General features: G+C 32.4%; 91 protein-coding genes, 5 tRNA genes and 1 pseudogene (1 of these 97 running past the window's edge). 29 read left to right on the top strand and 68 right to left on the bottom strand.

Annotated features, from left to right (window positions below):
* Positions 1-7010, top strand: a 7010-nt coding sequence (locus tag F6464_RS03840; protein WP_151106494.1) for a choice-of-anchor D domain-containing protein, incomplete at its 5' end; no start/stop codon positions are given.
* Between the two features lie 80 nt (positions 7011-7090).
* Here F6464_RS03840 and hisS read toward each other — a convergent pair.
* Positions 7091-8467, bottom strand: a complete 1377-nt coding sequence (gene hisS / locus F6464_RS03845; protein WP_151106495.1) for a histidine--tRNA ligase — start codon at positions 8465-8467, stop codon at positions 7091-7093.
* 171 nt (positions 8468-8638) lie between these two features.
* Between hisS and F6464_RS03850 the strand changes: the two genes are divergently transcribed.
* Positions 8639-9883, top strand: a complete 1245-nt coding sequence (locus tag F6464_RS03850; protein ID WP_225318028.1) for an ABC transporter permease — start codon at positions 8639-8641, stop codon at positions 9881-9883.
* 15 nt (positions 9884-9898) lie between these two features.
* On the opposite strand, the gene prmC is transcribed toward F6464_RS03850, so the two are convergent.
* Positions 9899-10804 (bottom strand): peptide chain release factor N(5)-glutamine methyltransferase, encoded by a 906-nt coding sequence (gene prmC, locus F6464_RS03855; protein WP_151106496.1) that lies wholly within the window; start codon positions 10802-10804, stop codon positions 9899-9901.
* A 153-nt stretch (positions 10805-10957) separates the two neighbouring features.
* On the opposite strand from prmC, the gene ribD reads away from it, so the two are divergent.
* From ribD to F6464_RS03870, 3 genes are read left to right on the top strand one after another with little or no spacing between them, the layout of a single operon-like run.
* On the top strand, positions 10958-11965 hold the full coding sequence (ribD, locus tag F6464_RS03860) for a bifunctional diaminohydroxyphosphoribosylaminopyrimidine deaminase/5-amino-6-(5-phosphoribosylamino)uracil reductase RibD (RefSeq protein WP_151106497.1): 1008 nt from the start codon (positions 10958-10960) through the stop codon (positions 11963-11965).
* Positions 11958-12560, top strand: a complete 603-nt coding sequence (locus F6464_RS03865; RefSeq protein ID WP_151106498.1) for an HAD family hydrolase — start codon at positions 11958-11960, stop codon at positions 12558-12560. Before ribD ends, F6464_RS03865 begins: the two co-directional genes overlap by 8 nt.
* A gap of 6 nt (positions 12561-12566) precedes the next feature.
* Positions 12567-13178, top strand: coding sequence for an IMPACT family protein (locus F6464_RS03870; protein ID WP_151106499.1), 612 nt, complete (start codon positions 12567-12569; stop codon positions 13176-13178).
* A 6-nt stretch (positions 13179-13184) separates the two neighbouring features.
* On the opposite strand, the gene F6464_RS03875 is transcribed toward F6464_RS03870, so the two are convergent.
* Positions 13185-13592, bottom strand: coding sequence for an acyl-CoA thioesterase (locus F6464_RS03875; RefSeq protein ID WP_151106500.1), 408 nt, complete (start codon positions 13590-13592; stop codon positions 13185-13187).
* Positions 13593-13791: 199 nt separating this feature from the next.
* Between F6464_RS03875 and dnaA the strand changes: the two genes are divergently transcribed.
* The 3 genes and pseudogenes from dnaA to F6464_RS14625 all read left to right on the top strand — a co-directional run bounded on the left by dnaA (position 13792) and on the right by F6464_RS14625 (position 16419).
* Positions 13792-15219, top strand: coding sequence for a chromosomal replication initiator protein DnaA (gene dnaA / locus F6464_RS03880; protein WP_151106501.1), 1428 nt, complete (start codon positions 13792-13794; stop codon positions 15217-15219).
* Positions 15220-15237: 18 nt separating this feature from the next.
* Positions 15238-15639 (top strand): annotated as a pseudogene (locus F6464_RS14620) (low molecular weight protein-tyrosine-phosphatase); the annotation flags it as partial.
* Positions 15640-15762: 123 nt separating this feature from the next.
* On the top strand, positions 15763-16419 hold the full coding sequence (locus tag F6464_RS14625) for an SAM-dependent methyltransferase (RefSeq protein WP_225318038.1): 657 nt from the start codon (positions 15763-15765) through the stop codon (positions 16417-16419).
* 45 nt (positions 16420-16464) lie between these two features.
* On the opposite strand, the gene F6464_RS03890 is transcribed toward F6464_RS14625, so the two are convergent.
* From F6464_RS03890 to dapF, 5 genes are all read right to left on the bottom strand, one after another.
* A complete protein-coding gene (locus tag F6464_RS03890; protein WP_151106503.1) occupies positions 16465-17100 on the bottom strand; it encodes a peptidoglycan-binding protein LysM in 636 nt (211 codons plus the stop codon).
* A 97-nt stretch (positions 17101-17197) separates the two neighbouring features.
* Entirely contained in the window at positions 17198-18106 is a 909-nt protein-coding gene (locus F6464_RS03895) for a DUF2279 domain-containing protein (protein ID WP_151106504.1), read from the bottom strand.
* Positions 18107-19150 carry an endolytic transglycosylase MltG gene (gene mltG, locus F6464_RS03900; protein WP_151106505.1) on the bottom strand — a complete coding sequence of 348 codons (1044 nt, stop codon included), beginning with the start codon at positions 19148-19150 and terminating at the stop codon, positions 18107-18109.
* A gap of 11 nt (positions 19151-19161) precedes the next feature.
* On the bottom strand, positions 19162-19692 hold the full coding sequence (locus F6464_RS03905) for a GNAT family N-acetyltransferase (RefSeq protein WP_151106506.1): 531 nt from the start codon (positions 19690-19692) through the stop codon (positions 19162-19164).
* A complete protein-coding gene (gene dapF / locus F6464_RS03910) occupies positions 19686-20489 on the bottom strand; it encodes a diaminopimelate epimerase (RefSeq protein WP_151106507.1) in 804 nt (267 codons plus the stop codon). The genes F6464_RS03905 and dapF overlap by 7 nt, the downstream gene beginning before the upstream one ends.
* A gap of 132 nt (positions 20490-20621) precedes the next feature.
* Here dapF and F6464_RS03915 point away from each other — a divergent pair, with 132 nt between their 5' ends.
* Complete coding sequence (locus tag F6464_RS03915; protein ID WP_151106508.1) at positions 20622-22016, top strand: trypsin-like peptidase domain-containing protein; 1395 nt, start codon at positions 20622-20624, stop codon at positions 22014-22016.
* A 60-nt stretch (positions 22017-22076) separates the two neighbouring features.
* On the opposite strand, the gene F6464_RS03920 is transcribed toward F6464_RS03915, so the two are convergent.
* Positions 22077-22535, bottom strand: coding sequence for an Lrp/AsnC family transcriptional regulator (locus F6464_RS03920; protein ID WP_151106509.1), 459 nt, complete (start codon positions 22533-22535; stop codon positions 22077-22079).
* A 199-nt stretch (positions 22536-22734) separates the two neighbouring features.
* On the opposite strand from F6464_RS03920, the gene ald reads away from it, so the two are divergent.
* Positions 22735-23847, top strand: a complete 1113-nt coding sequence (gene ald / locus F6464_RS03925) for an alanine dehydrogenase (RefSeq protein WP_151106510.1) — start codon at positions 22735-22737, stop codon at positions 23845-23847.
* An 81-nt stretch (positions 23848-23928) separates the two neighbouring features.
* Here the strand turns inward: ald and F6464_RS03930 are convergent, their stop codons facing one another.
* From F6464_RS03930 to F6464_RS03950, 5 genes are all read right to left on the bottom strand, one after another.
* Positions 23929-25338 carry an APC family permease gene (locus F6464_RS03930; protein WP_151106511.1) on the bottom strand — a complete coding sequence of 470 codons (1410 nt, stop codon included), beginning with the start codon at positions 25336-25338 and terminating at the stop codon, positions 23929-23931.
* Between the two features lie 170 nt (positions 25339-25508).
* Entirely contained in the window at positions 25509-27098 is a 1590-nt protein-coding gene (locus F6464_RS03935; RefSeq protein ID WP_151106512.1) for a DUF4832 domain-containing protein, read from the bottom strand.
* 402 nt (positions 27099-27500) lie between these two features.
* Positions 27501-29768, bottom strand: a complete 2268-nt coding sequence (locus F6464_RS03940; RefSeq protein ID WP_151106513.1) for an aconitate hydratase — start codon at positions 29766-29768, stop codon at positions 27501-27503.
* A gap of 217 nt (positions 29769-29985) precedes the next feature.
* Positions 29986-31110 (bottom strand): acyltransferase family protein, encoded by a 1125-nt coding sequence (locus F6464_RS03945; RefSeq protein ID WP_151106514.1) that lies wholly within the window; start codon positions 31108-31110, stop codon positions 29986-29988.
* Between the two features lie 5 nt (positions 31111-31115).
* Positions 31116-32240: an acyltransferase family protein gene (locus F6464_RS03950; RefSeq protein ID WP_151106515.1), complete on the bottom strand. Its 1125-nt coding sequence runs from the start codon at positions 32238-32240 to the stop codon at positions 31116-31118.
* Positions 32241-32277: 37 nt separating this feature from the next.
* Here F6464_RS03950 and F6464_RS03955 point away from each other — a divergent pair, with 37 nt between their 5' ends.
* Positions 32278-33411, top strand: a complete 1134-nt coding sequence (locus F6464_RS03955; RefSeq protein WP_151106516.1) for a hypothetical protein — start codon at positions 32278-32280, stop codon at positions 33409-33411.
* A 68-nt stretch (positions 33412-33479) separates the two neighbouring features.
* Here the strand turns inward: F6464_RS03955 and F6464_RS03960 are convergent, their stop codons facing one another.
* From F6464_RS03960 to F6464_RS03975, 4 genes are read right to left on the bottom strand one after another with little or no spacing between them, the layout of a single operon-like run.
* Entirely contained in the window at positions 33480-34433 is a 954-nt protein-coding gene (locus F6464_RS03960) for an AAA family ATPase (protein ID WP_151106517.1), read from the bottom strand.
* 45 nt (positions 34434-34478) lie between these two features.
* Entirely contained in the window at positions 34479-35909 is a 1431-nt protein-coding gene (locus F6464_RS03965) for a peptidylprolyl isomerase (protein WP_151107122.1), read from the bottom strand.
* Positions 35872-36723 carry a hypothetical protein gene (locus F6464_RS03970; protein WP_151106518.1) on the bottom strand — a complete coding sequence of 284 codons (852 nt, stop codon included), beginning with the start codon at positions 36721-36723 and terminating at the stop codon, positions 35872-35874. Before F6464_RS03970 ends, F6464_RS03965 begins: the two co-directional genes overlap by 38 nt.
* Positions 36723-38693, bottom strand: a complete 1971-nt coding sequence (locus F6464_RS03975) for a peptidylprolyl isomerase (RefSeq protein WP_151106519.1) — start codon at positions 38691-38693, stop codon at positions 36723-36725. Before F6464_RS03975 ends, F6464_RS03970 begins: the two co-directional genes overlap by 1 nt.
* 254 nt (positions 38694-38947) lie before the next feature.
* On the opposite strand from F6464_RS03975, the gene F6464_RS03980 reads away from it, so the two are divergent.
* Positions 38948-40537, top strand: coding sequence for a peptide chain release factor 3 (locus F6464_RS03980; RefSeq protein WP_151106520.1), 1590 nt, complete (start codon positions 38948-38950; stop codon positions 40535-40537).
* 117 nt (positions 40538-40654) lie between these two features.
* Positions 40655-40864: a hypothetical protein gene (locus F6464_RS03985; RefSeq protein ID WP_151106521.1), complete on the top strand. Its 210-nt coding sequence runs from the start codon at positions 40655-40657 to the stop codon at positions 40862-40864.
* A 151-nt stretch (positions 40865-41015) separates the two neighbouring features.
* Here F6464_RS03985 and F6464_RS03990 read toward each other — a convergent pair whose 3' ends face one another.
* Positions 41016-47480, bottom strand: coding sequence for an Ig-like domain-containing protein (locus F6464_RS03990; protein ID WP_151106522.1), 6465 nt, complete (start codon positions 47478-47480; stop codon positions 41016-41018).
* Between the two features lie 207 nt (positions 47481-47687).
* A complete protein-coding gene (locus tag F6464_RS03995; protein WP_151106523.1) occupies positions 47688-51107 on the bottom strand; it encodes a gliding motility-associated C-terminal domain-containing protein in 3420 nt (1139 codons plus the stop codon).
* A gap of 191 nt (positions 51108-51298) precedes the next feature.
* Here F6464_RS03995 and F6464_RS04000 point away from each other — a divergent pair, with 191 nt between their 5' ends.
* Complete coding sequence (locus F6464_RS04000; RefSeq protein WP_151106524.1) at positions 51299-51700, top strand: DUF2721 domain-containing protein; 402 nt, start codon at positions 51299-51301, stop codon at positions 51698-51700.
* Positions 51701-52050: 350 nt separating this feature from the next.
* On the opposite strand, the gene F6464_RS04005 is transcribed toward F6464_RS04000, so the two are convergent.
* From F6464_RS04005 to F6464_RS04020, 4 genes are all read right to left on the bottom strand, one after another.
* A complete protein-coding gene (locus F6464_RS04005; RefSeq protein ID WP_151106525.1) occupies positions 52051-53481 on the bottom strand; it encodes a TolC family protein in 1431 nt (476 codons plus the stop codon).
* Positions 53474-56641 carry an efflux RND transporter permease subunit gene (locus F6464_RS04010; RefSeq protein ID WP_151106526.1) on the bottom strand — a complete coding sequence of 1056 codons (3168 nt, stop codon included), beginning with the start codon at positions 56639-56641 and terminating at the stop codon, positions 53474-53476. The genes F6464_RS04005 and F6464_RS04010 overlap by 8 nt, the downstream gene beginning before the upstream one ends.
* 24 nt (positions 56642-56665) lie before the next feature.
* On the bottom strand, positions 56666-57745 hold the full coding sequence (locus F6464_RS04015) for an efflux RND transporter periplasmic adaptor subunit (RefSeq protein ID WP_151106527.1): 1080 nt from the start codon (positions 57743-57745) through the stop codon (positions 56666-56668).
* 170 nt (positions 57746-57915) lie between these two features.
* Complete coding sequence (locus F6464_RS04020; RefSeq protein ID WP_151106528.1) at positions 57916-58302, bottom strand: hypothetical protein; 387 nt, start codon at positions 58300-58302, stop codon at positions 57916-57918.
* 111 nt (positions 58303-58413) lie between these two features.
* Here F6464_RS04020 and F6464_RS04025 point away from each other — a divergent pair, with 111 nt between their 5' ends.
* From F6464_RS04025 to F6464_RS04040, 4 genes are all read left to right on the top strand, one after another.
* The gene (locus F6464_RS04025; protein ID WP_151106529.1) at positions 58414-59016 is read left to right on the top strand and encodes an alpha-ketoglutarate-dependent dioxygenase AlkB family protein; all 603 of its coding nucleotides are present in this window, start codon (positions 58414-58416) and stop codon (positions 59014-59016) included.
* 254 nt (positions 59017-59270) lie between these two features.
* The gene (locus F6464_RS04030) at positions 59271-59549 is read left to right on the top strand and encodes a DUF2805 domain-containing protein (protein ID WP_151106530.1); all 279 of its coding nucleotides are present in this window, start codon (positions 59271-59273) and stop codon (positions 59547-59549) included.
* A 158-nt stretch (positions 59550-59707) separates the two neighbouring features.
* Positions 59708-61573, top strand: coding sequence for a M61 family metallopeptidase (locus F6464_RS04035; RefSeq protein ID WP_151106531.1), 1866 nt, complete (start codon positions 59708-59710; stop codon positions 61571-61573).
* An 83-nt stretch (positions 61574-61656) separates the two neighbouring features.
* A complete protein-coding gene (locus F6464_RS04040) occupies positions 61657-62367 on the top strand; it encodes a DUF4369 domain-containing protein (RefSeq protein WP_151106532.1) in 711 nt (236 codons plus the stop codon).
* Between the two features lie 99 nt (positions 62368-62466).
* On the opposite strand, the gene F6464_RS04045 is transcribed toward F6464_RS04040, so the two are convergent.
* The 6 genes from F6464_RS04045 to idi all read right to left on the bottom strand — a co-directional run bounded on the left by F6464_RS04045 (position 62467) and on the right by idi (position 65394).
* Positions 62467-62540, bottom strand: a tRNA-Thr gene (locus F6464_RS04045).
* A 75-nt stretch (positions 62541-62615) separates the two neighbouring features.
* Positions 62616-62885: a hypothetical protein gene (locus tag F6464_RS04050; RefSeq protein ID WP_151106533.1), complete on the bottom strand. Its 270-nt coding sequence runs from the start codon at positions 62883-62885 to the stop codon at positions 62616-62618.
* Between the two features lie 65 nt (positions 62886-62950).
* Positions 62951-63919 carry a type I phosphomannose isomerase catalytic subunit gene (locus F6464_RS04055; RefSeq protein WP_151107123.1) on the bottom strand — a complete coding sequence of 323 codons (969 nt, stop codon included), beginning with the start codon at positions 63917-63919 and terminating at the stop codon, positions 62951-62953.
* Positions 63920-63971: 52 nt separating this feature from the next.
* Complete coding sequence (locus tag F6464_RS04060) at positions 63972-64430, bottom strand: peroxiredoxin (RefSeq protein ID WP_151106534.1); 459 nt, start codon at positions 64428-64430, stop codon at positions 63972-63974.
* Positions 64430-64840, bottom strand: coding sequence for a 6-pyruvoyl trahydropterin synthase family protein (locus tag F6464_RS04065; RefSeq protein WP_151106535.1), 411 nt, complete (start codon positions 64838-64840; stop codon positions 64430-64432). Before F6464_RS04065 ends, F6464_RS04060 begins: the two co-directional genes overlap by 1 nt.
* 26 nt (positions 64841-64866) lie before the next feature.
* On the bottom strand, positions 64867-65394 hold the full coding sequence (gene idi, locus F6464_RS04070; RefSeq protein WP_151106536.1) for an isopentenyl-diphosphate Delta-isomerase: 528 nt from the start codon (positions 65392-65394) through the stop codon (positions 64867-64869).
* A 244-nt stretch (positions 65395-65638) separates the two neighbouring features.
* Between idi and msrB the strand changes: the two genes are divergently transcribed.
* Complete coding sequence (msrB, locus tag F6464_RS04075) at positions 65639-66199, top strand: peptide-methionine (R)-S-oxide reductase MsrB (RefSeq protein WP_151106537.1); 561 nt, start codon at positions 65639-65641, stop codon at positions 66197-66199.
* A gap of 1 nt (position 66200) precedes the next feature.
* Positions 66201-66821 (top strand): peptide-methionine (S)-S-oxide reductase MsrA, encoded by a 621-nt coding sequence (gene msrA, locus F6464_RS04080; protein ID WP_151106538.1) that lies wholly within the window; start codon positions 66201-66203, stop codon positions 66819-66821.
* 65 nt (positions 66822-66886) lie between these two features.
* Here the strand turns inward: msrA and F6464_RS04085 are convergent, their stop codons facing one another.
* Together F6464_RS04085 and F6464_RS04090 are read right to left on the bottom strand one after the other, a co-directional pair.
* Positions 66887-68467, bottom strand: coding sequence for an NADP-dependent glyceraldehyde-3-phosphate dehydrogenase (locus F6464_RS04085; protein WP_151106539.1), 1581 nt, complete (start codon positions 68465-68467; stop codon positions 66887-66889).
* A 179-nt stretch (positions 68468-68646) separates the two neighbouring features.
* Positions 68647-70212: an NAD(P)/FAD-dependent oxidoreductase gene (locus F6464_RS04090; RefSeq protein ID WP_151106540.1), complete on the bottom strand. Its 1566-nt coding sequence runs from the start codon at positions 70210-70212 to the stop codon at positions 68647-68649.
* Positions 70213-70372: 160 nt separating this feature from the next.
* Here F6464_RS04090 and F6464_RS04095 point away from each other — a divergent pair, with 160 nt between their 5' ends.
* Positions 70373-70612 carry a hypothetical protein gene (locus F6464_RS04095; RefSeq protein WP_151106541.1) on the top strand — a complete coding sequence of 80 codons (240 nt, stop codon included), beginning with the start codon at positions 70373-70375 and terminating at the stop codon, positions 70610-70612.
* Positions 70613-70623: 11 nt separating this feature from the next.
* Here F6464_RS04095 and recQ read toward each other — a convergent pair whose 3' ends face one another.
* Entirely contained in the window at positions 70624-72819 is a 2196-nt protein-coding gene (gene recQ, locus F6464_RS04100; RefSeq protein WP_151106542.1) for a DNA helicase RecQ, read from the bottom strand.
* 87 nt (positions 72820-72906) lie between these two features.
* On the opposite strand from recQ, the gene F6464_RS04105 reads away from it, so the two are divergent.
* The 4 genes from F6464_RS04105 to lptB are packed head-to-tail and all read left to right on the top strand — an operon-like array spanning position 72907 to position 75818.
* Positions 72907-73872 carry a KpsF/GutQ family sugar-phosphate isomerase gene (locus tag F6464_RS04105; protein WP_191963320.1) on the top strand — a complete coding sequence of 322 codons (966 nt, stop codon included), beginning with the start codon at positions 72907-72909 and terminating at the stop codon, positions 73870-73872.
* Positions 73872-74684, top strand: a complete 813-nt coding sequence (gene tatC, locus F6464_RS04110; RefSeq protein WP_151106543.1) for a twin-arginine translocase subunit TatC — start codon at positions 73872-73874, stop codon at positions 74682-74684. Before F6464_RS04105 ends, tatC begins: the two co-directional genes overlap by 1 nt.
* Entirely contained in the window at positions 74677-75024 is a 348-nt protein-coding gene (locus F6464_RS04115) for a carboxymuconolactone decarboxylase family protein (protein ID WP_151106544.1), read from the top strand. The genes tatC and F6464_RS04115 overlap by 8 nt, the downstream gene beginning before the upstream one ends.
* A gap of 53 nt (positions 75025-75077) precedes the next feature.
* Positions 75078-75818, top strand: coding sequence for an LPS export ABC transporter ATP-binding protein (lptB, locus tag F6464_RS04120; RefSeq protein ID WP_151106545.1), 741 nt, complete (start codon positions 75078-75080; stop codon positions 75816-75818).
* Between the two features lie 67 nt (positions 75819-75885).
* Here lptB and F6464_RS04125 read toward each other — a convergent pair whose 3' ends face one another.
* Positions 75886-76752 carry a leucine-rich repeat domain-containing protein gene (locus tag F6464_RS04125; RefSeq protein ID WP_151106546.1) on the bottom strand — a complete coding sequence of 289 codons (867 nt, stop codon included), beginning with the start codon at positions 76750-76752 and terminating at the stop codon, positions 75886-75888.
* Positions 76753-76940: 188 nt separating this feature from the next.
* Positions 76941-77657, bottom strand: a complete 717-nt coding sequence (locus tag F6464_RS04130) for a CDP-alcohol phosphatidyltransferase family protein (RefSeq protein ID WP_151106547.1) — start codon at positions 77655-77657, stop codon at positions 76941-76943.
* Positions 77658-77848: 191 nt separating this feature from the next.
* Between F6464_RS04130 and F6464_RS04135 the strand changes: the two genes are divergently transcribed.
* Positions 77849-78916, top strand: coding sequence for a putative type IX sorting system protein PorV2 (locus tag F6464_RS04135; RefSeq protein ID WP_449404275.1), 1068 nt, complete (start codon positions 77849-77851; stop codon positions 78914-78916).
* Positions 78917-78931: 15 nt separating this feature from the next.
* Complete coding sequence (locus tag F6464_RS04140) at positions 78932-80059, top strand: lipoprotein N-acyltransferase Lnb domain-containing protein (RefSeq protein ID WP_151106548.1); 1128 nt, start codon at positions 78932-78934, stop codon at positions 80057-80059.
* Here the strand turns inward: F6464_RS04140 and F6464_RS04145 are convergent.
* From F6464_RS04145 to F6464_RS04185, 9 genes are all read right to left on the bottom strand, one after another.
* The gene (locus F6464_RS04145; RefSeq protein ID WP_151106549.1) at positions 80039-81436 is read right to left on the bottom strand and encodes an exopolysaccharide biosynthesis polyprenyl glycosylphosphotransferase; all 1398 of its coding nucleotides are present in this window, start codon (positions 81434-81436) and stop codon (positions 80039-80041) included. The genes F6464_RS04140 and F6464_RS04145 overlap by 21 nt on opposite strands.
* A gap of 55 nt (positions 81437-81491) precedes the next feature.
* Positions 81492-82505 (bottom strand): glycosyltransferase family 4 protein, encoded by a 1014-nt coding sequence (locus tag F6464_RS04150; RefSeq protein WP_151106550.1) that lies wholly within the window; start codon positions 82503-82505, stop codon positions 81492-81494.
* Positions 82474-83820: an O-antigen ligase family protein gene (locus F6464_RS04155; protein ID WP_151106551.1), complete on the bottom strand. Its 1347-nt coding sequence runs from the start codon at positions 83818-83820 to the stop codon at positions 82474-82476. Before F6464_RS04155 ends, F6464_RS04150 begins: the two co-directional genes overlap by 32 nt.
* A 1-nt stretch (position 83821) precedes the next feature.
* Positions 83822-84895, bottom strand: a complete 1074-nt coding sequence (locus F6464_RS04160; RefSeq protein WP_151106552.1) for a glycosyltransferase — start codon at positions 84893-84895, stop codon at positions 83822-83824.
* Positions 84892-86010, bottom strand: coding sequence for a glycosyltransferase (locus F6464_RS04165; RefSeq protein ID WP_151106553.1), 1119 nt, complete (start codon positions 86008-86010; stop codon positions 84892-84894). The genes F6464_RS04160 and F6464_RS04165 overlap by 4 nt, the downstream gene beginning before the upstream one ends.
* A complete protein-coding gene (locus F6464_RS04170; RefSeq protein ID WP_151106554.1) occupies positions 86007-87104 on the bottom strand; it encodes a glycosyltransferase family 4 protein in 1098 nt (365 codons plus the stop codon). Before F6464_RS04170 ends, F6464_RS04165 begins: the two co-directional genes overlap by 4 nt.
* Positions 87105-87243: 139 nt before the next feature.
* Positions 87244-88080 (bottom strand): class I SAM-dependent methyltransferase, encoded by an 837-nt coding sequence (locus F6464_RS04175; protein WP_151106555.1) that lies wholly within the window; start codon positions 88078-88080, stop codon positions 87244-87246.
* A gap of 12 nt (positions 88081-88092) precedes the next feature.
* Complete coding sequence (locus F6464_RS04180; RefSeq protein WP_151106556.1) at positions 88093-89106, bottom strand: glycosyltransferase family 2 protein; 1014 nt, start codon at positions 89104-89106, stop codon at positions 88093-88095.
* On the bottom strand, positions 89106-90647 hold the full coding sequence (locus F6464_RS04185) for a glycosyltransferase family 2 protein (protein WP_151106557.1): 1542 nt from the start codon (positions 90645-90647) through the stop codon (positions 89106-89108). The genes F6464_RS04180 and F6464_RS04185 overlap by 1 nt, the downstream gene beginning before the upstream one ends.
* Before the next feature lie 178 nt (positions 90648-90825).
* Between F6464_RS04185 and F6464_RS04190 the strand changes: the two genes are divergently transcribed.
* Positions 90826-91536 carry a glycosyltransferase family 2 protein gene (locus F6464_RS04190; protein WP_151106558.1) on the top strand — a complete coding sequence of 237 codons (711 nt, stop codon included), beginning with the start codon at positions 90826-90828 and terminating at the stop codon, positions 91534-91536.
* Positions 91533-92948 carry a hypothetical protein gene (locus tag F6464_RS04195; protein WP_151106559.1) on the top strand — a complete coding sequence of 472 codons (1416 nt, stop codon included), beginning with the start codon at positions 91533-91535 and terminating at the stop codon, positions 92946-92948. The genes F6464_RS04190 and F6464_RS04195 overlap by 4 nt, the downstream gene beginning before the upstream one ends.
* A gap of 61 nt (positions 92949-93009) precedes the next feature.
* On the opposite strand, the gene F6464_RS04200 is transcribed toward F6464_RS04195, so the two are convergent.
* The 24 genes from F6464_RS04200 to F6464_RS04315 form a co-directional block, all read right to left on the bottom strand.
* Complete coding sequence (locus F6464_RS04200) at positions 93010-93321, bottom strand: DUF3467 domain-containing protein (RefSeq protein WP_151106560.1); 312 nt, start codon at positions 93319-93321, stop codon at positions 93010-93012.
* Positions 93322-93398: 77 nt separating this feature from the next.
* Positions 93399-97715, bottom strand: coding sequence for a DNA-directed RNA polymerase subunit beta' (gene rpoC, locus F6464_RS04205; RefSeq protein ID WP_151106561.1), 4317 nt, complete (start codon positions 97713-97715; stop codon positions 93399-93401).
* A gap of 85 nt (positions 97716-97800) precedes the next feature.
* Positions 97801-101613 (bottom strand): DNA-directed RNA polymerase subunit beta, encoded by a 3813-nt coding sequence (gene rpoB / locus F6464_RS04210; protein WP_151106562.1) that lies wholly within the window; start codon positions 101611-101613, stop codon positions 97801-97803.
* A gap of 266 nt (positions 101614-101879) precedes the next feature.
* Positions 101880-102248 carry a 50S ribosomal protein L7/L12 gene (gene rplL, locus F6464_RS04215; protein ID WP_151106563.1) on the bottom strand — a complete coding sequence of 123 codons (369 nt, stop codon included), beginning with the start codon at positions 102246-102248 and terminating at the stop codon, positions 101880-101882.
* Between the two features lie 91 nt (positions 102249-102339).
* Positions 102340-102834 carry a 50S ribosomal protein L10 gene (gene rplJ, locus F6464_RS04220; protein ID WP_151106564.1) on the bottom strand — a complete coding sequence of 165 codons (495 nt, stop codon included), beginning with the start codon at positions 102832-102834 and terminating at the stop codon, positions 102340-102342.
* A gap of 22 nt (positions 102835-102856) precedes the next feature.
* Positions 102857-103546: a 50S ribosomal protein L1 gene (rplA, locus tag F6464_RS04225; RefSeq protein WP_151106565.1), complete on the bottom strand. Its 690-nt coding sequence runs from the start codon at positions 103544-103546 to the stop codon at positions 102857-102859.
* Positions 103547-103549: 3 nt separating this feature from the next.
* On the bottom strand, positions 103550-103996 hold the full coding sequence (gene rplK / locus F6464_RS04230) for a 50S ribosomal protein L11 (protein ID WP_151106566.1): 447 nt from the start codon (positions 103994-103996) through the stop codon (positions 103550-103552).
* 66 nt (positions 103997-104062) lie between these two features.
* Positions 104063-104614, bottom strand: a complete 552-nt coding sequence (gene nusG, locus F6464_RS04235; protein ID WP_151106567.1) for a transcription termination/antitermination protein NusG — start codon at positions 104612-104614, stop codon at positions 104063-104065.
* Positions 104615-104624: 10 nt separating this feature from the next.
* Positions 104625-104822: a preprotein translocase subunit SecE gene (gene secE / locus F6464_RS04240; RefSeq protein ID WP_151106568.1), complete on the bottom strand. Its 198-nt coding sequence runs from the start codon at positions 104820-104822 to the stop codon at positions 104625-104627.
* 14 nt (positions 104823-104836) lie between these two features.
* Positions 104837-104907, bottom strand: a tRNA-Trp gene (locus F6464_RS04245).
* Positions 104908-104967: 60 nt separating this feature from the next.
* The gene (gene tuf, locus F6464_RS04250; RefSeq protein WP_151106569.1) at positions 104968-106155 is read right to left on the bottom strand and encodes an elongation factor Tu; all 1188 of its coding nucleotides are present in this window, start codon (positions 106153-106155) and stop codon (positions 104968-104970) included.
* Positions 106156-106214: 59 nt separating this feature from the next.
* A tRNA-Thr gene (locus F6464_RS04255) sits at positions 106215-106286 on the bottom strand.
* Positions 106287-106388: 102 nt separating this feature from the next.
* Positions 106389-106469 (bottom strand) — tRNA-Tyr (locus F6464_RS04260).
* Between the two features lie 46 nt (positions 106470-106515).
* Positions 106516-106589 (bottom strand) — tRNA-Thr (locus F6464_RS04265).
* Positions 106590-106680: 91 nt separating this feature from the next.
* Entirely contained in the window at positions 106681-106983 is a 303-nt protein-coding gene (hpf, locus tag F6464_RS04270; protein ID WP_151106570.1) for a ribosome hibernation-promoting factor, HPF/YfiA family, read from the bottom strand.
* A gap of 32 nt (positions 106984-107015) precedes the next feature.
* Positions 107016-107912 carry a tyrosine-type recombinase/integrase gene (locus tag F6464_RS04275; RefSeq protein ID WP_151106571.1) on the bottom strand — a complete coding sequence of 299 codons (897 nt, stop codon included), beginning with the start codon at positions 107910-107912 and terminating at the stop codon, positions 107016-107018.
* A gap of 118 nt (positions 107913-108030) precedes the next feature.
* Positions 108031-108225 carry a 30S ribosomal protein S21 gene (gene rpsU, locus F6464_RS04280; RefSeq protein WP_116725400.1) on the bottom strand — a complete coding sequence of 65 codons (195 nt, stop codon included), beginning with the start codon at positions 108223-108225 and terminating at the stop codon, positions 108031-108033.
* Between the two features lie 227 nt (positions 108226-108452).
* Positions 108453-109595, bottom strand: coding sequence for an acyl-CoA dehydrogenase family protein (locus F6464_RS04285; protein ID WP_151106572.1), 1143 nt, complete (start codon positions 109593-109595; stop codon positions 108453-108455).
* A gap of 12 nt (positions 109596-109607) precedes the next feature.
* On the bottom strand, positions 109608-110492 hold the full coding sequence (locus tag F6464_RS04290; protein ID WP_151106573.1) for a ComEA family DNA-binding protein: 885 nt from the start codon (positions 110490-110492) through the stop codon (positions 109608-109610).
* A gap of 9 nt (positions 110493-110501) precedes the next feature.
* On the bottom strand, positions 110502-110729 hold the full coding sequence (locus F6464_RS04295) for a PspC domain-containing protein (protein ID WP_151106574.1): 228 nt from the start codon (positions 110727-110729) through the stop codon (positions 110502-110504).
* A 69-nt stretch (positions 110730-110798) separates the two neighbouring features.
* Positions 110799-112070: a DUF2851 family protein gene (locus F6464_RS04300; protein ID WP_151106575.1), complete on the bottom strand. Its 1272-nt coding sequence runs from the start codon at positions 112068-112070 to the stop codon at positions 110799-110801.
* A gap of 98 nt (positions 112071-112168) precedes the next feature.
* A complete protein-coding gene (locus F6464_RS04305; RefSeq protein WP_151106576.1) occupies positions 112169-112651 on the bottom strand; it encodes a 3'-5' exonuclease in 483 nt (160 codons plus the stop codon).
* A 13-nt stretch (positions 112652-112664) separates the two neighbouring features.
* Positions 112665-114026 (bottom strand): pyridoxal-phosphate dependent enzyme, encoded by a 1362-nt coding sequence (locus tag F6464_RS04310; protein WP_151106577.1) that lies wholly within the window; start codon positions 114024-114026, stop codon positions 112665-112667.
* A 146-nt stretch (positions 114027-114172) separates the two neighbouring features.
* A protein-coding gene (locus F6464_RS04315; protein WP_151106578.1) for a putative porin crosses the window boundary here: on the bottom strand, positions 114173-115343 show its 3' portion. 773 nt of this gene lie beyond the right edge of the window; 1171 of the gene's 1944 nt are visible here — the last part of the coding sequence; its start codon lies beyond the right edge, outside the window; its stop codon occupies positions 114173-114175.

Raw genomic sequence — 115343 nt, forward strand, 5'->3', positions numbered from 1 at the left:
CCATAAGCGGAACGCCTACAGCATCTGGAACATTTAACTACACCGTTACAACCACTGGTGGTTGTACTCCAGCGACAACTACTGGAACAATTACAGTTACCCCTTTAAATACAATTGCAGCAGGAATTAACAGAACAACTTGTATTAATACAGCAATATCAAGCATTACTTTAGCAACATCAGGGGCTACTGGGGCTACATTTAGCGGACTTCCTGCTGGGGTGACTGGAACTTGGGCTTCTAATGTTGTTACCATAAGCGGAACGCCTACAGCATCTGGAACATTTAACTACACCGTTACAACCACTGGTGGTTGTACTCCAGCGACAACTACTGGAACAATTACAGTTACCCCTTTAAATACAATTGTAGCAGGAATTAACAGAACAACTTGTATTAATACTGCAATATCAAGCATTACTTTAGCAACAACTGGTGCTACTGGAGCTACATTTAGCGGACTTCCTGCTGGGATGACTGGAACTTGGGCTTCTAATGTTGTTACCATAAGCGGAACGCCTACAGCATCTGGAATATTTAACTATACTGTTACAACTACTGGCGGTTGTACTCCAGCAACAACTACTGGAACAATTACAGTTACACCTTTAAATACAATTGCAGCAGGAATTAACAGAGCAACTTGTATTAATACCGCAATATCAAGCATTACTTTAGCAACAACTGATGCTACTGGAGCTACATTTAGCGGACTTCCTGCTGGTGTGACTGGAACTTGGGCTTCTAATGTTGTTACCATAAGCGGAACGCCTTCTGCATCTGGAACATTTAACTATACCGTTACAACTACTGGTGGTTGTACTCCAGCAACTACTACTGGAACAATTACAGTTACACCTTTAAATACAATTGCAGCAGGAATTAACAGAACAGCTTGCATTAATACCACAATATCAAGCATTACTTTAGCAACAACTGGTGCTACTGGAGCTACATTTAGCGGGCTTCCTGCTGGTGTGACTGGAACTTGGGCTTCTAATGTTGTTACCATAAGCGGAACGCCTACGGCATCTGGAACATTTAACTACACCGCTACAACCACTGGTGGTTGTACTCCAGCAACAACTACTGGAACAATTACAGTTACACCTTCAAATACAATTGCAGCAGGAATTAACAGAACAGCTTGTATTAATACCGCAATATCAAGTATTACTTTAGCAACAACTGGTGCTACTGGAGCTACATTTAGCGGGCTTCCTGCTGGTGTGACTGGAACTTGGGCTTCTAACGTTGTTACCATAAGCGGAACGCCTTCAGCATCTGGAACATTTAACTATACTGTTACAACTACTGGCGGTTGTTCTGTATCAACAACAGGTATTATAACAGTTACACCTGTAAATACAATTGAAGCAGGAATTAACAGAACAGCTTGTATTAATACCGCAATATCAGGTATCACTTTAGCAACAACTGGTGCTACTGGAGCTACAGTTACTGGTTTACCTGCTGGTGTGACTGGATCTTGGGCTTCTGACGTTGTTACCATAAGCGGAACGCCTACAGCATCAGGAACTTTTAACTACACCGTTACATTAACGGGTGGTTGTGGCTCTGTGATAGCATTAGGAACCATCACTGTAAATGTCGTTCCTACAATTACTGGCACAACAACTGGTTCAAGAACTGGAATAGGAACTGTATTATTGGGTGCAACTGCTTCACATACAACTATAAATTGGTATGATGCTTTAACTGGAGGTACATTATTAGGATCAGGGACAAGCTTTATTACCCCAACAATATCATCAACCACAACTTTTTATGTTGAAGCTGTTAATGGGCCTTGTACTTCTTCACTAAGAACTGCTGTTACTGCAACTGTGAATTATCCTGAAATAGAGGTTCAAGGAAATACAACTACAATAATAAGCGGTGAGGTATCACCTTCAGTAACAAATGGGACAGATTTTGGAACTTCAAACACCACTAGAACTTTTGCAATACGTAATCTTGGTAATGCTTTACTAACAGTTGGAACAATTACAATTTCTGGAGTTAATGCTAGTGAATTTTCAGTTACAACTGATCCAAGTAGTATAGTAGCAATAGGTTCTAGCACTACTTTTGTAGTAACTTTTGCCCCAACAGCTATTGGTGTAAGAACAGCAACAATTTCTATTGCAAATAATGATACTGACGAAAGTTTATATACTTATGATATACAAGGTACTGGTATCGAGCAAGAAATAGACATTCAAGGTAATGCTACTTCAATTGTAAGCGGCAGCATTACTCCTTCAACTGCAAACTGGACTGACTTTAGTTCTGTTGTTGGAACTAGAACCTACACTATCCGTAATATCGGAAATATACCATTAACTATCGGTGCTATAACAATTGGCGGAACGAACGCCTCCGATTTTACTGTTACCACGCCTCCAGCAGCAGCAATTGCGGCAAATAGTAGTACTACTTTTGTAGTAACATTTGCCCCAAGTGCAATTAATACTAGGACAGCAACTATTAGTATCGCGAATAACGATAGTACTGAAAACTCATATACTTTTGCAATTCAAGGATTTGGAATAATCCCTGAAATTGATATTCAAGGAAATGCAACTTCAATACCTGATAGTTCAGTTCCAGCACCAATTACGACTAATTGGACTGATTTCAGTTCAGTGGCAGCAACAAGAACATTCACTATTTTCAATAATGGAAACATGCCATTAACAGTTGGAGCCATAACTTTTACAGGTACAAATGCTTCTGAATTTACTATTACTACATCACCAAGTGCTACTGTTGGAGCTTTTAGTAGCACCTCATTTGTAGTCAAATTTACTCCTACGGCACTTGGAACAAGATTGGCAACAATTAGTATTTTAAATAATGACAGTAATGAAAGTCCTTACGATTTTAATCTTCAAGGAACAGGAACTGTAAGAGAAATTGATCTATTAGGAAACAGCGTATCAATTCCTAACAATACTCCTACGGCCTCAATTACTACTGGCTCTGATTTTGGCCCTGCAGATATAAATTTAGCTACTGTTACCCGAACTTTTACTATTGTAAATACTGGCTCACTTCCTTTAACAATAGCTAATCCAACTATCACAGGCACAAACGCATCTGAATTTAGCATAACTACAAATCCTAGCACACTTACAATTGGAGCGGGAGCGGGGACAACATTTTCGGTAACTTTTAATCCAAGCGGAGTATTTACAAGACTTGCTCAGATTAATATAGCAAATGACGACAGTGACGAAAACCCTTATACTTTTGTAATTCAAGGTACAGGATTACTAGATAATGATGGTGACGGCATAGAAAACAACATTGATCAAGATGATGATAACGATGGTATTATAGATACTGTAGAATGTGGCGCCTGTCTTAGTGACCCATTTGTAAACGGAAGCTTTGAAGCTCCTGTTATAGGAACTTCAACTTATAGTATTGAACCGTCAGTTAACGTTACTGGATGGGCAAACAGTGCAGAAAACTTTATTGAAATATGGAGTAAGGGATTTGGTGGAGTACCTGCTGCTGCTGGGAATCAATTTGCTGAACTAAACGCTAATGTCGCAGGAAATCTTTACCAAACGTTTTGTTTGAACGGTGCTGGTGGAACTATCAACTGGGCACTTAAACACAGAGGAAGATCAGGTACAGATGTCGCAGCGGTTAGATTTGGTCCTACTTTGGCAACTATAGCAACAGTTGCAACCATGACTGACGGGAATACTGCATGGGGTTCTTATTCAGGCACTTTCAGCATTCCTATTGGCCAAACTCAAATCGTTTTAGCATTTACTGCAATTTCTTCTACAGGAGGATTATCCTATGGTAATTTTGTAGATGACATACAAATCATCATCAACCAAAACTGTATCGACTCAGATTTAGACGGAGTCGCAGACATTGTTGATGTAGATGACGAGAATGATGGTATTCCTGATATTGAAGAAGCTGGCTTTAAAGCATATAGTAATGGTAAATCAACTATGGACAAAACTAACATTGCTACTTGGAAAGACACTAATGCTAATGGTATTAATGATTATATTGACACTATGATTAATGCTGGCACGTACATAATTCCTGATACTGATGGTGATGGCGTACCTAATCATTTAGACCTTGATAGTGATAATGACACTTTATTTGATGTCGATGAAGCAAACTTATTAAATGGTGATGGAGACATTACAGGCGATGGTAAAGGTGATGGATTAGACTCTGAAGGAGATGGCCTATTAAATCTTTACGATAACTCTACTGTTTTTGGAACAACTACAAGAGCTTATGCACAAGATAGTGATGGCAACGGTATTCCTGATTATTTGCAACTAGACTCAAATGATGACGGTATTAATGATATTCAAACAGGTTTATACGGAAGTAATGATGCTAATGGAGACGGAAGAATTGACAGTCCTGGTGATGCTGATCGCGATGGCATTACCGATACTTTCGATACTAATGATGCAACTATAGGTTCTCCAAGAGATTTAAACAGAAAACTCTTCTTAGATTTTGACGGAAGAAATGATTATGCACAAGATGCTACTGCTCTAGGTATATTACCAAATGCATCTATAATGGCTTGGATAGATTTAAACCCTGCATTTTCTTCAACTGGAGTTGTTATGGGGACACCTAATTTCCTATTGAGAGTTACAAGTGCAAGAAATTTAGAAGCAGTAGTTAACGGGACAACCGTGGCTTTTAATACCACAACACTAAACAGATCACAATGGTATCATGTTGCTGCTGTGTATGACGGGTCTACAGTAAAATTATTCCTAAATGGACTAATGGTAAATAGCACTGTAGCTACTGGCAATATACCTTCCAACATTTTAACTTTAGGAAAAAATCCAAGCGCAAGTTCTAACTTCTTCAGAGGTAAAATTGATGAAGTAAGGGTTTTTAACCTAGCACTTACAGACATACAAGTACAACGAATGGTATATCAAGAAATTCAAAATACAGCGTCACAAGTAAGAGGAGCTATAGTTCCTAAAAATGTAGGTGATGCAGTTATAGGTACTTTACCATTTACCAACTTATTACGATACTATAGAATGGACGTTTATAAAGATGACATTATTGATGACTTAACTACCACATCAATAGATTTAGTAACTGGAATGAAAATCTTTAACCATAAAGTAATTAATGTGCAACAAGCTCCAATGCCATTTACAACTGTAAGAACTGGGACATTTGCAACAGCTGTTAATGACATAACAAAAGATATCAGAGGTTTAGATGTTGTAGATTTTGATTATTCAATAATCCAGGTAAACCATAATATTACTGAGACTGCTAACAACACCGATTTGGGTATGTTTGTAAACTCTGGTGTTACTATCGTAATGAATAACAATACTAAAATACAAAACGATTGGTATTTAAAATTAGATGGTAAGATAGATTTACAAGGGAGATCACAATTGATACAAACCACAAACAGTGATTTAGATGTTACTAGTGCAGGTTCTATAGAGAGAGACCAACAAGGGCAATCTAGTAATTTCAATTACAATTATTGGTCATCTCCTGTTGGAGGAATAAGTACAACTAGCAATAACAATTCCTATACTGTAGATAGTGTCATGAAAGACGGAACTGACCCTGCAAATATTAAAAACTTTACTTGGACTACTGGTTATAATGGTGCACCAACTACACCAATAACTTTAAGTAACTACTGGATATTTAAATTTCAAAACGTAAGTCCTATTTATGCCAATTGGGCTAAAATTTTACAAACAGGAACGCTATTTGCTGGTCAAGGTTTTACTTTAAAAGGTAGTGGTGCTGCAAGTGCTACTCAAAACTATACTTTTATTGGCAAGCCTAACAGCGGAGCTATATCTAGTCCTATTGCTGCCAATAATTCTAATTTAAGTGGTAACCCTTACCCTTCAGCTTTAGATGCAAATGCGTTTATAACTGCTAATCTTAGTTCAACTACTGGAACATTGTATTTCTGGGAACATTTTAGCACAAACGTATCTCACAATCTTGCAGCCTATCAAGGGGGGTATGCAACAAGAAATCTTGTTGGAGGCACTACTCCTGTATCACCAGCTGGTATTAGTGGTTTAGGTTCTAGTACTAGAATACCTGGCAGATATATCCCTGTTGGACAAGGATTCTTTGTAAACGGAAGTGCATCAGGTGGAACTATTAATTTTAACAACAGTCAACGATTATTTATAAAAGAAGACGATGCAGTAAATTCTAATGTGCTTTTTAGACACAATGCTAATACTAGTACAAGTCCTGTCGTTCAAAAAGAGTTCGACAACAGACAAGATGCTATTCCTCAAGACAATGAATTTACTAAAATACGATTGAGTTATATCTCTCCTGATAACAATCGCAGAGAGTTGTTATTAGGTTTCATGAACGAAAATGCTACTAGTGCCGTAGACCCTGGATATGATGCTATACAATTGGATACGCAAGCTAGTGACATGTACTTCTTAAACAACAAAACTAGATTAGTTATTCAAGGTGATACTTATTTTGATTCTGCTAGTACTTTCCCTCTTGGTGTAAAAACTGCTGTTGAAGGAAAAGCAAAATTTGTTCTTAATCAAACTGAAAATTTCGATGAAAATTCTAGTATTTACATATATGACAATGTAACGATGTTATACCACGACATTAAAGAAAAAGATTTAGAAATTAATTTACCTGCCGGAACACTATCTGATAGATTCTCTTTAAGATTCAAAAACGCAACACTAGCTGTAAACAACTTTAACTTGAAAGAAGCTGTGAAAGTAGTATTTGCCAACAATGACAATACGATTAATATAAAAAATAGCCTTTTAAACGAAACTGTTCAATCGGTTACTTTATATAACATTCTTGGTCAGTCTATTAATAAATGGAATGTAAAAAATCAAGAACAAACTAAAATTAAAATTCCTGTAACCAATGTGAGCTCAGGAACGTACATTGTAAAAGTACAAACCACAAATGGTGATATCAGTAAAAAAGTTATCATCAGATAAATGCCCTTTTTTCCCCAAAGAAAGTAAAAAAGCTTCTCATTTTTGAGAAGCTTTTTTTAATTTATAGCAACTTATGAATGCTAATTGATTGATAGTATATTTTTCAATTCATCAAAACCAACTAAAATTTGTTCTCCAGAAACCAAATTCTTTAATGCAAATTTTCCCTCATTCATTTCTGTTTCACCAACAATAACTGCATAAGGAATTTGTCTTTTATCAGCATGCATAAACTGCTTACCGACTTTTACGGTGTCTGGATACAATTCGACTTTTATATTAGCAGCTCTTAATTTAGTAATGGCTTGCATGGCATAAAAAGCTTCTTTTTCGCCATAATTTATAAACAATGCTTTTGATGTTGCAAGTACCGTTTCAGGAAATAGATTCAATTCTTCTAAAACTAAATAAATTCTATCCAATCCAAAAGAAATCCCTACTCCACTCATGTCTTTCAAACCAAAAATACCTGTCAAATCATCATATCTTCCGCCTCCACCAATAGAGCCCATAGCTACTCCTTCGGGCGGAGCAACTTCAAAAATAGCACCCGTATAATAATTTAACCCACGAGCTAAAGTCACATCTAAATCTAAAATTGATTTATTTAGTCCTAATTTTGACACGTTATCACAAATAAACTGCAACTCGGAAACTCCTTTCATTCCTTGTTCTGATGAAGTCAATAAGATTGAAAGTTGGTTTATTTTATCAGAAACACTTCCAGTAAAATTAAAAAGCGGTTGCACTTTCTCGATAGCATTTTCCGAAATTCCTTTTTCTATCATTTCTTTTTTTACACCGTCCTCACCTATTTTGTCGAGTTTGTCTAAAGCTACTGTAAAATCAATTAATTTATCCGATGCGCCAATCACTTCAGCTATTCCTGAAAGAATTTTTCGGTTATTGATTTTTATGGTAACGCCTTTTAAACCCAATGCAGTAAAAACAGCATCGTATAATTGCACCAACTCTACTTCTTGCCATAATGATTTAGACCCTACCACATCGGCATCGCATTGATAAAACTCTCTAAAGCGTCCTTTCTGAGGACGATCAGCACGCCAAACTGGTTGTATTTGGTACCTTTTAAAAGGAAACTCAATTTCGTTTTGATGTTGCACTACGTATCTTGCAAATGGCACGGTTAGGTCGTAACGAAGTGCTTTTTCGGAGATTTTAGAAGTTAATGGTTTGTAATTTATAGTTTGTAGTTCTTCTAAAGATATCTTATCCAAAAAATCCCCAGAATTCAATATTTTAAAAATCAATCGATCGCCTTCTTCTCCATATTTCCCCATCAAGGTTTCGGAGTTTTCGAATGAAGGTGTTTCTATCGGTTGAAACCCGAATTTTTCGAAATTGCTTTTTATGATTGAAATAATATATTGGCGTTTTGCCACCTCAGCCGGTGAAAAATCTCTAGTACCTTTAGGAATGCTTGGTTTTGATGCCATTTTTTAAATTTAGGATTTTAGATTGAGGATTGAGGATTTAATTGCTGGGTAAATCCCAAATCGAAAATCCTGAATCTTTAATTCGCTTTGCAAATATCTTATTTTTAAAATAAATAACATGGCTTCCAAATCAAACTTGTAACAAAAATTGTAATTTCGTGTCAAATTGATATGATGCTGAACTTATTTAAAGAAAATGTCCGAATTGCACTAAGCTCTATAAAAACGCAATTGTTACGCACCATTCTTACGGTTTTAATCATCGCTATTGGCATTACCGCTTTGGTATGCATTTTAACAGTTGTCGCCGCATTAGAAAACACGGTTTCTAGCGATTTTGCTTCGATGGGATCAAACACTTTTACCATTAATCAATATGATTTTTCTGAAAGAATTGGTCGTCATAACAAAGCCAAAATAGACAATCCTATTATTAGTTATACAGAAGCCGTAGCTTTTAAACAAAAATACGATTATCCTTTAACACATACTTCGCTTTCTTTTACAGCTACTTCTAATGCCGAAGTGAAATCGGAAACTAAAAAAACCGACCCAGAAATTACCGTTTTAGGTGTCGATGAATATTTTCTTTTAAACTCGGGTTTAGAAACGACAAAAGGAAGAAATTTTACCACTTTTGACATTGCAAACAATACTTATTCCTGTGTTATAGGATCTGATTTTGTAAAACAACTTTTTAAAGATGTTAATCCTATCAATCAAATTTTATCCATACGAGGCGCTAAGTTTAAGGTTATAGGTTTATTGAAAGAAAAAGGTTCCACTTTTGGAAACAGTCAAGATTTAAGAGTTTTAATTCCGATACAAGTAGCCCGATCACTATTTACAGCACCTGACATAAACTATACTTTAAGTGTTATGGTTGATAAAAAAGAATTATTAGATAATGCAACTGATGAAGCCAATAATACGATGCGGAGAGTTCGTAAACTGAGTCCAATAAAAGACAATAATTTTGGAATATCTAGAAGTGATGATTTAATTAATCGCATCTTGAGCATCACTCAATACTTAGGTGTTTCAGCATGGGTAATCGGAATCATTACTATTTTTGGTTCTTCTATTGCACTAATGAATATCATGCTGGTTTCGGTAACCGAAAGAACACGTGAAATAGGCATTAGAAAAGCACTTGGCGCAAAACGAGGTACAATAGCTTTACAGTTTTTTATGGAAACATTGGTTATTGGACAATTTGGCGGATTACTAGGAATAATTTTAGGAATACTAGCGGGTTACGGAATTGCATCTGCTATGACATTTATATTTGTCATCCCATGGCAGGCAATTACTGCAGCTTTTTTAACCACATTTGTTGTAGCAGTTGCTTCAGGTTCTTATCCCGCATTAAAAGCTTCTCGACTTGACCCAATTGAGGCTTTGAGATATGAATAGTTTATACAGAAATTATTATATTTCACATCGAATCATTCTATCGTTTCCATAAATATCTTTCCTTAATTCTATATTTTTGAAATTCATTTTTGCTAATAAATCGACAGTTTCTTTTCCTAAATATTGATTAATTTCAAAATACAACCGCCCGTTTTTTGCGAGATTTATTTTAGCTAATTGTGCTATCTTTCTATAAAAAATAAGAGCATCGTTATCGTCAATAAACAAGGCCAAATGAGGCTCGTTATCTAATACATTTTTCTTTATTTCTGCTTTTTCAAGATTACGCACATACGGTGGATTAGAAACTATTATGTCATATTTAATGGGAATTTGGTTGTTGGTTGTTGGAAGTTCATCGAGGTCGTTACATTTAAGAATATCCGTTTTAATGAAATGTATTAAAACATTGTTTTTTTTGACATTTTTTTCAGCTAATTCTAATGCCTTTTCGGAAATATCAATAGCAAAAACTTGAAAGTTTTGAAGGTGTTTAGCCAAAGAAATTGCAATACAACCGCTTCCGGTTCCAATATCTAAAGCTTTCGAATCTTCGCCTATCACTTCCGACTTCTGACTTCTATCTTCAAACTTTTGACTTTCAATAATCCAATCGACTAATTCTTCTGTTTCAGGCCTAGGAATTAAGACATTTTCATTGACTTTGAAATCCAAACCATAAAAATTTGTTTTACCTAATATATATTGAATAGGAATTTCTTGCTTGAGTTGCTCGACAATAGTGTTCCAATTTTGAATTTCATATTCTGAAAAACCCAAATCATTTTGCAAAGCCAAATCTATTCTTTTAAGTTTATGCTTATCTTCTAAAATCAAATAGAAAAAACTCTCCACTTCACCTTCATCATAAATGGAAGAAAGTTCCTGAATAAAATAACTTCTGTATTCTTTAATTTGCATGAATAGTAAATTGATATTTTTAAGTAAAAAGCAAAGGTATTCAATCCCAACTTTTTTTTATCACTTTTATAGAAATCAGATAAGAAAAGTGTTTTCCCGTATTTATGTTCAATTAATGCAATTCCATATAAAAGTAAATCTTATTTTTGTAATGTGAAGATAGAGGAAAAATACATCAAACGGTGTTTAGAAATTGCCAAAAAGGGGTTGCCTGCTGCTTTGCCAAACCCTTCGGTTGGTGCGGTTATTGTATATGAAGACAAAATTATTGGCGAAGGTTATACATCGGCATACGGAGGTGCTCATGCAGAAGTAAATGCTATTCAAGCAGTAAAAGATAAATCTTTACTTAAAAAAGCAACTATTTATGTGAGTCTGGAACCATGCAGCCATTTTGGAAAAACGCCACCTTGTTGTAATTTAATTATAGAACATAAAATACCTAATATAGTCATAGGAACTGTTGATCCAAACGCGAAAGTAGCTGGAAACGGAATTAAAACATTAATCGAATCTGGTAAAAACGTTATTGTTGGAATTCTTGAAAAAGAGTGCAAGGAATCGAACAAAAGGTTTTTTACTTTTCATGAGAAAAAACGTCCTTATATTATTTTAAAATGGGCAGAAAGTCAAGATGGCTATATTGCTCCAAAAGAAAAATCAGAACAAAAACCAGTTTGGATTACCAATGAAATTTCACGGCAATTGGTTCACAAATGGCGCAGTGAAGAACAAGCAATTCTAGTAGGAACGCAAACAGTAGTAGATGATAATCCGAGATTGAATGTAAGAGATTGGGTTGGTAAAAATCCTATTCGAATTGTTTTAGACCAAAACAATAGAATTCCAAAAGAAAGTTATATCTTTGATAATCAAGTAGAAACAATTATTTTTTCATCAACAGAAATCGATTTTAGTGCAACTATTGCTTGTCAGATTAGTGCCATTTTATTTGAACGAAATATTCAATCAGTATTAATTGAAGGAGGAAAAAAAACGTTACAAACTTTTATTGATGAAAATCTTTGGGATGAAGCCAGAGTTTTTAAAGGAAATTTGTTTTTAGAAAACGGTACAAAAGCACCAATTTTAAAATCAAAATGGATAGAAAGACAATTCATTTTAGATGATGAACTTTTAATTTTTAAAAATTATGATTAATGCTATTATTTTCGATTTTGGAGATATATTTATCAATCTCAATAAAGATTCATGTAATAATGAATTCAAAAAATTAGGTTTATTATCCTTAGACGATGCATTATTAGTAAAAAACGATTTGTTCGAAAAAGGAAAAATTACCGAAAAAGAATTTATACAGAGTTTTCAAACCTTTATTCCAAATGCTTCATTTGATGAAATAAAAAGTGCTTGGAATACAATATTGGGTGAATTCCCTTTGTATCGACTAGAATTTTTACAAATGTTGACTGGCAAATACCGACTTTTTTTATTATCTAATACTGATTCAATTCACATTGATTTTTTTGAAAACAAATATGGACCTTCTTTTACTAAAGATTTTTATCAATGTTTTGAAAGAGTTTATTTTTCCTTCGAAATGGGAATGAGAAAACCAGATGAAGCTATTTATACTTATGTTTTAAAACAAAATGATTTAACTGCAAGAAATACTCTATTTATTGATGATAAAAAAGCAAATACTGATTCGGCAAAAGCTTTAGGTATTCAGGTTTGGAATTTACAAGTGGGTCAAGAAGATGTGGTTGATTTATTTGAAAAAGAAGTATTTTAAAACATTTTGAACACTACAGACAGTTATAAAACCATTGCAACGCCATCAGAAGTAATACTTTTTAAAGAAAAAAACAGCAAATTTTTTGGCTATGCTTTTCCGATAACTTGCGAAAATGAAATTAAAACATTAATTGAGCCTTTAAGAAAAAAACATTTTAATGCGGTTCATTTTTGTTATGCTTTTCAAACTGGATCTACACTAGTACATTATAGAGTAAATGACGATGGTGAACCTAGCAATAGTGCAGGAATTCCTATTTATGGACAAATTCATTCGTTTGGTTTAACCAATATTTTGGTAGTTATAGTAAGATATTTTGGCGGAACAAAATTAGGTGTTGGCGGATTAGTTCCAGCATACAAAACTGCTGCTCAGTTAACTTTAGAATCTGCAACAATAATCGAAAAAACAATAGATGTGCATTATATTATTTCATTTGAATATAAAAACATCAATAAAGTTATGAGGGTAATAAAAGAGAAAAATGCAGCTATTATTTATCAAAAAATGGAATTAGGTTGTGAAATTGAAATTGCAACGCGAAAAAAAAATGCCGAAATACTATTTGAAGCCTTTAATTCTATGTTTGAAATTAATATAAAAGAGAAAGAATAAAAATATTTATTCCTGCATTTCATCTAAAAGTAATTTTATAGCATCTGGAGGTGTAGTTGGACGACCTGTTTTTAAGTTTACAAATACTAAAATAAAAGCGGCTGTTGTTAATAACTCATTTTGTTCACTCCAAATTTCACAATCAAATTCTATCTTTACAGAACTGTGTTTTTTGAACTTAGTTCTTACTATTAATAGGTCATCATAACGTGCTGACTTTTTGTAATTTATAGTCATAGAAACTATTGGTAAAGCAATACCGCTTTCTTCTAGGCTTTTGTAGGAAATCCCTTTGTTTCTAAGCCATTCCACTCTACCTATTTCAAAATAAGGAATGTAATTACCGTGATAAACAACTCCCATTTGATCTGTTTCTGAATAACGAACCCGTACTTCAATTTGATGCTCTTTCATCTTGTTTTTAATAAAATTATTGTATATTTAAGCCTGTGAAAAAAATCGCCTTACAACAATATTTTTGAAAAATCAATGTGCTTTTAATTTTTTTTTAACGATTTTTGTTCACATATTTGTTACCCCGAAAAAGAGATAAAAACAACACTTATTTCTTTGTAAGATAACCTTTAATAAAAATACAAATCTAACAAAAAATATGAGCAAAACTGCGCAATCAGTATGGGAAAATTGTCTATCATTTATAAAAGACAATATCCAAGACCAAGCTTATAAAACTTGGTTCGAGCCGATTAAGTCTGTTGAGCTAACCGATAATGCTTTATATATTCAAGTTCCTAGCAAATTTTTCTACGAATGGCTTGAAGAACATTACGTAAAATTGTTAAAAGTAGCCTTAACCAAAGAACTTGGTAAAAACGCTAAACTATTGTATAAAATTAAAATGGAAAATACTTATGGTAATAAGCAACCTTTTATGGAGCAATTACCAAGCGCACACAGAAGCTCTATGAAGACTCAAGAAGTAGATGCTCCTTTTAAAAACCTAAGCCCTGAATTAAAAAACCCGTTTGTTATTCCAGGAATTAGAAATTTAAAAATTGAATCTCAACTAAATGCCAATTATAGTTTTGATAATTTTCTTGAAGGCGATTCTAACAGACTTGCACGTTCCGCAGGAATGGCTGTAGCCAATAAGCCAGGAGGAACTTCATTTAATCCGTTATTAATTTTTGGTGGAGTTGGTTTAGGAAAAACCCATTTAGCACATGCTATTGGCGTAGAAATAAAAGATAAATACCCTGAAAAAACCGTTTTATATATTTCAGCGGAAATTTTCACACAACAATACATCGATTCTGTAAAGAAAAACAATCGAAATGATTTTATACATTTCTATCAGTTAATTGATGTTTTAATTATAGATGATGTGCAGTTTTTATCAGGAAAATCAGGAACTCAAGATGTGTTTTTTCACATATTCAACTATTTACATCAAAACGGAAAACAGGTAATCTTAACTTCCGACAAAGCACCTGTTGATATGCAAGACATAGAGCAACGTTTGCTCTCTCGTTTTAAATGGGGGTTATCCGCAGAATTGCATCAGCCCGATTATGAAACTAGAATTTCGATCTTAAAAAATATTTTATATAGAGATGGTGTAGAAATGCCTGACGAAATTATAGAATATGTTGCCAGAAATATCAAAACGAATGTTAGAGAATTAGAAGGTGCCATTATCTCATTAATAGCACAATCGTCTTTCAACAAAAAAGAAGTTACTTTAGATTTAGCCAAACATGTTGTAGAGAAATTTGTTAAAAATGTAAAGAGAGAAATTTCTATAGATTATATTCAAAAAATTGTTTCTGATTATTTTCAATTGGATTTAGAAACCTTACAATCTAAAACTAGAAAACGTCACGTTGTACAAGCAAGACAACTTGCAATGTTTTTTGCAAAAAAATTTACTAAAGCTTCTTTGGCAAATATTGGTTCTCAAATTGGAGATCGCGACCATGCAACAGTACTACACGCTTGCAAAACAGTAGATAATTTAGTTTCTACTGACAAGCAATTTAAAAAATTTGTTGAAGACATCAATAAAAAATTAACACTATAAATGTCCGTTAAAATTTTAATGGTATGTTTAGGTAATATTTGCCGTTCTCCTATGGCGGAAGCAATATTAACCTCTAAACTCCCAAAAGATTTGTTTTTTGTAGATTCTGCGGGAACAGGGAATTGGCATGTTGGAAAACAACCCGATGATAGAGCTATTGCTGTTGCCAAAAAAAATAAACTCGATATTTCTCTACAGAAAGGCAGACATTTTAAAAGTTCTGACTTGGATACTTTTGATTATATTTATGTAATGGATAATTCCAATTACAATGATGTACTTGCCTTAGCTAAAAACGAAGAACAAAAAAGCAAAGTTCAACTTATTTTAAATGAACTTTTTCCGGGAGAAAATGTTGATGTTCCTGACCCTTATTATGGATTACAAAATGGATTTGATTCTGTTTTTGCCATGTTAGATAAATCATGTGAAATAATTGCCGAAAAATTACTTACTAAACATAGTAAAACGACACCAGCCAAAAATACTGCTACTCGCGGAAAACTTTATTTAATCCCTACAACTCTTGGTGAGAGTGACCCTATGGATGTTTTACCTCAAACAGTAAAAAGAGCTATTGATTTGATTGATACTTACATTGTTGAAAACGAAAAAACAGCTCGTAAATTTATAAAAAGCATACATCCTGAGAAAGTTCAAGCTTCTTTGAAGTTAAGTGCGTTAAACAAACATACCGAAGTTTCTGAACACAATAAAATGATTCAACCGTGTTTAGAGGGCAAAAATATTGGATTAATGTCAGAAGCGGGTTGCCCAGGAATTGCAGATCCAGGAGCTGTAATCGTGAAATTAGCACATGAAAAAAATATTCAAGTGATACCATTAGTAGGTCCGTCGTCCATTCTTTTGGCCTTGATGGCATCAGGAATGAACGGTCAAAATTTTGCTTTTAACGGCTATCTTCCTATTGATAAGTCAGAGAAAAAAACAGTTATAAAAAATTTAGAGAAATTATCTCAGGACAAAAATCAATCGCAAATTTTTATAGAAACACCTTTTAGAAACAACAAAATGTTGGATGATATTTTGCAAGCATTACACCCTAGTACTCATTTATGCGTAGCAGCAGATATTACGTTACCAACCGAATACATTAAAACGATGCGCATTTCCGATTGGAAAAAAGCAACTATCGATTTGCACAATAGACCTACTATTTTTATTATTCATAAATCATAAAAAAAATCCTGACAAAGCAGGATTTCTTAATGAGTAAATATTTTGCTATCTTACTTTTGCATTATTATCGGCTATTATTCCTGATGTTTCATAACCACCAAATTCTCTCATGTAAGTTTTTACAGAAGTACCATAATTGTCTTTACATTTTTTAGCACCGTTAGAATTTAGAAATCGCTTTACAGAACCAGCACCACCTAAATGAGCTGCTGCTAAAATACCAGATTCAGTAACTTTAACGCCACTTATAATTTTTCCCGAAAATTTTTCGATTTCGTCTTCCAATTCCCATTTGTTTTTGGATAGTAGAGCTACAAATGCTTTTTCTTGTAATTTTGGACTGTTTAGAAAGGATAGGCTATCTTCAATTCCAATGGTTTTAAGTGTCTCTAAACCAAATTGGTACTTCCCCATATAGCCTAAGGTATTTATTTTTTTGTATTTCCCTTGTGATTCTCTAAAAGCAACAGCTTCTTTAAAACCTATAAAAAACTTTGCAGTAAAAGGGACATTTAAATTAGGATAATCTTTTTGTTCTTTTGAAGGAAATAAGTATGATAATTCATCATTATTATTTGCCTGAAACCAATTATGATTTTGTAATTCGAAGGGTTTAAAACCAGAACTTAAATAAGCAATTATTACAATCAAACTTGTGTAAAAAAACCATTTTTTTATCATGTTTTGTTTTTCTTCTTAACCTGTCACTTCAAGAAATTTCTACAGTGCAAATGTACGACAAAAAATACAAAACTGAAAATCAATCAGTTAAAGTTTTCTAAAAGTAAAAATAGTGAAATCTCAAATTTCCTTTACCATTGATTTCAAACGTTGGAGTTGGAATTTTGACAGAATTAAATATTGAAAAAAAAGTTTTTAACAGATGAGATTTTGTGGGAATTTTAGTCAAATCGGCATCGAAACTGAAGTAAAATTGGCGGTATCTTTTTGATTCTGGGAGAAAAATAGTGTTTATAAAGGCATCATTTCCTGTAATCATTCCTTCTGCTCCATATCCAATAGCTATATTGAACCATTTAGGAACTTTGGAATCTTTCAAAAAAGAATGTAAGTTAACTGACAACCAATACGTTTGCCCATTATAGTCCTTTAAAATTTGTTCGCTTAAAGCATTTCCTAAAACATTTGGCCGAACTGGTGCATAAGGAGTGGTATGAAAGGAAAATTTTGGAACGATACGCTGCTCTTTCCACAACAACTCTTGCGAAACATAAATGGCAGTTCCTGATGCATTAGCAACAATATCTCCAACTGAAGCTCCCCAGTTAGACGAATACCCATCCATAACCTCAACTGCTGAAAGAAATACAAATCCAAAAGTTGACCCATATAGCAATTGATTTTTTCTACATACACCACTCCATTGTAATGCCTCTTTACTAAATCGGCCTAATTGATAGGCTGAAAATACATGACCCGCCTTATCCATTTGAAGCCATTCGGAATTGTCATTTATGAAATGAAAATCTGATTTTGGATAGTCTGCATACCAAAGTTGATGCAATCCTATTAAAACTCCTGTAGAAAGAGCCGCTTCTGTAATTATAACTGCATTTCTCCTTTTAGTATTTAAAGTATCGTTTGGCTTTAATATTTGAGAGAAAACAGAAGAAGAAAATATAAAAACAAATAGAATTAAATAAATATGTGTTTTATATTTCAAAATTTATCTTTTTATACCTTGCTGATTAACCCAAGCCACGTATTTCTGACGGTTTACTTCATGTTGAGCAGTAGTTACCGCAAATTCATGATACCCAAAGTTAGTGACACTGGCACAGAAATAAATATAATTATGTTTTTCAGGATTTAACACTGCTTCTAAAGCGGTGATATCTGGCATAGCTATTGGACCTGGAGGCAACCCTTCATATTTATAGGTATTATAAGGCGAATCTGTTTCTAAATCTTTATACAAAACTCTTTTGATAACTTGATTAAAGTCGCCTGATTTTAATTTAACAGCATAAATGACCGTTGGATCAGCTTCTAATTTTATACCTCTTTGCAATCTATTCAAATAAACTCCCGCCACTTTTGGTCTTTCGTCTCTTTTTACGGTTTCTTTGTGCACTATCGATGCTAATATAGAAACTTGAATAGGAGTTAGATTTAGCAGTTTTGCCTTTTCTAATCTAGCATCTGTCCAAAATTTACGATATTCCTTGGACATTTTATCTCGAAACTTGTTTGCATTAGTGTTCCAGAAAAACTCATAGGAATTAGGCACAAACATGCTTAATACATTCTCTTCTGTAAATCCGTTTTCTTCTAAAAACTTTTTATCTTTAAATGCTGTTAATAAACTCAAACTGTCGGCTTCAATTTGAGAACCAATACGTCCTGCAAAATTCTCTAATCGTTCTTGATTGTTAAAAGCCAAATTAACAGGAATATTTATACGTAACGCATTTACAATTTCATTACTGTTCATTCCTTTTTTAAGTATAAATCGACCTGCTTTTTCGGCTCTATCTGGATATGATTTTTTATTAGCTACCATTTCAAATCGACTCATATTATCTATATAAGGAGTAACTATTTTTTTTACTGCTTCATAATCTGAATCCGTTGGAATATATATATAAACTTCATTTTCACTAAACTTTGTATTGGCACCAAATATATCTCGATACAAAATATATCCATAAACAATCAAACCCGTAATTAGAAGTACTGAGAATATAGTAATAATTTTTTTTAAATTCAAAATAGGTAAATTTAGGATGGATTAATTAATTGAAACAAAGCTTCGTCTTTGTATTGACCGTTAACCAAGTTCCATTGTTTTTTGATTCCAATGTTCTGAAAACCAAAATTAGTAAAAAGTGTTAAACTAACCTCGTTTTCTATATCTATATTAGCATATAATTGATGTACATTTAATTTTGAGAAAGCATAATGAATTAACAAATCTAATGCTTCAGAGCCAATTCCAGAATTTCTATTTTTTGAATCTTTTATAAGAATACCAACTCCTGCTCTATTATTTTTAGGATCAAAATCAAATAAATCTATTAAACCTATTGCGGAGAAATCTTGATTTTTGCATATTGCTAATCGAAGTTGCTTGGCTTCATAAATGTCTTGATGCGCATTTTCTAAATACTGACGAATCAAAAATCGGCTGTAAGGGGTTTGTGTATTGCTTACTTCCCAAATGGACTCATCGTTTTCTATTGAATAAACGAACTCCAAATCATCAGGTTCGAGTGCACGCAAATAAATATTTTGACCTCTTAGAGTTACCATTTAATCGTTCCTTTAAAAACAAATTCGGCGGGCCCTTTAAGAAAAACATTGTTGAACTTTCCATCGGTTTTATCAAATGAAACTTGTAATTCACCACCTTGAACATGAAGTTGAATCACATTGGAATTGGTTTTTCCTAAACTATTCATAGCAATTGCAGCTGCTGTAGCACCAGTTCCGCAGGATAGCGTTTCATCTTCCACACCTCTTTCATAGGTTCTTAGAGCAAATGTGTTTTCAGAAATTTGTTTGACAAAATTTATGTTACTTCCTGCTTTACCATACAACTCGCTGTAACGAATTTTTGCTCCAACTTCTTTTACATTAAAGTGTTCTAAATCTTCAACTAATTGAATGTGGTGAGGCGAGCCAGTATCTAGAAAAACATATTCGGGTGTTGTTTTTACAGCATCTACTGATTTCATTTGAAGCGAAACGATTCCATTATCAGAGATGGTTGCGTGATGCAAACCATCTGTAGCGATAAAAACAGTTTGATTTTCAATAATATTTAATTTTTTGGCGAAAGCAACTAAACATCTGCCACCATTGCCACACATCGAACTTTGATTACCATCGGAATTGTAATAGACCATTTTGAAATCAGTAGCATTTGCGAGATTCGAAGCAATCGAATCGTTTTCTAAAAGAATTAATCCGTCAGCTCCTATTCCAAAACGACGATCGCATAACTGTTCAATTAATTTGATATTGTCTTTTGGGAAAAAATTAGTGCGATTGTCAATCATCACGAAATCATTTCCTGTTCCTTGGTATTTGTAAAATTCTATTTGCATTTTTAAAATTGTAATAACACAAAAGTACAACTATTAATTAAAAGTTAATCATTGTTAAACGTGCGTTAAACTCGATTTGTAAAAAAAATATTTTTTTAATTTTACTTTAAAATAACTTAAAAACGATTTACAATGAAAAGATTTGGCAATTTATTTTTAGTTTCTTTATTAAGCGGAGCAACTACTCTTGGGGCCTACAAATTATTATTTGATAGCGATTTAATACATTCAAAATCAATTGTAACCGTTGCACCTGAAAATTATTCTAGAAATGTTGGTCTGGGTGCCGAAGCCATTGATTTTACTGAAGCTGCAGATAAAACCGTTCATACGGTAGTTCACGTAAAAAATGTTTCCTACAGAACAACAACGAATCCTATGTTGGAATTTTTCTACGGTTTTGGTGGTGGCCAGCAACAACAAGAGCAAGTAGGAACTGGTTCGGGAGTAATTATTTCTGAAGATGGCTATATTGTTACTAATAATCATGTGGTTAAAGATGCTTCAGATATAGAAATTACGTTGAATAATAAAAAAACGTATAAAGCAAAATTGATAGGAACTGATATTAAAATGGATATAGCTGTTCTAAAAATTGATACTAATGAAAAATTACCGTATTCTGTTTTTGCCGATTCTGATAATGTAAAAGTGGGTGAATGGGTTTTGGCTGTTGGAAATCCCTATAATTTGACCTCAACTGTTACTGCCGGAATTGTTTCCGCAAAAGCAAGAAATTTAGACACTAACGGTATTCAATCTTTTATTCAAACGGATGCTGCTGTAAATCCAGGCAATAGTGGTGGTGCATTGGTCAATACTCATGGTGAATTAATAGGTATAAACACCATGATTTCTTCCCAAACCGGCTCTTATGTAGGGTATTCCTTTGCCGTTCCTTCTAATATTACTCGAAAAATTATTCAGGATATTATGGAGTTTGGCAATGTTCAAAGAGGAATACTTGGAGTTGAAGGATCTGAATTGAATGGCTCTGCTTCAAAAGAATTAGGCATTAAGGAAACACTAGGTTTTTACATTAAAAAAACAACTAAAAATTCTGGGGCAGAAAAAGCAGGTTTGCAAACTGGAGACATCATTATTAAATTAGACAATCAGAATATTTCTACCTTTGCGGAGTTATCTGGTTACGTTAATACAAAAAGACCTGACGACAAGGTACTAGTTACTTTTATTCGAAAAGAAAAAACGATGACGACTACTGTAACTCTATCAAAAATTAGTGTGTCTAGTACAGAATTTAAAGGCCTTGAACTAGAAAATATTACTGCTGCTGACAAGAAAAAGTTCAGAGTAGATTATGGTGTAAAAATAAAAGAACTTAATAATGAGCGCTTAAATGTTTATGCAAATGATTTAAAAGGCGGAATTATTTTAAGCATTGGCAATACTAAAATTACAGACATTGAATCGGCTTCGAAAATCTTTTCAAACATTGACGAAAAAGAAACTGTTCAAATAGAAATGATGACGGCAAATGGACAAATCATCCGATTAATTTTATAAATCATCTAACTTATTATATTTTGAAAGGCCATCAATATAAAGATGGCTTTTTTTTATACATTAAATCGGCAAAACTGTTGTTCCCTTTACTTCCGATATTATAAAAAAACTATTTATTAATGAAACTTCGGATAAAACAGAAAGTTTTTTTTGATGAAAATTATGATAGCTTTCCATATCTGGAAGAACAATTTTTAGCATGTAATCAAAATTTCCGGACACAAAATTACATTCTACGACTTCCGGTAAATTTAGAATAGCTTGATTGAATGCCTCTGAAATGTCAATGGTTTGCTTAATTAAAGTTATTTGACAATAAACCGTAAGGTGCATTCCTAACTTTTTTTTATTTAAAATAGAAACATATTTTTCAATAATCCCATCTTTTTCCAATCGCTTTACTCTATCGTGCACAGGAGTGAGCGAAAGATTAATTTGATTGGATATATCTTTTAAAGTAAAATGAGCATTTTCCTGTAAAAGGCGTAAGATTTTTTTGTCAGTTTCGTCAATATTCATAATTAAAAATCAGGTTCAAAATTAATTTTTATAGTTATTTTTTCTTTTAAGAAGAACTATATACAGATTGAAAAGAATTATTTACTTCAAAAATACTAAAATAAAATAATATTTACCTATTTATTTGTTCAATGTATAAATTTTTTCTTTATCCTTATTTTTACATACCAAAAAATAATAACCTTAAAATATAAAAAAAATGACAATAGGAATCCCTAAAGAAATCAAGAATAACGAAAACAGAGTGGGTCTAACTCCTGCTGGAGTTGCAGAGATGAAAAAATACAATCACGTAGTTTATGTACAAACAAATGCAGGAGAAAGCAGTGGTTTTAGCGATGCCGAATACGAAGAAGCAGGAGCAACAATTCTAGTATCGATAGAAGAAACATATGCAATTGCTGAAATGATTATAAAAGTAAAAGAACCAATCGAATCAGAATACAATCTTATTAAGAAAGATCAATTACTATTTACCTATTTTCACTTTGCATCGTCAGAACCATTAACACATGCTATGATGGAACGTGGAGCAGTATGTTTGGCATACGAAACCGTAGAAAAATTAGACCGTAGCTTACCATTATTAGTTCCAATGTCAGAAGTTGCAGGACGGATGGCAATCCAGCAAGGAGCTAAATATTTAGAAAAACCACAAAAAGGGAAAGGGATTCTTTTGGGAGGCGTTCCGGGTGTTCCTCCAGCGAAAGTATTGGTTTTAGGTGGAGGAATTGTAGGGACTCAAGCTGCTAAAATGGCTGCTGGTTTAGGAGCCAGAGTAGTGATTATGGATGTGAGTTTGCAACGTTTACGTCATTTATCAGATATTATGCCTCCAAATGTAATTACAATAATGTCTAACTATTATAATATTCGTGAAGCCATTGCTGAAGCTGATTTAATTGTCGGAGCGGTATTAATTCCTGGTGCAAAGGCGCCAAATCTAATTACTCGAGATATGCTAAAGTTAATGCGTCCTGGAACTGTAGTTGTAGATGTTGCAGTAGATCAAGGTGGTTGTATAGAAACTTGTAAGCCAACAACTCATGAAAATCCAACTTATATCATTGATGACATTGTTCATTATTGTGTGGCAAATATGCCTGGAGCTGTTCCTTATACTTCTACACTTGCATTGACCAACGCAACTTTACCTTATGCTTTACAACTTGCCAACAAAGGTTGGAAAAAAGCCTGTCTTGAGAATGATGAGTTAAAAAAAGGATTGAACGTAGCAAACGGAAAAATTGTTTACAAAGGAGTGGCTGAGGCTTGGGGATTGCCATTTATTGAAGTAAATACTATTTTATAATTTATGGTATTATCCTGAATTTTGAAACCACAAATCCGTCTCGAAATAAAATGAGACGGATTTTTTTATTATACAAAACTACTATTCATCTTTTGGTTTAGAAATATAATAAATTGGAATTCCAATTAACATAATTAAAACTCCCCAACCGCAAGTACTCGTTTTGGTAAACAATAATGCTATTGAAATGGCACTTGCCACAATAATATAAAACATAGGTAAAAATGGATAACCGAAAGCTTTATATGGTCTTTCGATATTTGGCATACTTTTACGAAGAATAAAAATTCCATATATCGTCAAAATATAAAAAATCAAAACAATTATTATCACAAAATCTAGTAAGTCACCATATTTCCCTGTTAAACACAATGCCGATGCCCAAATGCATTGCGCCCACAAAGCCCATGCAGGAACACTAGATGCATTAAGTATAGCTGCTTTCTTAAAAAACAATCCGTCATTTGCCATGGTATAATAGACACGAGCTCCTGCCATTATCAAACCATTATTACACGCAAATGTTGAAATCATAATCATAATGGCAATAATATAAGTTCCTATATCTCCAAAAATATATTGAGAAGCTACAACTGCAACCCTATCTGATTTTGCCGTTGCAATTTCATCAAAAGGAATTACCGCTAGGTACATTAAATTTGTCAACACATAAATAATGGTTACGATAAAAGTTCCTAGAAACAAACTTAAACCAACATTTCGTTTCGGATTTTTGATTTCACCAGCTATAAAAGTAACACCAACCCAAGCATCACTCGAGAACAAAGAACCTACCATTGCTGCAGAAATTCCTGAAATTAATGCTACACCACTTATAGGCAACCAAGAATTTGAATCTTTAACGAATGATTTGGTAGTCCACATGTCTGACCAATTGGCATTCCAAATATCCCCTTTTGCAGCTAAAAGAAAACCGAAAATAATTAACCCAAAAAGCGATAGAATTTTGATAATTGTTAAAACAGTTTGCATCATTTTACTCTTTTTGACGCCACGACTATTTAAATACGTAAGAAAAAAAATAGTTATAATGGACACAATTTGTGCTGCATTAAGTTTGAAATTACCTATTTCAAAAAGAATATTTTCGTCGCTCATTGGAGGAAATAAATAGGCAGCGAACTTCGAAAAGCCCACTCCAACGGCTGCAATTGTTCCTGTTTGGATAACCGCAAAGAAACTCCAACCGTATAAAAAAGCAATTAACTTTCCATAAGCTTCTCTTAGATACACATATTGTCCACCAGCTTTAGGAAACATGGAGCTCAACTCTCCGTAGCTAATAGCCGCTATCATTGTAATTAAACCAGAAATTATCCAAATCATGGTAAGCCAACCAGCAGAACCTACTTGACGAGCAATATCTGAGCTTACGATAAATATTCCAGAACCTATCATAGATCCAACAACAAGCATTGTACCGTCTAGTAATCCGAGTTCTCTTTTAAATTGATCTTTATTATCTGCCATAAAATTTTACTTTGAGTTTGGTTAAAGATATACTTTTTCATGAAAAGTAGAAACTGTAATATAAAATTAGTGCTTCCCTAATCTAAAAACCAGAAAAACCCGCTCTATTTAAAGAACAGGTTTTTCTTTGAGAAAACTTAAAAGCAAAAAATCAATCCTTAATTCCCTAATTAAACTTTATAAATTTTTTGAGTATATATAATTCCTCCTGAGTATACTTTCACAATATAATATCCGCTTTTTAAATAAGAAATATCAGTTGATCTTGATCTAACTCTACCGGATAAATTGTATACCTGTATGGTAAATGTTGGCGTTGGTAAATTGCTTACTGTAATTGTTGAGTTATTTATTACAGCAATTACAACTGGCGCAACAACTACTGGTGTAGGAGTTACAACCGGCTCAACTACTATTGGTTCTGTAATTACTATTGGATCTGGAGTTATAACTACAGTAGATGTTGATTTAGTATATGTTTGATTTAAATTATTATACCCTTTAGCAGCATCCCAAACACCAATATTTGCAAATTGAATAGAGAATAAAGGATTGGCTATTTTTGGATCCGGTAAATTTAAAAATAATGAGTAAGTCCCTATTGGTATATCTAGATCTAAACTTTGGGTAATTTGGGTTTGAGTTCCGCTTTGCCATAAACGCACATCTGAATTTATAGGGAATGAATATTCTACTTTAGTTGAAGTATTTCTTAATACAATGAATGCCTTTCTTTGATTAAATATGTTACCAAAACCTACATTTTGCAAATTGATAGTTAGGTTATTATTAGTAATTGTAGAATTCAACAATTCAAATCTATACCCTAATCTTCTTTGTACTTCATCGTAACAGCCACTTGTTTTCCATAAATCTAAAGTAGCACCATAATAACCTATATTTAAATAGTTATAATGAAACTTATTCATCATACTAACAGCATTGGTACAATTTTGATACGTACTATTCAATTGATTGGATTCGCCTCCGCATAGTGTATATTTAGATTGGCTTTCTAAGTAAGGGTATTCTACGGAAGTATTTTTAAAAGTACCCACGTCAGAAGAACTTGATAAAAACGCATCATTGTGCAATGCAATTCTTGATCTAGCAGAACCATTATATGCTTCAGCAGTGGTTATCGGAGTTGTTCCTCCTATTAAGTTTTGAAAACTTGGCGTTCTAAAAGACACCATTCTTTCTGGAGCTAATTCTAATATTTTTAAACCAATTTCTTTTCTATCAGCTAGGTTTTGGGTCGACATAACACCATTGTTGCCAAAATTAGTAGTGTAATACCATTCACCGTACTGACCTATAAATCCAGCTTCAATATTAGATATTACGTCTTGGTTAGGTACAGTAATCGTTTTTAATTGTTCGATATGAGAAATGATTTGTGCTTTTGTCGCATCAATAGCATCAACTTCAGTATATCTAAACCGAACTATAGCCTTCACACCCGATAATCGTAACGTACTAAAATCTTTTAGAATATTATCTAAAAAAGTTTGAGAAATTGGGGTATTCTTAAAAGCTCCTAAATCATAAATTCTCAGAATTAAAGTGATTTTTTCATTTACCCGAGAACTAGTCAAGGAAGATTGGCTTAAGAAAGAAAATGTAGTTGTGCTTTGAGCTTTAGAGTACTTGTACCATCCTCTTTCTGGATTTGTAAAGACTTCAGAACTCGAGGTGTAGTTTTGAGTCTGCGACTGCATAGCTACTGTAGTAAGTAGCATTAGTACTAGTTTTTTCATAATAATATAGGTTAAGATTTTTAATATGCTCTAGGAGCAATATTTATCAATTGGGGAATTAATAAATATTAATGCAAATTAATACGATTAAAAGCAAACTATATCGATTAAGTGATAATATTAACATTTTTAATCGATGAAATACATAAAATAATATATCTTATAAGAATAATATTACTGTTTTTTTTATTGTAATATTCACAATTAATTTTTTTAATAGTAATAACCTTAAAATTTGGTAACAACCTGATTTTTAGTAGTAAATTATTGAATAAAGTGTAGTAAACAGCTATTTATTTCATTTTTTTAAATAAACAGTTATATCAATTAGGAGTATAAAAAAATTATTTTAAATAAAAAATCCCCGAATTTCTTCGAGGATTGTATATTCATAAATGCACTTTATGCTTTTCCAGCAGCAGCAATCAAGTTTAATGCTGAACCAGCAACAAACCAACCTATTTGCCCTTCGTTATAGGTATGGTTTGCTAATATTATATCTTTGGTTCCATCTGCGTGAGCAAACTCCAAGGTTAAAGGTTTCCCAGGAGCAAAATCCACTAAGTCTACAAAGTTTATGGTATCGTCTTCTTGTATTTTATCATAATCTGCTTCATTGGCAAACGTCAACCCAAGCATTCCTTGTTTTTTCAAATTCGTTTCGTGAATACGAGCAAATGATTTTACCAAAACTGCTTTTACACCTAAGAAACGGGGCTCCATGGCAGCATGTTCACGAGAAGAACCTTCTCCATAGTTATGGTCTCCCACAACAACAGAAGCAATTCCCGCGGCTTTATAAGCTCGAGCTACAGCAGGAACAGTGTCGTATTGTCCTGTTATTTGATTTTTAACTGAATTCGCTTTTTGGTTAAAAGCATTTTCAGCACCTATCAACATATTATTTGAAATATTATCTAAATGTCCACGGAAACGCAACCAAGGTCCAGCCATAGAGATATGATCGGTAGTGCATTTTCCGAAAGCTTTGATAAGCAATTTAGCTCCAATAATGTTTTTTCCATCCCAAGCATCAAATGGAGCTAATAATTGTAAACGATCTGATGTTTCACTTACAACAATTTGTACTTGTGAACCATCTTCAGCTGGTGCTTGAAATCCTGCATCTTCGACAGCAAATCCTTTTTTAGGTAGTTCATCTCCATAAGGCGCACTCAATTTAACTTCTTCGCCTTTATCGTTTATCAAAGTATCAGTTATAGGATTAAAATCTAAGCGACCTGAAATAGCTAAAGCAGCAACCATTTCTGGTGAAGTAACAAAAGCATGAGTGTTTGGGTTACCATCGGCACGTTTAGAAAAGTTTCTGTTGAAAGAGTGCACAATAGTGTTTTTCTCCCCTTTATCAGCTCCTGCTCTATCCCATTGTCCGATACATGGTCCACAAGCATTTGTAAATACTTTAGTTCCCATTTTTTCGAAAGTTGCTATCATGCCATCCCTTTCAATTGTATATCTAATTTGTTCAGAACCTGGATTGATACCAAATTCCGCTTTTGGACTAATCCCAAATTCGACTGCTTGATTTACGATAGAAGCTGCACGAGCCATATCCTCATAAGATGAATTAGTACAAGAACCTATTAAACCCCATTCAACTTTAATTGGCCATCCGTTTGCAGCTGCTTCAGCTTTCATTTGAGAAACAGGAGTTCCTCTATCTGGAGTAAAAGGACCATTGATATGAGGCTCTAATTCAGAAAGATTAATTTCAATTACTTGGTCGAAATAAGTCTCTGGATTAGCATAAACTTCTGGGTCAGCTGTTAAATATGAGGCTACTGTATCAGCAGCATCAACGACATCTTGACGACCAGTTGCTGAAAGATATCTCCTCATAGATTCGTCATAACCAAATGTAGAAGTTGTAGCACCAATTTCAGCTCCCATATTACAAATAGTTCCTTTTCCTGTACATGACATAGATATAGCACCTTCGCCAAAATATTCAACAATAGCTCCTGTTCCTCCTTTTACGGTAAGAATATCCGCTACTTTTAGAATTACATCTTTTGGAGCTGTCCAACCAGATAATTTTCCAGTTAATTTTACGCCTATTAATTTGGGAAACTTCAATTCCCAAGACATTCCTGACATTACATCTACCGCATCAGCTCCACCAACACCAATAGCCAACATTCCTAATCCACCTGCATTTACAGTGTGCGAATCGGTACCAATCATCAAACCACCAGGAAAAGCGTAGTTTTCTAAAACGATTTGGTGAATAATTCCTGAACCCGGTTTCCAAAAACCAATTCCATATTTATTAGAAACAGAAGAAAGAAAATCAAAAACCTCTTTAGATTGAGTATTGGCTACAGCTAAATCGCTTGAAGCACCAACTTTTGCTTGAATTAAGTGATCACAATGAACTGTAGTAGGAACTGCAACTGTTTTCTTTCCAGCATGCATAAATTGCAATAATGCCATTTGAGCAGTTGCATCTTGACATGCTACTCTATCAGGTGCAAAATCAACATAATCAACCCCTCTTTTAAAAGCTTGAGTTGGATTACCTTCCCAAAGGTGGTTGTATAAAATCTTTTCAGTTAATGTTAGTGGACGCCCAACTATTTCTCGCGCAGCATCAACACGAGAAGTCATGTTTGCGTACACTTTTTTAATCATTTCAATATCAAAAGCCATACTATGAGTGAATTATATTATTACTGTTTTTTTTATATAAGTGGCACAAAATTAAACAATCTTATTGAGAATAAAAAGCTTTTAGTACTATCGTATTCTAATCAAAAACTTATAAAACATTACAATAAAATTTACTTAATTTTAAAGAATCAAAAATTCGTAATTTAAGCCTGTCATATTAATCAATTATTTAAAAATTAAGAGTAAAATAGAGAATTCAATTATTTTTGTGCTTATTTCTCAAATTCATGATTGGTTTTTCAAAATAATTATACAAGAAAAAACTCAGTAGAAAAGTGACTAATAAATAACAAAAAGTAAAAATGTGCAATTGTATCATTGAAAACGAACTGATATTAAAACAAGATTTCATTATTTGTAATACAATACTATAATGCAATAAGTAAATAGAGTATGATAATAAACTTAATAAAGTTATGGGTCTAAAAAACCATTTAGGAACGGATTGCCAATTTGAAAAAACCGGAAGAAATAAAGTGAATGTTACAGATACTAATGGTAAATATAAAACATTCCAAAAAAAAGGACATGTATTAATAAAAAATCGTAAATAGCCAACACCTACAAATAGAATAATTGAAAAAAAACATCCAAGAAAAAACAATTTTACCTTATGTTTTATCCAAAATTCATTATAACTTAAAGCAAACCAACTAGAAAGTATTCCTATTAAAATAGCATCTATTCGATACACGACAACCGACTTCAAAGAAACATTCCATTGCTCTATAGTCGTTTTTGACGTTGTAAAATAATATATGATTTTATTAAAAACAAAAATCACTATTAGAATCGCAATAACTATAATAAAGAATCTAGATTTGTGTTTTGGTTTAACTAAAGATGTTAAAAAATACAATGCAAAAGGCGTAAATAAATACCCAAATTCTAGAATAGACAAACTCCAAGACTCTGGAAAAAAAGTCAGCATAGGCTGAGAAAAATTTTGGAAAAAGAAAAAATAATATCCAACATTTTCTATTTGAAAATGAAACGTTACAGCAATAACTATGTTTAAAAGTAAAACCAAAAAATAATTAGGTAAGGTTCTAAACCAACGTCTTTTTAAAAAAGAAAAAACCGATTGAATAGTAAAATCATTCTGAATATATAACTTGAACAAAATATTTCCAATTAAGAATCCGCTTAAAACAAAGAAAATCTCAACACCCCAAAAACCAAATAAAATCAGCATTTGAGACAACTTATTATTTAAATTAGGATAAATTAAAAGCAAATTAGAAAACAAAACCATCAGGATTGCAATAGCCCGAAAAAAATCTAATCCGAAAATTCTTGGAACATTTTGTTCTTCATTCATAGCAATTACATTTTTATGTCTCTGAGTTTTGTTACAGGCTTTTCAAAAAAAGTATACAAAACGTAACTCAATGAAATAGTAAGAACCAAGTACAATACTGCAAACAAATGCAATTGTATGATACTAAAATTTGACGTGTCGATAAAATGCTTCAATAAATAAAGTACAATACTATAATGTAATAAATAGATTGCATAAGATAATTCGCTTATATGCTCTACTGCTTTTTGAATACATGATGAACCCATTTTCCATTCAGAAAAAAACGGCAAAAAACAAACCAAAGCAGCCGTATTTAATGGTAAACAAATCACATTCCAAAAAAAAGGAAAATCTGCAATTTTTAGTTTTAAATAACCAAGACAGAAAAGTAAAATAAAAATTAATAAAAAGCCTAAAGTTCCAAATTTGAATTTTTGTTTTTGCCAAAATTTAGAATATTCACAAGAAATAAAACCAAATAAAACTCCTGCTAAAACGGTATCAATTCTATAAATAACTACAGAACGTAACGAAATATCCCATTGTGCCATAGTTGTGTTTTGAGTATTGAAATAGTAACTTATTTTCAGCATAAAAAAGAAAAGAATCATCCCAGAAATGACCCACAAAAAAAGCATTTTTCTTGAAACTTTTTTAAAAATTATAGAAACTAGCAACAACAAAAAAACGGTAATTAGATAGCCATATTCTTTTATAGGCATACTCCACGATTCAGGAAAAAAGGGTAATAAAGGCGTAGCAAAATTTTGAAAAAAGAAAAAATATTTCCACGAATCTACAATTGGGTAACCAATAAAAAAACCGATTATTATATTTACAACTATTATTAAATAATAGTTCGGCAAAATTCGAATCATACGTCTATTAAGAAAAGACATCATGGATTTAAATCCATAACCCTCATGCAAAAATTGCTTGTAAATAATACTTCCTATAAGAAATCCGCTAAGAACAAAAAAAAGCTCAACGCCAAAAAAACCACACATATCAACTGCTTTTGCTAATAAACTAGAGCTTGGCGGATAAATCCAAGACGTATGTGAACACAATACTAGTGCAATTGAAATGACACGCAACAAATCCAATCCAAAAATTCGTTTGGTAGGTTTTCGTTCAGTTTCAATCATTTAAAATTGTATTTTTGATTTTCGATTCGATTAAATTATGACAAAATCAAAGATATATAAATTTTCAGGAGTTTTTGTGCTGCTTTGCACAATTGGTGCTGGAATATGGTATTGGCAACTACCCAACCGTCACAAAGCAATTATAAAGACGGTTTTCCTTCAGGAAACTGGAATTGTTGATAATAAATGGATAATCGATAATTCTCACTTAGAGTATAAAATGATTTCCCCAACTTTCTATATTGACGGGATTTACAAATCTATGGAAGGGCCAAAATCTTCCAATTATATAAAGCTTTCGCAAGACTCAACATTACTTTGGCTTACTGGTTTTCATGTTAAAGCATTAGACTCTAAAACCAAGAAACAAGTATCTAACGATTTTATTTGCCATACCAATATCGACTTTAATGATGTAAAATATTTTAGCAATTTTAATCTTAATGAAAGAATAGGAATCTATTATCCAAGATTGACTTCGCTCTCTCATGGGTTAGAAAATTTTACTTTTCCAAATGGATATGGCATTCCGATGAAAGGAAATGACTTGCTTTATATTACTACCGAATCTTTAAACCACAATATTACTAATGCAAATTTTTGTATAAAGCATGAAGTTACTGTCGATTATTCTAAAAAAAATACAAATATTAAACCCTTATTAAGCAGAACTGCTTTTATTATGTTACCTTATAACAAATCCGACCCGTATAAAAGTACAATAGATACAGGAAAAGACTATTGCGTTCCTGTAGAAACTAAAAATCATAGTTATGATTTTGGTGACGGAAATGTATTATCTGGGCATTGGATTATTCCTATTGGAAAAAAAACATATAGCAGCTCTATCGATGGACAATTGCAAATTAAAGATAGTTTACAATTGCACGCTGCTGCGGTTCATGTTCATCCTTTTGCAACTGCATTAACTTTGTGGGATAAAACTACCAAAACAGCAATTTTTAAAAGCAAAATGACAAACCATACAAACAAAATTGGACTTTCAAACATTAATTCTTTTAGTTCAGAATCTGGAGTTTGGATGTTTAAAAATCACGAATACGAATTGGTTTTAGAAGTTAATAATACTACCAAAAGCAATCAAGATATGATGGCAAGTATGTTTTTGTTTTTTTATGATGCCGAATTGGATTCGATAGTAAATAAATAATCAAATACTTTTTTAAACCATTGAGAAATCTAAGGATATTATGACTTATTTCTTAAAAAATTTAATAACTAAAAAAGAGAGGCTATAATTTTTTCTATTGTAATTCCTTCGGCATCGGCTTTGTAATTTTTCACCACACGATGTCTCAAAATTCCTGTAGCTACGGCTTTTACATCTTCAATATCTGGCGAAAATTTACCGTTAAAGGCAGCATGTGCCTTTGCAGCCAAAATCAAATTTTGCGAAGCTCTTGGCCCTGCTCCCCAATCGATATAATTTTTTATAAAATCATTAGAAAGCACATTATCCGGACGCGTTTTACTTACTAAAGTAACCGCATATTCTATTACATTATCAGTAACTGGTATTCTTCGAATTAAATGTTGAAAATCGATAATTTCTTGTGCTGTAAACAACGGATTTACTGAAACTTTTGCATCAGTAGTGGTGCTTTTTACCACCTGTACTTCTTCAGCAAACGATGGATAATCCAATTTGATAGAAAACATAAAACGGTCTAATTGCGCTTCTGGTAAAGGATACGTTCCTTCCTGCTCAATTGGATTTTGTGTAGCTAAAACGAAATAGGGTAATGACAATTTATAATTATGTCCGGCAATAGTAACAGCACGTTCTTGCATGGCTTCTAGCAATGCGGCTTGTGTTTTAGGAGGTGTTCTATTGATTTCATCTGCCAAAATAATATTCGAAAAAATAGGTCCTTTTATAAATTTAAAATGGCGGTTCTCATCAAGAATTTCGCTTCCTAAAATATCAGAAGGCATTAAATCAGGAGTAAATTGTATGCGTTTAAAATCTAATCCTAATGCTTGCGCAATAGTATTAACCATCAAAGTTTTAGCCAAACCAGGAACACCTACTAAAAGCGCATGTCCTCCTGAAAAAATACTTAATAAAACTTGGTCTACTACGTCATCTTGACCTACAATTATTTTAGAAATTTCCTTTTTTAATTCGGTTCTTTTCTGGACTAAGTTTTGTATTGCTGCTACGTCGGACATTTGATTTCAGATTTTTTATTAACTTAGATATTACTTTACTAAAATCTACTTTTTTAACCAATTATTAGTAAACGAACATTCTCTATACTCACCATTAATTTTGATGTACGTTTCTTTAATTTTTTGTTCAGACCATTTTGCAATGGCATTTATTTGTTTTTCTTTTAAAGCAATCTCTTTAATCTTTATATAATCTTTAGCATAATCAGCAGTATGCTCATTGATTCTGTTGGTCACTGTCACTAATTTGTATTTCTTTTTTCCATTCTGATCAGTATCTAGAATCGGTAATGAAACCTCACCTTCTTTTAAATTTGAAACTTGACTATATAAAGACGGATCCATCTTAGTCAATTCAAAATGGGTATCTTGAGTTTTTGGATTTACTAAAAGACCTCCGTTTGCTTTCGTTTCTTTTTCATCAGATTCGGCTCTTGCAGCTTCTGCAAAAGTTACTACTTTCTCATCAATTTTTTTCTTAATTTGAGTTATTTTTTCTTTGGCTTCTTTGAGAGATTCGGCAGAAATTGCTGGCACTAAAAGAATGTGTCTTAACTCTACTTCCTGTCCTTTAATTTTTTCAACATAAATGATATGAAAACCGAAATCAGTTTCAAAAGGCTCAGAAATTTCACCTTCTGCTAGACTAAATGCAACATCTTTAAACTCCTTTACAAAAGGTGTTTTTTTGTTCATTTTATAATAGCCTCCATTAGAGCTTGATCCAGGATCTTGTGAATATAAAACTGCTTTTGTAGAAAAACTCGAACCTTCCTGAACTTCTTTCTTAAACTCTTTGAGCTTATCAATTACTTTTTGTTTTTCTGCTTCGGTTATCTTGGGTTTTATGACTATTTGGGCAACTTCCATCTCTGCACCAAATGTAGGCAAATCACTTGCTGGTATTTTTTTGAAAAAATTACGAACTTCTTCAGGAGTAATTTCGACTTTATCAACAATTCGCTTAGTCATTTCTGAAGACAATTTATTCATTTTTATGATTTCAAAAAGATCTGCCCTGAATTCTTCTTCATTGGCTTTTTTGAAATACTGTACTGCTTTTTCCATAGAACCTAATTGTTCAACCATATAATTAAGTTGTTCTTCTAGTTTAGATTTAACTTCTTCATCAGTAACTATTATACTATCTTGTACTGCTTGATGTGCGTAAAGCTTGTCTTCTAATAATTTTCCTAACATTTGACATCTAGTAATATCTTTTACAGAGCCTCCTTGACTTGAAATTTCAAGAAAGGACTTATCAATATCCGAATCTAATATCAAATAATCTCCAACAGTTGCAATTACTCCATCAATCTTTTGTCTTTGAGTAGGGATTTTTTCAGGCACTGCCTTTTTAACAGTATCCTTAATGATTTCTTGTGCATTTATGGTTGTTGCGGAAAAAATAAAAAAGAAAATAAATAGTGTTGCTCCTTTATTTATAAATTTCATAATCCTTGTCTTTAATAGCATCATCTGTAATTTCTTTTTCAAATTTTTTAATTAATTCTAACTTTCTTTTATTTAAGATAACTTCTTTTAATGTTGGTTTCAGATATTCATAAGGTCCAATTTGATTCTTGTCTATTGTTTGTCTAATTTTTACTAAGTAAACATCAAGTGAATCTGAATGCTGAATTGTTTTTCCTGAAGCTATATATTGATCCCTATTATCAGGATTAATGAATGGTAATTTACTGTAAATACTACTCAAATTTACCCAAATAGAATCATTTAAGGCAAAACTCTTACATTGTAGTGCATAGGTATCCCAAAATTTCTTATCAGATTTTTTAAAATCTAAAAACTTACTTTTTATAGTTTCAAATCTGGGGTTGTCTTTCCTCAAATTAATATATCTTAAACGAACTAAAGTCCCGTTTGTTTTAAAATTTTCTTTATTGTTTTTATAATATGCTTTTAATTCCTCTTCTGAGATTATTGTATCTAAAGTTTTTTTTACAACCTTTTCAATATATGCTTTAGTATATAAATCTATCTTATATTGTTTTATTAATAAATCAAATGCTGCTTTTTCTTCATCATCTAAATTTACTTCCGCTGCGTTTATTAATAATTTCTGTGAAGCCCAACGGTCAATGAAACTTCTTACTATGAGTAGGCTATCTTGTTTTGAAGTTCCTTGCGGGACCAAATTATTTAAGTCCTCCTTATACAAATAACTGTCTTTTACTTTAGCTATAGCAGTAACCTTTACTTCATTATTAAAAAAATGACATGAAGAAAATGTCAGAATTATCAAAAACAGAAAACAACATTTGTTCATTATTTTTGAAGTTGTTTTTTTACGTTCTCAAAAACATCTTTGTTTACTTTAATTGTAAACTCCTTTTTTAAATCATTAACCCAGTTTTCTTCTAAAAACTGTTGGTAGTCATTAATCGCTTTTCCTTTGCATTCTTCTAATGTCTTTGGAGCGGCAGGAATTACTTTATCAGTCTTTACTACAAAATAATATTCGCCTTCTTTTAAAATGTCTGAAACGCCAACTTTGAATTTTAATTCTTTTGGTAAAGATTCTGAACCTTCTTCAAAAACACCAGTATTAGTCATTATCTGCACTTTATCTTTGGTGTTTAATTTTTCTTTAATTTGCTCAGAAGCAATATTTTGGTTAAACATTTTTTGAGCTTTTTTAATAACTTCAATATCAGTAGAGGAAGCTATTGTGGCGTCTACTCTGTTTTTCCAAGTATACTCTAATTTTTTGGTTTCATAAAATGATTGCAAACCTATAGAATCGGTTTTTGATTTTTCCCAAATTTCTTTTTCCATCAAATCGAAAAGTAATAATCCATCTCTATACTCTTCAATAACATTAGCAAAATCAGGAAATTCAGACTCTAAATTGTCATTATAATAACTATTCAATTTAGTATCAAGAAACTTTTCGTACAAATTATCAACTAGTTTATTTATGGGTTTTAACTTACTTCCTCCTTGTTGTTGCTCTTTTATATAGTTCAAAAAATCAGTCCCTGTAATGGTTTTTTCTTGTATGGCAAATAACTTTCCATCATATGGTTTTGTCACAGTTGGCAATTCCCATTTACTTTCATAAAAATCATCAGTAACTGTTTTTGCTGCTGATTTATACATCTTATTATCTCTCTTAACAGCATATTTTTTTCTTAGCTTATCATTCAATGAATTGACAATCAGTCTTGATCGATCGTCTTTTCCTACTTTGTCCTCTAATTCTGATTTTACTTCTTCAAAAGCTTTTACAGGATGTTTCTCTATTAATTTTACTATATGCCAGCCAAACTCACTTTGAAAAGGAGCTGAAATTGGTTTTTCTTTAGTTAAAGAAAAAGCAGCATTTTCAAATTCTTCTGAACTCAACTGTCCTGATCCAAAACGATTAAGAAGCCCTCCTTTTGGCGATGATGATTTATCGTCTGAAAACTGTTTTGCGAGTTCTTCAAAATTTTCACCTTGTTGAATTTTTTGATAAATATCCTGAATTTTCTTATTTGATTTATCCCTTTCTTCTGCGGTAGCATCCTTTGGATCTAAAATCATTATATGCTCTACTGTAACCTCTCCTCTATTGTCTCTAACATCCTCAACTTTAATAATGTGATATCCAAAACGAGTTCTAATAGGTCTTGAAATTTTTCCTTTTGGCGTTTTATAAGCAGCTGATTCAAAGGTATACACCATTCTAAATGCAGAAAAATAGCCTAAATCACCTTTGTTTTCCTTGGCAGATGGATCTTGCGATAATTCTTCAGCTAAATTTCCGAAATCTTCTCCTTTAACTGCTCTATCGTAAATGGCTTTGATTTTGTTAAAGGCAATAAGTGTATCTGCAGCAGAAGCATTTTCATCAACTGTAATCAGTATATGCGCTGCTTTAATCTCCTTAAGCGAACGATTGTATCCTTCTTCAACTAGTTCTTTTGTTACTTTGGAATCTGTTAAATAATTTTTTGAAAGCTGAGTTCTGTATGAATTAAGTTCGTTTTTATATGCCTCACCATTTTGCAATCCAAGCTTATTTGCTTTATTTATTTTAAGCTTATATCCAACAAATAACTCTAAATATTGGGTTAAATCTTTTTGAGATTCGTCTTTAACTAAATCTAAATTTTTATTGTAAACCCTCGAAAATTCGTCAGTATAGTAAGGTTTATCATCAATTGTAAATAAAATTTCTCTTTTAATATTTTGAGCATATGTTATGAATTGAAAAGAAAGTAATAATCCGACAAATAATTGTTTTATTTTCATTATTTTAAAATTTCTATTTAATTACTAAATTAAGTCTTAATTGATTTTTTGAATTCTTTTTGAATGAATTTCAATCAACAAAAATAACAATTCGATTGCATTATACAACTATGGGCAATACTATTAACAAAAAATTATTAACGGAATTCCTCTCAAACATTTTTAATAGAAAATCGATTGAATAATAGTTGTTTAGAACAAAGTCTATTTATTTGTTGAATAAATACTATTTTTGCATTCCATTTACAATAAATATGAGCTTTTTACAAGAAATACAACGTCGACGAACCTTCGGAATTATATCACATCCCGATGCTGGAAAAACCACACTAACTGAAAAACTATTGCTTTTCGGTGGAGCTATTCAGGAAGCAGGTGCCGTAAAAAACAACAAAATAAAAAAAGGTGCCACTTCTGATTTTATGGAGATTGAGCGCCAAAGAGGTATTTCGGTTTCTACATCTGTCTTGGCTTTTAATTACAAAGGCAAAAAAATAAACATTCTTGATACACCAGGTCATAAAGATTTTGCCGAAGATACTTTCAGAACACTAACAGCTGTAGATAGTGTTATTGTGGTTATTGATGTTGCTAAAGGTGTCGAGGAACAAACTGAGAAGCTAGTTGCAGTATGCCGAATGAGAAAAATTCCTATTATTGTATTTATTAATAAATTAGATCGTGAAGGAAAAGATGCTTTCGATTTGATGGATGAAGTAGAACAAAAATTAGGATTAACAGTTACTCCTTTGAGCTTTCCTATTGGAATGGGGTATGATTTTCAAGGCATTTATAATCTTTGGGAACAAAACATTAACTTATTTAGCGGTGATAGCCGAAAAAACATTGAAGAAACGATAGCATTTTCTGACGTAAAAAGTCCTGAATTAGATAAAATCATTGGAGAAAAACCAGCAAGTAGATTACGAGAAGAATTAGAATTAATTGACGAAGTCTATCCAAAATTTGATAGACAAGAGTATTTAGACGGAAAAATGCAACCTGTGTTTTTCGGTTCGGCATTGAATAATTTTGGAGTTAGAGAATTATTGGATTGTTTTGTGGCAATTGCGCCATCGCCAAGACCAAAAGATTCTGAGACTCGATTGGTAGATCCTAAAGAAGAAAAAATGTCTGGTTTTGTTTTTAAAATCCATGCTAATATGGATCCAAAACACAGAGATAGGCTGGCCTTTATTAAAATTGTTTCAGGAACTTTCGAACGAAATAAACCCTATTTACACGTTAGACAGAATAAAAATTTAAAATTTTCGAGTCCAAATGCTTTCTTTGCAGAGAAAAAAGAAATTGTAGACATTTCCTATCCAGGAGATATTGTTGGCTTACACGATACTGGTAATTTTAAAATAGGTGATACTTTAACTGAGGGAGAAGTGATGAGTTTTAAAGGAATCCCGAGTTTTTCTCCAGAGCATTTTAGATATATCAACAATGCCGATCCCATGAAATCGAAACAGCTCGACAAAGGAATAGACCAATTAATGGATGAAGGTGTTGCGCAATTATTCACCCTCGAAATGAATAATCGTAAAATTATAGGGACTGTAGGAGCGCTCCAATATGAAGTGATACAATACCGACTAGAACATGAATATGGTGCGAAATGCACCTATGAAAATTTTCCAGTTCATAAAGCGTGTTGGGTTAAACCAAATGACCCAAAGAGTGAAGAATTTAAAGAATTTAGACGTATTAAACAAAAGTTCCTAGCACATGACAAATACAAACAATTGGTTTTTTTAGCCGATTCTGATTTTACCATTCAAATGACTCAAAATAAATATCCTAATGTAAAGCTGTTTTTTACTTCAGAATTTGATTAATTTGAAATTAACGTTGTTGTTGTTATTTTTATAAAATAATGTCAATTTTAAAATTTTTAAAAAAGAGAAATGATTTTTAAAAATTTGATTCGTATATTTGCACAAATTTAAATAAAAATGAAAAATAATTTTTTTAAGTTATTCATACTTTCCTTTTTTTTATTGACTGATATTATGTTATTTGCTCAAGGACAAGATCAACCAGGAGGTGGATTAGAAGGCAGTGACCCACCATCTGCTCAAATAAATGCTAAATTAATTTGGCTTGGGATTGTGGCAATATTGTTTGCTTTTTATTCCTACAAGAGAAGACTTTCAAAAATATAATAATATAACGGAAAACCAGCTTTAAATAAAGCTGGTTTTTTGTTTTATCTATTTATATTTATCGTAAAATGTTAGTTTAATATCGTTTAGAAAATAATCGATTCTATAGTAAATTACTTAGTATTCTTATACTATAAGTATCTAAACTCCTTTATCTTTTTAATGAAAAATGCGCTTTGAATGATTTTAATACATCATTTTCAAAATAATTAATGGTAAACCAATAGTCACTAGCTGGAAGTTGTTTGCCGTTATAGTTACCATCCCAACCCTCTCCAAAAGTTGAAAGTTGTTTTAATAGTTTTCCATGACGATCAAAAATATATAATTTAGCATTAGATTGATCACTAAGATCTATTACATTCCATGTATCATTATAACCATCACCATTAGGTGTAAAAAATTTAGGGTAGCTAATTACTCGAGCAGGAGTACTTAAATCTGTACAACCTATTGCATCTGTAACTCTAATTATATGTGAACCTCCTTTTACCTGAGTAAATTCATTAAAATCTTGTAACGGCCCAAAATCCATCTGATAGAGATAATAGTCAGTTGGCGGGAATACATTAATTATTATAGTCGCATTATCAGTAAAAGCATCACTAACTATTGGAGGGTCTATATAATCAGCTGGACTAATTTTTGTTATCAAAGCGGTATTTGATTCTGCATAGCAAGTAGTCAATTTGTTTGTAATAGCAACATAATAATCTCCTATTTCGGTGGCTTCATAACTACTTGTAGGCGGAAGCAAAGGTGGTATAGGCGGTGGTATAATTACATTATCTTGATGCCAAACAAAATCATAATCGGCATCACTTAAATTAGTATTCAAAATAAATGAACTTTTAACTGTCCCATCTTTTCGAATACAAAGCAATCCTTCTTCTTGTATCATAGCAACTGGCAAAGGATTAACATTTATAATTACTGGATTTGGAGAGCCCTCACAGCCGTTTAATATTGGAGTTATTATATATTCAGCGGTACCAAGTACAGTTCCCGCTTGTAGTGTTTGTTCTATTGATGCACCTGTCCCTTTTATAGCGCCTGATACACCTGTTTGAATTACAGTCCAATTAAAACTTGCTCCAATTGTAGAAGACAAATCTATTTTTGTAGTTTCACCGCTACATATAGGGTTTTTAGCAACTACTGGTGTACTGTCTGGCAATGGATCAACCGTAATTGTTACATCAATTGCAGTGCCCAGACAACCATTACTATCAGGAGTTATGCTATATACAACACTTCCTTGAGTTAAACCATTAATACTCAATTCCTGCTGTATCAAATTACCATTCCCTGGCAAAGCTCCTAATACATTAGGTGTCGCATTTACCGTCCACGTATAAGTTGTTCCTACTACACCGCTTGTTAGCGAAATATTTGTATTCGTTCCTGAACAAATAGTGCTTTTTTCAGTATTGACCTTAACATCAGGAATAGGATTAACGGTTATTTTAACTTCTATCGATGCTCCTTTGCAACCACTATTGTTTGGAGTTATAGAGTAGACTGCCTCTCCTGATTTATTACTAACTGCTTCTAAATTTGGCTCAATTCGAGTGCCTGTACCAGCTGTAGCTCCTGTAGCATTTGTTTGTACAACATTCCAAGTAAATGTTGTTCCTGGAATATCACTACCCAAATTAATAAATGTTTTATCTCCTGAACATACCGATTTTGGTCCAGTAGTATTTGTAGCTACCGGCAATTGTATAATAGTAACCGTCTGGTTTGTTAGAGTTGCACATTCTCCTGAATTTGGTGTAAAGGTATAAGGAGTAGTTTGCAAAGGATTAAAAGGTGGTGACCAAACACCAGTAATATTGTTAATTGAAGTTGTTGGCAAAATAATATTGGTTCCCTTACATACAGAACCTATTGTATTAAAAGTAGGAGTTTTAATTGGATTTACGGTAATTGCCCGTTCTTCTTTTGCGCTAGGGCAAATTCCCGTTGAATTAACAGTGTAAACTATTTTTGTTGAACCTGCAGATACTGCAGTAATTAATCCTGCAGCATCTACTGTAGCAATTGCAGTATCTAAAGAACTCCATATTCCGCCTACAACTGATGATGAAAATGGGGTAGTTTCCCCAATACAAATACTTTGATTTCCCTTTAAAGTTCCTGCATTAAGTAAGGCAGTTACTTTTATAGGTAAGGTAGATTCAGCGTCAAGACATCCATTGGTTCCTTTGACTGTATATTTGATTGATGTTGTTCCTGCTGAAACTCCTGTAACACTTCCAGAAGAAGCGTTTACAGTCGCAATTGCCGAATTTAATGAACTCCAAGTTCCGCCTATAACAGTTGAAGTAAATAAAACGGATTGGCCCTGACATACATCAGGTCCTCCAATTAGTGATCCTGCATTTGGTGGAGCAGTTACTGTTACCATGTACGGCTTTTTATCTAAAGGACAAACTCCTGAACCTGTAACAGTATATTCTATTGTCGCTGTTCCTGGCGATACTCCAGTAACTATGCCAGAAGCATTGACTGTTGCAATTGTTGGATTCAATGAAGTCCAAATCCCTCCTGAAACTGTTGATGTTAGAGTTGTCGTTCCAGTACCACAAATATTTTTATTTCCGGATATTACCCCTGCATCATTCAATGCAGTAACTTTTATTAGTAAAGTTGGCTCTGCATCAAGACATCCATTGGTTCCTTTTACTGTATATTTGATTGATGTAGTTCCCGCAGAAACTCCTATAACACTTCCAGAAGAAGCGTTTACAGTTGCAATTGCCGAATTTAAAGAACTCCAAGTCCCACCTAAAACTGTTGATGTAAATAAAACGGATTGACCTTGACATAAATCGGGTCCTCCAACTAGCGATCCTGCATTTGGCGGAGCGGTTACTGTTACTTGATAAGGCTCTATATCAGGAGAACACACTCCTGAACCCGTAACTTTATATTCTATTGTAGCTGTTCCCGCCGATACTCCAGTTACTATGCCTGTAGCATTTACTGTTGCAATTGCTGGATTCAATGAAGTCCAAGTCCCTCCTGAAACTGTTGATGTTAGAGTTGTTGTTCCAGTACCACAAATATTTTTATTTCCAGATATCACTCCTGCATCGTTTAAAGCTGTAACTTTTATTGGTAATGTTGACTCAGCATCAAGACATCCATTGGTTCCTTTTACTGTATATTTGATTGATGTAGTTCCCGCAGAAACTCCTGTAACACTTCCAGAAGTTGAATTTACTGTTGCAATTGACGAATTTAAAGAACTCCATGTTCCCCCCGATACTGTTGATAAATAAGTAATAGACTGACCCTGGCATACATCAGGACCTCCACTTAACACACCCGCATTTGGTGGAGTGGTTACTGTTACTATGTACGGCTTTTTATCTGCAGGACACACGCCTGAACCCGTAACTGTATATTCTATAGTCGCTGATCCTGCTGTTACTCCTGTAACTAACCCTGCAGCATTTACAGTGGCAATTGCTGGATTCAATGAAGTCCAAGTTCCGCCTGAAACTGTTGATGTTAGTGTTGCTGTTCCAGTACCACAAATATTTTGATTCCCAGATATAATTCCTGCACTATTAAGAGGAACAACTACAACCTGTTTTGAAACCTTTGATGCACAAGGGAATAAAATGGCATCTGGAGTAAACTCATAAGTTCCAGTTGCAATATTACTAACCGTTGCAGGCAACCAAGATCCTGAAATTCCGTTATTAGAATTTAAAGGTAATACAGGTGCTGTTGAGTTTACGCAAATGGACTGAGTTGCAAGTAGAGTTGGAAAATCTGCAACTGTAGTTGATATACATTCTAATGGACATGTCTTTGATTGCGGAACATAACAGGGTACTCCGGGCACATTTAATATAGTGATCTCAACTGATTGCCCTGGAAGGACTCCAAATACTTCTAATGAAGTTAAGTCTGTTCTTCCGAAAACAAGAGGCCCCCCCGCAATAGAATAACTATACCCATAATCATTTGTTGAACGACCAGGAACATGATTCCAATCAAAATAAACTGAACTAACTGGATTTGATGTCGTAACTTGCGTTTTATCACATTCAAAATAAGTAATTTTAGCTCCTGTATCTGCTATAACATTTACCACAATAGCCGCACGTGGTCCTTCACAAGTGCCTATGGTTTGGCTTACATAATAAGTGACACTACTAACAATTGATGTATTAGGAGTTGGAGCAACTGAAGAAACTGTTCCACCTGTAGCATTAGTACCATACCAATTTAAAGTAGCTCCAGAATCTGGTGTTGCTGTTAATGCAGTTGCTGTACTATTTAAACAATATTCTACAGGCGTTTTTACTGTAGGCTTAGGTATTGCTCCATTTGAAGTAATTGTCGCTTTAATTTCAACTCTTGGACTGCTTGTGCAAGAACCAGAAGTAACCTCCACCCAATAGCTGGTAGTTACGGTGATATTTGGTGTTGTAAACGATGTTCCAGTAGCAATTGCTGTACCTCCAGTAGCGGATACATACCAACTAATTGTTCCTGAAGTAGTTGTCGCTCCTAAAGATACGGTTCCAGAACCACATCTACTATTTGGAATTGGTGTTACTGTAGGAATTGGATTCACCGTTAATGTAATCGTAAATGTACTTGTACAACCTCCTGAATTTGCAGTTATGGTATAAGTTGCCGTTGCAACTGCACTAGTAGTATTGGTTAGAATTTGTGAAATACTTGTTTGTGGAGTTGTTTGTGCACTTCCACCCGTAATAGCTGCGGATGGTGCAATAACTGGTGCTGTCCAAGTATAAGTAGTACCTGCAGGAACAACATCTGGCAAAGTATTGGAAGGGGTTACTGTAAAAGCTGTACCGCTACAAATAGGTACTTGTTTATTTGCTATCACTGGCCCACCTGAACCAATACTATTTATTATTACAGCATTTGAAGCCGTGTAACAAGTAGCTGTATTTTCTCTAACCTGACAATAGTATTGATACCCTTCTAATCCGGTTACAGAAGAAATAGTTAAAGTCGCTGTAGTAGCACCCGTATAAATTCCTCCAGTGGTTAAGGCGGTCCAAGTTATACTATTAGGTGCAAGTTCATACCATCTATATGCTAACGCATTCAATCCAGGAAATCCTTCGGTACCCGCAACGGTAAAAGTTACGCTGGTGCAAGAAGGAGAGAATACGGGTTGTAATGTAACAACTGGTGGCTTTTTTGTTGGTGGAGTATAGGGAAAAATTCCCAAGTCTGTGCAACTCTCACTAATTGTCGTTGTCCAGTCTGCACTTGAAAATATAGCCTTAGGGCCAGTAGCATTTACATCTCTTTGTATAGAATACCCTTTATATGTGGGACACTCAATAACATCTACTACTACTCCGTTTTTAGTTAATTTTATTTGATCCCCGTCATTTATACCAGCACCAGACTCTGTAAAACCAAATACTTTTGTACATGAAGTACCAGAATCCCCTAAATTTATTAAAAATATGCCTCCAGCAGGAATAATTCCACTTAGCACTACTGTTCTTGTTGGAGCTAGATCTCCTATTGTTCCATATCTTTCTAAGACATAATTTGATGCAGTTAAATCGATTGGAGAAGATGTTGGGTTGTACAACTCCATATGCCAAACGTTTTGCGAAGCAGAGTCATATACTTCAGTAACAATTAAATCACTAAAACTTCCTGAACCTCCCACACCGTCACAACTAGTTCGATCCTCTTTTAATATCGTAAATGGTGTTGAAACTGAACAGGCTGACGTATTTGTAACTATTAAATTTCCAGTTGTTGCTCCAGCAGGAACTACAACAACCATTTGTGTTGCAGTAGTAGAAACTACAGTTGCTGCTAAACCATTAAAAGTTGCCGTTGCTCCAGATAAATTTCCTGTACTTGCATTTATGATAACAGTTGTGCCTACAGGTCCTGAAGTTGGGAAAACACTTGCTATAGTAGGCGATATGCATCCTTTTACTTTAAAATCATCAACAACCCATCGCTCGCTGGCACTATTATTTTTTAAGGTAATCCTAAATCGCAAAGTGGCAGTTGCTGGCAATCCAATTATTGTTAGAGTGGAATAGCCATCCGTTGTTCGAGCACTACCTCCAGACGGAGAAAAACTATCGGGAAAAGCATCACCGTCATAGGAAGTTGATGCATTTCCTGTTCCTCCAGCATAGGACCAATATGCATTTGTGGTTCCTGTTACCTCTAATGTTTCGAACCAATTTGTTCCCCCATCAGGGCTAACCTCAACAATAAGGTTATCAGTTGCGTCAAGACCATTTCCTGATCCTATAGAAAAAGCGGCTAATCTCAAGGTCATAGTTATAGCCGAATATCCAACTGTATTTATATTTGCATTAGAAGTTAAAGTCGCAGTACCATTTGATACTCCACGCGAGTGTGTACCTTCCGAAAAAAAAGGAGAACTTGCAGGCAAATCTCCGCCAGCAGAATTTCCTGTATAAAAATTCCCCGTACCTAAAGTGAATAAGGTTGAGGAATTGTTTAAACCATCGGAAGCGATTATAACTTGACCCCAACTAAATGTTGTGAACATAAAAGCTATAAGGATAAATTTTATTTTAAAAATTGTATGGATATCAACTTTTGTATTATTCATAATTCATTATAATTTATATGGCATATATTAATAGAATCTATATACTAGATGTTTGGAAATTGATTCTAATCCCATTTTACCATTTTAAAAACTATCTAAACTTTAGGGTTAAAATTTAAATCATTTATTCATTTACATAAAATAAACTTCAAATTGTAGTAAATACAATTTAGTTATTTTATAGAAAACAAATATAAGGGTATTTTATTATCTATTAATATAAACCCACCCAGTTATAGGAGTATTTCCTTCTTCTTCTATGACATAGTAGTATGTAGCGTCTGGCAACTCTTGTCCACCATCGCTTTTTCCGTCCCATTCCTTTTTGTAGTTGGTTTTACTGTATACTTTTACACCATAACGGTTAAAAATTTCTAGTTTCTTAACAATAAGATTACTCAAATCGAAATACTCATTCGACTCATCTCCATTTGGTGAAATCCCTTTGGGGATATCACAATAAAAAGAAGTAACATTTTTAGTAGCCTCGGCTGTACAGCCTGAATTATTAATTTCGACAGTATAGGAGCCAAGTATTTTTACTGATAATTTATTCTTAGTTTCTAGTAATGGACTAGTTCCTTGAGACCATTTATAGGTTACACCACTACTTGGAAATGCTTCCAAAGTATATTCTTTACCTATACAACGTCCAGAAACAGTGACTACAGGTGTTGTGCTAATTGTCACCAATCGTTGCTCAGTTGCTACATTAGTACAACCGCCTGTTCCTGCTACAGTATAAGTCATTGTAGCAGTTCCGCTAGAAACTACTGTAATTTCTCCACTAGTGGCGTCTATAGTTGCTGCTGAATTGTCTGATGACGACCAAATACCTCCTGATACAGTTGAAGAAAAAGTAGTTTTACCGTTTGAACAAATTACTGAATCACCACTTATAATTCCAGCATTAGGAGGAGTTGAAACAATAACTATATCTGTATTAGCTACAGTCACACTACAAGAACTCAAACTTATTTGACTTAGAAGAATTGTTATGTCTGAGGCAACTTGATTGACTACTACTTGAGCGTTTCCTGATGCATTTAAAACAACAGTTTGTGCAGGCTCTGTATTTATACTATAAGAAACTGTTGCCCCAGATGTGCCATTTATCGTAAAAACAGCATTCGATCCTGAGCATATTGGAGAAGTTCCTTTCGACAAACTTGTAATTACTGGTAAAACTGCTGTGTTACCAACGGTTATTGTTTTAGTTGCATTGCATAAAGAAACCAAATCAGTAACTAATACATTGTAAGATCCTGGACAAAGTTCGGTTGCGGTTGCGGAGGTTTGTGCTAAAGTATCGTTCCATAAATAAGAATACGAACCCGAACCAGTTGGAGTTAAAGTTGCAGAACCGTTACAAGGAACTGTTACACTCTGACAAACTGAATTATCTGTTTTTGAAATTGAAGCAATCAATTCTGGGTTAATTAAAACGATAGGCGTGTTGTTTGTATAACTACCACAAGTTGCTTTTACTACAAAATTAGAATAGCTACCTGCATTTAAACCTGAAATAACTATTACTCCACTAGCATCTGAGGAAATTGTAATTGGTCCTTCAGCTACAGCATCATCATTGTATGAAACTTCATAACTTGTACTGGCTAACAAAGCTGAAATGGAAATTGTCCCTTCACTACCCGAACATGTCGAGGGATTGGTACTCGTATATTGCGGAGCTCCCTGAATAGAAAATGAAGATCTATAATTTAGTCCGTTGTTATTAATTAGCTTCGTATCATCGCATTGTGAATTAGAATCACCATCGCCATTAACAGAATAATACACTTCTAAAACGTAATTTCCTGGAGAAAGTGCCGTCATATCTAACAAACCACTAGTAACAGTTTGCCATTTCTGATCTCTGTCATTACAAGGACCTCCACCTTTAAATGAACCCGAATTACAATCACTAAAAAAATCTAATATTAAAGGTGTAAAAATACCTGCTGGATCAGTTTGAAGGTGTACATTATAAAACATGGTCGCACCACACACATTGCCCGTAGGAGCTTTAAATGTTTTAATTTCACCGCCACCAAAAGTTAATGCCCCAGAATTTTGAATGTATGAACCTAGATTAGTAATAAAAGAACCCTCTGGCGAGCTCGGATTAATTAAATCGACACCTGAACCTGTAATATTATAAAATTGACCACTAGGAAAGTTGCAATTTGCCAACCAACCTGCTGAAGCAAAGACACCAAATCCACAACTATCAACAGTTACAGGCAACTTAGTAGTAGTGCCACATTGTCCTGCATTAGGAGTAAAAGTATATTCGGTAGTACCTAAAGCACTTGTATTTATAACCGAATTCCAGGTTCCTGAAATAGGAGGAACATTGGTAGAAAAATTTGGTAAAAGTGGTGGAGTTGCATTTTGACAAATAGTAGGAATGGCATCGAAAGTAGGAATAACTACAGTATTCACAATCGCAGAAACAGGCAACCTTGAAGATGTACAATCGCCTAATTTTGCTTCTAGCCAATATATCTTAGTTTCTGATATTGAAGGAGTTGTAAAAACATTTCCCGTTGCCAATGAAGCACCACCACTAGATTGATTATACCAATTAATTGTACCTGAACTTAATGCAGATAATTCTACAACTCCCTCTCCGCAACGATTGTTTGGTGTTACAACTAATGTTGGTATTGCATTAATTTTTACAGAAATATTTTGTGGGCTACTACTCAAACCTGTAGTTGTACTAGTAACAATTAAGCTTGCAGTATAGGTACCCGGATTTGCTGAACTAGAAATAGAAATTGTTAATGGTGATGTAGTTAAATTACCATCAACAATATTTGTAAATCCTGAACTCAAGGCAGCTGTATTCCAAGTAATTGTATACTTGTCAGGATTTTCTGTTACAGTATATGGCATAGTTGTAGTTGTAGAACCAAAACATATTTCTGAAACAATTCCAGGATTAATAGTAGGAGGTAATGAAAAAGAACAACCATTATTACCATACGCAGATTCGCCTGTACCGTTCCATGAGACAAAATTTCCATCCTTATCCGAAGACCATCCATTATCAAAAATTCTGACATTAGAAGAACAATTACTTGAGCCATTTGTAATTTGTAAATATCTATTTGAAGTTGGAGTATTTCCAAAAGTTCCTCCAGCCTGCCAATTAGGAGTAGGTGAACTTGCATTAATATCTATGTAAACCACATAAATCCCTACTCCTGAACATAGAATACTAAAATCATAATCTTGCTCAAAATTAGACGGAATAAAAACTACTTTGCTACCCGACGGAATTATGGTGCTAGGCGATGTCACAAAATTTAAACTTGAGCTACAATTTTTAGACGTAATTGTTCCTGTTCCATTTTTTTCCCTTGCATTTTCTCCAGATAAAATATTGAGTGGTTTGTCAACTGCATTAGAATCATTATCATAATATAATTCATAATTTCTTGTAGCAGCATTAACAGTGGTTGTAAATACAACAAACTCATTTACTCCTTCAGTAGATCCTGTTGCGCATGAATTGATAAGTGCATAATCTATTGTTGGACATTGAGAAAAGGATTTTTGAGCACTAAAAATATTTATAACAATAAAAAATACTAGGCTTAGTTTGATTTTTAATTTCATTAATTTTGAAGATTTTAGAGATGCAATGTATTATTATTTTTAATTTTTATACTCAGTATAACTATTATATGATTGTTATTTAATTAATAATTGGAAATTGAAACAAAATTAGCCAAATTTTACAACAACCCTAGTGTAATATGTTAAAAAATGCAGTAATTTTAAACTTAAATTAATTTTAACTACAACTTATGACTTTAAATATTGAAACCCCAGCACTGCTTTTCTCTGCAACTTCCTTAATTTTATTGGCTTATACCAATCGGTTTTTAACTATTGCAACAATTGTTCGTGGTTTAAAAAAGAATTATGAAGAAAAAGAAAGTTCTAAAATTTTACTAGAAATAAAAAATCTAAATTTAAGAATTTCTCTTATTAGATATATGCAAATGTTTGGAGTTTTGAGTTTGTTTTTATCGGTTTTCGCCATGTTAATGCTTTTTATAGACCAAGAAGTATTCGGAATCTATTTTTTTGGTTTAAGTTTATTCAGCTTACTTATTTCTTTGGGTATTTCTTTTTGGGAAATTAGCATTTCTGCAGATGCACTTAGATTGCATTTAAGCGGATTAGTTGAAGACGATAAGAATTGATTTTTATTATAAATTAGTATTGGAATTTCTAATTGCTTTTTAAATAATTTAATCTTAACCCATTTATTAACTAAATTATAATACAATGAAAAAACTATTTGCAGAATTTTTTCGCCAATTCTTCTGTAAATCCCACTAAATCATTGTCGCAAGCGATATTTATTCAGTGCGAAGCAAAATAAAACGTTCGGCTGTTTTGGTTTGCACCAATTTTGGAGCAATTGTAATAGAACTAATTTATAAAAACACATCACAAGTTGATTCAGAAGTGTGACTTTTTATACTTTTACTATTTATTATTATAAAAAAAGAGCCGGTATATTTTCCAGCTCTTTCATTTAAAAATTACATCATTTCCAACCTCCGCCAAGATCTCTATAGACATATACAGAGGCATTAAGCAATTCTTTTTTAGACTCTATCAAATCTAACTTATTTTCCAGTGCATCTCGTTGTGTCATTAGTACTTCAAAATAATCTACTCGTGCCGATTTAAACAAATCATTAGAAACTTCTATCGACTTATTCATAGCATCAACCTGTTGAGATTTTAAAGCATAACTATTTTGTAAATTATTGATTTTCGAAAGCTGATTTGAAACCTCTAAATAAGCATTTAAAATGGTTCGTTGATAGTTATACAAAGCCTGTAATTGACGTGCATTAGCATTTTTAAACTCTGCTTTAATCGCATTTCGGTTAATAAGCGGTCCTACAATATCACCAGTTAAGGAATAAAGCAAAGATTCTGGCAAAGTCAGCAAATAGTTTGCTTTAAATGCTTGTAGTCCGAAACCTGCTGAAATATCTAGAGATGGATAAAATTCAGCACGAGCTACTTTTACATCTATTTTTGCGGCAACTAGCTCTAATTCAGCTTGTTTAATATCAGGACGATTAACTAATAATTGAGAAGGAATTCCTGATTGAACTATTCCAGGTAACAACCTTAAAAAATTTGTCTTTTCACGCTTTATTTCCTGCGGGTATTGACCCAACAAAAAGTTTATCCTATTCTCAGATTCTTTTATACGTTGCAAAATTTCAAACTCCATACTTTTTGAACCCATTACTTCAGCCTGAAACTTTTGAACAGCCAACTCAGTTGTTCTACCAGCCTCCTTTTGAATTTTTACGATTTCTAAGGCATTGTTTTGAAGTATAATGTTTTGTCTTACAATATCTAATTGGTTATCAAGTGCCAACAATTCATAATACGAATCAGCTACTTCGGCAATAATATTAGTTAACACAAAGTTTTTGCCTTCAATTGTAGATAAATAGCGACTTACGGCAGCTTTTTTTGAATTCCGTAATTTTTTCCAAATATCCACCTCCCAGTGGGCATAGGCTCTAATGGTCAAATCTGTTAAAGGATCTGGAAATTCTTTTCCTGGCATTATTTCGGTAGTAGCATCACCAGCTCCTTGACTCGTGTATCTACCTACTTTTTCTACTCCACTCCCTGCTCTTAAACCAACCGTTGGTAACAATGCTCCTTTTCTAAAACGTATATCATTTTTGGCAATTTCAATTTCCTGTAACGTAATTAGAAGCTCCTGATTGTTTTTTAAAGCTACATCAATTAAATCCACTAAATAATTATCCTTAAAAAAGTTTTTCCAAGGAACAGATGACATATTTGTAGTGTCTAAACTAGTATTAAAAGAGTCTGGAACTTTAGCACTTTCATTTATTGGCACTAAAACTGGCGCACAACTAACTACTACCAAACCAATACCTAGTAGCATAAGGTGCTTATATATTTTGAATTTATACATTGTGATCTATTTCTTCGGTTAATGGATTTTCTTCTTCGTTTTTTACAAATTTTGTTTTCTCAGAAATTATACCAAATATGTAATACAAACCTGGTATAAGTAGGACTCCGAAAATGGTTCCTATAAGCATTCCACCTGCCGCCGCAGAACCAATTGTACGATTACCCACTTTGCCAGGTCCTGACGCAAAAACTAGAGGAATTAATCCTGCAATGAATGCGAAAGAGGTCATTAAAATTGGACGGAATCGTATTGCAGAACCTTCAATTGCAGCTTGTAGTACGGAATCTCCGGCTCGGTGTCTCTGAACAGCAAACTCAACAATTAATACAGCATTTTTACCCAACAATCCTATTAGCATTACCATAGCAACTTGAGCATAAATGTTGTTTTCTAAACCAAATAGCTTCAAAAATAAAAAAGCTCCGAAAATACCTGCCACAAGCGAAAGAATAACTATAAAAGGCAAAATAAAGCTTTCATATTGTGCGGCCAAAATAAGATAGACAAAACCTAAACAAATTAGGAATATATATATTGCTTCATTGCCACGTCCTACCTCATCTTTAGAAATACCAGCCCAATCAATCCCATATCCTCTTGGTAATTTTTTTTCAGCAACTTCTTGAATGGCTTTAATAGCTTCTCCACTACTATACCCTGTAGCTGCCTGGCCGCTTATTTCTGAAGCGTTGTACATGTTTTGTCTTGTGATTTCTGACAATCCATAAACTTTATCCATTTTCATAAAAGCAGAAAAAGGCACCATTTCATCACGATTATTTTTTACATAAAGCTTCATAATATCTTCTGGCAATGCTCTATATTCAGGAGATGCTTGGACCATTACTTTATATTGGCGACCAAATTTAATAAAACTTATTTCATAATTACTACCGATAAGTGTAGAGAGTGTATTGGTTGCATTTTCAATAGTTACCCCTTTTTGTTGAGCAATATCATTATCAATATCGAGCATATATTGAGGAAAACTGGCACTGTAAAAAGTAAATACAGACGACAATTCAGGACGTTTGTTAAGCTCTTTTACAAAATCATTGCTTATTGTTTCCATCTTTTTGTAATCACCTGACCCTGCTTTGTCTAACAAACGCAACTCAAAACCACCTGCTGCTCCATAACCTGGAACGGCTGGAGGCTGAAAAAATTCAAGTGTCGCTCCAGGAATATCTTTCGACTTTTCTTCCAATTCATTAATGATTTCTTGAGAAGATTTTGAACGTTCATCCCAATTTTTTAGATTAATTAAACAAGTCCCTGAATTTGCTCCTGTACCTTCTGTTAGAATTTCATATCCAGCCAATGATGATACTGACTTAACTCCTTCTATCCCTTCGGCAATTTTTTGCAATCTTTCTGCAATTTGGTTGGTTCTTTCTAAAGTAGAACCAGGTGGAGTTTGAATAACTGCATAAAACATACCTTGATCTTCATTTGGAATAAAACCAGAAGGAAGGCTTCCATTCAAAAAATAAGTTCCTACACAGAAAAAAGTTAACATACCGTAGGTAACTACTCTACGATTTACTATGAGACCTAATAGATTTTTATATTTTGATGAAACTCCGGTGAACCATTTATTAAAGCCATCAACAATTCTATTTACAATTGTTGCTTTTTTAGGTTGTCCGTGTGTATTTTTCAACATCATTGCACATAGCGCAGGAGTAAGTGTTAATGCAACAACTCCTGAAAGAATAATTGATGTAGCCATTGTGATGGAAAACTGTCTGTAGAAAATCCCTACAGGACCAGACATGAAAGCCACTGGAATAAAAACCGCTGCCATTACAAAAGTAATTGCAATAATTGCACCAGCAACTTCGTGCATAGCCTCTTTTGTGGCTTTCATCGGTTTTAAATTTTTGGTTTCCATTTTAAAGTGAACGGCTTCAATTACTACAATAGCATTATCCACTACGATTCCAATAGCCAACACGAGTGCGAATAAGGTGATTAAGTTTAATGTAATTCCGAAAAATTGCATAAACATAAATGTCCCAATAAGTGATACAGGAACAGCAATAGCGGGAATTAAAGTTGAACGCCAATCTCCTAAAAATAAAAAGACTACTAATCCCACCAAAATAAATGCCTCAATTAATGTATGCAACACTTTCTCTATCGAAGCATCTAGAAATTTAGAAACGTCATAACTAATTTCATAATCCATTCCTTTTGGAAACGATTTTGATTTTATCTCTGCTAATTTTTCTTTAACATTCTTAATAACTTGACTGGCATTACTTCCGTAGGATTGTTTTAAAACAATAGCGGCTGATGGTCTTCCGTTTAGATTTGAATAGATATCATACATTGAACTTCCAAACTCAACCTTCGCTACATCTTTTAATCTTAACAATTCACCATCAGGATTGGCTCTTAAAACTATATTTCCATATTGTTCTTGGGTTGTAAATCTTCCAGGATATTTCAAGACATATTCAAATGCTTGCGAACGTTTGCCTGAGCTTTCGCCCGTTTTACCAGGAGATGCCTCCAAACTTTGTTGGGCTAATGCTTCCATTACCTCTTCGGCAGAAATTTTATAGGCTAACATTCGGTCTGGCTTCAACCAAACACGCATGGCATATTCTCTATTTCCTAAAATATCTGCAACACCAACTCCATCTACTCTTTTTAATTCTGAAAGAATGTTTATATCTGCATAATTAAAAAGGAATTTTTGGTCTGCTTTAGGGTCAGTGCTATAAAGATTGACATACAATAGCATATTAGACTCTTCGCGTGTTATTTTTACACCTTCACGCACTACAATTGGAGGCAATTTGTTTACAACTGAGGCAACTCTGTTCTGAACATTTAATGAGGCTTGATTGGGATCAGTTCCTAAATTAAATATTACTTGAATTGTACCTTCACCATCATTTCCAGCATCCGAAGCTATATATTTCATTCCTGGAACACCATTAAGTGCTCTTTCTAGTGGAATGATTACAGATTTAATTAACAATTCGTTATTTGCTCCAGGGTAAGCAACAGTTACATTTACCTTAGGTGGTGATATAGAAGGAAATAATGTTATAGGCAACTGAACTAGAGCCAAAACTCCAAGCAAGACAATCATTAGCGATATTACTATCGATAAAACGGGTCTTTGAATAAATTTATTGAACATTTGATTACGATTTAAAGATTAGACCTATTCTGCTTTTAATTTCAAGTTGGCTAGCACTTCTTTTGGTTTTAAATAATCGTATATAATTATATCGTCATCTTTAACTTTCTGAACTCCTTCTAGTAATATCTTATCATTTATAGTTATGCCACTTTTTACAACATATAAGTCTGGCATTTCACCTGTAATAGTAATTTCTCTTGATTTAACTGTGCTTTTTTCGACAACAAAAACATATATTTTATCTTGAACTTCATATGTCGCTTTTTGTGGAATAATTAATGCATTTTTAATAGGCACTGACAAGAGTACTTTTCCGGTTTCTCCATTTTTAAGTAACTTATCAGGATTAGGGAAACTGGCTCTAAAGGCAACATTACCTGTTTCACTATTAAATTCACTCTCTATGACCTCAACTTTTCCTTTATATTTCAATAGTTCATTATTTGCCAAAAGCAAACTTACATTGCTACTGGCGCGTCCGCTTACATTCGATTGGTATTCTAAATATTCAGGTTCTGAAACATTAAAATAGGCAAACATTTTTACATTGTCTGAAAGTGTAGTTAGCAATTCTCCTTCTTCAATAAGGCTACCTAATTTCTTTGGAATTCGATCAATAATCCCAGCAAAAGGAGCTCTAATGTCCGTGAAGGACAAATGTGTTTTTGCTAAAGAAACTTCTGCTCTTGCTTGATCTAATTTGGCTTTAGCCATGGCTTGCTCCGTTTTAGAAACTACGTTTTTATCGACAAGAGCCTTGGCATTTAGCAGCTCTATTTCAGCGGCATTTGCTTCAGCTTCCGCTTTTTGCAATTCGGCTTCGTATATTTTTGGCATAATTTTAAACAGCAATTGGCCTTGTTTTACATACTGACCTTCATCAACATATATGCTTTGTAAGAATCCTTTTTCCTGAGCTCGTATCTCTATATCTCGAACTGATCGTATCTGAGAAACGTATTCTTTAGTGAATGAAGTATCAATAATGGCCGCATTGGTAACGGTAAACTTACCAGACTCTTCTTTTTCATGTTTTTTAGTTGTACAACTTGTAAGACACAACAAGGCAACTAAGCCTGTAAAAAGGACATTTCTGTTCATGATAAAATGGAATTTAATCGTTTATAAATAGGAAATAAGATATTCCTTAAAAAGATAAAAGGGCATCAGCATTAAGAAGAATACATAAGAATAACATAAATATAATGAAATCACTATAATTACAAGTTCACAAAAACAGTATTATAATTTTAGTACTGATGTAAATTATATCAAATTCTTAAAACTTTTTGAGTAATATAAATAGGTGGTGAATTGCCATATGAAGGCAAAAGGATTTTAAAACTTTTATCTTTAAAATTTGAAATGAAATAAAGGGAGTGTGTAGAATATAATTTTAGAACAACAGTGTTTTTTTTAATAAAAGCTTTTTTTTCAAGGGTATCATGATTGTCTTCATCACTTGAATATTCTTCCTCTATGTCTAAATAGGTATAATCTAATAACTTAAAATTATTAGTTTCATTTATAAATTTATGATACTGAGTACTTGAAAGATTTTTTGCAAAAGAACCATTTATATTATCATAAGGTAAAGCATAGGACGGAACAATCCCTCCTATTATAATAAAAAATAAAATAAATTTAACTATCCTCATTGGCCTCAAAAGTAATGTTAAAATTAAAATTTTGAAAAAAAATATAGTTAATAAAAGTATAAACTAACGAAAACGATTTCTTAATACTATAATTAACATTATTTTTGAACCATGAACTCTCTATTTGAATCGGAACCTGTATTTCTTGAATTACCAGATTCAGAAATAATTTATTACCCTAATTTTTTTGATAAAATAGAAGCCGATTTAATTTATAAAGAATTATTAGAAAACACATTTTGGCAACACGACAAGATAACAGTTTACGGAAAAACACATCTGCAACCTAGGCTAACGGCTTTATATGGCAATGAAGGAAAGCCCTATTCCTATTCTAACATAAAAATGCAACCGCACAACTGGACAGTTTTATTACAAAAAATAAAATTTTATGTTGAAGAACCAGCTAACGTAAATTTTACCTCTGTTCTTATAAATCAGTACCGAAATGGAAATGACAGCAACGGTTGGCATGCCGATAATGAAAAGGAACTTGGACTAAATCCAGTTATTGCTTCTCTCAGTTTTGGAGCTGAACGCACATTTCAATTAAAGCACAATACTGATAAAAGCCTTAAAAAAAATATTGTATTAGAACATGGGAGTTTATTGCTAATGAAAGGAACAACTCAACACTTTTGGAAACATCAAATTCCTAAAACTGCAAAACCAGTAGGCTCAAGAATAAATTTAACGTTTCGTGAAATTAAGTAATATCCTTTTGTGTTCAATTTTTACAATTTTCTACTTTAATATAAACCCGTTTAGACAACAAAAAAAGAGTAAAATGCGAAGCTATTACTCTCAATTTACACAAAAATCAATTCAAAATTCATCCAAAAAGAAAAAAAACCCTTTAGAAATAAAAAATCAATAAAATTTTATTCATCTTTAAAAAGTAATTACTATTTTTACTAATATTGATATAGAATTTAAACAATAACCAAACCTGAATTAATTTTCAAGTAATGAAGAAAAGTAAGCGTATAGAATTAAATTGGGAACAATCCGAAAGACTAATTACATTAGCTTTAGAAGAAAGAAATCCTTTCGAAATCATCAAAAAAGAGTTAGGAATTGATGAAAAAGATGTTCTTGAAATCATGAAAAAAAAGTTAACTGCTGATAAATTTGAAATTTGGAAGAAGAAAGCCAATGCAGCTAAGCCTAAACCAAAGCAAATCAAAATCGATGATTTTGATGACGATTTAGACGGTAAATATTATATAAAAAATAAATTCGATTAAATTTCAACTCTTGTTCTTCAAGAGTTTTTTTTGTTCAAATTGTATTTATAAAAAACACAATTACAGAAATTTGTAATTTTTATTGTTAATTATTTAAAAATGATTTAAAATGATTAACAATTTTATACTTTTGAGGCCTTATCTGAAAAAATATAAAAATGTTTACAAAAAAAACAATCCTATTAATAGTATTTATAGGGTCTTTATTTAATTTTAATGCCAACAGTCAAAACAAATTTAAAGATCAAGTTGAAGCTACTATCGATTTAAATAGTATAAAAGACGACAAAGTTAGTGTTACTATTACTCCACCCAAATTCAAGACTGAAGAAGTACTTTACCATCTTCCAAAAATCGTTCCTGGAACCTATACTGAAGACAATTATGGCAAATACATTGACAACCTAAAAGCCTATACTAATAAAGGCGAAGCAGTTTCTGTCTCAAAAATTGATGACAATACTTGGCAAATAAGTAATGCTAAAAAGGTAATTAAAATTACCTATAACGTAAATGATACTTTTGATACTGAAATTGGAGACGGTTTTGGCAAAACAGATATCTTTTCTCCAGCGGGATCAAACATAGAAGAGGGTAAAAACATTATGCTAAACACACACTGTTTTATCGGTTATTTTTCAGGTATTTCTGATGAAATTGATTATAAAGTAACCATTACTCACCCTGCTTCATTATGGGGAGCAACATCGATGACTGACATAGACTCGAGTGACGCTAGCGATGTTTTTACTACCAGCAGATATGCCGAATTGGTTGAAAATCCAATTATGTACTCTAAACCAGATTATACTTCATTTACCATTAACGGTATGGATATTCTAATTGCTGTGTATTCTCCAAACGGAATTCATACTGCTGAGAGTTTAACACCAGAAATGAAAAAAATGATGTCGGCACAAAAGAATTTTTTAGGCACATTTAATACTACAAAAAAATATAGTGTTCTCATTTATTTATCGGATGTTGAAAAAAGCAATGATGCAAAAGGTTTTGGAGCTCTAGAACATCCTACAGCAACAACTGTTGTTATGCCTGAAGCAATGCCTCTAGAAGAGTTATCAGAACAATTGAAAGATGTTGTATCGCATGAATTTTTTCATATTGTAACCCCATTAACCATTCATTCTAAGGAGATTCAATTTTTTGATTACACCACCCCAAAAATGTCAGAACACTTATGGATGTATGAAGGCGTTACGGAATATTTTGCCAATTTATTTCAGATCAATCAAGGTTTGATTTCTGAAGAAGAATTTTACGAAAGAATGTCAGGAAAGATAGCCAATGCTAATGAGCTTAACGACACGATGTCTTTTACTAAAATGAGTGAAAACGTACTAAACCAGCCGTATAAAGATCAATACTTAAATGTATACGAAAAAGGCGCTTTGATAGGAATGTGTCTGGATATTATTATTAGAGAAAAAAGCAATGGTGAAAGAGGAATTTTAGATTTAATGCAAAAATTATCTAATGAATATGGTGCTAATAAACCGTTTAATGACAATGAACTTTTTGATAAAATTACTGCATTTACATTTCCAGAAGTTGGCACATTTTTAACCACTTATGTTGCTGGTGAAACTCCAATTCCATATGAAACTTTTTTTGCCAAAGTAGGTGTTACAAAAATAAATGTAAAAGTTCCTGGAAACGTATTTATAAAAGACAAAACGCCATACATCACTGTAAACCCTGAAACTAAAACGATAAGTATTGTTCCAAATATTGAATTGAATGATTTTTTTAACGAACTTGGTTTAAAAGGCGGTGACGCGATACTAGCTATAAATGACATCAATTACAATTTAGAAAACATTTATGATATGCTAACCTTAAGCGAATCATGGAAAAATGATGAACTTATTACTGTAAAAATAAAGCGTGATGGAAAAGAACAAATCGTAAAAGGAAAAACCAAACTTACTTTTGAAGATAAAGAAGGCTATGAAGCATCAGATAAAAGCAAAACCAAACTAAAAGAAGCTTGGCTAAAAGGTTAAAATTGAAAAAATATTATCCCCAAGTTGTATGAAGAATTTGGGGATTTTTTTATTTATTTGTAAAATACCAAAAGTATCTAAACGTGAAATATTCTATCATTACCGTATTTTTTTTAGTAATAATTTCCTCTTGCAACAAACCCGAATCTAAAAGCAATTTGCATATTACAGGAAACGTAAAAGGATTAAAAAAAGGCACCCTATATATTCAAAAAATAGTCGATACATCACTCGTAGCCATTGATACTATTGAAATCAATGGAGATTCACATTTTACAAGTGATTTATTTATTAAATCTCCTGAAATGTATTATTTGTTTTTGGATAGAGGCGTTACCAATTCGTTAGATAATAATTTATCATTCTTTGCCGAAGCTGGAACTATAGACATTCAAACGAGTTTAGACTATTTTAACTCTGATACTAAAATAACGGGGTCTAAAAATCAGGATAAATACGACGAATTTAAAAAAATCACTTCTCGTTTCAATGATGAAAATTTATCTTTAACAGAGCTAAAATTCAATGCTTATAAAAACAAGAACTTTAGAAAGGTTGATAGTATAGAAGCAAAACAAAATCTAAACTTAAAAAGAAGGTATTTATTTACCACTAATTTTGCGCTCAACAATAAAGACTATGAAATTGCTCCTTATGTTGCATTAACTGAGATTTCAAATATCAATTTAAAATATTTAGATACAATACAAAAATCGATGACACCAAAAATTGCACAATCACTTTACGGAAAAAAATTAATTCAATTTTATAAAGAGAGAAAGAAACAAGAGTAAAATCACTTAGCAACTTTTGAAATAATTATACGAAAATTGAAATAACTTCAAACAGGTATAAAAACAAAAAGACCGTCCCAAAACTGGAACGGTCTCTTGAGCCGGCGGAGGGACTCGAACCCACGACCTGCTGATTACAAATCAGCTGCTCTAGCCAACTGAGCTACGCTGGCGGTATTATATGATTACAAATATAGAAGTGTATTTTATATTTGCAAAATAAAACAACACTTTTTTATTGACTTTTTTTATTGCAATTCATTGATTTTAGCAACCAATTGATTTGCAGCTTGTTCTAATTCAACATTTATTTGTTTGAAATGTGCTTTTTTGTTTTCTACTTTTTTAGCGTTTACTTTAGTAATTAAAGTATCAAAAGTGGCGATTGCTTCATCAATCAAAGCGTTAGTTGCTTCAGTTGGTTTTCCCGTAGTCGACATTTCAAATAAGTAAACCGCTTCTATAATATCTCCTAAAACGTAGTTAATGTCTTTTTTTAAATTTTTAACGTTTGCCATGGTATTCTTAATTTTTAAATTTCTTAATTCGGGTGCAAAAATACATATAATCTTTCTATAACCTACTACGAAATGTAAATTTCTAAAATCGACCCTTTTCCTGACAACTTATATTCTGTTAATGAAGCAGGTATTAATACCGTATCCCCTTTTTTATAGTGATAGAAAGTTTCATTGGCTACAATTTCAAAAAAACCATCTACACACATATAAACTGTAAATGAATTTCCGTTTTTATCCACAGAAATAATTCCGTCAAGAGGAATAAAATTGGTTGTAAAATAGTCACAATTCACTATTTTATTAGACGCATTCGCAATTCTAGTATACTCTTTTTTAGTTTCTGTTTTATTGTAATTGATAGCTTCCAAAGCCAAATCGACGTGCAATTCTCTGGTATTTCCTTGCGCATCTACCCTGTCAAAATCATAAATACGATATGTAATATCAGACGTTTGCTGAATTTCGGCAACTAGCAATCCAGCTCCTATGGCGTGAACGGTTCCAGTTTCTAAAAAGAAAACATCGCCAGCTTTTACCTTTACATCATTTAGAATCGATAATACTGTTTTGTTTTCTAAATTTTCGATGTATTCTTTTGCATTCGATTTTTCTTTAAAACCAACTATAATTCTAGCATTTTCATCGGCTTGCATGATATACCACATTTCGGTTTTACCAAAAGAATTATGACGTTTTTTTGCCAATTCGTCATTAGGATGCACCTGAATAGACAAATCTTCTCTAGCATCTAAAAACTTAAAAAGCAATGGGAATTGTTTGCCAAAACGTTTGTAAACTTCAGTTCCAAGAAGTTCATTTGGAAAATCATTTATAATTTCGATTAATGTTTTTCCAGCTAAATGACCGTTTGAAACAACACTTACATCACCTTCAACTGTGGATAATTCCCAGCTTTCTCCTGTAATATCCGAAGTTATAGGCTTATTTAGTGACGACTTTAGTTTCGTCCCTCCCCAAATTCTTTCTTTAAGAATTGGATTAAACAATAAAGGGTATAGTTTTGAATTTATCATCTTTTTTTGGAAACTTTTCTATTGTAAAAATTAATAGTGATGAACAAAACTATGATAATTTTTTTAATGAGGATAATGCTTTTGGAATATGTTTGGTGGCCATCAAACTATTATCAAATATTAATGTTATGATTCCATTTTTATCGGCTACATAAGTTACTCTTCCAGGAAGTAATCCAAACAAACCCGAAGGAACTCCAAAAAGATTTCTAATTTTTTTATTAGAATCGGATAAAAGTATAAATGGCAATTGATGCTGTTTTGCAAATTTTTGATGAGAAGCAACAGTGTCACTGCTAACCCCAATAACCTCAGCACCTAAATCAGTAAAATCTTCATATTGATCTCTAAACGAACACGCTTGAGCGGTGCACCCTGGAGTATCATCTTTAGGATAAAAATAAATTACTACAGGCTTTTTTCCTATTATAAATTGGCTTTCAAAAACAGTTCCATTAGTGTTTATTGCCGTAAAATTGGGTATTCTATCTCCTACTTTAAGTGCCATTATTCTCCTCTGTAGGTTACAAAATTACGTGGTGTTTCGTAAAGCACTACTTCTAATTCGAATTCTGATTTTATTTTTTTTCTAATCTTATTCCAAATTACAACTACAATATTTTCAGCAGTTGGATTTAGATTTTCAAATTCGGGAACATCCAAATTAAGATTTTTATGATCAAACGGGATTTCAACTTCTTCTTTAATAATATCTGTTAAGAATTTTACATCCATAACATACCCTGTTTCTTTGTCTATTTCGCCAGTTACACTAACTATTAGTTCGTAGTTGTGCCCGTGAAAATTAGGATTATTGCATTTGCCAAAAATCAAATCATTTTGTTCAAAAGTCCAATCTTTTCGATACAATCGATGGGCTGCATTGAAATGGGCTTTTCTGGATATTGTTACTTTCATAATAAATTTGATTTTAAAAATTGAAGTTAAAGTGAATGATCTTCTATAAAATGGTAAAATTCATCAAATATTATTTTGAACCAAACGGTATAAATATCAGGATTCAAAATCATATCCTCTTTTACATCTTGAATTTTCATCCATTTCCAATCTTCCACTTCTTCTGGATTTATGACTGGACTCTCATTAAAGTAACCAATCATTACATGGTCGAGCTCGTGTTCGGTCAATCCGTTATCAAAAGGGGCTTTGTAAATAAAATGAAAAAGTTCTTTTAATTCTGCTTTAAAACCCATTTCTTCAAACAATCTTCTTGTTCCCGCTTCTATATTTGTCTCTCCATTACGTTGATGGCTGCAACAAGTATTTGTCCATAATAATGGCGAATGGTATTTTTGATGAGCTCTCTGTTGCAACATGATTTCGTTGTCTTTATTCAAAACAAAAACTGAAAAAGCACGATGCAAAATTGCTTTTTGGTGAGCCTCTAATTTTGGCATTAATCCAATTTGCTCATCGTTTTCGTTCACTAAAATTACTTCTTCTTCTTTCATAGGATTTTGTGAATGTCAAAAATACAAAAAAAGAAATGGTCTTTGCTTACTTTTTAAATTTGTGAAAAGTTTAACTAGTGTTTGATAGCCATCAAAACCGATAGTCTTCCTAAATTTATAGTTGATAAGTTAAACGATTTTAAACGTTAAAGTTTATTTAAATGAAAGTCTAATTGTAAACTAACTGACATTTCAAAGTGTAAATTCGCTTGTAAATTTGTAGTGAAATTAAAAACTAAAAATTATGAAAAAAAGGTTGTTTATTTTAAATGTAGTATTGATGCTGCCGATGTTAATTTTTCAAGCATGTGGCCAAAATCAAACTAATAAAGTAGAAACAAAAAAATCTAATCCTATGGAAAATAAAATGAATACATCAGATAATCCGTATTATTCTAGAACAAGTACTGAAAAACTTACTGTTTCTGACTCAGAATGGAAAAAAATACTACCCGAAGATTTGTATCAAGTGGCACGAAAGGCCAATACAGAAAGAGCTTTTACGGGCACACTTTGGAATTCTGAAACTAAGGGAACTTATTATTGTGCAGTTTGTGGCAACAAATTATTTCGTTCAAATCAAAAATTTGTAAGCAGTTGTGGTTGGCCTAGTTTTTTTGAACAAGAAAATAAATCAAGTATTGTTTTTAAAAACGACAACTCCTATGGAATGCGCAGAATTGAAGCACTTTGTGGCAGATGCAACAGCCATTTAGGACATCTTTTTGATGATGGCCCAGAACCTAACGGAAAAAGATACTGTATGAATGCCGTTTCTTTAGAATTTGAACCTGATACTAAATAAGATGAAAAATTTAATACTACTATGCCTTATAGCAACAAATATGTTTGGGCAAAAAATAGAGAAAAATAAAATGAAATCAGAACCTAATTTAGAAACCATAGTAATTGGCGGTGGTTGCTATTGGTGCGTTGAAGCCGTTTACGAAAATCTTATAGGAGTAAAATCAGTTGTCTCGGGATTTTCTGGAGGAAGTGTTAGCAATCCTACTTATGATGAAGTCTCTTCGGGAAGAACAGGCGCTGCTGAGGTTGTTCAAATTACGTATGACACAAATAGTACTAATTTAGATGAAATTTTTAAAGTCTTTTTTACCGTTCATGATCCAACCACTTTAAACAGACAAGGAGCCGATGTTGGCACACAATACCGTTCAGTAATATTTTATAAAAATGAAAAACAAAAACTGGTCGCTCAAACCATTATAAGTGCATTAAAAAAAGCTAAAGTATATAAAAGTCCTATCGTTACTACATTAGAGCCTTTTTCAAAGTTTTATAAAGCTGAAGAATACCATCAGAATTATTATGAAAATAATAAAAGTCAACGGTATTGCCAAATGGTCATTCAACCCAAGATTGAAAAATTTGAAAAAGTTTTTAAAGACCGATTAAAAAGAAAATAGTTATTAAAAGAAAAAGCCATAAACATAAAAATTGTTCATGGCTTTTTTTACTACTTTGATACATTTTATAATATATAATCTGTATTAATAAAATTAGATTCTTTACTATTCAATAACGCTTGTAAAATCTCGTTGTTATAGTCATTGTCTTTTGAAGCTACAAAAGTTCGAATAGAGAACGAACGCAAGGCATCATGAATACTCAATGTTCCTACAGCAGAATCTTTACGTCCTGTAAATGGAAAAACGTCTGGTCCTCTTTGACAAGAACTATTTAAATTTACACGTGAAACAAGATTAACCAATGTATCAATTAATGGAGCAATGGTTTTGATGTTTTTTCCAAACAAACTTACTTGTTGTCCATAATTAGACTCGGCCATATCATTTAAAGGCTCTTGAATATCTTTAAAAGTCATAATTGGCACAACTGGTCCAAACTGCTCTTCATGATATACTCTCATGTTTTTATTTACTGGAAATAAAACAGCTGGGAAAATAAAATTTGCTGAATGTTGACCGCCTTTCTCATTAATGACTTTTGCGCCATTTTTAGTGGCATCGTCAATCAATTCCTGAATGTAAGCTGGTTTTTCTTTCTCAGGTAATGGTGTCAAAGAGACTCCTTTTTCCCAAGGATTTCCAAAAGTTAAACTATCAACTTTAGCAGCAAAACGTTTATTAAACTCATCCGCTATTGTTTCATGCACATACAGGATTTTTAATGCAGTACAACGTTGCCCATTAAAAGATAACGATCCTGCAATACATTCCTGAATAGCCAAATCTAAATCGGCATCTGGAAGAATAATTGCTGGATTTTTGGCTTCTAATCCTAAAATTAAACGCAATCTGTTTTTGTTAGGATGCTGATCTTGCAAAGCAATTGCTGATTTACTGTTTCCTATCAAAGCTAAAATATCTACTTTTCCTGATTTCATCACTGGAGATGCAACTTCTCTACCTCTACCATATAAAATGTTTATAACTCCTTTTGGGAAACTACTTTTAAACGCTTCTAACAAAGGTGATATTAATAAAACTCCATGCTTCGCTGGTTTAAAAATTACAGGATTTCCCATAATTAATGCAGGAATCAATAATGAGAAGGTTTCATTTAATGGATAATTATAAGGCCCAAGACATAGCACAACTCCTAATGGTCCTCTGCGCACCATAGCATTTATTCCTTGAACTTTAGAAAAATGAGCACTTCTAGCATTTAATTCTTTATAACTATCAATGGTATCATAAATATATTCAACTGTTCTGTCAAACTCTTTTTCAGAATCTCCTAATGTTTTTCCAATTTCCCACATCAAAAGTTTAACTACTTCACTTCTAGTAGTTTTCATTTGAGTTACGAACTTTTCCATGCATTTAATGCGATCAGCCACTTTCATCGTTGGCCACAAGCCTTGTCCATTATTAAATGCGACATCAGCTGCTGTAACCGCTTCTAAAGCTTCGGTTTCTCCCATAAAAGGAATAGACCCTAATAAAGTTGGTTCGTATTTTTCAGTAGATGAAATTGTAGAGAATACTGGCGTTGTTTGCCCTGTCCATTTTTTTAGTTCGCCATTTACTAAATAGGTATCTTGAACAATTGGTGTACTAATTTGAAATTCTTCTGGTATCGAAATCATTGTTAAAAATTTTTGCTAAAAATACAACTTTTTACCTAACAATATATTGGCCTTTTGTTTTGTCCTTAACAATCAAAAAACAAATTATTCATATCTCAATATATTTCTGAAATTTAATTTTTTATTGAATTATTAATAACAATTTATGCTTTTTTAAAATAAATCATTACAGAAATAATTCAAAAATGTTTCAAACTTTTCACAACCATCAAAGCACACTTCTCCCCATCAATGGCCGCTGAAATTATGCCACCGGCATAACCAGCACCTTCACCGCATGGATACAACCCTTTTATTTGAAGATGTTCTAATGTTTCTGAATCTCTTGGTATTCTAACGGGTGATGATGTTCGACTTTCTGGTGCATGCAAGATTGCTTCATTAGTAAGATATCCTCGCATCGATTTTCCAAATTCAGTAAAACCTTCTCTTAATATTTGGGCTAAAAAACTTGGAAAAATCTGTCCCATTTCTAAAGAAGTGGTTCCAGGGACATATGATGTTTTTGGGATAGACGAAGAAACTTTATTTTGAGTAAAATCAACCATACGTTGGGCTGGTACTTTTTGAGTAGAACCTGCTAAACGCCAAGCTTTTTGCTCAATACTTTTTTGAAATTCCATTCCAGCTAATGCACCAAATTTAGCAAATGGTTTAAAATCATCTAATTTTAATTCAATAACTATTCCTGAATTGGCTGTTGCTTGATCTCGCTTTGATGGCGACCAACCATTTGTAACTACTTCTCCTGGACTTGTTGCACAAGGAGCGATTACACCACCCGGACACATACAAAACGAATACATTCCTCGTCCGTTAACTTGTTTTACAATCGAATAAGGTGCTGGAGGCAGCAACTCACCTCTATAATCACAACTGTACTGAATACTATCTATTAAGGATTGAGGGTGTTCTGCTCTTACGCCCAAAGCAAATGGTTTGGCTTCTATAAATACCTTTTTTCTATCTAATAATTCAAAGATATCGCGAGCAGAATGTCCTGTTGCTAATATTATTTTTGACGCTGCAATGCTGTCTCCGTTTTGAGTAACAATGCCTTGAAATTCATTGTTTTTGATTAAAATATCCGTTAGTCGGGTTTCGAATAGCACCTTCCCTCCCATTTCGATAATTTTTTCTCGAATGTCCTGAATAATTTGAGGTAATTTATTAGTTCCAATATGCGGATGCGCTTCAATTAAAATATCTTCCGAAGCTCCAAATGCAACTAAAAGTTCTAGAATTCTAGTAACATCTCCACGCTTTTTAGATCTTGTATATAGTTTTCCGTCCGAATAAGTTCCCGCACCGCCTTCTCCAAAACAATAATTGGAATCTTCGTTTACAATATGATTGACATTTATGGCTTTTAAATCTCGTCGACGTCCACGAACATCTTTTCCACGTTCAATTACTATTGGTTTCAATCCCAATTCTATTAATTGTAAAGCAGCAAAAAGTCCAGCCGGACCAGCGCCAACAACAATTACTTCTTGAGCATTGGAAACGTCTTTATACTCTGGAAGTTGTATTCTTTGTTCAAAAAATGGCTCATTCTGTAAAAAAATCAATAATTTTAAATTGATTTTAATTGCTTTTTGACGAGCATCTACCGAACGTTTTTGAATAGTGATATGTTGAATTTCTTTTGAAGTAACTTTTATTTCCTTAGCCAAATAGTCTTTGAGTAATGACTCGTTTGAAGCTATTTCTGGAGATACTTGAATAAGAAGTTCTTTTGGCATTTTATAGTGTTTATTCATTGATTAGTTTAATCGTTTATTCGAAAAACAGAATCAATATGCAAAAATAGTATTTTGAAGTGAATTTTGATTGTAGAATTTAGAAACCATTTTCAAATTATACTTTGTATCTTAGCCACTAAAAATATTTGTACCTCAAAAAATGTCTAGAAAAATAAAATTGATATGGGATTTTCGTGGACCTACTTCCTCAAAAACGGCTGAACATCATGAAATTCATTTAAAAGAATTCATATCTATCGAAAAGTTTTCTTTAAACATTACTGGTTTCGAAATTAAAAACGAAATGCATGCTATTGCTTTTATGGTAGTTACGGATGAAAACATGATAGTGATTCGTGATACCTTGAAACCTCATCGTGGGGAACTATATGAAGGATAAAAATTAGAACTCTAATTCGCTACTTCGCTAATAAACTTAATTCGCATTAAACGCAATTCGTCAATATCATAATCACCATCAAATTCCTTTAAAGCATGTTCTATATTATCAGATTCTGATTCCATAAAAAAATCATAAATTTCTTCCTGTTGATCATCATCTAATAGGTCATCTATCCAATATTTAATATTGAGCTTTGTTCCTGAGTTTACAATCTGCTCCATTTCTTTTATTAAAGCATCCATATTCATGCCTTTAGCGGAAGCAATATCTTCTAAAGATAATTTTCTGTCTATATTTTGAATAATGTATAACTTGTTTGCCGAATTGGCTCCAGTAGATTTTACAACTAAATCATCAGGACGAATAACATCGTTATCATCTACATAACGACTTATTAATTCTACAAATTCTTTTCCGTATTTCTTGGCTTTTCCTTCTCCAACTCCATGTATATTTCCCAGTTCATCTAAAGAAATTGGATATTTCAAAGCCATGTCTTCTAATGATGGATCTTGAAACACTACAAACGGAGGAACACCTAATTTTTTGGCTACTTTTTTTCTTAAATCACGCAACATAGACATTAAAACCTCATCGGCAGTTCCTGTAGATTTTGCTGCCGTTACAATTGCTTCATCTTCGGTTTCGTTATATTCGTGATCTTCTGACATCAGGAATGAAACGGGATTCTTAATAAAATTTAATCCTTTTTCGGTTACTTTAACAATTCCGTAGGTTTCAATATCTTTAGATAATAATCCGTCCACTAAAACTTGGCGAATTAATGCCATCCAATAACGTTCTTCGAAGTTTTTTCCTACTCCGAAAAAAGGTTGCGTATCAGTTCTATACGCTTTTATCATAGCATTTACACGACCAATTAATGTGAAAACTATTTCTTTAGATTTGTATAAATGCTTGGTGTCGCGAACTACTTCCAGCAAGGTAACCACCTGTTTTTGTGCTTCTACTTTAGTTTTAGGATTTCGAACATTATCATCCATATCAGCCCCGTCTCCTGTTTCGCTGTCGAATTCTTCACCAAAATAATGCAATAGAAATTTTCTTCTTGATATAGAAGTTTCGGCATAAGCTACAACCTCTTGCAACAATGCAAAACCAATTTCTTGTTCAGCAACAGGTTTTCCTGACATAAATTTTTCTAATTTTTCTACATCTTTATAGGAATAATAGGCTAAACAATGTCCTTCGCCTCCATCACGACCGCCACGACCTGTTTCTTGGTAATAACTTTCTAATGATTTTGGAATGTCATGATGAATCACAAAACGAACATCAGGCTTGTCGATTCCCATTCCAAATGCAATGGTAGCAACCACTACATCAACATCTTCCATAAGAAACATATCTTGATGTTTGGCTCTGGTTTTAGCATCAAGTCCTGCATGATAGGGTACCGCACTAATTCCGTTTACTTGTAAAACTTCGGCAATAGCCTCTACTTTTTTGCGACTCAAGCAATAGATAATGCCTGATTTTCCTTTGTGTTGTTTGATAAATCGAATAATATCCGATTCTATATTTTTAGTTTTTGTTCGAACTTCATAAAATAAATTAGGCCTATTGAAAGAAGCTTTAAAAGTGGTTGCATCTGACATCTCTAAATTTTTTAGAATATCCTCTTGTACTTTTGGTGTTGCAGTAGCTGTTAATCCTATAACTGGAACGTCTCCTAATAGCTTAATGATGTTTTTAAGATTTCTGTATTCCGGTCTAAAATCGTGTCCCCACTCAGAGATGCAATGCGCCTCATCAATAGCGACAAATGAAATAGGCACATTTTGAAGAAAATTGACATATTCTTCTTTAGTTAGCGATTCTGGAGCAACATATAAAAGTTTTGTTAAACCTGAAGTAATATCTTTCTTAACTTGAGTAATCTCTGTTTTGGTAAGCGATGAATTGAGTACGTGAGCGATTCCATTTTCAGAAGATAAACTTCTAATGGCATCGACCTGATTTTTCATTAAGGCAATTAACGGGGAGACCACGATTGCTGTTCCTCCTTGAACTAAAGCGGGTAATTGGTAACATAACGATTTTCCACCACCTGTTGGCATAATTACGAAAGTATTTTCTTTTGCCAATATCGCTTTTATAACCTGTTCTTGTAAACCTTTAAATTGGTTAAAACCAAAATATTTTTTTAGTTCTTTGTGTATGTCAATTTCGTTTGAATTCATTCTTTGTTAATGGTATTTTTGTATAAATTTGCAACACATAAAGATACTAATTTCTTTTACACTTACAAATTTTATAACAATTCTGTTTTGATAACTAAAGAAAATATATTGGCTACAGCCAAAAAAACTATTTTATCTGAGAGCCAATCGATAGCAAAACTCGCTGATTTTCTTGATGAAAGCTTTGTCAAAGCAACCAAAATCATCTTTGATTGTAAAGGCAGATTGATTGTAACCGGAATAGGAAAAAGTGCCATTATTGCGCAAAAAATTGTAGCAACAATGAACTCTACAGGAACGCCATCGTTATTTCTTCATGCTTCAGAGGCTATTCATGGTGATTTAGGTATGGTTCAAAAAGACGATGTTGTCATTTGCATCTCAAAAAGTGGCAATAGTCCTGAGATAAAAATTCTAATCCCTATTTTAAAAAATTTCGGAAATACCTTAATTGCCATCACAGGAAACATGACTTCCTTTTTAGCAAAAAATTCCGATTGTGTTTTAAATACCACTATTGACTCTGAATCGTGTCCTAATAATCTTGCGCCTACTAATAGCACTACCGCTCAGTTGGTAATGGGCGATGCTCTTGCTGTTTGTTTAATGGAAATGAGGCATTTTAAACCTGAAGATTTTGCAAAATACCATCCAGGAGGGGCATTAGGTAAAAAATTATTGCTTAAAGTTTCTGCAATGTTGGTACATTCATTAAAACCAATGGTTGCTCCAGATACTTCTATTAAAAAAGTCATTTTCGAAATTTCTGAAAAACGCTTGGGAGTTACAGCAGTAATCAACGAGAATAAAGTAGTAGGGATTATTACCGATGGCGATATTAGAAGAATGCTAAGTTATAGAGATTCTTTTACCGATTTGACTGCTAAAGACATTATGACAAAAAATCCAAAAATGATACAATCGACTGATATGGTAGTTGATGCATTTAACATCATGGAAGATTTTTCTATCACGCAACTTGTAGTTGTAGATAATGGTGAATACAAAGGCGTATTGCATTTGCATGATATTTTAAAAGAAGGAATATTATAATGGCAAAAAAGCAATTAAAAGAAATGTCATTTTTAGATCATCTTGAAGACTTAAGATGGTTGCTCATTCGAATTACTATAGGAGTTTTAGTAGTTTCTTGTTTATCGTATTTTATAATTGATTATGTATTTGACCAAATTATTTTTGGTCCCATTCATCCTGATTTTATAACCTACCGATTATTTTGTGAACTAACCACCTATCTCGGTGCTGATAACGGAGGAATGTGTGTCAAAGAAATGCCATTTATCATTCAGAGTACCGAAATGGGCGGTCAATTTTCTATATTTATTTGGACCTGTATTACGGCAGGATTCATTCTTGGTTTTCCTTATATTTTATGGGAAATCTGGAAATTTATAAGTCCCGCTTTGTATGAAAAAGAAAAGAAAAACGCCGTTTGGTTTATTTTAACTGCTTCGATATTGTTTTTTACTGGCGTTTTGTTTGGCTATTATTTGATATTACCCTTATCTGTTAATTTTTTTGGAGGCTTTAATGTGAGTAGCGTTATTAAAAACGAATTCAATGTCGATAATTATATAGGTATGGTAAAAACATCAGTGATATCTTGCGGATTAATTTTTGAATTGCCCATTGTAATTTATTTCCTGACTAAAATTGGACTTGTAACTGCACAAACTTTAAGACAATACCGAAGATATGCTATCGTTATTATTCTAATTGTTGCAGCAATAATCACACCACCTGATATTTTAAGTCAAATAATTGTATCTATACCGCTTTTAGTGCTGTATGAAATAAGTATTTTTATTGCGGTGTTTGTAAATAAAAAAGAAAAAAATGTCTGATTTAGTAAAAGAATTCAATGATTATCGTTCTAAAATGAACGAAAAATTAGTAGCCGACAACAATAAAATCGTAAAACGAATTTTCAATCTTGATACAAATGCTTACGCAGAAGGCGCTCTTGATGTAAAAACCAAAGAGTTGCTTGGATTAGTAGCTTCAGCCGTTTTACGATGTGACGATTGTGTAAAATATCATTTAGAAAATTGTCACAAAGAAGGTATTTCTAAAGAAGAAATGATGGAAGCCATGGGAATTGCAACTCTTGTTGGCGGAACTATAGTTGTACCTCATTTGCGTCGCGCTTACGAATTTTGGGAAGCTTTAGAAAATAAAGCGTAAGAAATACAATTTCTAAAAAAGTTGCATAACGAATTTTGAACCACGAACATAAAATGATTTTAAGAGCAGAAAATTTAGTCAAAACTTATAAAGGAAGAAGCGTTGTAAAAGGCATTTCGGTAGAAGTGAATCAAGGAGAAATTGTGGGACTTTTAGGACCAAATGGAGCCGGAAAAACGACTTCATTTTATATGATTGTAGGATTGGTGAAACCAAATGCAGGAAATATTTATCTCGACGATTTAAATATTACCGATTTCCCTATGTACAAAAGAGCGCAACAAGGCATTGGTTATTTAGCTCAAGAAGCGTCAGTTTTTAGAAAATTGAGTATTGAAGACAATATTTTGAGCGTTTTGCAATTGACGAATCATACTAAAGCTGAGCAAGAAGCCAAAATGGAATCGCTTATTGATGAGTTTGGTTTGCAACACATTCGAACCAATCGTGGTGACTTGCTTTCTGGTGGGGAACGCCGTAGAACTGAAATTGCGCGTTGTCTAGCAACCGATCCAAAGTTTATTCTTTTAGACGAGCCTTTCGCTGGTGTAGATCCTGTTGCTGTTGAAGATATTCAGAGAATTGTAGCACAGTTAAAAAACAAAAATATTGGTATTTTGATTACTGACCACAACGTTCAAGAAACCTTAGCTATTACTGACAAAACGTATTTGATGTTTGAGGGTGGTATTCTAAAAGCTGGAGTTCCTGAGGAACTAGTTGCTGACGAAATGGTACGACGTGTTTATTTAGGTCAGAATTTTGAATTGAGAAAGAAAAAATTGGAGTTTTAGTTTCTTTTTCTCCACATTAAAGAATTGACTTCGTAGAGTTACATTTCGTGGAGTAACAGCGGATTCTTTACCTAGCTTTTCTATTTTTAAAATATTCAAATTTATGAGAATAATGCCTTTTATTATCAAAACCAACATAATTAATATTTTCACAATATGACAAATCGCCATCAACAACGTTTGTTCCACCAAAACTGAAAAACTCCAAATTATTTAAGTTTTTTATAAATGAGATTGTCGGTATTTCATTTGAATCTAAAATCAATAATCTTTTAATCAATTTTAAATTGCCTAAAACTTCATAATCTTTAATTTTTTTACATTTTTCAATTTCTATTTCCTCTAAACCATTTGACAAATAATTCAAATCTGAAATACTTTCCAATTTATTTCCACTATAAAGTTGCAGTTTTTTTAAATTATTTAAACGATCTATACCTTTTAATGAAATAATATTTGTTTGGAAAAGATATAGTTCGGTTAAATTTTCAAATATTGGAAAATTGGATAAATCTTTAACTTTAGGATTAAATTTAGACAAAATTAATTTTTTTAAGTTCACACAGCTTTCCAATCCTTTTAAATTTAAAGTAAAATCACATGATAAAGTTTCTAAATCAGGAAAATTCGATAAATTAATCACATTATTTTTATCATCTGAATATTGAAGCGTTTTTAATTTTATCATCTTATTTAATACCGAATAATCAAACTTATCTCCAGAAATTGATATGCCTTCAATAAAATCTTTTATTTTTAAAAGAAAATCTAAATTATTTGTTTTGAAACCTTGATAGTAGTTTATACTAATTTTTCTAATATTGTTCTTGAACAAAAAATTTATACAATCATCAATTCTTGAAGAATCCATAAATAATGATTTGTAATCATTATGTTCTAGAACTTTAAATCCATCAATTGTTTCTGTTATCATTTTTAATTATTATTTAAACCTACCTGGAGAGAATATTTTGTTATAAGTATTACCTAATTTATTTAATTTAATCGGATTGCCGAATTTCCAACGCTCCCCCACAAAATGAAATTCGACAAAGTCAATCCTTTCGTGTGGTTTTAAAATAATGAAAAAACTCTATCACAAGTGAACAATGTCAATATAAACTACCTCTTCAAAAATTTATTATTCACAACAGATATCAGAACATAGGTTACAATTACAAGTGGAATAGCTAAATAATTTAGAAAAACTAACAATACAAGAGCACTCATCAGAAAAACGACTTGTAGCACATTATCCTTAAAATTGAACTTTTTAATTTTTAAAGCAAATAATGGAATATCAGCATTTAAAATATAGGCACTAAACAAGGTTGTTAATAATAAGAACCACTGATTGGTTAAGGCTTCAATTACAAACAACGAATCTGTGTTTTGTAAAACCAATGGCAAACTCAGAATAAATAAGGAATTAGCTGGAGTTGGCAAGCCAATAAAGGAGTCAGTTTGTCGTGTATCAATATTAAAATTAGCCAATCTGTAACAAGAACCCAAAGCAATGATAAAACCCAAATACGGAAAAAGTTGCATGTAACTTGTTTGTGAAGAAGTTGAGTTATCAATCATTAATTGATACATGACTAATCCAGGTACAACTCCACTGGTAACCATATCTGCTAATGAATCTAATTGTAATCCCAAAGGACTTGAAACCTTAAACAATCTCGCAAAAAAACCATCAAAAAAATCAAAGAAAATCCCTAAAGCTGCAAAAGCGAAAGTCATTTCGAAATGACGATGAAAAGCAAATACTAGAGCAATGCATCCGCAAAATAGATTTAGAAGAGTAATTGTATTTGGAATTTTTGCCTTTATTTTCATTATATATACCGTTTAGCTTTCAAAAAATACAAATTTAACACAATAAGTCAAAGAGAAGTACGTTTTTTATTTGATATTTTAATTTGGGTAAAATTCTTTCCAATTAATTTATCTCACCAAAGAAATAACCTCGTTAAAAAAGTATATTTTTGACAAAAAATAAACCTCAGTGTTTATTAAACTCATTGATTTTGAAAAAAAAGGCTTTGTTACTATTCTTGTTCGTGTATTCCGTAACGCATTCGCAGGCCGTTAGGAAATATTCGAATGAGTTTATGAATATTGGTGTAGATGCCGCCGCATTAGGAATGGCAAATGCTGTTACTGCTAGCACTAACGATGTAAATTCGGGTTATTGGAATCCTGCAGGACTAATAGGAATTGAAGATAAACAAATATCGCTTATGCATGCAAGCTATTTTGCGAACATTGCGCAATATGATTTTGCGGCTTATGCTACAGCAATTGATGAAGAAAGTGCATGGGGAATTTCTATGATTCGTTTTGGAGTTGATGATATTTTAAACACTACACAATTAATTGATTCTGAAGGAAACATAGATTACAATAGAGTTAGTAAATTTTCAACTGCTGATTATGGATTTACTTTTTCGTATGCTAGAAAATTAAAATTACAAGGATTTCAATATGGTGTAAATGCAAAAATCATAAGAAGAATAATTGGAGACTTTGCTAATTCTTGGGGTTTTGGTGTAGATGTTGGACTACAGTTTCAACGAAACGATTGGAAATTTGGATTAATGCTTCGAGATATTACAACAACTTATAACGTTTGGAATATTAATGAGAATGAATATGCTAAGGTTCAGAATGCAATTCCGGGTCAAAATCAAGATTTACCAGAAAGTACTGAAATTACTTTACCTAAAGCACAATTTGGAATGTCAAAAAAATTCGAATTCCATAACGAAACGAGTCTTTTGGCTTGCGCCAATTTGAACATGGAATTCGCTAAAACAAATGATGTTTTTGCAACCGATTTTGTAAGTATTGCTCCCGCTATAGGATTTGAATATGGCTACACCGATTTAGTTTTTTTGAGAACAGGATTTGGGAATTTTCAAAATGCAGTACAAATTGATAATTCGACAAATTTAAGCTTTCAACCCAATATTGGTTTGGGTTTCAAATACAAAGGCATTCAAATTGATTATGCTTTAACAGACATTGGAAACCAAAGTGCAGCTTTGTATTCAAATGTTTTTTCTTTAAAAGTTGATTTAGGAATTTTTAGATAATCAAAAACGATTTCAATGATTAAGAAGTTCCTTTTTTTTATTTCATTTTTTGTGATTGTTAATGGGTATTCCCAGTTAACACCTATAACAAAAAACACAAGAGTTAGCGTTCTAACTGTGGGTACAGCAGATGAATCGCATTCCTTATACGGTCACACTGCCTTAAGAATTAAAGATACTACTACCGATTTTGATTTTATTTACAATTACGGAATGTTTGATTTTCAGACTGAAAATTTTGTTTTGAAATTTGTTAAAGGTGATATGCAATATTTCGCAGCGGCTTACCCTTATTCTGATTTTGAATACAGTTATCGCATTGAGAACCGATCCATTTTTGAACAAGTTTTAAATCTTTCGTTAGAAGAAAAACAAAAATTATTTCAGAAATTGGGCGCTTCTTTAAATCCAGACTCTAAATATTATACTTATAAATTTATTGATAGAAACTGCACCACTAAAATTGTGGATGTTTTAAATGAAGTATTACAAAACCAACCCATTGTAAAAAAAAATATTGATACCAGTAGTTACAGAGATGTTTTGTATCCGTATGCAAAAGATCATTTTTATCAAAAACTAGGCATTAATATTATTTTTGGAAGCAAAGTAGATCAACAAGCCACAAAAATTTTCTTGCCTTTTGATTTATACGAAAATCTTAAATATACAACTTACAGAGGTAAACCTTTAGTAACGGAATCAAAAACGTTATTTAAGGCGAATAGAGTAAGACCTCCTTTTTCTATTTTAGACAGTATGTATTCACTAATTGGAATACTTATATTGTTTGCTATTTTATACAGAAAAAAATGCACCCTATTCTTTTTTGGATTTTTAGGTATATTAGGATTATTTTTTATTTGGGCGGGATTTTATTCTTTCCATGAAGAACTTTTGTGGAATTATAATGTATTGCTTTTTAATCCGTTGTATTTATTTTTAATTTACTTTATTGTAAAAAACAATACAAAATGGTCTAAAATTACTGGGATTTTGTGCATAGCCCTTTTAGTAATTTACCTACTTTATATACTGAAAAAAGCACATTTACTTGTGGTTTTACCAATCATAATGACTTCTGGTTTTTTGCTTATAAAACTTATTTGGAATAAAAGCAATTTATTGTCCGCGGTAAAATAAAATGGTACTCATGGTTTTAAAAACAATATTGATATCTAAAAAAATACTTCTGTGTTTTATATAATATAAATCGTACTGTAATTTTATCAAACTATCATCAATAGTTTCTCCATAAGAATAATTTACCTGAGCCCAACCTGTTAAGCCTGGTTTTATAACGTGTCTTGTTTCATAGAAAGGCATTACATTAGCGATTTCTGTTACAAATATAGGTCGTTCAGGTCGAGGTCCAATAACAGCCATTTCTCCTTTTAATATATTTATAAACTGTGGAAATTCGTCTATTCTGGATTTCCTTAAAAACTTTCCAAATGGTGTAGCTCTAAAATCATTTATCGTTGCAAAAACGGCACCATTGGATTCTGAATTCACTTTCATTGTTCTAAATTTTAGAATCTTAAAAATTTTACCATTTTTTCCCACTCGGTCTTGTGTATAGAACAGCTCCCCTCTATTTCCAATAGAATTCCCTAATAAAATAAATGGTGTTAATACAATTCCAATCAACAAACCAATTAGGGAAATTATAGTTTCTAAAATTCGTACAACCAATAAATAGAGATGATTTTGATTGCTTCTGCTAAATGGGAAAAACCTGTAAAAATCTCTTGCTACATATTGAACTGGGATTCGTTGTGTAATGCTTTCATAGACTTGTGTATATTCTCTTATGATATAACCATTCTCTAATAAATGTATTAATTGATTGTAAAGATTTATAGTTATGCCATCTGTTTTTTGAGATGCAATTACAACTTCTGAAACTGAATTTTCTATTACAAATTGTTCTAATTTTTCGACATTAATAATCTTTATAAAATCATTCTTATTATTTTTATTGTCATTAGTACTGTCAGAATTGATATATCCCATGACTTTATAATGAGGGTCAGCATTTTCTAAGCCTAAGACAAGCTCCTTTAACTGGACTTTATCGCAAATTAAAATTACTTTTTTTGTGAATCGATTAGAAGCTAAAAACCTTACATAAAACATTCTCCATAAAAACAAAGAAAGGAATATGGCCACATAAAAAATTACTATTTGAATTCTGTTTGTTGGCAAAACTGGAGTATATATTGGAGTAAGTAAATAAACTAAAACTGTAGTAGATGCAGTCAAAACAATACTTTTAATTACTTGAAATTGATTACTCGCAACTTGTAAATTATACATTTCAAATACGGTTCCAAATATATTCAGATAAATCCCTAAAACAATTGTCCAGAAATAATTTGTTTTAGCAATTTTGAAATAATTAAAATTAAAAACCATGCTAACAAAATACAAGGCAAGCATCACAGAAAGCACATCAAAAACTCTCAATAACACTTTTCGTTCTGAAATTTCAAAATGTATTTTTTTATTGATTACCATTTAAATTTTAAAAAATTGTTATTGTACAAATGTATATAAAGTTGTTACATTAAAATCAAGAAAGTACTTGTAACCATTTATTTTTGACTAAATTCCAATCGAATTGTTGTACTAAATTGTGAGCATTAACGACCAATTTGTTTCTTAATTGATGATTATTAATGAGTTCTTTTATAGCCTCTGCCATTGCATGAATATCATTATCGGCAACAAGCAAAGCCGTCTCTTTATCTTTTAATAAAAAGGGTATGCCTCCAACATTTGTAGATATAACTGACAAACCCAAAGCCATGGCCTCAATTACACTAATAGGAGTATTATCAAAATGAGTTGTATTCAAAAAAATGTCGTATTGCTCCGAATATTTAACCCACTTTATTTTTGATAATTTCCCTGCAAATTCTACGTTTAAATTTTTAAGCTTTGCTATTTTTTTAAGCTTTGGTTTCATTCCATCTTTATCTGGACCAACCATGCACAACTTTGCATTTGGGAATTCTCTTTTTATTTCAGCTAATACACTTAACGCCATTTCCGGATTATAAATTGAATGTAATGACCTGACCCAAAGTAGATTTGGTTCGCAGCTATTCCTTTCCTTAAAAGTGTAATTTTGAATTTCAACAGTATTTGGAATGCAAATTAATTCTGCATATCCTCTATTTTTAAATGCTTCAAACAAATATTCAGAAGGCGCAATATTCTTATAAGCATATTTAAAAATCATTTTACTTAAGATTGGGCTTTTAATAAGTCTATTGGGTAAATCTCCACCATGAAGTTTCGGAATGTATTTTATGTGATAGAACCTGCACAATTGACTTATTATAAAAGCATACCAAAAATTATACGTACTGTAGGTATCGATTAAGACATAATCTACTTTATTTCTATATTGAATAGTTCTGAAAATCATTTCAGAAAGTCGTAAAACTTTATTTTGTTTTGACGAAGCATATATTAATTCATAACCCTCCTTTTCTAGTAGTACCCCTAGAGTTTCAATTGAAGTTACTGTTGAATTATGCCCGGAAAGTTTATTCCCTATGTACAAGAGGCTTTTCCTCATTGATAACTACTTTTAAAAGTGATAATGAATATATAAATGCAGGAGCGGCCATTCGCATGGCTGCATGATTTATAGTTAAAATCCAAAAAACAATAAAACATACCAAATAAATATTATGTTTATTATCCAAATATAAAAATAAAGGAGTTATTAGAAGAATAATCAAGCATAAAATACCTAATGATCCGTGTTCGGCTAACATCCTAGTGATTTCATTATGAGTTGCAATAAAAACTCCTGTTCTTTGCTGCCTTGTTTCTGCAGTTTTCCCTACTCCAACTCCAAAAATCGGATGTTCTAAAAAAGTTTTAATTTCTTCTGCTGCTAATTGTCCTCTTCCTGTAAATTGATCTTCTTTTACCCTTCCTCTAGCATCTTCATTAGCATACCTTTTTTCAATTAATCCCCCTGTTTGATTTGAAGTATAAAGCCAAGTAGCAATTAAGACCGTGGAAATTGTTATTAAAGCAAAATTCATTTTAATTCTAGCTTTGGAATTGATTTTAAAATAAGTTAATAATATTAAAATTATTACCATAATAAAGCTAGTCATCATTCCTCCTCGAGAAAAAGTAACTAAGCCTCTGTAGGTAATATTAAAAGCTATAATAAAATTAATAAGGAATAATACTTTGGAATGGGAATAATATATTAATCTAGAAACGAAAACAAACATGCCTAAGCCTAATATTGTAGCCACTTGGTTTGGTCCAAATCCTCCTGAAGTGGTATAATTTGATCCCGTTCCTGTAATCACTTCTCTAACACTCGGAGTAAATAATGCTAAATATACAGTTGTTGAAATTATTGGTAATCCAATCAAGAATAGGATTTCATTAATTTGTTTAAATGTAACTTGCCTAAGATAACAATATAATGAACAAATTCCGAGACAAATAGGTCCAGAAGTATTAAATGAAACTCTATTTTGTAAATCATTTGTATACTTTAATGAATAGGTTGCAATAAAAACACCTGGAAATAATAACAGTAAAAAAATCCAATAGGCTGCCGCATTTTTTGAAATTCCCTTATAATAGAACCCAATAAACATTAAAAGTACAACGCTATACTTAGAAAATTCATAAACAGGATTACCCCCTGTCATCCTCAAAATCGCCTCACTACCAACAATATAAGCTGCTGCATATAATACTTCGTTGTTTTTATTTTGCGAATTTATTACATAAAAAATACTAGCCAATATAATTAACGCTCCATATACCCTAGAAAGAGATGGAAAATAATATATTGCAACACCAATGACCACGTGCAAAAAAATAAAGAACAAATATCTCTTTTCTGATTCTTGCATTTTAAATTTCTTTTAACCATTTAAGATAATCATCTAATACTCCCTTTTCAGAATTATTTTTCATAATAGTATTAAAAAGTTCTTCGCCTAGTTTTTCTCGAATTGGCGGATTATCAATCAATAGAATAATTGAATTATAAAACAATTCAACGTTCTCAGAAGGCACTAGAAGTCCATTTTTTTTATCTTGGATAATTATTGGTATTTCTCCAACATTAGTAACAACTACTGCCTTTTTATATAATCCAAACTCTAATAAAACTAATGGTAAACCTTCTGATCTTGAGGTCAGAATACCAATTTCTGATTGATTAATAATATTTACAATATCAGCTCTTGAACCATATAAAAACACACTGTCGTATAATTTATTTGAAAAAATTGAGTTTTTTAATTCTCTTGAGTATTCGTCTTCAAAATCTTTCCCTACTAAATGAAAAGTCCATTCAGGATAATTTATTTTAAGTTTTTTTGCAACTTCAATAAGCAAAAGATGATTTTTCTGATGTCTTAAATTAGCTAAACAGACAATTCTTTTTCCAGAATTTCCTTTTAAAACCGTTTCAGATTTTACATCTATTTCTTTACTAGTGAAATTAGGAAGATAAATAACATTTTTACAATTCAACTCCCTTACTGCCCAATTTTTTAATTGATAATTAACCACTATAATTCCTTTAAATAAAAATGAAGCTATTTTTAATGGAATCCATTTTTGAGAACTTAAAAATTCACTCAATCCATTATGGTCATGCCAAACAATTTGAATTTTCGGATAAATTAACTTCACTAAAACAGCAATAAAATAAGAACTACTATGAGGTTGAAGCATTTCAATGCTATTTTCTTCACAATACATTTTTAATTTTAAAACTGCTTTCCAATCAAGTGTCTTTTTTTTATTTAAAAAAAGATAATTCACTTTCTGTTCAATCTTACTTTTCAAATTACCTTCCTTCCTAGTGACCACTAATCCAGAAAAACTAATTTTACCAGCCAATGCATTTGCATAATTAACAGCCATCCGTTCAGCACCACCAACTTCAAGTGAATCAATAATTTGAACAATTCTCATGGACTTAATAATTCTTTAATTTCATTTTCAAACAAATCTAATGTATATTTTCTAGACCAAAGAATTGATTTTATAACTTTATCATTATACAATTCCTGATTACTAATAATTATCCTAATTTGATCAACATCGAAACTAAGATTCATTTGTAAAAACAACCCTCTATCGCCTCCATCGAGCATATAAGGAAGACATGAAACACTTGTAGTTATAGGCAAACAGCCCCAAAACATAGCTTCTGCTACCACTTTTGGCCAGCCTTCACTAATTGATGGCAAGAGTAAAAAATGATTTTCTTTATAGGCCTCTCTTACTACAAATTCCGTTTGATTTCCGTTAAATTTTACTATGTCGTTAAGATGATTTAATTCACAATATTTTATTAGATTTTCTCTTTCTTTACCCTCTCCATACATTTTTAATTCAACATTAAATCCAAGTTGAGCTAACTTTTCAACAATTTGAATTGAATATAATGGCCTTTTGCCTTTAGAAAGACTGCCTACAAACAAAAAATGTATTGTATTTTTTAAAATTCTTGGCTGTATATTAATTTTTTCTTTTTCATGATACGTAGCGGTAAAAAAAGGTTTTACATTTTTTGAATTTCCTTTCCATTCTCCATAAACTAAAGCTTGCATATTTTTAGTAAGAATGGTATTATTGAGAATCCATTTTTGAATACGATAGGTCAATGGTTGTGCTGATTTTGGGTCCCAATTACCCGCGTATTTAGCAGTTTTAGGTTTGTTAGGAAAAAGTATTTGAATGAAACAACCCAACAAACCAATATTTCCAGGACAACGCAAATGAATATGATCCGCATTTTGCATTGCTTTATATATTTTCCAAGAGGTTTTAGGTGTATGTATAATAGATTTTAAAATAGATTTTATACTTAACAAATTCATCTCAGGAATAGGAACAAATTGAATCGATTTATGTTCATATTTACTATGAATTGCAGTGTTTTTTCCAAAATCTAGTGGAGCAACGATACTAACTTTATCTGCATATTTAATCCAAACATTCATTTCTCGCACATAAGGAGCGTATCCGTAAAAGGAATTATCTACTTGAATATGTTCTACATGTGTAATAATTGCAAATCTCATTCGATAATTTGTTTTAAATCTCTACAGTAATTTGAAATTGTAAATTGATTTAAAAAAGTCATCCTCGCATTAAAACTCATTTGTTGATTATCGCTAAAACTAGTATTAATAGTATTGAAAAGTGCAACAATCGATTCAATATTGGGCTCAAACTTATAACAATCTTTACCATCTTCAAGATAATCGGCTAAACCCGTTGAATTGGATAGTAGCAATGGGGTCTGATTCATGATAGATTCAAGACCAACAGTGGGCAAATTATCCGACTTTGATGGTATTATTGTAAAATGACTTTTATTCAAATAATCATCAATTTTATTGTACTCTAATTGTCCGAAAAACTGAATTGATTTGTTGTTTTTTGCTAATTCCCTAATTGTATTTTCTTGATTACCCGAACCCGCAATTTGTAAAAAAAATTTTGATTCAGGTGAGTTTATTTTGAAAATATTAAAAGCTTTGATAAGAACATCTATCCCTTTACAAGTCTGAAATCTTCCTAAGTACGAAATTATTATTTTTTCGTTAGATAAATTTGATTTATTTTTAAATCTATCAATCATAGGATTAAGCAATACTATACCCTTTTTTATATTAAAAAAATGTTCCAACTCTTTTTTTGCTAATGCCGATGGGCAAAATATTTTATCACAAAAAAGGCTGTAAAACACTCTTTTTCTGAAAAATAAAAACTTTTGTTTTAAAGTAATTTTACCTAAATCATATAGGTTTGCACTAGTTAAAGTATGGTAATATTCGAAGGTTTTAACTTTTCCCAACGACAATACTTTTGAAACTAAAATAGTTATATTACTTCCAACGAAATGTCCGATGACGATATTGGGTTTGTATTTTAAATAGACTTTAATGAACCAAATAAAGTCTTTAATTGATGTAGGCCTATTTTGAGTAGGCCAAGAACACACTATGACTTCACCTCCATTTTTCTCGATTACCTGTTCTTCAAAAAAATAAGGTTTATGGGAAATAAAAACAACTCTATATCCGTCGTTTGCAATATAATGTGCAAAATGATAACTCATTGCAGCAAATGATATTTCGCTATAATTATGAGCGATTACAATTGTTTTCATATGCTGATATTTATTGTTTTTTATTGGTCATATGTAATTGCTTTGCCAGTTCGAGCAAAGCTCTCGAGTCGCATATTGTCATTAGTGTTTAAAACCAATTTACGTTCATGCTCATTTCATTCCGCTTTACTAAATATTCTTATTTTTTTGTTGCTTCAAAATAAATTGTAGTACCTTGATATTTGTTAAAAAAAGATTTTAATACATTTATATAAAACACAAAACTCGATACTTGTAAATATGGAAGTTTTTTCACGTTTACAATACAATTCTTAAATTGATGTATTTCAAAAATATTTTTGATATTTTGTGGTGTAAAAAAATTCAAATGTATTGGTGGCAAATCTTGAAATATCTGGTCTTCTTCTCTATTTGGATAATTATAAATTTTATTATAATTGGGAGTCGATAGAATAATTTTACCGTTCGTATTTAGTTTTTTATATGCTAATTCTAGAAATAATTTCAAATCCTGTAAATGCTCAATAACTTCCCACATCATAATTACATCAAAATTTGATTCTATCTTTTCTATAACCGAAAAATCTCCGTTAATAGTATTCAAATTTAAAATTTTTGATTTTTCAAAAGCTTCTTTATCTAGTTCAACTCCAGTATATTTAATAGCATCATTATGATTTCGAATATAGGTACCTATGAATCCTACTCCGCTACCAATCTCTAAAACAGATTTACATTTACCATTTAGCACCGTTTTTTTTATCAGTCTAGATCGATTAAAACCTACTTTTATAGAATGACCATTCAAAATTTTATTAAACTCATCTTTTGAATGTCTTTCATAATGGCTATTTTCTTTATTGTATAGTTCATTATAAACATCTATGAATTCATGTTGAGAAAAAATTGATTTGCAAAATATCAATTTACAATTGACACATTCAACTAAATTGTATTTCTTGTTTATGAGTTTAATTTCTCCTTCACATATTTTGCAGCAACTATATTCTTTCATATCTATTTTTATCTAATCTTTTAGATAATTATACTTTTTGGGGTTATAAAAAAACAAACTTATCCAACCAAATGTTCTTCCTAATGCTTCAGTAAAGGCCTCTTTTCTTTTAGTAGTGGTAAATATATTACTAAATCGTATCATTATCAAAAGTAAGGTTATAGAATGCCATTTTAATCTAGCATTAAAATTTGGATGTGAATTTTTTACTCTCCATACATACCATCCGTTTCTCACTACCATTTTACCATACAAGTATTGGTTAGGTCTTCCTGACGGATTATGAAAATGATACAATTGCACTTTTGTATTAATTACATTTTTCCCAAACTTTAACGCCCTAATACTAAAATCTGCATCTTCATACAAACCATATCCTTCAAAATAAGTAGAGAAACGAATGCCATCAAAAACTTTTTTTCTGAAAGCAAATGACATCCCTATAAGTAAATCTACTTCATAAATTTTATTATTCAAGGGAAATCCACAAGTTTTACCATGAGAAAAATCAGGCATTCTTCCTGGGCCTAGATTGGATTGTAAACCTAAATAATTACGAACAACATTGCGTTGCCCCTCTATCGCAAAGTAACCATCTATTAAATTATAATGCTTTAAATTATATTTTTTATTTGGCTCTACTAAACTCCAATTATTTTCATTAATTGCAACACCACCAACACCGGAAATAGAATTATCATCAATGAATGTCTTTATTAATTCTTCGAAATAATTAGGCAATAATTCAGTGTCATCATCAAGAAAAGAAATAACACTACTGTTTTTTGATGCATTTTCTATTCCAAAATTTCTTTGCTTGGTTAAACCTCTTTCTTCTGCTGAAACCAAAAAATATTTCAAATTTTTAAATGTATTTTCTTCTAATAACTGTTGAGTTTCATGATTTACAGAGCCATCAATGACTAAAATTTCATTGGGATACAATGTTTGCTTCTGAATCGATTGCAGTAATTGAAGCAAAGGCTTAGCACGCATATAAGTGCAAATTATTAATGTAAAATTCATTATGCTTTATTTAATTCATTTGCCCAAAATCTACTTCTTGACCATTGCTTTTTAAAATATGCAAAATAACTAAATGGGTTTTTAATATTTTGAAGCCTGTAATACTTAAAGAAAAGAATGGTCTTATACCCTAAGTTTTGTTCTTTTGTAAAATGTAAAAGTAAGTATAACATTACAGAGGGTGAAGGTTTAGGTTGAACTGTATCATTTTGCCATTTCAAGAATGGCTTAGTTCTGAAACCTCCAATTGGTGCTTTCAAATGTAAGATCTTTGGACTTGAAAAATAAAGTATATCACACCCTCGATTTCTTAATTGCATACCAAAATCGACATCTTCTCCGTAACCAAATTCATATCCTTTCAAAAACTCGGAGTCCTTCAAGCATTCTGAAAAAACAAAACTACTTCCTGAACCAAAAGTTATCCATTGAAAAACTGTATCTTCATTTGAATCATCTTCGTTTTCAATACATTTTAAAGAAACTGCTTTTACCCCTAAATCATTTATCTTTTTTAATGTTTCTTCTATAAAATTAGATTTAATGCGAATATCATCATCCGCAAAGAAAACCCAATCACTTGTAACTTGCTTTAAAGCTATATTTCGAGCATTACATGCACCCGTTTGATTTATAAAAGTGTGTAAAATCTCGAAAGGCCATTCTTGATTGGTAAGAAAATCTAATTCAGAAATGTTTCCTGAAATAGGATTTTGTTCAATTATAATGACTCTTGTTGGAAAAAAAGTTTGACCTTTTAAGTCTAATAAAAAATCATAAAGATACTTTTTTCTTCCAATAGTAGGAATAATGACATCTAAGGAATACCCATAAATACTTTTCTTATCTACTATTAAATATGGGTTGTCAAAATTTAAATCAAAATTTTTAGCTCTATTTTTATAAAAGAGGGAAAATAAAAAAGGGAATAATGATGTTTTTCTTTCATACAAAAACAAATTTAAAAACAACAAAAATATCCATCGAAATTTATAATGTTGCTTTACAAATCGAAAAAGAGTGTAACGATTTGACTTGTTATTTTTGAAATCAATTTTATGCTTTAAAAGTTTGGGCTCTGAATAACACAAAACACCTTTGGGCATGGCTAATTTTGCCAAAGAACATAAAAAATAATCAAAATTTACATCTAGACTTTTCTTGTTTTTTAAACTGAGTAATAGCTCAGAATAAACTGCTCCAACGCAACTGCTCATTTGCCATGTAGGAAACATAACCTCAGAATTGACTTTAATAAAAGGCGATTGTTCAACATAGCCAATGCTTTTATTAAGAAATTGACTAATGGATGGGTTATAGGATATCAACATTTTTTTGTGATGAAATAATTTTTCTATTTCAGAAATATTTAAATGTTCCTTTACATTTTCATGACACCAAACCAAGAGTTCATCAGGATATATTTTGGCCAAATCAAATAAGAAAGCTGATAAAGATAGATTCATTTCTAAGCCAAAACTATTAAAATCGCTTCCTTTTAATTCAACTACTTTATTGTTTTTATGGTAAATAATTATCATGAAATGTTTATCATTTTTTTTGTTATTTTTAAAGAATAAACTTTAAATCAATTACATAGTTTTTTTATCATTAAAACCGCATATATTTACTTTATATAAATTTTAAATGTTTTAAATTTTCTGTTAACTTTATAAAATTGAATAGAAATAGAAACAAAAATAGAAATATAATTACAGAATGAGTGAGAAATTATCAATCATTATTCCAGTATATAATGAAGAAAATACAATACATTTTATTTTGGACAAAATAAAAGATGTAAAATTACTGAACAATATTTCTAAAGAAATAATAATTGTAGATGATTGTTCTTCAGATAACTCATTAATAAACATACATAAATATTTATTAAATAATAATGATTTAAATATTATAATTTTAAAGCATGAAATAAATAAAGGAAAAGGAGCAGCACTTCATACAGGAATTAATAAAGCTACAGGGGATATTTTAATCATTCAAGATGCTGATTTAGAATACGATCCACAGGAATACAATATCCTTTTAAAACCTATACTTGACGGAATTGCAGATGTGGTTTATGGAAGCCGATTTATGGGTGGCAAGCCTCACAGAGTACTATTTTTTTGGCACAGCATTGGGAACAAATTTTTAACATTTTTAAGTAATATGTTTACCAATCTTAATTTAACAGATATGGAAACTTGTTATAAAATGTTTAAAAATGAAATCATTCAAAATCTAAAATTAAATGAAACTCGATTTGGTTTTGAACCTGAAGTTACAGCAAAAATCTCTAAAATCAAAGGAATTCGAATATATGAAGTAGGCATCAGTTATTATGGTAGAACATTTGAAGAAGGTAAAAAAATAAGTTGGAAGGATGGTTTTAGAGCAATTTATTGCATTTTAAAATACGGTATATGATGAAAAAAGTATATCTAGTGCTTTTGATTTCTGGAATAGTTTTAAGGTTTTTTATCCAATTTATATTTCCCACTTTTAATGGTGATGAAATCGCTTTAGGCAACAACATTAAGTATTCTAATTTCATTGAACTTTTACACCCACTAAAACATAATCAAAGTGCACCACCTTTATACTTGTTACTTCAAAAATTAATTATTACTATTTCTCCGCTACATTTTTGGATAAATATTAAAATTTTAAGCTTCATTTCATCTGTTTTAGGAATACTCTTTTTTTACATTTTTATAAAGAAAAATAAATTTAAATTAATTTTTCTTTTACCCTTTATCATTCTATTATTTAACCCTTTTAACATTTCAAATTCATTAACTCTAAAACAATATACCATTGATTTAACTGGAATTATAATTTTGTTAGTGTACTTCAAGACCACTTGGTTCAAAAAATACAATTGGATATTCTTTATGATTTGGTGTTTAATGTCAAATATTGGACTTTTCGCTTGTGCTGGATACATCCTATTTAGATTTATCAATTCAAACATAAAAGTAAATTTATCCGAGGTAGCTAACTTTTTTAAAACAAATTTATTGACTTTTATAGCACCTATTCCTTACATTATATATTTCATTTGGTATATGAAACAAGATGGCGCAAAGGAATTAAAAGAATTTATGCTAATATTTTGGAATGATTCCTTTATTCCATTAAACAGTAGTTTTTTTAAATATTCGCTATATACAATTCATGGTTTGTGGATTTTTATGTATAATGCATTTGAAATTTGGGGAATTTTTTTAATGCTTTTAACGATTCCTTTTATTATATTTTTTAAACGAAAAGGAATAATATTTAAAGATGAAATAATACTACTTAGTATCGTTCTAATCATACACTTGTTATTTAACATTTTTCATCTGTATCCTTTTTCCGAGCGATTATACTTATATTTATCTCCTTTGTTTATTTTAATTTTAGGCTGTTCACTTGAAATAATAAGTCATTTTAATAATCTAAAAAAATATTTTTCTAAATTATATGTTTTAATTTCTATTACTACAATATTTTTATATTCATTATACCTTTTCTGCAATGATAATGATGTATTTGGATTGTACAGAAAATTTAAAAAGTTAGATGTAAGAATCATCTATGCAACCGAAAAATCACTATATAATTTAAATAGTTTTGACGGATTTACTGATAATAAATTTAAACATAATTATTCATTTGTATTGGCTGATTCAGAGTTAGAAAAATCAAAATACTTAATTTCTAGAGTATCGAAAAAAATAAAAATGAATAGTACTTCTCCTGAAGAGCCATTTATAGAGAATTTAATTCAAAAAAATAAAATAAAAAAAATAGATGATGTTAATGGATATAATATTTATGAAATAAAAAAATAATCAAGTCCGTCCATTTTATATAACAAAAAACGTCCCGATTTCTATCGGGACGTTTTTATTTTTATGCTTGACCTGCAGGTCCAAAATTTAGCGGAATTGGAGGCTGCTCAGTGTCTTTTATTTCTCCATGAGAAACTTCAAAACGGTGAACATTTTCGGCCAATGCCTTTACTAATCTTTTAGCATGCTGTGGAGTCAAAACTATTCTTGATTTGACTTTAGCCTTTGGTGTACCTGGCATAATGCATACAAAATCTAAAACAAATTCCGATGCAGAATGATTAATTATCGCCAAATTAGAATAAATTCCTTCTGCAATAGTCTCGTCTAATTCTATATTGATTTGCCCTTGTTGTTGCTTTGATTCACTCATTTTTTTTATAGAGTTTATTAAAATTTGCCACTAAGTCACTTAACCAAATAAGGACTTAGTGGCAAAATTTTGTTTTTTTAATAAATATATTCTTCTCTATTCGCCATCATTTCGTTGTAATCTTCTTTAGAACCTACAATTGTATTGTCATATTCTCTCATACCTGTTCCAGCAGGGATTCGATGACCAACAATTACATTTTCTTTCAATCCTTCTAAGTAATCAATTTTACCTGCAACAGCAGCTTCATTTAATACTTTAGTAGTTTCTTGGAACGATGCTGCCGAGATAAACGATTTTGTTTGTAACGAAGCTCTAGTAATACCTTGTAAAACAGGAGTAGCAGTAGCTGTAATAACATCACGTGCCACAACCAAATTTTTATCGGTACGCTTCAACAATGAATTTTCATCACGTAATTCACGAGGAGAAATAATTTGACCTGGTTTCAATGTACTTGAATCTCCAGCATCTTCAACCACTTTCATACCATATAATTTATCGTTTTCAACAATAAAATCTTTGGTATGAATTAATTGCTCTTCTAGGAATAAAGTATCTCCTGGATCTTCAACTCTAACTTTACGCATCATTTGACGAATAACCACTTCGAAGTGTTTGTCATTTATTTTTACCCCTTGCAAACGATATACCTCTTGAATTTCGTTTACCAAATACTGTTGAACAGCTGCTGGCCCTTGAATTCTTAAAATATCCTCTGGAGTAATAGCTCCATCTGACAATGGCACACCTGCTCTAACGAAGTCATTTTCCTGAACTAAGATTTGACTTGATAATTTAACCAAGTATTTCTTAACCTCACCAAACTTAGATTCGATAACAATTTCACGGTTCCCTCTTTTAATTTTTCCAAAAGAAACAACACCATCAATTTCAGAAACAACTGCTGGGTTTGAAGGATTACGAGCTTCTAACAACTCTGTAATTCTTGGTAAACCTCCGGTAATATCTCCTGCTTTTGAAGAACGACGTGGTATTTTTACCAATACTTTACCTGCTTTAATTTTCTCACCGTTCTCCACCATCAAGTGGGCTCCAACTGGTAAATTATATGAACGAATTAGTTCATTGTCTTTACCGTAAACCAATAAAGTTGGAATTAATTTTTTAGTTCTAGATTCAGAAATTACTTTTTCTTGAAAACCAGTTTGCTCATCAATCTCTACTTGGTAGGATTGTCCTTGCTCTAAATCTTCATAAGCAATTTTACCTGTAAATTCAGATACAATTACTCCATTATAAGGATCCCATTTACAAATTACTGTTCCTTTAGAAACTACGTCTCCGTCTTTTACAAAAATACTTGAACCGTATGGGATATTATGAGTATTCAGAATAATTCCTGTTTTTACATCAACCAATTTCAATTCCGTAGAACGAGAAACTACAATATCAACAGCATTACCATCATTATCTTCTCCTTTAACGGTTTTTAAATCTTCTATTTCTAATTTACCATCAAAACGAGTTATAATGCTAGATTCTTCAGAAATTCCACCCGCAACCCCACCTACGTGGAACGTACGTAATGTTAACTGAGTTCCTGGCTCTCCAATGGATTGAGCGGCAATAACACCAACTGCTTCTCCTCTTTGAGTCATTTTTCCAGTAGCTAAATTTCTACCGTAACATTTTGCACAAATTCCTTTTAACGCTTCACAGGTTAATGGTGAACGTACTTCCACTTTCTCGATAGGAGAAGCCTCAATAGTTTTCATTATAGCCTCTGTAATTTGTTGTCCAGAATGAACAAGGATTTCAGAAGTTAAAGGATTGATAAGGTCTTGTAATGCTACACGTCCTAAAATTCTTTCTCCTAAAGTTTCGACAATTTCTTCATTTTTCTTCAATGCAGATACTTCAATTCCTCTTAAAGTTCCACAATCCTCGATGTTTACAATAACGTCTTGGGAAACGTCATGCAATCTTCTGGTTAAGTATCCAGCATCAGCCGTTTTTAATGCGGTATCTGCAAGACCTTTACGAGCACCGTGAGTAGAAATAAAGTACTCAAGGATAGAAAGACCTTCTTTAAAGTTAGAAAGAATTGGGTTTTCAATAATTTCACCACCACCAGCATTCGATTTTTTAGGCTTAGCCATCAATCCACGCATACCAGTTAACTGACGAATTTGTTCTTTAGAACCCCTTGCTCCAGAGTCAAGCATCATATACACCGAGTTGAAACCTTGTTGGTCTTCTCTAATGTTTTTCATTGCTGTTTCTGTAAGCTGCGCATTTGTTGAAGTCCACACATCAATAACTTGGTTATAACGTTCGTTATTGGTGATAAGACCCATATTATAATTTGCCGAAATACCTTCAACTTGTGCTCTGGCATCTGCAATTAATTTTGGTTTTTCATCTGGGATTCTAATATCTCCTAATGAGAATGACAATCCACCTTTGAAGGCAAATTTGTATCCCATATCCTTCATGTTGTCTAAGAAGGCAGCTGTTGTAGGCACATTAGTCACGCTTAAAACGTGTCCAATAATGTCTCTTAAGTTTTTCTTAGTCAATACATCATTGATATATCCTGCTGCTTCTGGAACCACTTCATTAAATAAAACTCTTCCAGCTGTAGTTTGTATAATTTTATAAACTAATTCACCATCTTCATTAAAATCTTTAGCTCTAATTTTTACTCGAGCATTCAATTCTAATCTTCCTTCATTTAAGGCAATATTTGTTTCTTCAGCAGAATAGAAAGTTAAACCTTCTCCTAAAATTTTCATTTCTGGAGTTGACAAACGCTCTTTGGTCATATAATAAAGACCTAAAACCATGTCTTGAGAAGGTACCGTAATTGGCGCGCCATTCGCAGGATTCAAAATATTATGAGAAGCCAACATTAATAATTGTGCTTCCAAAATAGCCTCTGGTCCTAACGGCAAGTGAACTGCCATTTGATCCCCATCAAAATCCGCATTAAATGCAGTACAAACTAGAGGATGCAATTGGATTGCTTTTCCTTCAATCAATTTTGGTTGGAATGCTTGAATACCTAATCTGTGCAAAGTAGGAGCACGATTCAGCAAGATTGGGTGACCTTTGATAACATTCTCAAGGATATCCCAAACTACAGGCTCTTTTTTGTCTATTATTTTTTTAGCTGATTTAACCGTTTTTACAATTCCTCTTTCTATCAATTTACGGATAACGAAAGGTTTGTATAATTCGGCTGCCATATCTTTAGGAATACCACATTCGAATAGTTTCAATTCAGGTCCAACAACAATTACCGAACGAGCAGAATAATCCACACGTTTTCCTAGTAAGTTTTGACGGAAACGACCTTGTTTTCCTTTAAGGGAATCCGAAAGTGATTTCAAAGGACGGTTTGATTCTGTTTTAACTGCAGAAGCTTTTCTTGTGTTATCAAAAAGTGAATCTACCGATTCCTGCAACATACGTTTTTCGTTTCTTAAGATCACTTCAGGAGCTTTAATCTCCATCAATCTTTTCAAACGGTTGTTACGTATAATTACACGACGGTATAAATCATTTAAATCTGAAGTTGCAAAACGACCCCCATCAAGTGGCACAAGTGGACGTAATTCTGGTGGGATAACAGGCACCACTTTCATGATCATCCACTCAGGGCGATTCTCACGGTTCAAGTTAGACTCGCGGAAAGACTCAACAACTTGTAATCTTTTTAAGGCTTCTGTTTTACGTTGTTTAGACGTTTCGTTATTAGCACTGTGACGCAATTGATAAGACAGTTCATCTAAATCAATACGAGCTAATAAGTCCATAATACACTCAGCTCCCATTTTAGCAACAAATTTATTTGGATCAAAATCATCCAAATATTGATTGTCTTGTGGAAGTGCGTCTAAAATATTTAAATATTCTTCTTCAGTTAAAAAGTCTAATCTTTGAACAGACTCTCCTTCCGGAGTTTTAGCAATACCTGCCTGAATTACTACGTATCTTTCGTAGTAAATAATCATATCTAATTTCTTAGAAGGTAAACCAAGAATGTATCCAATTTTGTTAGGAAGCGATCTAAAATACCAAATATGAGCAATAGGCACAACTAAATTGATGTGTCCTACTCTATCACGACGTACTTTTTTCTCCGTAACTTCGACACCACAACGGTCACAAATGATTCCTTTGTAGCGAATTCGTTTATACTTTCCACAAGCACATTCAAAATCTTTTACTGGTCCGAAAATTCGTTCGCAAAAAAGACCGTCACGCTCTGGTTTGTGGGTTCTATAATTGATTGTTTCTGGCTTTAACACTTCACCTCTTGACTCTGCCAAGATAGATTCAGGTGAGGCTAGTCCAATCGAGATTTTATCAAATTTTTTGATTGGATTTTTATCTCTGTTGTTATTGTTATTTCTATTATTCATCATAGTTTAAAACTTGAATTGATAATTGATAATGGATAATTAACAATTGACAAGCAGTATGCTTATCAATTGTTAATTGTTAATTGTTTTATTCTTCTAAACGAATGTCTAATCCAAGACCTTTCAATTCATGCATCAATACATTGAATGATTCTGGCAATCCTGGTTCTGGCATAGACTCTCCCTTAACAATAGCTTCGTACGTTTTAGCTCTTCCAATCACGTCATCCGATTTAACAGTTAAGATTTCTCTTAATGTGCTAGATGCTCCGTATGCTTCAAGTGCCCAAACCTCCATCTCTCCGAAACGTTGCCCTCCAAATTGCGCTTTACCACCTAATGGTTGTTGCGTAATTAAAGAGTACGGTCCGATAGAACGTGCGTGCATTTTGTCGTCTACCATGTGTCCTAACTTTAACATATAGATTACTCCAACTGTTGCTGCTTGGTGGAAACGTTCTCCTGTTCCTCCATCATACAAATACGTATGTCCGAATCTAGGAATTTCAGCTTCATCAGTTAATTCATTGATTTGATCTAGAGTTGCACCATCAAAAATTGGAGTTGCATATTTGCGTCCTAATTTTTGTCCAGCCCAACCTAAAACCGTTTCATAAATTTGACCGATGTTCATACGTGAAGGTACTCCTAGTGGATTCAATACAATATCAACTGGCGTACCGTCTTCAAGGAAAGGCATATCTTCATGACGAACAATACGAGCAACAATACCTTTGTTACCATGACGTCCTGCCATTTTATCCCCAACTTTAAGTTTACGTTTTTTAGCTATGTATACTTTTGCTAATTTCAATATTCCTGCTGGTAATTCATCTCCAACTGTAATGGTAAATTTCTCTCTTCTTAATGCTCCTTGTAAATCGTTCAATTTAATTTTATAGTTATGAATTAAATCATTAACCATTTTATTGGTAGCATCATCAGCTACCCATTGACCTTTACTTAAGTGAGCAAAATCTTCTACAGCATAAAGCATTTTTTGAGTGTATTTTTTACCTTTTGGCAATACTTCTTCACCCAAATCATTCATTACACCTTGAGAGGTTTTTCCGTTTACGATTAAGAATAATTTCTCAACTAATTTGTCCTTTAAATCAACAAACTTAGTCTCGAACTCCATTTCTAAAGCGCCTAAAGCATCTTTATCTTGAGTACGTTTACGTTTATCCTTAACTGCTCTTGCGAACAATTTTTTATCCAAAACAACACCATGTAGAGAAGGAGAAGCTTTTAATGAAGCATCCTTAACATCACCCGCTTTATCTCCGAAGATTGCACGAAGTAATTTTTCTTCTGGAGTAGGATCTGATTCCCCTTTTGGAGTAATTTTTCCGATTAGAATATCGCCAGGTTTAACTTCAGCTCCAATTCTAATCATACCATTTTCATCTAAATCTTTAGTAGCTTCTTCAGAAACGTTTGGAATATCATTTGTTAATTCTTCATTACCTAATTTAGTATCTCTTACTTCCAATGAATAATCATCAACATGGATAGAGGTAAAAATATCGTCACGAACTACTTTTTCAGAAATAACAATCGCATCCTCGAAGTTGTAGCCTTTCCATGGCATAAACGCTACTTTTAGGTTACGACCTAAAGCTAATTCTCCATTTTGAGTAGCATATCCTTCAGATAATACTTGTCCAAGAGCCACTCTGTCACCTTTTCTAACGATAGGTTTCAAGTTGATACTTGTAGACTGATTGGTTTTTCTAAATTTAATTAGATTGTATGTTTTTTCATCAGCTTCAAAACTTACCATTCTTTCTTCCTCAGAACGGTCGTATTTAATAGTAATGATATTAGCATCTACATATTCAACAATTCCAGGACCTTCAGCATTTATCAAAACTCTAGAATCTGAAGCTACTTGACGCTCTAAACCTGTTCCAACGATAGGTGCTTCTGGACGTAACAATGGTACAGCCTGACGCATCATGTTAGATCCCATCAACGCTCTATTCGCATCGTCATGTTCCAAGAAAGGAATTAATGAAGCTGAAATAGAAGCAATTTGGTTTGGCGCAACATCAGTATAATGCACTTTTGCAGGATCAATAACCGGGAAATCTCCCTCTTGACGAGCAATTACATTTTCAGCAGTAATTTTACCTGTAGCATCCATTTCGATGTTTGCTTGAGCAATTAACTGTCCTTCTTCTTCTTCAGCACTTAAATATATAGGAGTAGCATTTAAATCTACAACACCATTAGTTACTTTACGATACGGTGTTTCTATGAAACCCATTCCGTTTACTTTAGCATAAACACCTAAAGACGAAATCAATCCAATGTTTGGTCCCTCAGGAGTTTCAATAGGACAAAGTCTTCCATAGTGTGTATAGTGAACGTCACGCACTTCAAATCCTGCTCTTTCTCTTGAAAGTCCTCCTGGTCCAAGGGCAGATAATCTTCTTTTGTGAGTAATCTCAGCTAATGGATTCGTTTGATCCATAAATTGAGACAACTGGTTGGTACCAAAGAAAGAGTTGATTACCGATGATAATGTTTTGGCATTAATCAAATCGATTGGTGTAAACACCTCGTTATCTCTAACGTTCATTCGCTCTCTAATAGTTCTAGCCATACGGGCTAAACCAACGCCAAATTGTTGTGACAATTGTTCACCAACAGTTCTAACACGACGGTTAGATAAGTGATCAATATCATCAATCTCAGCTTTAGAGTTGATTAATTCGATCAAATATTTAACGATGGTAATAATGTCTTCTTTGGTAAGCACTTGCTTTTCCATAGGAGTATCAAGACCCAGTTTTTTGTTTATTCTATAACGACCTACTTCACCTAAATTGTAACGTTGATCCGAGAAGAATAATTTATCTATAATACCACGAGCCGTTTCTTCATCAGGTGGTTCTGCGTTACGCAATTGTCTGTAAATGTGCTCAACAGCTTCTTTTTCAGAGTTTGTGGGGTCTTTTTGTAACGTGTTGTGAATAATAGAATAATCGGTTTGATTATTACTTTCTTTATGCAACAAAATAGATTTAACGTTGGATTCTATAATTTCTTCTACATTGTCTTTGTCAAGAATCGTATCTCTATCTAAAATTATTTCGTTACGTTCGATAGAAACTACTTCTCCAGTATCTTCATCTACGAAATCTTCATGCCATGTATTTAATACACGTGCAGCTAATTTTCTACCGATATATTTTTTAAGTCCTGTTTTAGAAACTTTAATTTCTTCAGCAAGGTCGAAAATCTCCAGGATATCCTTATCTCTTTCGAAACCTATGGCACGGAATAAAGTTGTAACAGGTAATTTTTTCTTTCTATCGATGTAAGCGTACATTACGCTATTGATATCTGTTGAAAATTCAATCCAAGAGCCTTTAAAAGGAATTACTCTTGCAGAATATAATTTGGTTCCATTTGCATGGTAAGATTGTCCAAAGAAAACACCTGGTGATCTGTGCAATTGAGAAACAACTACTCGTTCAGCACCATTGATAACAAATGTACCGCTCGGTGTCATGTAAGGAATTGTCCCAAGATATACATCTTGAACAATAGTTTCAAAATCTTCGTGTTCAGGATCGGTACAATACAGTTTTAATCTTGCTTTTAAGGGCACACTGTATGTTAAACCTCTTTCGATACACTCTTGAATGGTGTAACGTGGTGGATCAACAAAGTAATCAAGAAATTCCAATACAAAGTTATTTCTAGTATCTGTAATTGGAAAGTTTTCCATGAAGGTGTTATACAACCCTTCGTCGCCTCTTTCGTCAGATTTCGTTTCCAATTGGAAAAAATCTTTAAACGATTTAACCTGAACGTCTAGAAAATCTGGATAGTCAGGAATGTTTTTAGTTGAGGCAAAATTCAATCTTTCAGTCTGATTTGTTATCATCAATGGACAAAATTTTGATTAAAAAAAAGTAATTTTTGTGTAAAACACAGTTTAACTAATACTTTATTTTTAATCAATACCTCTTTAAAAATAATGTTAGAGCAAGCTCATTACTACTACTTTTTTTCATCGTATTGATTTAAAAACACTTATGTATTTTAAACTAATTTATAATAAAATCTTCTATATTTTTATTATACGAAAAATGGTTTAGGTCTTTGAATGCGTATTCAAGACCTAAACCGAGTTCCTAAAACTGGTTAAAACTATTTAAGTTCAACTACAGCTCCAGCTTCTTCTAAAGATTTTTTAAGACCTTCAGCCTCATCTTTAGTAACGCCTTCTTTGATGTTTGATGGAGCAGCATCAACTAAATCTTTAGATTCTTTAAGACCTAAACCAGTTAATTCTTTTACTGCTTTTACTACAGCTAATTTAGAAGCACCGGCTTCTTTCAATACTACAGTAAATTCTGTTTGCTCTTCTGCAACAGCAGCATCTCCTCCACCTGAAACCACTACAGCAGCAGCAGCTGGTTCGATACCATACTCATCTTTTAATATTGTTGCTAAATCATTAACTTCTTTTACTGTTAAGTTAACTAATTGTTCTGCGAATTGTTTCAAATCTGCCATTTTTTCTATCGTTTTAAAATGATTTGTAAAAATATAATTTATTAATGTGCGCGTTTTTATACGCCTAATCCAAACTAAATATTAGCTCTAATTAAGCAACCTCTTCTTCTTTGAATTGGTTTAAAAGAGCTGAAATAACTCTTTGAGCTGGAGATTGAAGTAATCCTATGATTTCTCCAATAACTTCCTCTTTAGATTTAAGTGATGCTAATGAATCTAATAAGTTATCTCCGATGTAAATTTCAGAATTGATATAAGCACCTTTTAGAATAGGTTTCGCTGATTTTTTACGAAAATCCTTCATGATTTTTGCAGGAGCATTTGCTACATCTGCAAGAAAAATAGAAGTATTACCTTTTAATGTTTCAGGTAATTCACCGTAATTATTTTCAGAAGCTTCCATTGCTTTTGCAAGCAAGGTGTTTTTAACAACCTCTAATTTTATGCCTGCTTTAAAACAAGCTCTTCTTAAGTTTGAAGTAGTTTCTGCGTTTAGTCCAGAAATATCTGCTAAATAAACAATATTTGAACCGGCTAACTGTGCAGTTAAATCTTCAATCGCGATTGATTTTTCTTCTCTAGTCATACTAAAAATTTTTAACTACCAATTATACTGCTTTAGGATCCAATGCAATTGCAGGACTCATTGTGCTAGTAAGGTAAATACTTTTGATGTAAGTTCCTTTAGCCGCAGTTGGTTTAAGTTTGATTAATGTTTGAATAATTTCGTGAGCGTTATCTACAATTTTATCAGCATCAAAAGAAATTCTTCCGATTCCTGCATGTACGATACCAGTTTTATCAACTTTAAAGTCAATTTTACCCGCTTTCACTTCTTGAACAGCTTTTGCAACATCCATAGTTACCGTACCTGTTTTAGGGTTTGGCATTAAACCTCTAGGTCCTAAAATACGACCTAATGGACCTAATTTTCCCATAACTGCAGGCATAGTAATGATTACATCAACATCTGTCCAACCGTCTTTAATTTTTTGTAAATAGTCATCTAGACCTACATAGTCAGCTCCAGCCGCTTTAGCTTCCGCTTCCTTGTCTGGAGTAACCAATGCAAGTACTCTTACATCTTTACCTGTTCCGTGAGGCAATGTTACAACCCCTCTTACCATTTGATTTGCTTTTCTTGGGTCTACACCTAAACGAACAGCGATATCTACTGATTCATCAAATTTCGCAGAAGCAACTACTTTAATTAATGCAGATGCATCTTTTAAAGAATATAGTTTGTTCTTTTCAATTTTAGAAGCAGCTTCTTTTTGTTTTTTTGTCAATTTTGCCATGTCTTACGCTTGTTTTAGAGGAGATTCTCCTGATATTGTTATACCCATAGACCTAGCAGTTCCTGCGATCATGCTCATAGCAGCTTCGACAGTGAATGCATTTAAATCAACCATTTTGTCCTCTGCGATGGTTCTAATCACTTCCCAAGTAACGCTAGCTACTTTTTTACGATTAGGTTCTCCTGAACCTGATTTCAGCTTTGCAGCATCCATTAATTGAATAGCAGCAGGTGGAGTTTTCACGACAAAATCGAAAGATTTGTCCTTATACACTGTTATTTGCACTGGGCAAACTTTGCCGGCTTTATCTTGGGTTCTCGCATTAAATTGCTTACAGAACTCCATGATATTAACACCAGCAGCACCTAAAGCAGGTCCAACCGGTGGCGATGGGTTCGCTGCACCTCCCTTAACTTGTAGTTTAACTACTTTACTAATCTCTTTAGCCATTTTTTTAAAAATTTAACACATCTTCATTGGAAGCGATAGATGTGGTTTATTATAGTGTAACAAATATTATACTTTTTCAACTTGCATAAAACCAAGTTCTAATGGAGTCTTTCTTCCGAAAATTTTAACCATTACTTCTAGTTTACGCTTTTCATCATTAATTTTCTCAACTGTTCCGTTGAAACCGTTGAAAGGACCATCAATTACTTTGATGGTTTCACCTATATTGAATGGAATAGCATGAGAGTCTGTTTTTACAGCCAATTCATCTACTTTTCCTAACATTCTATTTACTTCAGACAATCGCAAAGGAACTGGATCTCCACTCTTAGTTTCACCTAAAAAACCAATAACACTAGTTATAGATTTAATAATATGCGGAATTTCACCGGCTAGATTAGCTTCTATCATTACATAGCCAGGAAAGTATACTTTGTCTTTAGTGATTTTTTTTCCATCACGAACTTGAACTACTTTCTCAGTAGGCACAAGTACCTGAGAAATATAATCTACCATTCCAAGTCGATTGATTTCGGTTTCGATATAAGCTTTCACTTTATTCTCTTGACCGCTCACGACTCTTACAACATACCATTTTTTTAGATTAGTCTCTGTCATTGCAAAAAAATTAAGCTTTTATCCAATTAAAAAAACCAGCTAATGATTTTGCAAAAACTTCATCTACTCCCCAAGTTGCCAAAGCGAATAATACTGAAAAAACAGCAACAACAATCGTTAAACGCTGTACTTCAGCCCATTCTGGCCAAGTAGTGTTTGATTTTAATTCCTCGAATGCTTCTGATATATAATTAACAACTTTCATTATCTATTTGTTTTTTGCACGGGCGGAGGGATTCGAACCCCCATCAACGGTTTTGGAGACCGCTATTCTACCCTTGAACTACGCCCGTTCGTGTTAAAAGCCAGTGTTGTAAAAAACAACACTGGCTTTAAAAAATTATTTTATAGGATTAACCTACTATTTCAGTTACTTGTCCAGCACCTACTGTTCTACCACCTTCACGGATTGCAAAACGTAAACCAACGCTCATTGCGATTGGGCTTAACAAAGATACATTTATAGTTAAGTTGTCACCTGGCATAACCATCTCTACACCTGTTGGCAAAGTAATAACTCCTGTTACGTCAGTTGTACGTACATAAAACTGTGGACGGTAGTTATTGTGGAATGGTGTGTGACGACCACCTTCTTCTTTTTTCAAGATATACACCTCAGCTTTGAAAACTGCATGAGGCTTAACAGATCCTGGCTTAATAATAACCATTCCTCTTTTAATATCTTCTTTTGCAACACCTCTTAATAAGATACCTGCATTATCTCCAGCTTCACCTCTATCAAGGATTTGACGGAACATTTCGATACCCGTTACTGTAGAAGTTAATTTTTCAGCACCCATACCAATGATTTCAACTGGATCACCAGTATTACAAATACCTGTTTCGATACGACCTGTAGCAACAGTTCCACGACCAGTAATTGTAAATACATCCTCAACTGGCATCAAGAATGGTTTAGCTGTATCACGAATTGGTTCTTCAATCCATGAATCACAAGCAGCCATTAATTCAATAATTTTTGGTACCCAAGCTGGATCATTATTCAATCCACCTAAAGCTGAACCTTGAACTACAGGACCATTATCCCCATCATACTCGTAAAAATTTAATAAATCTCTGATTTCCATTTCTACTAATTCTAATAGCTCTTCATCATCAACCATATCTACTTTATTCATGAAAACTACCATTCTAGGAATACCTACTTGGCGACCTAAAAGGATGTGTTCACGTGTTTGTGGCATTGGTCCATCAGTTGCAGCAACTACAAGAATAGCACCATCCATTTGAGCAGCACCAGTAACCATATTTTTTACGTAATCCGCGTGACCTGGACAGTCAACATGAGCGTAATGACGATTAGCAGTTTCATACTCAACGTGTGATGTATTGATAGTAATACCTCTTTCTTTTTCTTCAGGAGCGTTATCGATTTGATCAAACGATTTTGCTTGACAGTAACCAGCATCAGATAATACTTTCGTGATTGCAGCAGTTAATGTAGTTTTTCCGTGATCCACGTGCCCAATTGTTCCTATGTTTAAGTGGGGCTTGTTACGGTTAAAATTTTCTTTTGCCATTTTACTTAATTTTTAATCTTAGTTATATAATATATTAGTGTTCAAATTTTACAATTTTGAGCCAACTACGGGAATTGAACCCGTGACCTCTTCCTTACCAAGGAAGCACTCTACCCCTGAGCTAAGTCGGCAGATTCCTTGATTTAGGAATTGGGATTTTAGATTTAAGATTTTGAAAGAATTCTGAAAAAAAAATCCTAAATCGCCATTCTTAAATTTAAAAATCATTCTTGTGGGGAGAGCAGGATTCGAACCTGCGAAGTTCACACAGCAGATTTACAGTCTGCCCTCGTTGGCCGCTTGAGTATCTCCCCTCTTTTTAAATTGATAATTGATAATAGATGATCACCAACTGCATTGAGCCGGCGGAGGGACTCGAACCCACGACCTGCTGATTACAAATCAGCTGCTCTAGCCAACTGAGCTACGCTGGCAAATTCAATAAAAAAAGCCCGCTATTTCTAACGGACTGCAAATGTATATCTTTTTGTTTTTTAATCAAAACAATTTTGATAAAATTTTATATTAAATATGCGCATTGATTTTTTCCTTTCTTTTAACTAATAATCGCTCTAAAGATTCAGCCGCCAACTCAACTGCTTCCTCGAATGTTTTACATTGCTTCTTTACCATAAAATCATCTCCTGGGACATGTAATTTTACCTCTACAATTTTATTTTCCTTGTCGCTTGTTTTTTCTACTTTCAAAAAAATGTCTGATGACACAATTTTATCGTAATATTTCCCCAACTTATCCATCCTTTGCTGAATAAAATCTACCAACTTTCCGTCAACAGCAAAGTTAACAGCATTTACATTTACCTTCATGATTAACATTTTTTAATGGTTATTATTATGAACTAATCTCGACTTCTAGGATGAGCATTTCCGTATATTTTTTTTAGCTCTGCTAAACTGCTATGGGTATACACTTGAGTAGATGCTAAACTAGAATGCCCCAATAATTCTTTTACTGAATTGATATCTGCCCCGTTATTAAGTAAATGAGTTGCAAAAGTATGCCTTAAAATATGCGGACTCTTTTTTACCTTCTCAGAGACATGACTAAAGTAGTTATTTATTAAACGATATACAAGCGAATCATTCATTTTCACACCATTTGTTGTTAAGAAAAAAAAGTCATCATCGTTAATTTGTTCTAAATTAGCTCTTTCGGAAAAATATAAATTTATTTGCTGTGAAACAATTGGCAAAATCGGAAGTATTCTTTCTTTGTTTCTCTTTCCTAAAACTTTAAGCGTATTGTTTGAATGATTGACATTTGAAACTTTTAAATGTATTAATTCTGTTCTTCGTATTCCTGTTGTATAAAACAAATCAATAATTAACTTGTCTCTTATGCCTTCGAAACCCTCAGGATATTTTATTAGATGCAATACATTATTTAATTCTTTTTCTGAAAAAGGTATTTGAAGATTTTTTGCAGTTTTTAAAGCTTTGTGTTTTAACAAAGGACTGACATCAATTTGTTTGGTCTTTAGTAAAAATTTATAAAATGACTTTAGAGATGCTGTTTTCCTATTGACAGAGGTATTTGAGATAGAAGCATCCACTAATGAGACAATCCAACTTCTGATTTGACTGTAATTTACTTTTATTAGATTTTCCTGGTCAAACTCTTCTTTTATGAATTTTTCAAAAAACCCTAAATCCTTTATATAAGCATTCACAGTATGCGGAGAATAATTTTTCTCTAGTTGTAGATAATCTTTAAATGATTGTAAATAATTCGTCATATAAAAAGATTGATTTGCTTCGGTTTCTAGCAATTCCTCACACAAAGAAAAACCGTTAATATCAAAGGTATTAAACTTTAATAACTAACGGTTAGTATATTGCTGAGAAAATTAAATTTTAACTTTCTAAGTTATCTCTCATGTTTTGAATGTAAGCCGCTTTCTGGATTTTCATTCTATTGGTAACAGAAGGTTTAATAAAAGCAGTACGCGCTCTCAACTGACGAACAGTTCCTGTTTTGTCAAATTTTCTTTTATAGCGCTTTAATGCTCTATCGATATTTTCTCCGTCTTTAATTGGTATAATTAACATAATATAGACACCTCCTCTCGTTAAGGGTGCAAAAGTACATTTTAATTTTGAATTATGAGTTATGAATTGTAGATTATTTTCAAGAAGGAAATGGAATAAAAAAAGAAAAATAAACCAAATCGAAAAAGCCAAGTTATTATTTAGCTTCGTTCCGTTCGGCTTTGCCTCGGACCTTGCATCTCGTTTTTATATTATATAATCTATTAGTCTATTATCAACATTCTTTTTTACTCTCTCAACAAGTTCCTAGAAATTACTACTTTTTGAATCTCAGTAGTTCCTTCGCCAATAGTGCATAATTTAGCATCTCGGTAAAATTTTTCAACAGGAAAATCTTTGGTATATCCATAACCTCCATGTATTTGAATGGCCTCATTAGCGACTTTACAACACATTTCTGAAGCATACATTTTTGCCATCGCACCAGCTGTAGTTACTGGTTTGTTTTGCTGTTTGAGATAGGCTGCTTTGTGAATTAATAATTCTGAGGCTTCGATTTCAGTTGCCATATCGGCTAATTTGAAGGAAATTCCCTGAAACTCAGAAATTGCTTTGCCAAACTGATGTCTTTCTTTCGAATATTTTAAGGCTGCTTCATAAGCTCCTTTAGCAATACCTAATGATAAGGCTCCGATAGAAATTCGACCACCATCTAAAATTTTCATAGACTGGATAAATCCCTGACCTACTTCTCCTAATCGGTTTGCGTCTGGAATTCGACAATTATCAAAAATTAATTCTGCCGTTTCGCTAGCGCGCATCCCTAATTTATTTTCTTTTTTTCCTGAAGTAAATCCTGACATGCCTTTTTCGAACACAAAAGCGGTCATTCCTTTAGAGTCTCCTTTTTCTCCTGTACGAACGATTACCACGGAAATATCACCAGAAATAGCGTGAGTAATAAAGTTTTTAGCGCCATTTATTATCCAATGATCTCCGTCTTTAATAGCAGTTGTATTCATTCCGCCTGCATCCGATCCTGTATTATGCTCTGTCAAACCCCAAGCGCCTATATGTTCGCCTGATGCTAATTTTGGAATCCATTTTTTCTTTTGTTCATCGTTACCAAAAGTTAAAATATGATTGGTACATAAAGAATTATGAGCAGCAACCGATAATCCTATTGATGGATCTACTTTTGATATTTCTTCTATAATGGTAATGTATTCGTGGTATCCTAAACCTGACCCGCCTAATTCTTCTGGAACTAAAACGCCCATAAAACCCATTTCTCCTAATTTCTTAAATAAATCAACAGGGAAAATTTGAGCCTCATCCCATTCCATAATATGAGGACGAATATTTTTTTCAGCAAAATCTCTAATAGATTGCGCAACCATATTTTGAGTCTCACTGTATTCGAAATTCATTCTTTAATTTTTTTAGAATTCCAAATATAAGACAATTGTATTGACTTTTTCGACAGGAAAGTCCTTAATTTTTGTTAAATCCTCAGTATTTTTAATTTCTCCATTCATACTTCTGTAGGTAACAATTGATTTTGCCAATTGATATTTACTAAAATAAGAGAATTGCATCAACTCCTTAATTGAGGCGCTGTTAATGTTTATCTTTTTTATATTGGGCATTATTTTTATTTTAAAATATTCATTCAATTTTAAAACAACTTCTGGCGACAATCCCCAAACATCTTTCATTTGGTCCATAGTAACAAAACCTCCAAGCTTCTCTTTTTCTTTAAGAATTCTGTCTGACAATCCATCGCCAATCCCGTAAACTTTTTTCAAATCTTCTTTGGTCGCTTGATTAATGTCTAAAACAACTATTTTTTCTTTTTTGTCGAATTTTTGTTTTGAAAAAGATTTGAATTCTTTTTTATTTATTACCCAATCTGGGAATTTAAAAAAAGGGGAAATGCTATTTAATAAAGAGTCGGAAACTTTTGTTACCGCTTGAAATTCCTTTGCAGAATTGACATATTTATTTGATTTTCTAAATTCAAGTAATCGATCAATTTCCTGAGTAGACATCCCGAGTTTGTACCCTTTAAAATCAGTTATGAAATTGGGATTAAATGGATATATTTTAGGAATATCTTCCTTTTTTTCTTGCTTTGCATCATCAATTTGAGATTGTAACGAAAGCCATTGTAGTTTCTCCTTATTATTCTCATTTTTTTTGAGAGAAGTAAAATCTACAAAAAAGTAAACCAATTGAAAAACAATAATAAGCAATAGCAACAAGAATACTCCGCTTCGTTGCGACGAAGTATATTTGAAATAGGATTTAAAAGTAGTTAGATTCATTATTTATTTTTACAAATCGAAAACTGAACTGCGTTTTGCCCGAATTAAATCTTTAAGTCGTAACCAAAAAGCTAAAGTTAAATAAACTCCGAACCAAAGTCCTGCAGTTACAAAAGAAATGTAAATAAAAAACAACCGTACACTATTGGCTCGCATACCTAAACGGTCTGCCAATCGAGAGGATACATGAAAACCATGTTTTTCAAAAAAATATTTAAGTCGGATTACTAAAGACATTTTTTTATGTTTGATGTTTTTTTGTAAAACTACAAAATTTTAGAATTAACGTTTGCCCTAATTTACAAATTAATTTTTCTTTAATAACTCCATTCCAATAGCACAATCTAAACATTTGCTTTTGTTGCAATATTCATTTTTGAGTTGCAACAATGATTGCGTATCAAATGCATTTTTAGATTTGACCCCAAAAGAACTAAATTTTTGAATGATGGTATTGCTTTCTGGAGCTACATTTTGCATCAAATGAATTAAATCTTCTGAAATTTCTTTACCTTGACTTTTAGCATAAGCAAATTGTATAGGAATAATGGTATTTATGATTATCAAATCAATGAAAGCTAAGGAAAGTGATTTCATTTTCTTCGGACTTTCTTTATCAAATTGATAATGGGTTTGCCAATAATCAGAAACTGAAACTTTAAAAAAATCATAAATGTTTTTTATAGAATTCGCTTCAATTACTTTTGAAAATAAATTTTGCTGACTGTGATATACATTTGCTAATTGCGACAATCGAATAGTTGGGAAATTATCTGGTCGATGTTTAAAAAACTGTACTATTTCGAAAATCGATTGCTCTAACTGGTATTTGTGTTCTAAATAATTGAATCTTGAAAGTAAATTTTTAAAATACCTATCCTCTTTTTCTATACTTAGCAAACCTGCTTTTCCAAAAAGCAATGCTTCGAGATTATCTAATTCAAAACTTTCCTTTCTAAATACTGAAAACGGAATAGATTGTGCGATTCTTAAAAACAATTCCCCATTAGTATTGAGTCCAAAATTCTTTGCTAACAGACAAAACAAAACTGCTTCCCAATCCTGATTGGTTTGAACCAACAATTCCTGAATATTTATTGATTTTCTTTCTAAACGCTCAAAAAACAAACGCTCCTTCCAATTGTTAACTGTGAAATCATCAATTGCCTCGAGTTGTTTTTCGCAGTAAATCCAAGATTTTGGTGTTAGTAAAGACTGGTATTTTTCTAAAGTTTCTTTTGAAACATAGTTTTTTAATTCTAAAACAGGAATTTCAATATTGTTTTTTCTAAAAATTTCGGTGTCATGTTCCCAAACCACATGAAGTATAACACTTTCATAGGCTTCATCTCGCTCGTGATGATGTACATACCAATCGGAAGATTTTATATGAATCTCGACATTACCTGCCCATTTTTGATTTCCGATAGTGATTTGTGCATTAAAAAAATCAGGTCCAGCCAACTGTAAATACTGTCCAACATTTACAATAGTAACATCTTCACCATTTGAGGTTTTTAAACTTGAAATATCGAACTTTTTGAATTTCCAGAGGTAATGGAGAAAATCTTCTTTCATTTATTTTGGCTTATAAATAACAAACACGAGATGAAAGACTAAAGTAGTAAAAAAACAATTTGAAAAATAAATTAAATCAAAATAACTTCTATTTGAATTTAACGCAATAAATACAATGTAGCGCAAGCCCTTGCATCAGAAAGGGCTTCATGGTGATTTAGTTGTATATTCATTCGTTTACAACAATCGCTTAATTTGACTGGAACAAATCCTTTGGCTTTATAAATTTTCACTGTGCACTCCCAGCGTGAACTAATATTTAAATCTTCATAATTCAATTGATGCATTGCCATAGATTTAGCAAGAACATTTCTATCAAAACTTTCGTTATGTGCTACTACGACTTTATTTTGTAACCTTTTTTTAATTTCAGGAAACACTTGTATAAATGATTTTGCATGTATGGTATCTCTAGGATAAATTCCGTGAACTTTTATGGTGAATGGTGAAAATTCGTTTTTGGGAGGCTTAATCAGGCTTACGAATTCATCAACAATAACACCATTCTCAACTGTAACAATCCCTACGGAACAAGGATGATAGGCTGTGGCAGTTTCAAAATCTATAGCAACGAAAGTCATTTTATTTATATGATTATTTTATAGAACCTATAATGTCTGATTTTGTAATAATGTGATGATTCCCATTATCTAAATCTACCAAAACTGCATCATTTTCTTTAGTAAACAATTTGGAAAGCTCCTCTATTGGTGTATTTAATTTTACAATTGGGAATGGTTTTCCCATAATTTCTTTGATGGGTTTATCGGCAACGTCTTTATTTGCAACATAACTTCGAAATAAATCACTTTCATCAACAGAGCCTACAAATCCTGTAACATCAATAACTGGAATTTGAGAAATCTTATATTTTCGCATTCTTTCGATAGCATGCGATACCAATTCTTCAGTTCTCACAACAATTAAAGGTTTGTCTAAATGATCCTTTATTACATCTTCTGCTTTTGTTAATTCTTCCTCGAGAAACCCCCTTTCTCTCATCCAATCATCATTGAACATTTTGCCTACATATCGACTTCCTGAATCGTGAAAGAGAACGACAATTACATCTTTTGAAGTAAAATGTTCTTTTAGTTGCAACAATCCTTTGATTACGGCACCAGCAGAATTACCAACAAATATTCCTTCTTCTAAAGCTATTTTTCTAGTGTAAACGGCAGCATCTTTATCGGTAACTTTTGTAAATCCATCAATTAAGGAAAAATCTACATTCTTAGGAAGTATGTCTTCGCCAATTCCTTCAGTGATATACGAATAGATTTCATTCTCATCAAAAATTCCTGTTTCATGGTATTTCTTAAAAACAGAACCATAAGTATCAATACCCCAAACTTTAATATTCGGATTTCTTTCTTTTAGATATTTTGCAACTCCCGAAATAGTTCCTCCCGTTCCTACGCCTACTATGAAATGGGTTATTTTACCTTCTGTTTGTCTCCAAATTTCAGGGCCGGTTTGCTCATAATGCGCTATAGCATTTGAGGGATTATCATATTGATTTACATACCAAGAATTTGGAGTTTCCTGAGCTAATCTTTTTGAAACTGAATAATAAGAGCGAGAATCAGTTGGTTCTACATCGGTTGGACAAACTATTACTTTGGCTCCTACAGCACGTAGAATATCCATTTTTTCTTTAGATTGTTTATCCGTAATAACACAAATAAGTTTGTATCCTTTTATAATTGCAACTAATGCAAGTCCCATTCCTGTGTTTCCAGAAGTCCCTTCAATGATTGTTCCTCCTGGTTGTAATCGTCCATCGGCTTCGGCATCTTCGACCATTTTTAAGGCCATTCTGTCTTTTGCGGAATTTCCTGGGTTGAAAGTTTCTACTTTAGCTAAAACTAGCGCATCAATTCCTGAAGTAACTTTGTTTAATTTAACTAAAGGTGTATTTCCAATAGTTCCTAAAATATTTTGGGAGTATTTCATAATTGTTTTTGCAAGTTGTCAAAACAGATTGAACAACATTCAAATGTATGAATTAGTTATAAATAGATAATTCAAAATTATGTTAAGATTTTACAATACGTTTAAACTTTTTCTATAATTCTAGTTTAATTTTTGAATAAAACACATTATTGAAAGAAATTCCAAACCAATCCAAAACGAATTAAAAAATCTCGATACGGATAATTTGGAGCAGAATAAAAAGTATTTGTTGCAGAAAGTGCTGAATTAAAATGTTCGGCTTTTATAAAAATTCGAGTTTGTTTAATCCTTGCATTTACAAAAAAATCCATATTTGCAAAGTTGCCTATTTCTTTGTTATTCTGAATAAAAAATTCTGAAAGCACAGGACTATAGTCATTAGCATTGTACTTTGTAAAATAATTAAAAATGACTCCTGTTTGCAAATACAAAGCTTTTTTAAAGAAATAATTGGTAAAATAAAGTGTGTTTCTGGTTACCAATTCTGGAAGATTTAAAATTGCATCTTGTTGATCGACTTTTTGAAAAAGAATTGTATTATCTAGAGCTAATTTCCAAAATTTTATTTCCTTACTTGCTTTTACCGATAACAATTTGATGGTGTTATCATATTGTTTTGGAGTAACTAATTGGACATTTTCTATTGTACTCTCATCCATAAAATAGAGATGATCATTGATAGTAGTTGCAAATAAGCTAGCATTAAACCATTTTGTTTTGGCATTAATTTGTATCGAATTTATTTTTTCGTTTTTAAAATTATTGAACCAATTGTATTTTAAATAACTACTTTGATGTAAGTTATAAATATGATCTGGAAGTTTATTTAAATTTTGATACTGAAATGAAAATTCGTTTTTATCATCAATTTTATATTTTAAATTTCCGTCAATATTTGTTAACGATTGATTGGTAATTGAATTAGAATATAAAAACGATCCTTTCCACTTGTTTTTTTGATATTCGTATTGTCCGCCAAAGGAATTAATGGCATCGTTTAAAGAGTTTGGCGCTACTTTATCTGATACAATAAATATCGTATTGTAATAATAATTATATCTGAAATCGTCAATAAAAAACTGAAACTTACCTAAAGTCTCATTTTCATATACCGCTCCTATTTTATTATACATTCGATTGTATCGAACTTGATCGTTTATTCCGCCGGTAACAAATGCTTCACCAAATCTATTGATTTTTTTATCTCCAATAGTGGAAACAACTGTAGCCTGATTGTATTCGAAAAACTTATTCTCATAATTAAATTGGTGTGTTAGCAACAAATTGTTATTTCCATCATTAGGATTAATTCTAAAG

It is taken from the genome of Flavobacterium luteum (assembly GCF_008806775.1).
Classification (GTDB): domain Bacteria; phylum Bacteroidota; class Bacteroidia; order Flavobacteriales; family Flavobacteriaceae; genus Flavobacterium; species Flavobacterium luteum.

Bases quoted from the DNA above. Each gene is read 5' to 3' on its own strand.
- hisS (WP_151106495.1), bottom strand. From the start codon at position 8,467: ATGGCATCAAAACCAAGCATTCCTAAAGGTACTAGAGATTTTTCACCG.
- F6464_RS03850 (WP_225318028.1), top strand. From the start codon at position 8,639: ATGATGCTGAACTTATTTAAAGAAAATGTCCGAATTGCACTAAGCTCT.
- prmC (WP_151106496.1), bottom strand. From the start codon at position 10,804: ATGCAAATTAAAGAATACAGAAGTTATTTTATTCAGGAACTTTCTTCC.
- F6464_RS03865 (WP_151106498.1), top strand. From the start codon at position 11,958: ATGATTAATGCTATTATTTTCGATTTTGGAGATATATTTATCAATCTC.
- F6464_RS03875 (WP_151106500.1), bottom strand. From the start codon at position 13,592: ATGAAAGAGCATCAAATTGAAGTACGGGTTCGTTATTCAGAAACAGAT.
- dnaA (WP_151106501.1), top strand. From the start codon at position 13,792: ATGAGCAAAACTGCGCAATCAGTATGGGAAAATTGTCTATCATTTATA.
- F6464_RS14625 (WP_225318038.1), top strand. From the start codon at position 15,763: ATGGATGTTTTACCTCAAACAGTAAAAAGAGCTATTGATTTGATTGAT.
- F6464_RS03890 (WP_151106503.1), bottom strand. From the start codon at position 17,100: ATGATAAAAAAATGGTTTTTTTACACAAGTTTGATTGTAATAATTGCT.
- F6464_RS03905 (WP_151106506.1), bottom strand. From the start codon at position 19,692: ATGGTAACTCTAAGAGGTCAAAATATTTATTTGCGTGCACTCGAACCT.
- dapF (WP_151106507.1), bottom strand. From the start codon at position 20,489: ATGCAAATAGAATTTTACAAATACCAAGGAACAGGAAATGATTTCGTG.
- F6464_RS03915 (WP_151106508.1), top strand. From the start codon at position 20,622: ATGAAAAGATTTGGCAATTTATTTTTAGTTTCTTTATTAAGCGGAGCA.
- F6464_RS03920 (WP_151106509.1), bottom strand. From the start codon at position 22,535: ATGAATATTGACGAAACTGACAAAAAAATCTTACGCCTTTTACAGGAA.
- ald (WP_151106510.1), top strand. From the start codon at position 22,735: ATGACAATAGGAATCCCTAAAGAAATCAAGAATAACGAAAACAGAGTG.
- F6464_RS03930 (WP_151106511.1), bottom strand. From the start codon at position 25,338: ATGGCAGATAATAAAGATCAATTTAAAAGAGAACTCGGATTACTAGAC.
- F6464_RS03935 (WP_151106512.1), bottom strand. From the start codon at position 27,098: ATGAAAAAACTAGTACTAATGCTACTTACTACAGTAGCTATGCAGTCG.
- F6464_RS03940 (WP_151106513.1), bottom strand. From the start codon at position 29,768: ATGGCTTTTGATATTGAAATGATTAAAAAAGTGTACGCAAACATGACT.
- F6464_RS03945 (WP_151106514.1), bottom strand. From the start codon at position 31,110: ATGAATGAAGAACAAAATGTTCCAAGAATTTTCGGATTAGATTTTTTT.
- F6464_RS03950 (WP_151106515.1), bottom strand. From the start codon at position 32,240: ATGATTGAAACTGAACGAAAACCTACCAAACGAATTTTTGGATTGGAT.
- F6464_RS03955 (WP_151106516.1), top strand. From the start codon at position 32,278: ATGACAAAATCAAAGATATATAAATTTTCAGGAGTTTTTGTGCTGCTT.
- F6464_RS03960 (WP_151106517.1), bottom strand. From the start codon at position 34,433: ATGTCCGACGTAGCAGCAATACAAAACTTAGTCCAGAAAAGAACCGAA.
- F6464_RS03965 (WP_151107122.1), bottom strand. From the start codon at position 35,909: ATGCTATTAAAGACAAGGATTATGAAATTTATAAATAAAGGAGCAACA.
- F6464_RS03970 (WP_151106518.1), bottom strand. From the start codon at position 36,723: ATGAACAAATGTTGTTTTCTGTTTTTGATAATTCTGACATTTTCTTCA.
- F6464_RS03975 (WP_151106519.1), bottom strand. From the start codon at position 38,693: ATGAAAATAAAACAATTATTTGTCGGATTATTACTTTCTTTTCAATTC.
- F6464_RS03980 (WP_151106520.1), top strand. From the start codon at position 38,948: ATGAGCTTTTTACAAGAAATACAACGTCGACGAACCTTCGGAATTATA.
- F6464_RS03985 (WP_151106521.1), top strand. From the start codon at position 40,655: ATGAAAAATAATTTTTTTAAGTTATTCATACTTTCCTTTTTTTTATTG.
- F6464_RS03990 (WP_151106522.1), bottom strand. From the start codon at position 47,480: ATGAATAATACAAAAGTTGATATCCATACAATTTTTAAAATAAAATTT.
- F6464_RS03995 (WP_151106523.1), bottom strand. From the start codon at position 51,107: ATGAAATTAAAAATCAAACTAAGCCTAGTATTTTTTATTGTTATAAAT.
- F6464_RS04000 (WP_151106524.1), top strand. From the start codon at position 51,299: ATGACTTTAAATATTGAAACCCCAGCACTGCTTTTCTCTGCAACTTCC.
- F6464_RS04005 (WP_151106525.1), bottom strand. From the start codon at position 53,481: ATGTATAAATTCAAAATATATAAGCACCTTATGCTACTAGGTATTGGT.
- F6464_RS04010 (WP_151106526.1), bottom strand. From the start codon at position 56,641: ATGTTCAATAAATTTATTCAAAGACCCGTTTTATCGATAGTAATATCG.
- F6464_RS04015 (WP_151106527.1), bottom strand. From the start codon at position 57,745: ATGAACAGAAATGTCCTTTTTACAGGCTTAGTTGCCTTGTTGTGTCTT.
- F6464_RS04020 (WP_151106528.1), bottom strand. From the start codon at position 58,302: ATGAGGATAGTTAAATTTATTTTATTTTTTATTATAATAGGAGGGATT.
- F6464_RS04025 (WP_151106529.1), top strand. From the start codon at position 58,414: ATGAACTCTCTATTTGAATCGGAACCTGTATTTCTTGAATTACCAGAT.
- F6464_RS04030 (WP_151106530.1), top strand. From the start codon at position 59,271: ATGAAGAAAAGTAAGCGTATAGAATTAAATTGGGAACAATCCGAAAGA.
- F6464_RS04035 (WP_151106531.1), top strand. From the start codon at position 59,708: ATGTTTACAAAAAAAACAATCCTATTAATAGTATTTATAGGGTCTTTA.
- F6464_RS04050 (WP_151106533.1), bottom strand. From the start codon at position 62,885: ATGGCAAACGTTAAAAATTTAAAAAAAGACATTAACTACGTTTTAGGA.
- F6464_RS04060 (WP_151106534.1), bottom strand. From the start codon at position 64,430: ATGGCACTTAAAGTAGGAGATAGAATACCCAATTTTACGGCAATAAAC.
- F6464_RS04065 (WP_151106535.1), bottom strand. From the start codon at position 64,840: ATGAAAGTAACAATATCCAGAAAAGCCCATTTCAATGCAGCCCATCGA.
- idi (WP_151106536.1), bottom strand. From the start codon at position 65,394: ATGAAAGAAGAAGAAGTAATTTTAGTGAACGAAAACGATGAGCAAATT.
- msrB (WP_151106537.1), top strand. From the start codon at position 65,639: ATGAAAAAAAGGTTGTTTATTTTAAATGTAGTATTGATGCTGCCGATG.
- msrA (WP_151106538.1), top strand. From the start codon at position 66,201: ATGAAAAATTTAATACTACTATGCCTTATAGCAACAAATATGTTTGGG.
- F6464_RS04085 (WP_151106539.1), bottom strand. From the start codon at position 68,467: ATGATTTCGATACCAGAAGAATTTCAAATTAGTACACCAATTGTTCAA.
- F6464_RS04090 (WP_151106540.1), bottom strand. From the start codon at position 70,212: ATGCCAAAAGAACTTCTTATTCAAGTATCTCCAGAAATAGCTTCAAAC.
- F6464_RS04095 (WP_151106541.1), top strand. From the start codon at position 70,373: ATGTCTAGAAAAATAAAATTGATATGGGATTTTCGTGGACCTACTTCC.
- recQ (WP_151106542.1), bottom strand. From the start codon at position 72,819: ATGAATTCAAACGAAATTGACATACACAAAGAACTAAAAAAATATTTT.
- tatC (WP_151106543.1), top strand. From the start codon at position 73,872: ATGGCAAAAAAGCAATTAAAAGAAATGTCATTTTTAGATCATCTTGAA.
- F6464_RS04115 (WP_151106544.1), top strand. From the start codon at position 74,677: ATGTCTGATTTAGTAAAAGAATTCAATGATTATCGTTCTAAAATGAAC.
- lptB (WP_151106545.1), top strand. From the start codon at position 75,078: ATGATTTTAAGAGCAGAAAATTTAGTCAAAACTTATAAAGGAAGAAGC.
- F6464_RS04125 (WP_151106546.1), bottom strand. From the start codon at position 76,752: ATGATAACAGAAACAATTGATGGATTTAAAGTTCTAGAACATAATGAT.
- F6464_RS04130 (WP_151106547.1), bottom strand. From the start codon at position 77,657: ATGAAAATAAAGGCAAAAATTCCAAATACAATTACTCTTCTAAATCTA.
- F6464_RS04140 (WP_151106548.1), top strand. From the start codon at position 78,932: ATGATTAAGAAGTTCCTTTTTTTTATTTCATTTTTTGTGATTGTTAAT.
- F6464_RS04145 (WP_151106549.1), bottom strand. From the start codon at position 81,436: ATGGTAATCAATAAAAAAATACATTTTGAAATTTCAGAACGAAAAGTG.
- F6464_RS04150 (WP_151106550.1), bottom strand. From the start codon at position 82,505: ATGAGGAAAAGCCTCTTGTACATAGGGAATAAACTTTCCGGGCATAAT.
- F6464_RS04155 (WP_151106551.1), bottom strand. From the start codon at position 83,820: ATGCAAGAATCAGAAAAGAGATATTTGTTCTTTATTTTTTTGCACGTG.
- F6464_RS04160 (WP_151106552.1), bottom strand. From the start codon at position 84,895: ATGAGAATTGTTCAAATTATTGATTCACTTGAAGTTGGTGGTGCTGAA.
- F6464_RS04165 (WP_151106553.1), bottom strand. From the start codon at position 86,010: ATGAGATTTGCAATTATTACACATGTAGAACATATTCAAGTAGATAAT.
- F6464_RS04170 (WP_151106554.1), bottom strand. From the start codon at position 87,104: ATGAAAACAATTGTAATCGCTCATAATTATAGCGAAATATCATTTGCT.
- F6464_RS04175 (WP_151106555.1), bottom strand. From the start codon at position 88,080: ATGAAAGAATATAGTTGCTGCAAAATATGTGAAGGAGAAATTAAACTC.
- F6464_RS04180 (WP_151106556.1), bottom strand. From the start codon at position 89,106: ATGAATTTTACATTAATAATTTGCACTTATATGCGTGCTAAGCCTTTG.
- F6464_RS04185 (WP_151106557.1), bottom strand. From the start codon at position 90,647: ATGATAATTATTTACCATAAAAACAATAAAGTAGTTGAATTAAAAGGA.
- F6464_RS04190 (WP_151106558.1), top strand. From the start codon at position 90,826: ATGAGTGAGAAATTATCAATCATTATTCCAGTATATAATGAAGAAAAT.
- F6464_RS04195 (WP_151106559.1), top strand. From the start codon at position 91,533: ATGATGAAAAAAGTATATCTAGTGCTTTTGATTTCTGGAATAGTTTTA.
- F6464_RS04200 (WP_151106560.1), bottom strand. From the start codon at position 93,321: ATGAGTGAATCAAAGCAACAACAAGGGCAAATCAATATAGAATTAGAC.
- rpoC (WP_151106561.1), bottom strand. From the start codon at position 97,715: ATGATGAATAATAGAAATAACAATAACAACAGAGATAAAAATCCAATC.
- rpoB (WP_151106562.1), bottom strand. From the start codon at position 101,613: ATGATAACAAATCAGACTGAAAGATTGAATTTTGCCTCAACTAAAAAC.
- rplL (WP_151106563.1), bottom strand. From the start codon at position 102,248: ATGGCAGATTTGAAACAATTCGCAGAACAATTAGTTAACTTAACAGTA.
- rplJ (WP_151106564.1), bottom strand. From the start codon at position 102,834: ATGACTAGAGAAGAAAAATCAATCGCGATTGAAGATTTAACTGCACAG.
- rplA (WP_151106565.1), bottom strand. From the start codon at position 103,546: ATGGCAAAATTGACAAAAAAACAAAAAGAAGCTGCTTCTAAAATTGAA.
- rplK (WP_151106566.1), bottom strand. From the start codon at position 103,996: ATGGCTAAAGAGATTAGTAAAGTAGTTAAACTACAAGTTAAGGGAGGT.
- nusG (WP_151106567.1), bottom strand. From the start codon at position 104,614: ATGACAGAGACTAATCTAAAAAAATGGTATGTTGTAAGAGTCGTGAGC.
- tuf (WP_151106569.1), bottom strand. From the start codon at position 106,155: ATGGCAAAAGAAAATTTTAACCGTAACAAGCCCCACTTAAACATAGGA.
- hpf (WP_151106570.1), bottom strand. From the start codon at position 106,983: ATGAAGGTAAATGTAAATGCTGTTAACTTTGCTGTTGACGGAAAGTTG.
- F6464_RS04275 (WP_151106571.1), bottom strand. From the start codon at position 107,912: ATGACGAATTATTTACAATCATTTAAAGATTATCTACAACTAGAGAAA.
- rpsU (WP_116725400.1), bottom strand. From the start codon at position 108,225: ATGTTAATTATACCAATTAAAGACGGAGAAAATATCGATAGAGCATTA.
- F6464_RS04285 (WP_151106572.1), bottom strand. From the start codon at position 109,595: ATGAATTTCGAATACAGTGAGACTCAAAATATGGTTGCGCAATCTATT.
- F6464_RS04290 (WP_151106573.1), bottom strand. From the start codon at position 110,492: ATGAATCTAACTACTTTTAAATCCTATTTCAAATATACTTCGTCGCAA.
- F6464_RS04295 (WP_151106574.1), bottom strand. From the start codon at position 110,729: ATGTCTTTAGTAATCCGACTTAAATATTTTTTTGAAAAACATGGTTTT.
- F6464_RS04300 (WP_151106575.1), bottom strand. From the start codon at position 112,070: ATGAAAGAAGATTTTCTCCATTACCTCTGGAAATTCAAAAAGTTCGAT.
- F6464_RS04305 (WP_151106576.1), bottom strand. From the start codon at position 112,651: ATGACTTTCGTTGCTATAGATTTTGAAACTGCCACAGCCTATCATCCT.
- F6464_RS04310 (WP_151106577.1), bottom strand. From the start codon at position 114,026: ATGAAATACTCCCAAAATATTTTAGGAACTATTGGAAATACACCTTTA.